Here is a 115343-nt window from a genome sequence, read left to right as displayed (position 1 = left end):
GCCGTGTCCTGTAAGGTACCGAACAGTTTTCTTAGCAAGGCCAACTGCTTGTCCGGATGGGTGACGACTAAGGCAATAATTAGCTTTACCTCAATCATTCCATCGCTATCAGCCTGATTAAAAGAGACCGGCGCATCAGGGCGAATTAAATAGATAGCCGGCTCGTTGGCGTGGGTTACTTCACAGTGAGGAATGGCGACCGCATGTTGTTCTAACTCGATGCCGGTCGGGTACATAGCCTCTCTTTCTAATAATGCTGACAGGTAGCTTTGCTTCACCACGCCAGCGCTAACTAAGGTTTCGCTAATGTGATGAAGGGCCGATTGATAGTCAGCAAACTTAATTCCAGTACGAACGAAAATTTTGCTCTGTTGCATGGTTTATTCTCCGCATCCATAGGCATAGGCCCGTAATACATCCTGAACTTTGTCGATAATCAGGCTCTCGGGTGTCAGCGGTAGTTTATTTTCCATAACTCTTTCAAACTGAAGGGAAAAATACTGACTTAGCAATCCTAACGGAATCTGGGTTTTTTGTAGGTTAGAAATCAGCATTTCAACGCTTTTATTTATGCGTTCATTAGGCCAGTAATAGCGGATGCGATCCGAAAGGCTGTAGTGGATATCGAGCAGAGAGTGGCTGAAAACCGGGCTGTAATACTTCTTCCAGTATTCTGGTTCGTCCAGCATCACTGAATCAATCACGTTAAGCACTTGGCTGCATTTTTCTGGCGCTACCAAGGCTTTTTCGATATGGGCCAATGAAAATATTGCTTCCCGCAGGGCGAAGGTTAACGCAGGGCCTACCTTTAAAATAGCAAAATGGTCTTTTACCAGATTGCGGTAAGACTCTTTGGTCTGGTAATCCGTTGAATGGGCTTCATAGACCAGAGGGGTTGATTCAATAAACTCAGACAGCTCTTTAGCCGCCTGTGGCTGATACAAGATTACCTGCGAGTGGTCAAATTCAACGCCGGGCTGAACGACTACCGCGACAATCCGATCAATAGCTTTTTCCAGACCGATCTCTCTAAAGGCCTTTTCATGAGACTCGATGGTATAGCGGGCATCGGCCTGAGTGGTGACATGAACTTCGCCAATGGCGGATGATTCGCCGCCGGGCACTGGCACTTCAGTGCCAATTACATAGGTTAACTGTCGTTTTTGTTCATCGGTGGCGGTATCTTCGGCCACTTTACACAGACGCGCGGCTCTGGCTGCTACAACGTCAGGAGAAAGCGGAACCGGATCGTCAGCGCAGGACATTGATGCATCTAAATGGATCTTACTGAATCCGGCTTTGATATATTCAGCGATCAGCACTTCTGACTTTTGCATTGCCTGTTCAGCACTTTCGTTTTGCCAGCAGTTAGGGCCTAAATGGTCACCACCCAGTAGAATTCTTTCGTGAGGAAAGCCTAATTTATCCGCGATGCGATAAACAAAATGGCGAAAGTCTTCCGGTTTCATCCCGGTATAACCGCCAAACTGATTAACCTGATTTGACGTTGCTTCAATTAAAACTTTACGAGACGTATTTAAATCAAAGGCCAGAGTGGCCTCAATTACCAGCGGATGGGCTGAACAGACTGAACATATTCCATGGCTGGGCTGTTTTTTGTGTTGTTGTATGGTTTGTTTCATCATTGATCTCCATCAGATATGGGGCAATGATCGTAATATTTCGAAAGATGTTCAATTGTTATTATTTCGAGTTGTGATCTGTATCGAAATAAATGAAAGGTGCGTTGGTTTATTTTAATGATAAATAAGGGATTTTTATTATCATAAAATGAAAGGTTGTTAATGGAAGTGAAAGTGGTAAGCCTGACATTACTGCTTTATGGACGTTGAGAATAAAACAGTACTGTTATAACTAAAAGATACATTAAGGAGTATGGAAGTTAAAACTGGCCTCTAATGTCCGTAAACTGGAGGCAGCGCTAAATTGGGCATAAAGCATAAAAACCATCTGATGCCAGCAGGTAAATCTTTTTGAATACTTATCAGATTGATATTGTTGAGCTAAGCACTCAAAATTTTGGCGAGGAAAAGATTTCAAAATAGCTTATATTTTTTATGTTGCAGAGGCAGAAAAATGGGCTGGTGTTTATGATATTTTCCATCAACTTACTGTTTCTGCAACTTTTTTTCCTAAAAATTTATTCCGAACAGTCGTGGTTTTTCAACGGGATGACGACTCTAGAACCTAGAGCCAAGGCTACGTTAGTACGAAAAGCTAAAGCTAAGGCTAAAAGCTCACACCAGCTTTCGTCATCGTTTTAGACAAACCTGCGGTAACCCCTGACTTTCCGGATGTTCGCATACGCACAAATCAGCCTGATACCAACGCGTCAGCAACTCGGTATTCAGCACCTCTTTTGGCGTGCCTGATGCCACCAGCGTTCCCTGATGAAGCAGCAATACTTTATCGGCATACAGCGCGGCCAGATTAAGATCGTGAAGTATGGTGCATACGGAAAACGGTGCGCCGCGGGTCATTTTTTTTAACAGGCGTAGAGTGTGCTGTTGGTGGTAAAGGTCCAGCGCTGAAGTGGGTTCATCAAGAAACAGATAGCGCTGCTCTGGCGATGAGTGCCACAGCTGGGCCATTAAGCGGCCAAGCTGAACCCGCTGCTTTTCTCCGCCTGAAAGCTGGTTATAGTTGCGATTGAGCAATGTGCCGCACTCGGTCATTTCAACCGCGCAATCAATCGCTTGCTGATTTAATTTATGCTTACCGTAAGGCGCTCGCCCCATAGCGATAACGTCACGCACGCTGAACGGAAAAGATAATCCGCTCTGTTGGTTCATCACGCCTCTGATTTTAGCCAGCTCCAGATGCGGCCATTGGGATAAACAGCGATCCTGTAGTAAGCATCGGCCGCTATCCGGCGCTAAATATCCGGTCAGTATGCGCAGCAGCGTCGATTTACCCGCGCCGTTGGGGCCTATAATCGTCACCAGTTGGCCGGGAACTAAATCCAGCGACACGTCGTTAATGATTTTTTTATTTAACCGGCTATAGGTCAGGTTTTCAGCTCTGAGCATGGCTCCCTCCGGTTTGCCGCAGTATTAACCATAAAAAGTAGGGGCCGCCTATCAGGCTGGTGAGTAGCCCGACGGGAATTTCTGCCGGTGCGGCGATGGTGCGAGCAAGGGTATCTGCAACCAGCAATAGACAGGCTCCGCCGAGAACGGAGCCGGGCAACAGCCAGCGGTGATCGGGGCCGAGCTGTAAACGAATTAAATGGGGAATAACCAGCCCGATAAAGCCGATAGCGCCGCTCATAGCAACGGACGTACCAACCAACAGGGCGCTTAACAACAGCAAGCGTCGTTTAACCGATTCCACATTAACGCCCAAATAGTGGGCTTCTTCATCGCCTAGCTGAAGCAGATTAAGTAACCGGGACAATCGCAGGCAGGCAATAACCGTAGGAACAATCAGCGACGCGGCAATGGCTAAAGTCGGCCATTGGGCTTGACCCAAACTCCCCATACTCCACAGCGAAAACTGGCGCAGCTGTTGGTCGTCGCTGATATAGCTGAGCACGCCGATAGCCGCACCGGCCAGCGCATTAATGGCGATACCGGCTAACAGCAGGCGAGTCAGGTTCCCGTGCCCGCGCTGGCTCAGGGCATACAGCAACAGGCACACCACAACGCTACCGATAAATGCGGCCAGCGTATGGCCATACATCATGAAAATAGCCGGTAAGGGCAACGGAATTAGAATGGCAAAGGCCACGCATAGCGCAGCCCCGGTGCTGATACCCAGTAGTCCCGGGTCAGCCAGCGGGTTACGAAACAGCCCTTGCATTACAGCGCCTGACACCGCCAGCGCTCCACCGATTAAGACTGCCAGCAACACTCTTGGCAGCCGGATATGCAGCCAGATATTCCAACTCCCTTGATCAAGCGAGTTGGTTATCAGCGTATAGAACGACAGCTTGACCGGGCCGAGGTTGGCTGCGCTTAGGGTAAGCACCACTAGCACGACTAGCATCGTCATTAACCAACTGCGCGGTGAAAGGCGGATGTTCATCAGTGGGTGTCTTCCATAGCTTTACGTAGGGTAGATATCACTTCTGGCGTTTTCAGACTGAATCCGAGTAGTGCCAGATCGTCAACGACGATGAAGCGCCTGTTTTTCCCGGCCGGAGTTTGGGCTATTCCCGGTAATTGCCAGATTTTCTCTTCTCCGCCCATCGCGGTAAAGCCTGCGGTGGTTAATAGCAGCAGTTCGGGCGCGGCGGCAATAATGCCTTCCTGAGACAGCGGACGGTATTTGTTGAATCCCTGCATGGCATTCGTGCCACCGGCAAAGCCAATAATCGCGTCTGCGGCCGTATTCTGGCCAGCGGCCATTGGCGCACCGCCGCCGTAGTTCATGACAAACAGCACCTTAGTCGATAGCCTGTTTTTCGGTATTGCAGCCAGTTGCCGTTCATAATGGGCAATTAACAGATTACCGGCCTGCTCTTTGCCTAATGCCTGTGCAACGGTGCTGATTTTTTTTGCGACCGTTTCCAGCGATGGCTGCCCCGGAATGCTGACTACCTTGATGCCGCTGTTTCTTACCTGTTCCAGCGCCAGCGCGGGTAATGATTGGTCACTGGCCAGAATCAGCGTTGGTTTGAGCGACAGAATACCTTCGGCATTTAGCTGGCGCATATAGCCGATATCCGGTAGCGCGTTAACCGCTTGCGGATAGGTACTGGTTGAGTCACGACCAATCAGCTGGGACTCGGCGTGTAAGGCGTAGACAATCTCGGTAACGTCGCCACCGATACTGATAATTCGCTCATTAGCCTGTGAAAACAGTGGCAGTAACGCGCAGAATGTAACGATCCATAGTCTGATAAATAAACTCATGCGAACACCATTTGTTGTTGCAGTAACGTATCTATCTGGTCACGCCATTTTTGCTGTTCCGGCTGACCTTCGGTGCGCTGTCCGTATAGTTGGGCGATTTGAGTCCCATCATGGGAGAACAGCTCCAAACTGGTTACATGACCGTCTTTAGTCGGTTTACGGGTAACCCAGCTTTCAACAATGTCGGTTTCAATTAAGTGAAGAACGAACTTCTTATTGAAAATATTCAGCCACTCTTCATGCGGCATAATTTTTTCAATTTTTCCGGTGAAGATTTGCACACAGCCGCGGTTACCAACAAAAATCATAATGTCATTGGCGTCATTTTTTACCATTTGAAGTAACTGCCTTAGCGCCTGATTATCAACGCGTTGGGCTAAATCGCCATCAACGGTATGGAAAGCCTGCTGGCGGGTAATGCCGTGCTTACGTAGCAGATTAAAAAATTGATGAACGTCGGTCATGGCACGCCATTCGCTGTCAATGGCTTTACTGTCAATATTCGGTTCGTCGTTGTTGGCTGTCGGCTCTGCGACGGAGAGTTCCAGCACCGGATTTTCCTGCAGGGTAAACGCTGCGATGACTTTGTTCCATGCGTCCATATTGGTGTTATCAGTGGCATACACTTTATGTACTGCGTCGCCATAGCTATCGAAAAACTGAATGCTGTGACGAGGCCCGCGCTTGCTCTCTTCGGTTAACGAGAATGCGCTATGCCAGTGGTTTAGGAACAGGCGTAAATCAAGATCGTAAGGATTTAGAATCAGTCCGGCGTGGCCGCTCAGGTGTTGGTTTTGATAACTTCCCAGATGTTCGTGGACTGCGTGCTCGTTTCTGGTAATGGCTTTAATTTCAACCACGTTTTCCAGTGCGGCTAACAGTGCTCTGATATCTCCTTTCAGGCGAACAGCATCTTGGCCAACGCGGGTGTGCAATAGCTCGGCCTCGCTGACGTTAAGTAGCTTGGCTAAATCCCGGGCATATTTTTCAGGGTGTTGCCGTTTAGCCTGTAAGTAGTTTTGGTATAGCGAAGTTGTCATTGTTTATTCCTGTCGGTGTGTTACTACCCCGGCAATAGGCCGGGGTCTTGATTAAAGTTAGGGATCAAAATTGGTAACTGGCAAATAATTTAAGGTTGCGTCCATCCTGTAAGGCTCCGTTTGGTGCGTAATATTCTTTGTCAAAAGCGTTGCCAATCACTACGCTGGTGGTTAAGCGATCTGAAAGAATTTCTGGCTTATAGCTGATATAGAAGTCGTGAGTGGCATAGCCACTCTGTGGCGTTGGCGTATCGTTAATCCGATTAGCAAACACGCCCATCCAGCCGACGGCCGCATTGGTGCTACCTACCGGTACGTTAAGGCGGGTAGAAACCGTATCGGGATTAACCGTGGATAACCACTCTCCGGTGTCGTCGTTCTTACCGCTGGTACGGTTATAGGCCACGCTTAGGTCGAAGAAGCGGCTTTGGTAGTCCATCATCATGTCCCATCCCCATATTTTAGCGTGCGGGATATTGACCGACGTGGTTTCACACGGTGAGCAGATCATTCCCACCCGAGGGCGATAGCCCATCTTCATGTTCACCTCGGTAGAGATGTAGTCATCCGCTTTAGTACCGAAGTAGCTGGCTTTGAATTTCAGGTCATCGTCGGCCAGAAGAACGTTGTCGAACCGCAGGCCAAAGCCGACTTCCTGAGTGGCGTTGGTTTCCGGTTTTAGGTTCGGATTGGGTTTCCAATAGTTATTCATGTTCGGACCCATGCTGAAGTGCAGGGAGTCGTTATACATTTCACCCATGGTCGGGGCGCGAAAGGCTTCAGCGTAAGAGGCAAACAGGCTTAGCCATTCGGTAGGGAAAATCGACATCGCCACCTTAGGCGACCACTTGTCGGCGGTAATGTTGTTGTAGCCGCTGCTTTCCGCTTTGTAGTCGTCATAGCGAATAGCGCCAATCAACGATACCGGCAGATCCCGCAGGGTTATTTCATCCTGTAGCCAGCCGGAGGCAAAGCGAATTTCAGCATCCGGGTAGCTGGTGGTTGCGCCGCTCGGCGTTTGCTTTTGCTTATAAGTTTCAGCGCCATAGGTCAGCTGACTTGGTATAAACGTTTCTTGCAGTAAACGTGAACGGTTATCTATTTTGATGCCGTTAGTCGTTTGCTTTCTGTCTTCACTTTTACCGCCGGTTGGGTCCGAATTTATCTGGGTTTCGGAGTAATATATGCGGGTGGAAGCGTTTAGCCAGTCCATATCTGCCGGGTTAATTTTGTACACCAGCTGAGCGTCTTTGTTTTCGGTAGTTCTGTCGGTCATTACGTCAGTAGCGGTACCGTTGGGTAGAAAGTTTTGTGGGTTTTTCGGCTCTCTGGCATCGTTATTGTAATAACGCAGGTTTGCGCCCAGAGACTGCGATTCATCAATATTCCAGGTTCCTTTGGCTAACATCGAGCCAATGTTCTCGTCATTTGGGGCAGTTTCGCCGTTGCTCAAACGTAGGTTGCCCTTATCGCGGAAGTTTGCCGAGAATAAACCATCGAAGCTTTCAGTACGGCCAAAGGTTGACAGACCCATACTTTGGCTATGATCCAAAGTTGCACCAGACGTAAATAAGCGTACGCCACCCTGTTCGCCCGGGCGCAGTAAGTCTTTAGCATCAACGGTTTCAAACGAAATAACGCCGCCTAACGCGCCGCTGCCGTGGAGCTGAGCTCCAGGGCCTCTGACCACCTCAACCCGCTTAATTAACGCAGGATCGAGAAATATTCCGTTCAGGTGACCGGTATCGGTTCCCTGACGAATGCCGTCCACCAGCGTTAACACCCCGCGTTTGTCGTAGCCGCGCATGTTAATGTCCTGACCATTGCTGCGTGAAGTTCCGGTAATAGTAATGCCGGGAATTGTGCGCAGTAAGTCAGCAGCGCTGTTAGCCGCCAGATTTTCCGGCGCATTGGCATCCACCACCGTGACCATCATCGGGGCTTCAAACGCATTACGATCGTTACCCGTTGCGGTAACGGTCATGGTTTCAGTGGGTTTTGAACTAGTAGTTTGGGCATTAGCCATAACCGGAAGTGAACAAAGTATGGCAATACTTAAAGATGACAGGCGAAGCATACTGCAACTCTCCATTTTGTTTTCCTATAGATGAAGTTGCTGGCTGCCTTGACGTAATACCCTTTGTCCTTGAACTAGCAGCGGCGTTAGCGGCATTCACTCGCCCGAATCACTTACTTGAGTAAGCTCATCGGGACTCGTTCATTTGCTGCCTTGCTGCTACTCCAATGACGTTGGGTATCCCCTTGTTTCACCCGAATCGCTTACCGGATAACAGAGGCATTAGCGGTAGCTTTAAACGGGAGGGGATGGATAGTTATCGTCTGGGTGGCTGGCTATTTATATGTTTTATTTAGTTAAACGCTATTTGGTTAAAATTAATTTCCCAGCTTTGGTAATACGTAGTTGATATTGTTGATCCTGATGCTGAATCAGTAATATTCCTGATGCTCCCAGCAGTTGTTGGCTGTTAATCAATGGATACTGGGTAGCGGAATCGTTTTTCTTCTCTGATCCTGAGCCGTCTTCCCGATCTGCATTTTTCATAGGTTTGTTTGAATGATAACTAGTTTCAAATTGATAATCATTATCATTTAAAAGAAAAGGTTCAACAAGTACTAATTTTGTGATGTGGATGGTGTAACCGAAATGTGATTATTGTGCGGTGGCAGTGAAAATGCTCAATGTTGTTATAACTAAAAAGAATATAAAAGCTGTTTATATTATTTAACTTCTCATAAGACTTAGTATTAACTCATCGTTAATAAGTGCCCAATAAATAGTAATTAACAACAAACATCAGGATATCGGCCATGAAATTATCATTAAAACAGAGCATCATTTCATTAACTTTACTGGCTGGCCTTTCCAGCATGGCCACCATGGCACATGCCGATAAGCTGGACGATATCAAAAAAGCAGGCGTTGTGCATATTGCCGTATTCGACAGCAACCCACCGTTTGGCTATGTGGATCCCCAAACTAAGAAAATTGTTGGTTACGATGTTGATATCGCGAATGCCATTGGTAAAGCGTTAGGTGTAAAGGTTGAGCTTACTCCAACCAACCCGGCTAACCGGATTCCACTCTTAGCCTCTAGGAAGGTTGACCTGATTGCTGCTAACTTCACGATCACCGAACAGCGCGCCAAAGAGGTTGATTTTAGCGTACCTTACTTCGCGACTGGCCAAAAATTTATCGCTCGTAAAGGCGTGTTAAAACAGCCTGACGATATTGCCAAGTTACGCATTGGCGCAGATAAAGGCACCGTTCAGGAAATCACTCTGCGTGATAACTACCCGACGGCCAAAGTGATCTCTTATGACGATACGCCAGTGGCGTTCACCGCGCTGCGCAACGGTAACGTACAGGCCATTACTCAAGATGACGCTAAACTAGTCGGCCTGCTGGCTAACCTGCCTGATGCGGTGAAAGCGGATTTCGAAATTTCTCCGTTTAGCATTACCAAAGAGTATCAGGGCGTGGGTATCACTAAAGGTGAAACCCGCTTAGTTGAAGCAGTCGACAGCGCCTTGTTGGCATTGGAAAAAGACGGCGAAGCTAACACTATTTACAACCGCTGGTTCGGGCCAGAAACTAAATCATCTATGCCGCGCGGTGACTTCAAATTTGGACCAGTCTCGGCAGCCGCTCCCGCTAAAGGCTAATTGTGGTGTGAGTTAGTCGAGTTTAGAAATAAACAAATAGGGGCCACGCTGATGGCCCCTTATCGGTCGCTAGTGACGTAGGTCATGAAGATGATTTACTTATAGCGAACGAACGCTTCGTTATTCTTGTGTAGAGTCTCCTTTTGCCCAAAATATAAAAACAGAACAATAAGCTGGCAGCATGATCAAACAAACACTGACGGAATTAGTACTAGAACCCCGATACCTTGGGTGGCTATGGGATGGCTTTCTGATAACCATTGGGCTATCCGTGGTGACTATTGTTGCTGCAACGCTGTTGGGCTTCATCATTGCCGCAGCCCGGGACAGTAAGTTGGCTATTCTTCAATGGCCGGTGATTGCTTACTGCACCGTATTTCGCAATACCCCGCTGCTGGTTCAGCTGTTTTTCTGGTACTTCGGCGTGGGTAAGCTGCTGCCGGAAGGCATTATTCCTTGGTTAAACACACCGCACGAAGTCGATTTATTCGGTACCACGCTGGCGTGGCCGTCGTTTGAGTTTATTGCCGGTGTTTTTGGACTAACGCTCTACTTTGCCGCGTTTATTGCCGAAGAGATCCGGGCCGGTATTCGCGGCGTTTCTGCTGGACAAAAGTACGCCGCCATGGCGCTGGGGCTGAGTGGATGGCAGGCGATGCGCTATGTGGTACTTCCTCAGGCGTTGAAAATCGCTTTCCCGCCTCTGCTTGGCCAATACATGAATATTGTTAAAAGCTCATCGCTGACGATGGCTATCGGGGTGGCTGAACTCTCTTACGCTTCCCGTCAGGTTGAAACTGAAACGCTGCGCGCCTTTCAGGCGTTTGGCGTGGCAACCGTTTTATATGTTGCCGCTATTGCGCTGATGGAAGCCTGGGGGCTTTGGTATGAACAGCGTTTATTAGCCAAGGGGCGTCGTTAACATGGATTTTACCGTTATTTATGACAATCTGGGCTATATGCTATGGGGCGCTTATCCGGACGGCCCTATTGGCGGCGCTGCTCTGACGTTAATCATTAGCCTTGCGGCTGGCATTATTTCGGCCATGTTGGGCGTGATACTCGGGGTGGCATTGGCCATGTTTCGCGGCTGGCCCGCCGCTGCGTTAGCGGTGTTTCTTGGCTTTTTCCGCGCTATTCCGGTGATCATGCTGATCTTTTGGGCTTACTTTATGCTGCCAATGCTGTTTGGCATTGATATTCCGGCCATTACGTCGGTGGTTTGCGCCTTAGCCCTGATTTCCGCCGCCTATTTAGCCCATGGGGTAAAAGCCGGGATCGTTGCTATTGGCGAAGGGCAGTGGCAGGCCGGGTTGTCGCTGGGGCTAGCCCGCTGGGAAGTTCTATGGTGGGTAATTTTGCCGCAGGCGTTGAGGATAATGGTGCCGTCGTTTATCAATCAATGGATATCCCTGATTAAAGACACCTCGCTGGCTTACATTGTTGGCGTGGGTGAACTGACGTTCTTAGCCACTCAGGTGAATAACCGCAGCATGGTCTACCCTACTGAAGTCTTCCTGTTTATTGCGTTGGTCTATTTTATTTTCTGCTTATTACTCGACGTAGCGGCAAATCAGGTGAGTAAGCGCTATTCATCGCTAGAACCTAAAGCGAAACGCTCGCTGTTTGTCTGGTTATCGAAGTCACCGCAGGGTGTTCATTAATCTGGCGGTGGCGGCTCATGGGCTTTACGGGCCAGAAACCAATAAGAGTAAACGGCGTTAAACAGTACCACCGTGGCGGTGATTAAAAACACCGCGCGAAAGCCAAATCCGGCCGCTACGCTTGAGCCCAATAGCGGCCCACTGACGTTGCCGATATCGCGAAACGACTGGTTGTAACTGAAAATTCTGCCTGCTACTTGATTGGTACAGTTATAGATAAGCAGGGTTTGAACCGCCGGTAGCATCGCGCCATCGGCGATGCCGAGTAAGAAACGCAGTGCGGCCAGCTGCCAAGGATTTTGTACAAACGACATCGGAATCAGCACCACAATTGAGAAGATCAGCATGGCAATCAGAATGCGTTCCGGGCCAATGCGATCGCCCAGCCTGCCTAGCCTCGGGGCGCTAAGCAGCGCGGCAACCCCCGGAACAGAAGCAATGAACCCGCTGACAAACGCTAGATTTTGGATATTGCCCGACAGTTCTCGTACGTATAGCGTCAGAATTGGGGCGATAGAGCCGGTGGCGACCTGAATAATCATGGTGGTAATAAACAGGCCCAGCACTAGCCTCGGCTTAGTTAAGGTGGCGAAAACCTGCTTGCCGCTGAGCATGTCTTTTTTATGTATCGGTGTGAATTGCTCTTTAACCGCGTACAGCGTGATTAAAAAGCAGAGAAACAGTACGCCAGCGGTGATAAAAAACACCGGGCGTAATCCGTAGTTATCCGCCAGTAAACCCCCGATAACTGGCCCGAGTAGCGCCCCGCTTACGCCACCGGTAGACAACGTACCCAACGCCCATCCGCTGCGATTACGCGGAACCTGAGTAGCAATTAACGCATTGGCATTAGGAATAAAACCGCCCAATACCCCCAGCAGTGCGCGCAGTGCCAGAAATTGCCAGATATTCTGGGCACATCCCATCAGCATCATCACAATCGCCATGCCGAAAGCCGAACGTAATAGCATTAGCTTACGGCCGTGCCTGTCCGCCAATCCGCCCCAAAAAGGAGACGCCAGCGCAGAGAATAGAAAGGTGATACTGAAAACCCCGCCGGACCACAGGTTCAGCTCTTGGTGATCGGTTATACCAAGCTGTTCGACATACAGAGGTAAAAATGGCATGACTAAGCTAAAGGCCGCGCCGGTGAGAAAGCAGCCAACCCAGACAACGTAGAGATTACGCTGCCAGTTAACGTTTGGAATAACAACGATCGTTTCAGGTACCGTTGGCATGTTAGACCTTTATCGAGGTTTAGCCGTGAACGTCATGTACGAAAAGTAGTTACGTCAATCATAGTCAATGATTGAACTGTGATTATGCGCCTGTTGAGACGGTAGTGTAAATGTGGGGTTTAGTCGCCATTTGGTTGAAAAATGACATGACGACTAACAGCCTACTTGATTCAGGCGCGATAAATGTCCCAGCCCCGAGCTTTCCATAGCTCAGGTAGTTCAGCCATATCATGGAACGTGGTCACTAGCGGGTGGTCGATCGGAGTATTGTGTTGGTCAGCGCAGTAGTAAAACACCGGTATACCGGCCGCAATTCCGGCATGGGCACCGGCGAGCGAGTCTTCGATCAAAATGCATTTTTCTAACGGAATTGACAGCTTATCGCTGGCAAACCGAAGTAGCGCCGGGTCTGGCTTCCAGCGTTGGATATCAAAAGCGCTATAAAGATGGTCGCCAAAGAAATTAATCAGCTTAGTTAGGCCTAAAGAGTGCTGCATTTTGGTGACCGGGCCGTTTGACACAACGGCCATGGGCACGGTAATGCCTTCAAGCAAGGTTCTAATGCCTTGAATCGGCTGTAGGCTGAGTTCAAACAGCCGAGCCATATCCTGACGATACTCTTTTTCCAGCTTTTCGTCCGGCTGGTCCAACCCGTATGTTTCTCTGACCTGAGCAAAGACTTTATACAGATTAGTGCCTTTAAACTGTTTGATGCACTCTTGTGTTGAAAGAGAAATACCATAGCTTTTAAAAACGTTAGAGAAAGACTCACAGCATAAAATTTCACTGTCTACTAAGGTACCATCGCTGTCGAACAGAACGCATTCAACCGGTTGCATAAGACATTCCTTTATTGGGGGTCGTTGAGTATTCATGTTTCTTGCAGCGTTCATATTAAAACTCAGTTTAAGAAAATGATAGCCCTTTGTTTATTTAGGATTTTCTTCCCGTTAACGATGGGTGATACTGAAGTCGCTGAAATTTAACGTTAAGCCTATTTACCCATGATACTTTAAATTGCCGGTGCGTTCGCCCACCTCACTCACTGACTTGCCGCTTTCCTGCATATCGAATTATTTATCGCGTAATAAATTTATAAATAAACCATGTAATCGTTTGCGTATTTTGGTATATCTAGCGCCTTAAATTTTTATTTTCACCATTCTTCCGGACATCAAAATGAGTAAACCACTTTCTGGTCAGGCCGACGGGCAGGGGCTATTTGAGCGCTTGTTTCAGTTAAAACAGCATGGAACCACCGTGCGCACTGAGTTTGTTGCCGGCTTCACCACGTTTTTAACCATGGTGTATATCGTTTTTGTGAACCCACAAATTCTAGGGGTTGCAGGAATGGATACCGAGGCGGTTTTTGTGACCACCTGTCTGGTTGCGGCCTTCGGCAGCATTTTTATGGGGCTGTTTGCAAATTTACCCGTGGCGTTAGCACCGGCGATGGGGCTGAATGCCTTTTTTGCCTTTGTGGTGGTTGGCGCTATGGGCCACTCTTGGCAGGTTGCCATGGGCGCGGTGTTCTGGGGCTCTTTTGGCTTCCTGCTGCTGACGCTATTTCGTATTCGGTACTGGATGATTTCTAGCATTCCAGTCAGCCTTCGGGTCGGCATTACCAGCGGTATCGGCCTGTTCATTGGCATGATGGGGCTGAAGAATGCCGGTATTATCGTGTCTAACCCGGACACGCTGGTGGCTATCGGTAATCTGACTTCGCTGAACGTATCGCTGGGTATTTTGGGCTTCTTTATTATTGCCATTCTGGCGGCCAAAAATATTCACGCGGCGGTGCTGGTGTCGATTATTGTTACCACGGCGATCGGTTTGGTCTTGGGCGATGTGAAATATTTTGGCGTGGTATCGGCTCCGCCAAGCATAATGAGCATTGTTGGTCAGGTAGACGTTAAAGGCGCTCTTGATATCGGCTTAGCCGGCATTATTTTCTCTTTTATGCTGATAAACCTGTTTGACTCTTCCGGCACCCTGATTGCCGTGACTGATAAAGCCGGATTAGCCGATGAAAACGGCAAGTTCCCTCGCATGAAGCAGGCTTTACTGGTCGACAGTATCACCTCTTCAGCCGGTGCTTACCTCGGTACGTCGTCTATTTCTACCTATATTGAAAGCTCTTCCGGCGTGTCGGTTGGCGGAAGAACCGGCCTGACTGCCGTGGTGGTTGGCCTGTGTTTCATCGGCGTTATCTTCCTGTCGCCGCTGGCCAAAATGGTCCAACCTTACGCAGTGGCCGGTGCGCTGATTTACGTCGGCGTACTGATGACCTCCAGCCTGTCGCGGGTTAAATGGAACGATTTAACCGAAGCGACTCCTGCGTTTATTACCGCCGTAATGATGCCGTTTACTTTCTCGATTACCGAAGGTATTGCGCTTGGTTTTATCTCTTACTGCGTGATGAAAGCCGGCGTCGGCCGTTGGAGAGAGATTAGCCCTTGCGTATTAGTGGTGGCCATCATGTTCTTGGTTAAAATTGTCTTTATCGACCATTAATTAACGCTAAGCGGTAAACGGAAGCGCAATGCCTGTGATGGGTGTTGCGCTTTTATTTTGATATTTTTACCGGAGGGTGATAAGGGTAGAATGTCAGACCGCGCTGATGCAGCAATTACTGACCGGTAAGCACCGGTTAAGGTGGAGACCGCTTGATGGATGAAAAGAGTTTATCACGAGCCCCCGAAGGCGAGTTTGTACTGTTTCAAAGTGCGGACGGACGTTTGCAGATCGAATGTCGTTTTGAATCCGATACGCTTTGGCTTTCGTAGGCGATGATTTGTGATTTATACGGTAAAGCGAAGGCGACCATCAGCGAACATATCAGCCATATTTTTGCTGAGAATGAGCTGGAAAAGCATTCAGTTATTCGGTTTTACCGAACAACTGCGTCAGACGGTAAAGTCTATAACGTTCAGTATGTTAGCCTGCCGTTGATTCTGACCGTCGGCTATCGAGTCCGCTCCGCCCGCGGTACGCAGTTCCGCCAGTGGGTGGAGCAAACCCTGCAGGAATATGTAATTAAAGGTTTTGTGATGGACGACCAGCGGCTGAAAATGCAAACCCAGTGGCAGAAGATCAAAACTCGCCTCGATGGCAAAAAGCGAATGGCTGAGGTTTTTGCATGACTTTTTACGAAAATGATAAAGATGTTATATCTCTCGCGCTGTGGAGTATCCTCTGAATTCTAATGTTGTCAGTATCCTCTGAAAACAAGATTAGATAACGTCCATAAGGGCAACATCTTACTCCTTTACCTAATTCGGGGCGTTGTCGATATAACGCGGGTGTTTCACTTATCTGTAAGCATTGTTGGTAAAGCTCAGCAATGAAACGTACCGCTCTAATTGGGCTATCATCCGCGATATAGTCTCCTATCTCTTCGAGGTCTAGCGCAGCAAGCGGTGATAAGGTCAATGCCATTCTTTTTATCCATTGTCTGTTTACCTCTGGTATTTCTGCCGAAGCTGTTCGAACACCATTTCAGCCGGGATACTCTCCCCGCTGTTTATACCCGCGGCTACTGCAGCCTGAAGTGTTTCTAATTTTCGTGCTCGTTCCTGTTCTTCTAACTCACGTAGCCCGGCTCGGATAACTTCACTGACATTGTTATAACGCCCGCTTTTTATTTGCTCTTGGATAAAGCTTTCGAAGTGAGGACTGAGTGAGATGCTGGTTGGCATGGTAATTCTCTCTGATATGTTATTTATTACTATCTATTAGTATTTGTCTTTTCTCCATTACCGTCAAGGTTGGTCAACAATTCTGTTATGTTGAGCTTTTTAAAGTGGAAAATTTGCCAACTAATAAACAGTATATTTACTCTGATAGCCGGTCAATTCACAGGCAGGCATTTTGGCGGGAAAATTTGAGGTTCTGGAAATGGTTCGCAAAAAGCGAATGGCTATTCTACTGACGGATTGAGCGTTTCTGATATTTACGCCCAAGCCGTTTGAACACCGCTTCAGCCAAAATACCCTCCCCGCTTTTTATTTGCTCTTGTATAAAGCTTTCGAAGTGAGAGCCTAGTGAAATATTGGTTGGCGTTATGATTCTCTCTAATCAGATATTATATGGATATCATACTCAGATAGAGCTTAGCTTTCTGGCTCAAAGCGGCGCCATCATCATTTATCATGTCGTTATTTGTAAAAGTAAAGCCCATGGCCAGATGGTTGTAGTCGTAGATATTTCCGTTAACTACTCGCTAAATCCAATGCAATAGCCAGATCCAATCTATCTGATTTTCTTTTTATCTGTTTTGTATAATTTAAAACCGACATTTCTGAAATATCACTTATCTTCCCGTCTATTCGCGATAGCTCAAAACCGACAATGAGCTTTCCATTAATGATTAATTTGTAGATGTCCTCACCCTGATCTGGGGTATTTGCCAATACGTATACGGATTTTATTTCTCCGTATCGCTCATTTAAAAAAGACACGATGGACGTTTTTTTATTGATAAATCTTTCGGAATATAACAGCTCATTGCGCCTGTTCAGCTCATTCCGAGAACCGATTAATTTCATTTAATTTTCCTTAGTTGTTGCGATAGATTTTTCATACTATCCGTCAATATATTGATTATCTTAAGGCGTTCTAAACCGATCAATACATGGCACATCGGCCAAAGTCAGATACGGTGCTTCGCCATGAGCTTGCCAGAGCTCAACGTTATCTACTGGGCTATCGCTGGTTATCGCCCAGGCGATATCATCACGGCGGCAGGTGAAACCAAACAGCGTTGGCTGAAAGTCTGCCGATAGCCATTTATTTTGCGGATCAATTCGAATCTGTTTCATCTGCCATACGCCTTTGGCCGCTAGCTTAAGGGTTGACTCCCGTAGCGTCCACAGCTGCCAAAACCGGTCTGTTTGCTGCGGCTCCGGCTGAGCCGCCAGCCACTGATACTCTTCATCGCTAAAGCTATATTGGGCCAGCGCCATTAATTTATTACGCGGGCGGATATGCTCAACGTCTAGCCCTAGTCGGCAATCACGGGCCAGCGCCGCCATAATATATTCGCCGCTGTGGCTGATATTAAAATCCGGCAGGTTTGAGTCGGTGAACACCGGGCGGCCATTATCCGTCGTATCGATATCGGGCAGCTCAGTACAGCCCACTTGATTAAACAGCAGCTCCGCCAGTAGCCATCGCCCGGTAAGAAATTGCTGACGACGCTTTGGGTTAAAGCCCTCGGCCTGTTGCTGCAAGGCTTGAGGAAGACGTGAAGCGCTCGGGGGGAGCCAGCCGTCGGAAGGCAAACGCAGCAGCGCGACGGCGATTTTGGGCAATGGCGAAGAGCTGAGCATAAGCGGTTAGTTCCAGCGTTTAATAATCAGTGAGGTATTAATACCACCGAATGCAAAGTTATTAGACTGAATATACTGTGCTTTTATATACCGGCCTTCACCCATAATATAGTCCAGCTTACCGCATGCCGGGTCTGGTTCCGTCAGATTGATGGTGGGGGCAAACCAGCCATCGCGCATCATCTCGATCGACATCCAGGCTTCTAGCGCCCCGCAGGCTCCAAGGGTATGGCCGAAATAGCTTTTTAGTGAGGAGATTGGCGTACTGTTGCCGAATATGGCTTCCGTAGCCTGACTTTCGGCTATGTCGCCGCGTTCGGTTGCGGTTCCGTGGGCACAGATATAGTCGATGTCCTGTGCTGCCAGATTGGCTGATTTTAGCGCCTGTTCGATACAAATTTTCATGGTTTCTTTGCACGGTTGGGTAATGTGCGAGGCGTCGCAGTTAGTGGCAAACCCAACAATTTCACCGTAAATAGTCGCGCCGCGGGCCTGAGCATGTTCCAGCTCTTCTAGAATCAGTGAACCGGCTCCTTCGCCAATCACTAGCCCATCGCGCCCGATATCAAACGGTCGCGGAGATAGTTCGGGCGAGTCATTCATCTGACTGGTAGCAAACAGCGTATCGAACACGACCGCTTCAGAAGGGCAAAGCTCTTCGGCACCGCCGGCCACCATAACGGTCTGGTAGCCGTGGCGAATGGCTTCATAGGCGTAGCCGATGGCCTGACTGCCCGAGGTGCAGGCGCTGGAGGTCGGAATAACCCGCCCGCGCAGGCCGAAGAATAGGCTCGTGTTAACGGCGGCAGTATGGGGCATCATCTGGACGTAAGTGGTTGCCGTGATGCTATAAACATTTTTCTCTTTCAGCATGGTGCCGAATTCACCCACCTGCTTGGTGCTGCCGGTAGATGAACCGTAGGCAATGCCGGTGCTACCATCGGTCAAAATATCGTTGCCTAGTAGCCCGGACTGTTCCAACGCCAGCTCTGTCGCTCTGGTGGCCAGCAGGGAAACCCGGCCCATGGAGCGGGTTTTTTTACGGGTATAGTGTTCCGGCAGGGTGAAATCGTTAATCGGTGCGCCTAAATTGGTATTGAGGCCTTCGAACTCTGCCCATGAGGGCATATATTGAATGGCATTCTTTTTGAGCTTGAGACTGTGACTAACGCTCGGCCAGTCGCTGCCCAGAGAGGTAATGCCGCCCATACCCGTAATTACTACCCGTCGAGTCATACCATACCTCCGTTGATAGAAATAACCTGACGCGTAACGTATGCAGCAATATCAGACATTAAATAGCTGGCCAGCCCGGCCACTTCCTGTGACGAACCCATACGCTTGAGTGGGATCGTTCGCATGGCTTCATCCAGCGCCGCAGGTTCCATATCCAGAATGCCGGTATCAATTAGCCCGGGAGCGATACAGTTTACGGTGATTTTACGCTTGGCCAGCTCTAGCGCTAGCGCCTTACTGGCACCGATAATGCCGGCTTTAGCGGCACTGTAGTTGACCTGACCGCGGTTGCCTACCAGACCAGAGACTGACGAAAGGGTAATAATACGCCCGCCGCTACGTAGCCCGATCATCGGCATAACGCAGGGGTGAATTACGTTATAAAAGCCGTCCAGATTAGTATGAATTACGCCGTCCCAATCGCTGTCGGTCAGCGCCGGGAAAGCGCCATCGCGAATAATTCCGGCGTTGTTAACCACGCCGTAATAGGCCCCGTGGCGCTCGATATCTTGTTCTATTTGTTCACGGCATTGGGCGCGGTTACTGATATCAAAGCAGATTAGGCGGCCATGGCCGCCAGCAGACTCAATTCGTTGCAGCGTTTGTTCTGCCCCGGCTTTATCACTCAGATAGTGGATAACAATAGAAAATCCATCCTGTGCCAGACGACAGGCTATTGCCTGTCCAATCCCTTTGCTGGCACCGGTTACTAAAACACAACGCATCATGCGATTAGATCCTTAGTTTTTGATTTTTGTATTAGCCGATCGAGCTCTTGCTGGCCAGTTTGGTAGACGTTGAGCTTGGCCTGTGCGACGGTTTGGCCGTCAATGTCTAACCGGCATTCAAAGCTGGCCAGTCTATCATCCCGTAGCAGCATGGTGGCAGTACTTCGTAACAGGCTACCGTTCGGGTAGTGGTCCAGCGTGGATTTAAAGCCGCGGCTACCAAGCAGCATACCTATCTCGGGCGCTTCGTTATGCTGTCGCCCGTGCCAGCCGCTCCATACGCCGATAGTCTGGGCCATAATTTCAATGGCAAACCAAGCGGGTAATGTGCCTTGTGGGGTCAGAAACGGAGCCAAAGCACCATCGGCGCTGACGCTGACTTCACACACGGCGTTGTCTTTTTCTATTGCATACACCCTATCTAACAGCACCATTGGTGCCTGATGAGGTAGGTAATGGGATGGGGGTTGAAAGTTCGACATTAGGCTTCTCCCACCAGTACGCAGGCGTTATTGCCGCCAAAGGCAAATGAGTTAGATATGATGGCTTTTTTCATCAGCTTTTCCGGCGCAGTTAGTAGGTTTATTTCGGCTATATTGGGGTCTTTCGGTGATAGTGAAAAGTCCTGAACCGGTAAGGTGAGATCGCGATCCAAGATTAGCCAGCTCAGCGCCGCTTCGGTAATGCCTGCTGCGCCTAATGTATGGCCAGTCAGGTGTTTGGTTGAACTACACGGAGTGGCTGAGCCAAAAACCCGGTTAACGGCCTGCGCTTCTGCCGTGTCATTGAGCGGCGTCGCCGTGCCATGCAGATTAATGTAGCCCACCTGCTCAGGTTCTAACCCTGCCTGACGCAGAGCCATTCTCATCGCTAGCTCAGCACCGGCCCCTTCGGGGTGGGGCGCTGACATATGCCAAGCGTCAGACGATTCGCCAATACCGAGCAGGGCGACTTTCGCCGCTTGGCGGGTGAGCAATATCAGCCCTGCACCTTCACCAATATTAATGCCGCTGCGCCGTTCGGCGAAAGGCATACAGCGCCGGTAAGCGATAGATTCTAGGCTATCAAAGCCGTTAAGGGTCATCTGGCACAGGCTGTCGGCTCCGCCCACCAGCGCGGCGTCAGCCAGCCCGGCCCTAATTAACCGATAGCCACTGATCATCGCCCGTACGCTGGAAGAGCAGGCGGTGGAAATAGTGTAGGCTGGCCCGTCGAGGTCTAAATATGCGCTCAGAAACTGGGATGGATCGCTAAGTTCTTGCTGCTGATAGGCGTACTGCTTGGGGAGTTCGCCGGTTTTAAGCCGGTGAGCGATTGCCAGTTCGCCCTCATGAATGCCAGCGGTGCTGGTCCCCATGATAACGGCGATCCGATCCCGCCCATATCGCTCAACGGTGGCATCAACCTGTGGCCGGATAGAATCCAGCGCGGCCAGTAACAGGCGATTATTCCGCGAATTATGGCAGGCCAGCGCCGGAGGAATTTCCGGTAGTAGAACGTTGACTTCACCCACCCACGTCGATTTGTCGTGTAATAGCCAGTTATCCCGTTCTATCAGGCCTGAATGCCCCTGCGTGAGATTATGCGCGATCTCTGCCGCCGAGCTGCCCAGTGCATTAATTAAACCGACGGCTGAAAAGTAGATCATGACGGGTTATCCACGTTTTGTACGCTAATTTGGTAGTTAAAATAATGCTGGATAATCATAACCGGTTCACGCTTATCGTTCAGGGTTTGATAGAGGATTTCGCTAATCGGTTCGCCTTTTGCATCAGTCAGCATGCGCTTCTCATCGCTGTCGAGCAGCAGCCAGCCTTCTGGTAGCTGAGTTTGCCAGTCGCTAATCGGCCAGTAGCTCAGCATGATATCAGCCAAAACCTGCTCCGCCGGGGGGAGTTCGGGTACGACTATTGACCGCTCTGTATGAACGCCTAAGGTATCATATGTGACCTTAAACAGCCTTACGCCTACCGGCGACAGCGCCGCCAGCGTGATTTTCTGGCCGTCAGCATCGAGCATAACCAACAGTGACTGTTGCTTACCCTTGACCGTTGCAGTTAATAACTGTTGGTGATGCAGTGGCGTACTCAGTGTTGGTGCGGGTAATGTGACTTTCACCCCCCGCTTTAGCCATGCCTGAGGATGGCTTTGGTCTTGGCTCAGGGAACATCCACCCAGGAGCAATATCAGGAGAACGGAAGAGAGCGTTTGGCTTATGGTTTTATTCATTGCGTTTCTTTTGTGCCATTTGGTGAGGAAGCGCCAGCGGTGATAAAACAAATGCTGCCAGAATACCGCCGCTTAATACCAGACCAAACCCTGAAATTGCCTGAGTATGGCTGGCTGCCAGTAACCCAAAGCTAAGTTCTGTGGTTAACGCCGCCATAAATATCGATAGCATTGATGTCGACGGCGTTCCGGCCGGGTTACTGAAAAACAGGGTGTAGTCAATTCCGATACCCAGTACCAGAACCAGTGCCAGCAGGGAGAACAAATTCAGCGATTGTCCGCTTAGGCTCAGGGTTGCCAGACCGACCCCCAGTGATAATACCGTTGGAATAATACAGCGTAGCCCCTGCGCCGCGCCAAAACGCCATACAAACAGCGCGCCGATCGCCAGTACGGCGGCGGCTAATATGGTGGTCAGATGCTGGCGATAAACCGAGAACAGGGCCGAGAATTCCGAGCGTTTATCAACCCAATGAACGCCCACCGAATGGGCAGCAATCTGGCGTAATTCTATCGGGTTGGTTACGCCGTTAACCGGTACCAATACGGCCGACTGCCCGTTGTCTAAGCTTAGCCACAGTAACCGCCAGCCCTCGCTGGCAGCGCTGTTGAGCCAGCTTTCTGGCTTAAGCGGAGGTGGATAAGATGCCGGTAGCGAAGCCTGAATGCCGGTTTGCTGTAGCTGTCGGATAATGCCCGGAGCCTGCTGTTTTAACAGCGCGATATTCTGTAGCTGCCGCTGTTTCGAAGGGAATGGTAGCAGTCGGTAACCCGCCAGCCAGCCGGCAGCTTTGGCTTTTTCTAACGCCAAGTGCAGTACTTCCAGCCGTTGTAGCGTTTGTTCCTGTGAGTCGCCGTAAACTAAAAACCATTTTTGCTCGCTGTGTTGCCCGGTCAGCGCGGCAATTTGCTGTTCCTGCTGCTGGAAATGAGGCGGTAGGGTTTGCAGCTTGCGAATATCGTCGTCTACGTTTAACTGGCTGAAACCCACTCCAGAGACGATCAGTGCCAGTAGTGGGATGCCAATGCGCACCGCTGGTTTATGCTGCCACAGGGCCAGCCATTTGGCGATCGGGCTTAAGGTTAGATTGCTGCGTACCGGTAGACCGCGTGATAGCCAAGGATACCAGCAAATAACCGTCAGAAAGGCTCCGATCAGGCCTGCGGCGGCAAAAATTGCCAACTGCTGTAGGCCGGGGAACGGGGCAACAAACAGCAGAAGGTAGGCAATCGAGCTGGAAACTACGGCCAGCAGCAGCGCCGGATATAGCTTTTTCATGCTGACCAGCGGAGATTCATCATTGCCGTGAACCATGCGTTCCGTCAGGTAGTGCAGCGCATAGTCGATAGAAATACCCACCACGCTGGTGCTCATGACCAGCGTCATAAGGTGCACTTCTTTGAAGACCGCAAGAGCGGCAACGCTGCCGCAGATCGTGCCGGTAAGCAGAGATAACAGGGTTAGCCAAAGCGGTTTCAGCGAGCGGAAGATGTACAAAATCAGCAACAGGATCCCTAAGCCGGAAACGGTACCGATGGTAGAAATATCGTGCTGAGCCTGTTGGCTGGCGTAATCGCTGTAAAACAGCGTTCCGCGTTGGAGCAGCTCTGCGCCGGGCCATTTTTGCCGCAGCTGTTGCTGAATTTGCTCCAGCGCTTCAACGGTCCGGCGTGCGCTTTGAATATCATAAGATGACGCGCTGAGTTCGCCGTGTAACAGGTACCAGGTTCTTCCCTGAGGATCTTTACCGGTGAGCCAACCGTGGTTCAACGTTAGGGTTCCACCGCTTTGTTGTTGAGCTATTTGAGCCGAACGGGTAACCAGCAGCGGATCGTTACTGAGTTCTTTAGCGCTGACGCCGGCAAAAGGCGAGTAAATCTGGCTGAGGATCCATTGAAACTGCTCGTTGTTCGCACCGCTTAGCCGACGGCGGGTTTCATCGTCCAGCAGAGCATAGCGATGTTCAAAAAAGAATGCTCCCCACGCTTTCTGGCGTTGTTCGGTCATTTGACCTGCAATCTGCGAAAATGCAGGAAGCACTTCAAGCCGCTGCTGTAGCCACTCGGCCGGAGCCCGATCGTCGCCCACCGGCGGGCTGACTAGCCAGACGAGCTGACGCTCCAGACGCTGATTAAACCCGTTTTCTAAAGCCGGAGGCAGGTCTTTAGACTGTTCTTGCGGCAGCAGCGCCATGACGCTGCTATTGAGCTTACTGTGCGGTAGCACCAGCGCCAGCGCGACCAGTAAACCGATAACGCAGGCCAGCCAGCCGAAGGCCAAACGGCGATGTATCTCAGGACGAAAAATAGCGTTCTTCATTGGCTGTCAGCGCATTGGGCTCAGTGTGTTGATTAAAAAACCGAATATGGGTGTTATCGCCCTGCATGTCATCGATTTGAATGGTATTGAGAAACTGAGCGCCTTCCAGCGTGATTTGGCGAAACAGCTTATCCAGCGGTGTGGTTTTGGGCTGAAGGACTAACTGCCAGCTATTTTTTCCTAAATCACGAAAGGTGAGCGTGAAGTTCTGCTCCAGCGCTTTGCGGTCTGCGTGAAATAGCGCGGTCAGCAGGGAGTTAAACTGGAACATCTGGGCGTTAGTTTGGGCAGTAATCACCTGCGGTGCCTGACCGGCCATGCTTTGTACCATGCGGGTTTCATTGAGCATTAACCTGAGTGAAAACGGCTTCGTTTGGTTCCATACTAATCCGTGAGTTTGCGCAATCAGCAGGTCTCCGCTGGAGTTTAACGGCTGAGATAGGCCGCTGATGGTGCGTTGTTGCTCAAACTGGGCTCTGAGGACCGACTGCTGACTAAATCGTTGCTGTAAATCATCAAGAGTAATGGCGTGAACCGCCCCGCAAATCAGCAATAGGCAAGCGGCAATCGGACGCAAAAAGCACCTCATGAGGGCGTTCCTAGCTTTTCAAGCAGTGTCGACGGACTGGCAAAGCACATTTCTCCGTTTTGCTCGTTCACGGCTACCTGAATGGTATAGCCTTTGGTGGTTTTTTGGCCGCTGGCTACGTCAAAAATGGTGTAGACAATCTTCAGGCGGTTTTCATATTCATCGAGCCGCGCATTGACGCGAATCTGCTGCTCAAAGCGCAGCGGCGAGACGTATTTAACTCTGGTATCAATAATCGGCCACGCATAGCCGGAATGGAGCATTTGGCGATAGCCATAGTCGAACTGCTTTAGCAGGGCTTCTCGGGCAATTTCCAAGTAACGGAAGTAGTTACCGTGCCAAACAACGCCCATGGAATCCACATCGTGAAACGGGATGGTTAGCTCAATATTGGTCGATAAACGAGGGTCGTTACTCAGATTCATGGGACTCACTCCGTTCTATTTGCGGCTCGGGCTGGCTGAGCTGCCAGAAGTTATAAAAATTAAACCAGTCTAACGGTGATATCAGGCAATAGTGTTCTAAACGCTGTGCATAGCGCTCAACCGCCTGTTGCATCGCCTGCTGGCGAGTCGCTCTGGGTAACAGTAGCGGATCGGCAAACTCTTCAAAGTGGATACAGAACTTCCCGGCCGGTTTTAGCCCGAACATGAGATATACCGGGCAGCGTAGTGCGGCAGCCAGAGCAAAAGGCCCGACGGCAAACGGCGCCGGTTTACCTAAGAATTCAGCCCAAATTACCCGCTGTTCGTTTTGCCGATGATGGCGGCTGATAGAGGTTCGATCGCCGACAATAGCTACCCACTCACCCGCGTCCAGCTTCTGTTTTAGTATAATGGCTACTTCAGGCCCCCAGTTGCTGACCTGAATCATATTGATATTGGAGCGGGGGTTGATCTCTTGCATCATCTTATTGAAGCGTTCGGCATGCTGGGTGAACACCAGCGCATTGATCTTCAGGTTGTGAGACAACTCCCCCAGCGCTCGGCAAACCTCTAAGTCTCCCAAATGAGAGCCTAAAATCAAGGTACCTTTGTCTGATGCCATTCGGGTTTTACACAGCTCGATATTCGGAAAGTCGATGTCCTGATGTTTGATATCACCTAGCCAGCCCGCCAATTTGTCCAGTATCGCTTCGCCAAAACGCATAAAGTGGCGATAGCTGGTGAGGCTCTCAGGCAGCGTTTTGTGCTGATGCCGGGCGCTGGTTTTTAACCGGCAAAGATACTGTTCAGAGGCTTTTCTTTGTTGAGTTCCGGTGAGCCAGTAGTAGCCGATCGTCGGATAGAGCAGAAGATTAAAGGCCCTGCGGCCAAATAGCCGGTAGATTTTCATCATCAGCCGGATTCCCCAAAGGCCTTTACGTTCTCCGGTTTGCGACCAGTGGCTTTGGGAGTCAACGCGTCGTGATAATAACGACGGAATTCTGGGCAACATCGAGAAGAACAGGCGGGTGTGCATCCATGATATACGCAGGTTATCGCGCCAGACGTCAAAGTGAGATAAGCCATCTTTAGGGTAGATCACGTTGGTGGGAATAAAACGCGATGGCGTTCCCTGCCAGTAAAGGCGAACCATGACCTCGGTATCAAAATCCATCCGTTGGCCGAGCGCAACCCGGCCAGCCAGTTCCCGCGTAATATCTACCGGATAAACCCGGAACCCGCACATGCTATCGCGAATAGACAACGACAGGGTTTCTATCCACACCCATACGTGGGTGATGTAGCGAGAATAAAGCCGGGACTTGGGTACCGACCGATCGTAAACCGGTTGGCCGGAGATTAACGCGTCCGGATGCTGGCGGGCTTCATTCAGCATGCGAGGGATATCGGTCAGACAGTGCTGACCGTCGGCATCGACCTGTAGTGCGTGGCTGAATCCCCGGCGTTGGGCTTCTTGCAGCGCACTGAGTACCGCTGCGCCTTTGCCCCGATTTTGAGAGTGGCGAATGAGTATCACCCACGAATAACGCTGTTCAAGGCGATGTAATTCGGCTGCCGTGTCAATTTGGCTACCGTCGTCGACGATGATGCAGGTGATTTGATAGAGTTCAATCTGTTGCAATACGGCGGCCAGCGTTGTGCCATGGTTGTAGCAAGGGATCGCCAAACAGGGATTAAACGCCTTATCGTTATGCGCAGCGGCCAAAGTCATAGGCTCATCCTACCGCTGCTGGCCGTCCGACCGTTACATTGGTATTGGAAACTCAGCTTAGACTTTTCACTATCCCAGTTGAGCATTAACGTAATGTGTTCTTTTGGCGGTAGAGGGAGCTGGAACTTAACCATGTCAATGCTGCTAAACGAGTGGTTAATAGAAAAAATTTCAGTCGCGTAATGTAACGCCCAGTGTATTTGGGTGACTCCCGGCAGAATCGACCGCTGCGGGAAGTGCCCTTTAAACCAAAACAGCTCAGGCTGTAGGTAAAAATGTAACGTTGCGCTATCGGGGCCGGTTATCCGGTTGGTTGTTTCCTGTGGCAGCATCATAGAAACAGTTCCTGTAATTCGCCGTAAGCCCGCTTGCTCTGAGGGTTTATTGGAATAGACGATAGAATGCGCCAGCGTTTGGGTAACGCCACGGGCTCAAGCCATTGCCTGAGCGACTGGCGTAAATATTGTGTCAGATAAGTATCGCTTTTCAGCCGGATACGTTCACCCGACTCGGTCAATACGATGGCAGCGGCCAGAATGGTTCGATCTCCCTGAGTGACGGGAATAACGGCAGCATCGCTGATTTCATCCAGCGCCATAAGGCGAAGCTCGACTTCGGTTAGCGACAGGCGCTTTTCTTCGATTTTTATTATTCGGTCTTTTCGTCCAAGCAGATGGAAACCCTTAGGATCCAGACTAATTTCATCGTGAATGCCGTGGCCTACATCGCCGTTAAACAGCGGGGAAGTCACGGCAATGGTGCCGTCAGCCTGCTGAGCGACGCAGACTCCGTGAAAAGGAGACCACGGTTGTTTTGGCGTTTCCTGCTGACGCCAGGCAATAACGCCGGTTTCGCTGGTGCCATAAATTTCGACGGGTAGCACTTTGAGCAGTTGCTTCACCCGGCACGCTTCATCAAGGTTTAATGGGCCACCGGCAGAGATAACCATGGCGCAGTTTAACGGTGCCAGATTGGGGTCTAAGCGCTTTAAATAGGCCGGGCTGGCAATCAGCGTTAGTGAGTTTTTGGTCAGCGGACCGAGCTGCTCATGATATTCGGTTATTTGCGCATGAAACGGCAGCCCAAGGGCCAGCGGCAGCAGAATGCGGAATGTCAGGCCGTATAAGTGTTGGTGAGAAACCGTGGCGGCAATTCGCGTTCCGCTTAGCCGTTCGCCCCAGTTTTGAGCCAGCAGTTCGCTTTCAGCTTCTAATAGACTGACGGGCTTATACACCGGCTTTGGCTGACCGGTTGAACCCGAGGTAAATAGAATAATTTCGGCATTGTCGGGCCAGTCGGGCAGTTTCTCTGCCGGGTCGCGAAGGTTCAGCCGTTCGACCGAGAGAGCCAGCGTTGGGCAATCTAGCCGTAGTTCACGATCGGTTAGCAGGCCGTCAAAAGCATTGTTAAGCCGCTGTTGTTGCAAAAGTGACTGGCGACAATGACCGGGTATAACCGGCGTTTTGCCCGAATAGAGCAACGCCAGCAGCGCGACGGAAAACAGATAACTGTCGTCAAAACAGAGCGCCCAGCGCGGTTGCGGTGATGACCGGAGTTTGGCTACCAGCGTACTGACCCGATGGCGAAAATCGGATAAAAGTAAGGGTTGCGTATCGCGCCAGGCTATAAGCGTATCGGATGGGCGACTCTCGCAGAGAACGTGGCTCAGGGGGAGAGTCAGGCGCGACGCTGCGTTTTTCTGATTATCCATTCCGTGCACATTAATATTCCCATTAAAAAGTAGCTGATAGCCCCGTTATATAAAGTCCACAGGGATATATCTCCATGCAGGCAGGTAAAAAGCGCAATGCTGCCGTTAATCATAAAAAACAGACACCATACCTGAGTGACTTTTCGTGTGTAGCGCACACCTTCTTCCGATAAATCAGGCTCGGTTAACCGGGCCAGCCGTTCGACAATGGGCGGTGGATTAAACAGTGAATGGCTAAACAGCACCAGAAGGAGTGCGCTGACCACTACCGGGTAGTAAAGCAACCAGTGGTTTTGCTTTAGTAGCCAACTGGCGAGCGCCAGCAGAATTCCGAGTATGGCGAAGGCCTTCATTAGCCACGATAGCTGGCGGAGTTTTCCCTGCGTTAATGTTAACCGGCTGGCAAACAAAACGATCAGCAGCGGGGCTAATATGCTAATACCCCAATAATTCAGGCCGAAATAGACGGCAAAAGGATAGCCGATAGCCGCCAGAGCGCTAATCCACTGAATTATCCGCCTCAGCGTTGAGGATCTCGGAGCTGTAGCGCTAGCGCTGCTCACCGGTAGCCCGTCACACTATTTATTTTTTAACAGTTGATCGATGGCATTCACTACATCTTCAACGGTACGAACGGTTTTAAATATCTCTGGATTGATTTTTTTACCGGTCATTTTTTGTAGATGAACCACCAGATCTACCGCGTCGATACTGTCTAGTTCTAAATCTTCGTACAGCTTTGAATCAAGTTTGATATCTTGCGCATCGAGTTCAAAAAGCTTCACCATGATGGATGAGATTTCTTGAAAAATTTGTTGTTTATCCATTAGTTATTACCTTGGCTATTTTCCGCGCTGTGAATTGACAAGCTCAGCGAGTGATGCGACTGAGTAGAAGTGTTTTTTGGTATCTTCACTTTCAGCAGAAAGAACAACGCCATAACGATTCTTAATGGCTAAACCTAACTCTAATGCGTCAATCGAATCTAAACCTAGACCTTCACCAAACAGCGGCGCTGCTGTGTCAATCTCGTCGGGAGTCATCCCCTCCAAATTGAGGGATTCAATGATAAGGGTTTTAATTTCGTTTTGTAAAACATCCATTATTTTTTCTCATTAGTTTGAGCTGGCTCTGGCTGGAGTTTTTTGTTTAAAAGCTGTGTCAAATGACGAGCAGCAATAGCCGGGGAGGCATCGCCATCAGCGATATAATCATTTACGCCGATCCTTTCTTTGACAACTATCTGAAATAGCGGTTTCTTCGGCAAAAGATTATACCATTTTCGCTGTTTCGTCAGCATTGGTTGGTCGCATTGAATATTGACGATACGGATATTTACCCGGCACCGTAAGGCAATATTTGCGGCCCCCCGCTGTAGATGCATTTCCTCTCCTAGAGTAGAGCGTGTTCCTTCGGGAAATATCAGAATGATACCCTGCTGATCCAGCTTATTTTTACATTCTGACAGTAATGCGTCGGGTTCTGAATTGGCAATGTATCCGGCTGCTAGGATCACGCCGCGTACAAACGGATTACTCAGTAGCTTTTGTTTAACAATGCAGTCGCAGCGTGGCATTACGGAGGCCAAAAAAACGTAGTCTAAGAGACTGGGGTGGTTGGCGACGACAATGCAGCCGCTGTCTTGCTGTAGCTTATCGATACCATAAAACTGATAATCCATACACCCGAGCAGGCGCATTAACCTCAGAAGACACTGAAAGCTGAAGCGAATGCTATTTTGGGTCAGGCGGGTGCAGCGTTGTCGATCTTTAACCACTAAGTGCAGGAGTGGAAACCAAAAGGTCGACATGAATAGGCCGCCGATGCCAAACAGCATAAAACACAGTCCGGTAGCAACCATGCGCCAGATTTGGTTTAACAACGATGAACGCTCGTGAGCATCGGTTATGATTGTTTCCATTGCCAGTCAGACCTCATTCCTTGTAGGGTAAACTGTGGATCGTTATTCAACCAGTGTCGAACAAAGCGTAAGCTTTGTGGTAGCGAGTTTTGCTCAATGACGGTTGTATCTGGTGAACTTTTATTTATTTGCTGGCAGCGTAATTCGACACCGGCGCTTATCAGTAACCCCACCGCATAAGGGGGGTTCTGATGTGCCGTTTGGCTGTGATAAGCCTGCGGAACTGCACCGTCAAAATCGACTAATAACACTTTCTTCGCCCCACCGGCTAACATTGCCTGTACTTCTAACATGCCTTGTTGGAATCCATCAATACCGGCGGATAACGATGCGAGCGGCAACGCAGCTTTTCCGCTAATAGTTAGCAATCCGGCCGCCGTATTATGAACAGACATCGCAAAATCCGTCGGTGAGATATCCTGCTGTAGACACAGGCTTTCGATAATTTTATAGGTTCTTTCCAGTTCGCCGTGTCGGCTGATAAATACGGCGGCGTCGGGCCGTTGTTCCAGCAGCGTGAGGCCCACTTCTACGGCTAACCGGCTAGGAATACTCATCCGGCGAGCGGTCATCATCGGAATGAGTTGGCTTTTGGCGAGATCGCCTGAAAGTTCCTGCGTTTCACCGGCAGACCAATTCACCCACTGTTCTGAGGTAGATAACCCGGGAGCCAGTGCGTGCCAGCCCAGAATGTTGAGTGAATACGTCATAAGTTTGCTGTGCCGCTAAAGATAGCTGCCATGATATTATATTTATGCATAAATATTTATAAAAATAGAGCCTATAGCGGTAAAAATGATATTTCAGTCTAAACTCAAGGCGTTTATTTATTCAGGGTTACCCACTGATGGTTTTTATTTCGCTAATAATGCTTACCCCAACCTTTATCTATCAAGTTGGTAATGAGGCTATATTTATCACTAGGCAAACGATTATTTTACACCTTGTGTTGCCGTTTTTTTCATCATCTATTAGCTAACTGACCAAATATTAGCGTATCATCTGGCTGTGATTTTATGGGATGTGGAAAAATAAACGATATTTTTCCCAGTTGGTTAAAATGGAGAGTATAAATCTATGAGAAGTTTAAAAGCACTGTTTATCAGTATCATTGCCATTATCCTTATTGCTGGCTGTAGCGGAAATGAGCCTGCTCGTAATAAGACTTCCGTTATCAACGGTAGTTTTACTGCGGCGCAAATTGAAAAAGCGATCATTGATGCGGGCACCGGCCATGGCTGGGAGATGAAGAAGGTTCGTGATGGTGTCATTACCGGTCGACTGGTAACGCGTCAAAGCTCAGTTGATATTCGTATTCCTTATACTTCATCACAGTACTCTATCCAGTACGTTGGCAGCCAAAATTTAACTCTGGGCATGGAAAAGGTCCCTGGTAGTTACAATAGCTGGTCGGCCAATATCGATAGCGATATCCAAAAGAATCTGGCACAGCAGCAAGCGCTGTATCAGTAATATCTCGATAGAACATCCATCGTATTAAACGTCAGGGGGCTTACACATAAGCCCCCTGACTATTTTTGATGAGCAGCTTTTAATGAGCAATAAAGTTTTCGAACCGAAGCTCGCAGGAATGAGATGAAGACGCGGGAAATCGATTGGCCGCCATTCTGCGCACAGTGTCGAAATTAATTGAAGTTAAGTGAAATTTCCGACAAAAACCGGCATATTCACCCAATATGTCGGTTTTTTTTGTTACTATCGGGGCTATGATTTCAACGGGTAAAATCAGGATGGTGTCGTGAAAAAAGCACTGGGCGTATTTTTTCCGCTGTATACCACAACGATGATCATGCTGTTAGGTTCAGGCCTTCTTACCACCTATATCTCTTTGCGCCTGGCTGCGGTCAACGTGAGCGGTGCATTAATCGGTGCGATTATTGCGGCCAACTACATTGGCTTAGTTATCGGCGGTAAGGTTGGCCATTTTTTGATCGCCAGAGTCGGCCATATTCGGGCCTATGTTGCCTGTGCCGGTATTATTACTGCCGCCGTGCTAACGCATGGGCTAACCGAGTTTATCCCCGTTTGGGTCGTTCTGCGGCTGATTATCGGTTTGTGTATGATGTGCCAATATATGGTGCTCGAAAGCTGGTTTAACGATCAGGCTGAGCCTAATCAGCGCGGCGTGGTTTTCGGTTTTTATATGGCTGCCTCTTACCTTGGCATGGCGTTAGGGCAAATAGTGCTGATGCTACAGCCGGATTTAGGCCTGAGCTCGTTGCTGATTATTGCGCTTTGCTTCTCACTTTGTCTGGTGCCAATCGCGCTGACTACTCGTAGCCACGCCCAGCAAATCTCCCCGGCTCCAATGGAGCTGAAGTTCTTTATCGGCTCGATTCCTAAAATTCTGCTCTCTACCTTAGTGGTTGGCATGGTGGTTGGCTCTTTCTATGGGCTAGCGCCGGTTTACTCCAGCCTACAGTCGCTTTCCACCCAGCAGACCGGCCTGTTTATGGCGGTGTCTATTTTTGCCGGGCTGGTGGCCCAGCTCCCGCTAAGCTGGCTGTCTGACCGATACAACCGTACGGTATTGATGCGCATTAATGCGCTGTTGCTGGCGCTCTCAGCCCTTCCGCTGGCCATATGGCCCCATATTTCCTTTCACTTTTTATTAGCCATTGGTTTTATCGTTGGCATGCTGCAGTTTACCCTTTATCCGTTAGTGGTCGCTTTGGCTAATGACCTGATTGAACCCGAAAGACGGGTGTCGCTGGCGGCCTGTTTACTGATGTCGTTTGGCGTTGGCGCGAGTATCGGGCCGCTGATTGTCGGTGCGTTAATGCAGCCGTTGGGCGGCAATGTCCTGTATGCGTTCTTTGCGCTGTGCGGGCTGATGATGACCTTCTTGGGCAGTACGGTGAAAAAAGACGAGGAACAGTTTGTCGAAGATGCCCCGCTGCCCCATATTGCGATGCCCGATAGCCTGATGAGTTCGCCGCTGTCGCCTGCGTTAAACCCCAGCTTTGATGAGCATATGATCCACGAAAGTATGCCTGCACCGGAAGTGATTCAGGAACCACATGCTATTGTAGTCAGCGAGCCGGGAGAGAATAAATCCGGTAATAAGGATGACGACGATGATAAAGGAAGTCAGGAAAAAGCCTACACCATGGTTTAGCGGGAGCTTAACGCTACATTTATGAGCCAACTTATTGAGTTTGAAACTCCTCGCCTTCGCCTGAGGCAGTGGCGTGCGGCCGATCTCAGACCGTGAAAGGGGAGCTGATATGGGTAGCAATATTACGCTTTACGATGGTACGGATTTTGTGCGCTGTACGCTGTACCATCACCCGTTTTATCCCTATCTCAACAGTTTTCTGGCGCAAAAGCCTGAAGAGATGATCGCCAATTTGCCGGAGTCAACGCGCTGCTATGCGCTTGAGGTTGACGGTGAACTCACTATGTTGGTGCAGGTTGCGACAGAGCGCCAGAAAACCTATACCGCCTCTCTACTCACCCATTATTTTGACTATACGCAAGATGAGTTGGACTTGGTGGATGCCGGGCGCTGGAAGAAGCCGCTTAAAATGTTGCTGCGCACGATGGGGAATTTTTTTTACCGCCTGCGTTTGGACGATGCGCTGTACGTTGGTAACTTCTTACTCTCGACGAACCTGCAGCCGAAGTGGAGCCCGGAGCAGCTACGCCTGATTCATCAGTTTGTGGTTGGCCGGTTTAAGGCGCAGCGTATTATTTATCGCTCGCTGAATGACTATTCCCACGGTGAACAGATGGCGACGTTGAGCTCAATGGGCTATCGCCGCATTTTTTCCCGCCAGATTTTTGTTGCTGATAAGCTTTACCAGACAAAAAAGAAGCATAAAAGCGTGGTCGGGGATTTTCACCTAATGGCCAACACGCCGCTGACTATCCGCCAGATAAGGCAGGATGTTGATGACTATAGCCTGCGGCTAAAGCAACAGTACGATCGGCTCTATCTGGATAAATATTCTGCTTATAATCCTCAGTTTACCCAACGTTATTTTAGCCAAATGGTTGGTAGCGGTGCGGTTGAGCTATTCGGTATTTTTGACGATCGGCTACTGGTCGGCTTTTCCGGCATTTTTAGCGGCCGGGGCGTGATGACTACGCCGCTCATTGGCTATGATTTTAGCTACCCGAAAGAGGCCGGGCTGTATCGGATTATCAGCGCCATTACGTTACTGAAAGTTGATGAGCGGAAAGTGCTAAACATGAGTTCCGGTGCCGGTGCTTATAAAATGCATCGCGGCGCGAAGGTTCATCTGGAATACAGTTACTATTTTGATCGTCGGGCATCGTGCCTTAGTCGCTATGCTTTTCGACTGTTCGCCGCTCTGGTTAACCTGCTGGGCGAAAAATTTGGTAAGGAGCGAATATTTTGAAGCACGTGATGCTAACCGGAGGACGTTCTCCGATCTGTTTAGCCTTGGCCCGAATGTGGAAGCGTAAAGGCTGGAAGGTGTCGATTATCGAGCATAAAACCCTGACGTTTAGCCGCTTCTCAAACTGTGTTTCTGACTATCATGCGATCCCCAGCCCCGTCAGCCATTTTGAGCAATTCAGCCATCAATTACTGTCATTACTCGAACGTGAGCGGCCGGACGTGTTGATTCCGGTTAATGAAGACATTCTGCACTACGGGCGAATTCAGTCAGAAATAAGAGCGCTGGCAGTGAGTTTTGACGTTGTGGAGCAAGGGCTACTTGAGCGGTTACACGGTAAGTTCAGCAATATAGAGCTGGCAGCTCAGGCCGGGATCCCTGCGCCCGTGACCGACTATTTTGATGGTGAAGTGGTCGACTGGCAGGCGTTTATTCTAAAGCCGGTTTATTCACGCTTCGGAAATCAGGTTATTACCGATCAATCCGGTTTGCGTTCTCGCCGTCAGGGTGATTACGTTAAGCAGCAAAAAATTAACGGAATTCAGATCTGTACCTATGGCTTTGCCAGAGCGGGAAAACTGTTGGCCTACGCCTGCTACCAGACCAATTTGGGCATTGAGAATAGCGTCAGTCTGACGTTTACGCCCTATCGTTCCCGTCGGGTATTTGAGTATATGCAGCGCTTTATTCAGACGCACCAACTGACGGGCTCGATCGGTCTGGATTTTCTCTATGACGGCGATGAATATTACTTTATCGAATGTAATCCAAGGCTGACTCATGGCGCAATATTGCTCGGTGAGGCGCTGCCTGACGTATTTATGCCGGGCTATGCCGGTGAATCGTTACTGATAATGAAGCGCCAGCGTTACGGGCTCAAAGCTGCATGGCTGTATAAAATAGTCATGCAGCGAAAATGGTGGAAAACGGCAAAAATATATGGGAAAAGTCGCGATTTGGTGGCTGACTGGAGTGATCCTCTACCTATTCTGTCCATTCCGCTTATCCTGACGTGGACCTTAGCCTGCGCTGTGATTAAGCGTAAACCTGTGCTGGATTTTCTAACGGAAGACATTATTTATGCGCCGGATAACGGGCATATTCAACCCGGGCCGCCGTGTTCGATCAAACAGGGGCCGAACTGCCGGTAGAAAAAAGTCCGTTAACCGGATAACCGACTAACGGACGAAGCACTACAGGGTGTAAAAATACTTTCTGATTTACTTGGGCTCTGCCGCGTGTGCGGTTAGATCGATGGTTTCCGCCTCTGGCCCGTTAGCGCTTACGGAATGTATTCCCGCATCTCTGGACTGTTCGGTGGTGTAGGTCTGGCTCGTGGCAACGATCTGACCGTTTGATGCTTTTAAATTGAAAGAGAACTTACCGTTAACGGTGACCTTTTTTTCAAAATAGCGAGGCTCGCTGGCGTGGCTTTTAACGGATTTAATACCGTTAATGCAGTTCGCTTTCGTGGTGTAGCCCTCGCTGCCGAGAATAACCTGCCCGTTTCCCGCTTTTAACCGAAAATAGAACCGATCGTCTTTGCCATAAAAAATTTCGAATTTAGCGCGCATCTTACTTACCTTAACGCTGGCGAATATTCACTAAGCATAGTTGATGGCTATCAGTCTGGTAGGTGGCCTGAGAAAAAATATTGTGGGTATTTTTGGCATCTATAGCCGCTATCAATGCGTGTTACTCTTTAAGTAATAAAGCAGACTCTGGTAAGGGATCCTCATCACATATCCCCTACGCGTACGATAGGAAAATATTAAATTAATGTTAATATCAATCGCGAACTTATACCCGATGTTGTTAACCGCACTAATCATCCGAGTCATAAGAATAATGTGATTGGTGAGCCGGTTATTTGACTCAATTACCGACGAAACGGTTATCAATATATCCGGGAGCGATACCCGATACGGACTATTGCTTCTATTTCTCCCTGAAAAGGACACCGAAATGGACGAACAGTTAAAACAAAGTGCGCTCGATTTTCATCAGTTTCCCATGCCGGGAAAAATTCAGGTTACGCCAACCAAACCGTTAGCCACGCAGCGCGATTTAGCGTTGGCCTACTCGCCGGGCGTTGCTGCCCCTTGTTTAGAGATAGCTGCCGATCCGCTGGCGTCTTACAAATATACTTCCCGCGGTAATCTGGTGGCGGTTATCTCTAACGGTACCGCCGTGTTAGGGTTAGGTAATATCGGGGCGCTGGCCGGTAAACCGGTGATGGAGGGCAAAGGCGTTCTATTTAAGAAGTTTGCCGGTATCGATGTGTTTGATATCGAAGTCGATGAAACCGATCCGGATAAACTGATTGATATTATTGCTTCTCTGGAACCCACTTTTGGTGGGATTAATCTGGAAGATATCAAAGCGCCGGAGTGCTTCTACATTGAAAAAGCGCTGCGTAAGCGGATGAAAATACCGGTTTTCCATGACGATCAGCACGGTACCGCTATTATCTGTGCCGCAGCGGTGCTGAACGGTCTGCGGGTTGTTGATAAGCAGATGGCTGAGGTGCGCCTGGTGGTTTCCGGCGCAGGCGCTGCGGCAATTGCCTGCCTTAACCTGCTGGTGGCGCTCGGCATGAAGCATGAGAATATTGCCGTATGCGATTCTCGCGGCGTTATTTATCAGGGCCGCGATGAAAATATGGAAGAGAATAAGGCGTTATACGCAATAGTCGATAACGGTAAGCGTACGCTGGGCGACGTGGTCTCTGATGCCGACGTATTCCTTGGCTGTTCTGGCCCGGGGGTATTGACTCAGGATATGGTTAAGACCATGGCTGCAAGCCCGCTGATTCTAGCGCTGGCTAACCCGATGCCAGAAATTTTACCGCCGTTGGCGAAAGCGGTTCGCCCGGATGCGATTGTCTGTACCGGCCGCTCTGATTACCCAAATCAGGTGAATAACGTTTTATGCTTCCCATTCTTGTTCCGCGGTGCGCTGGACGTTGGTGCGACGGTAATCAACGAAGAGATGAAACTGGCCGCCGTGCGGGCAATTGCCGAGCTGGCACTAGCCGAGCAAAGCGATGTGGTCTCTTCTGCTTATGGTGACGAAGAGCTCTCTTTTGGCCCGGATTACATCATTCCTAAACCTTTCGATCCTCGGCTGATCGTTAAAATTGCACCGGCGGTGGCCAAAGCCGCTATGGATTCCGGCGTGGCTAACCGCCCGATCGAAGACTTTGATGCCTACGTCGAGCACCTGACCCAGTTTATCTATAAAACTAATTTGTTTATGAAGCCGATCTTCGCTCAGGCGAAGGCTCAGCCTAAGCGTATTGTGTTTGCTGAAGGTGAAGAAGAGCGGGTACTGCACGCCACGCAGGATATCGTTTCTCAAGGACTGGCATTCCCGATTTTGATTGGTCGCCCGAGCGTGATTGAAATGCGCCTGAAGAAGCTGGGCCTACAGCTGACGGTTGGCAACGACTTTGAAATCGTGAATAACGAATGTGACCCGCGTTTTAATGAGTACTGGAATGAGTATTACCAGATCGTGAAACGTAAAGGCGTTTCTCGTGAAGCGGCCCAAAGGGCAGTGATTGGCAACCCAACGCTGATCGGTGCCATCATGGTTCAACGCGGTGAAGCAGACGGCCTGATTTGTGGCACCGTTGGTAACTATCATGACCATTACGGTGTGATAGAGACGGTATTCGGCTATCGGGATGGCCTCAACGTTGCGGCTGCAATGAATGCCCTGCTGCTGCCAAGCGGAAACACGTTTATTACGGATACCTACGTGAATGACGATCCGACGCCGCAACAGCTGGCTGAAATTACCCTGATGGCGGCCGAAACCGTACGCCGTTTCGGGATTGAGCCTAAGGTCGCGTTGCTGTCACACTCTAGCTTTGGTACGTCCGATAGCCCGGGAGCCCGTAAGATGCGCGAAGTGCTGAAACTGGTTAAGCAGGCAGCACCAGAGCTGGAAATCGACGGTGAAATGCACGGCGATGCGGCATTAGTCGAGAGTATCCGTAGTGAAATCATGCCGGACAGCACCCTGAAAGGCGCGGCCAATATCTTGATTATGCCGAATATGGAATCTGCACGTATTAGCTATAACCTGTTGCGAGTTTCTTCATCGGAAGGGGTAACCGTGGGGCCGGTGCTGATGGGAATCTCCAAGCCGGTACATATTCTGACCCCGGTTGCTTCGGTTCGCCGTATCGTCAATATGGTGGCGCTTGCGGCGGCAGAGGCTCAGACTCAGGCGCTGTAATTTGCATTAACGTTTTGGTAGTAACAAGCGGCCTTTGCGGGTAATGCCGATCGGTTAAGGATCAGTTGACCGATCCAGTGGTTGTGTAAGAATCCGGAAATGTTCTTCATTTCCGGATTTGTTGTATATAGAAAACCCCCAGCTAGGCTGGGGGTTCCGTAAAGCTTTCAGCTTTGAGTCGACTATAAAAACCCCTTTTTATTTGTTAAAACACCTTGCGGTCTGGCAACTGCAAAAGTTAAACAAGAAATCAAAAGGGGGTCCCAATGGGGGACGAAAAGAGCTTAGCGTATACCCGATGGAATTGTAAATATCACCTAGTTTTGCCCCAAAATACCGAAGGCAGGTTTTCTACGGAGAAAAACGAAGGGTTGTGGGCAGCATATTAAGAAAGCTGTGTGAATGGAAAAACGTGAACATTCTGGAGGCGGAATGCTGTGTGGATCACATACATATGCTTGTGGAGATCCCGCCAAAGATGAGTGTGTCGAGCTTAATGGGGTATCTGAAGGGAAAAAGTAGCCTGATGCTTTATGAGCAATTTGGCGATCTAAAATTCAAATACAGGAACAGGGAGTTTTGGTACAGGGGATATTACGTTGATACGGTGGGTAAAAATACAAGGCGAATACAGGAATACATAAAGCACCAGTTAGAACAGGATAAATTAGGGGTGCAACTGTCGATCCCGTATCCAGGCAGCCCGTTTACGGGCCGTAAGTAATCCATAGATGCAAATGTCAGATCGCGATGCGCCTGTTAGGGCGCGGCTGGTAACAGAGCCTTACAGGCGCATATAAAAAACCTCCGGCTATGCCGGAGGATATTTATTTGGATCTCATCTGATTTTCGACTAGATCCGACAAGCCTATAATACTACACGTCCAGATTAGCAACCCGTAGGGCGTTCTCTTCAATAAACGCGCGGCGCGGTTCAACTTCATCACCCATTAACGTGGTGAACAGTTGATCGGCGGCGATAGCATCTTTGATAGTAACCTGTAGCATGCGGCGGCCTTGAGGGTCCATCGTGGTTTCCCACAGCTGCTCTGGGTTCATCTCACCCAGACCTTTATAGCGCTGAATAGTCAGACCACGGCGAGATTCTTTAACCAGCCAATCAATGGCTTGCTCAAACTTGTCGATAACCTGACGACGTTCGCCGCGCTCGATAAATGCGCCTTCTTCGATCAGGCCACGAAGCTGTTCTCCAAGATGACAAATCTTACGGTATTCACCGCCCAGCACAAAATCGATATTCAGGCTGTAATCGGTATCAACGCCGTGAGTACGAATGCGGATTGCCGGTTCGAAAATTGAACGCTCAGCATTTTCCTGAACCAGAGCAATATAGTTGCTACCGTGTTGCTCTTGCTCATTCAGAGTATTTACCAGCGTTTCAATCCATACCTGAACTTTGGCTTTATCTTCCAGCGTTTCGGTGGTTAGGGTTGGCTGATAGACCAACTCATTGAGTAAGGCCAGCGGAGTACGGCGTTCCATACGCTTAATCATCTTCTGAACGCTGTAATGTTCAGCTACCAGGCGCTCAAGCGGTTCACCGGCCAACGCTGGTGCATCTGGATTAACGTGCAGAGAAGCACCGTCCAGCGCGGTAACGATCTGGTACTGGTCCATCGCTTCATCGTCTTTAATATATTGCTCTTGCTTGCCTTTTTTCACTTTATACAGCGGTGGTTGAGCAATATAAATGTAGCCACGCTCAATGACTTCTGGCATTTGGCGATAGAAGAAGGTCAACAGCAGCGTACGGATGTGTGAACCATCCACGTCGGCGTCGGTCATGATGATGATGCTGTGATAGCGCAGCTTGTCTGGATTATACTCATCGCGGCCAATGCCACAGCCTAACGCGGTAATCAGGGTTGCTACTTCTTGTGAGGAAAGCATTTTATCGAAACGCGCTTTCTCCACGTTCAGGATCTTACCTTTCAGCGGTAAAATTGCCTGATTCTTGCGGTTACGACCCTGCTTAGCAGAACCGCCCGCAGAGTCACCTTCCACTAAGTAGAGTTCAGACAGTGCTGGATCGCGTTCCTGACAGTCAGCCAGTTTGCCCGGTAGCCCGCCTAAGTCTAACGCGCCTTTACGACGGGTCATTTCACGGGCTTTACGCGCCGCTTCACGGGCACGGGCAGCATCGATAATTTTGCCAACCACGATTTTCGCATCGGTTGGATTTTCTAGCAGGTATTCTGACAGCTTTTCCGCCATGATGGATTCAACGGCAGATTTCACTTCAGAGGACACCAGTTTATCTTTGGTCTGAGAAGAAAACTTAGGATCCGGTACTTTAACCGAAACTACAGCAATCAGGCCTTCACGGGCATCGTCGCCGGTGGCGCTGACTTTCGCTTTTTTGCTGTAACCTTCTTTTTCCATGTAGTTATTGAGCGTACGGGTCATTGCTGCCCGGAAACCGGCCAAGTGAGTACCGCCGTCACGCTGTGGAATATTGTTGGTAAAGCAGTAGATATTTTCCTGAAAACCGTCGTTCCACTGTAGAGATATCTCTACGTTGATACCGTCTTTCTCGCTTTGATGAGTGAAATAGAATACTGACGGATGAATCGGCGTTTTGTTACGGTTCAGGTACTCAACGAATGCTTTAATGCCACCGTCATAATGGAAGTGGTCAGATTTACTATCGCGCTCGTCAAACAGCTTAATTGATACGCCTGAGTTCAGAAACGATAACTCGCGTAGGCGCTTGGCTAAAATTTCGTACTGGAACTCGAGGTTAGTGGTAAAGGTATCCGGGCTTGGCCAGAAACGGATTAGCGTACCGGTCTTATCGGTATCACCCATCACTTTCATTGGGGCTTCAGGAACGCCGCCGCGATAAATTTGCTTATGGTTTTTACCTTCGCGATCGATGATCAGCTCAAGCTTGTCTGACAGGGCGTTAACTACCGAAACGCCTACGCCGTGCAGGCCGCCAGACACTTTATATGAGTTATCGTCGAACTTACCGCCGGCGTGTAGCACGGTCATGATAACTTCTGCGGCCGATATGCCTTCTTCTTCATGAATGCCGGTTGGGATACCGCGGCCGTCATCCTGTACTGAAACCGAGTTGTCTTTATGAATAATAACGACGATATCTTTACAGTGGCCAGCCAGCGCTTCGTCAATGGCGTTATCTACAACCTCGAATACCATGTGGTGCAGACCGGTGCCATCGTCCGTGTCACCGATATACATGCCCGGGCGTTTACGTACCGCATCCAGACCTTTTAATACCTTGATACTTGAGGAATCATATGTATTCGACATTAGCGTTTCTCGCTCACTATTAATCTAGTCCTGTGGTTGATGCTTTATTTTGCCATGTTCTACAGAGAACATCTTGCCCTTTTCATCCACCATGTCAGTAATCTGTTCAGCGCTGACTGCGCTGACAAAAACCTGAGCGCCGGTGGCTTTTAAACGTTCTGCCAATAACCTGCGGCGATGAACGTCGAGCTCGGAAGCAAAATCATCGATAAGATAGAGGCAACGACGCCCGCTCTGACGGGTTAAAAACTCACCCTGAGCAAGGCGTAGTGCACACATCAATAATTTGAGCTGGCCGCGTGATAGCAGATCTTCAACCGGCGTACCTTCCGCACGAATGCGAAAATCAGCTTTGTGTGGCCCTTGAGATGTATAAGTTAGGGCCCGATCGCGTTCAAACTGTCGCTCAAGAAGTTCGCCATAGTCACTCTCTTTATCCCAACCGCGCTGGAAGGAGAATGACAGGTTGAACTCCGGTAAAAATTCAGCGCAGGTTGCGGTAATGTCCTGCGCTATTGCTTGGGCATAAGCTGCCCGCCATTCGCTGATTTGCGCTGCCAACGGGATTAATTCTTGATCCCATGGGCGAATCTGTGAATAACGGCTGGTTTGCCGCAAAGCCGCATTACGCTGCTTGAGCAATCTTCTCAAATTGCTCCAGCCATGAAAGAAATGGGGTTCACTATGGAAACAGCCCCAGTCTAAAAATGCCCGCCGGTATTTTGGCCCGCCGTTAAGCAGCGTAAAGCCTTCGGGCGTAATGAGCTGAATGGGAAGTAATTGGGCTAATTCAGATACTTTATGGTCATCGCTGCCGTCAATACGCACTTTTGTATCGCCAAGGCGGCTTTTCTGCAGCCCCACCGACAATTCCCTTTCACCGCTGGCTATTCTACCATGTAACACGAACTCTTGCTGCTCATGACGAACAACGCGGTTAGTTTGCAGGCTGCGAAAAGCACGACCATGACCTAGCGTATAAACTGCTTCCAGTACGCTGGTCTTACCGCTACCGTTAGGGCCGACAAAAAAATTAAAGCCAGCGGACGGTGCGAGATCCGCCGTTTCTATATTGCGGAAATCATTTATAAGTAAACGGGTGAGAGCCATTCAGTAGTGCTGCCAGCCCCGCTTATAAACGCATTGGCATTACAACATAGGCTGCGCTTGGGTTTGCGCTGTCTTCGATCTGTACGCTAGATACAGAGTCGATCAGCAGCAGACGAACTTCCTCGCATTTCAGTGCGTTGAGAACGTCAAGCACATAGCTTACGTTGAAACCTATTTCCAGATCGGTACCGCCGTAGGTGACGTCCAGAATTTCTTCTGCTTCTTCCTGTTCCGGGTTGTTAGCCGTAATCTTTAACTGATTGTGGTTCAGATAGAGGCGTACTCCGCGGAACTTCTCGTTCGACAAAATTGCCGCACGGGAAAATGCCTGCTTAAGTTCGTCGCAACCGGCTTCCAGCGTTTTATCAGGATTTTTCGGCAATACGCGACGGTAGTCAGGAAAACGGCCATCAACCAGCTTGGAAGTAAAAATAAAGTCGCCGACGTGGGCGCGAATATTATTACTGCCAATCTGTAATTGCAGATCGCCGTTGTTGGCATCGAGCAGGCGAACCAGCTCAAGTACCCCTTTACGTGGAACAATCACGTCGTGTGGCGGTAGCTTTTGGCCAACCGACATCGAACAAACGGCCAAACGGTGTCCGTCGGTTGCTACGGTGCGCAGTTCCTCACCTTCGGTTTCAAACATCATACCGTTGAGGTAGTAGCGTACGTCCTGATGGGCCATGGAAAATTGGGTTGCTTCAATCAGTCGCTTCAGCGTTGCCTGCGGCAGAGTGAATTCAACTTCGCTTTTCCAGTCGTCAAGGTTCGGATAGTCAGCAGCTGGCAGCGTTGACAGCGAAAAACGACTGCGCCCGGAGCGGACTAAAATCCGATCGTTTTCCAGCGTAACGCCGATCTCTGCGCCATCGGGTAACCCGCGGCAAATATCCAGAAACTTACGTGCTGGTACGGTAATGGCACCCGGCTCATGGGGCTGGTTTAGCGTGACACGCGCAACCATCTCCATTTCCAGATCGGTTCCGGTGAGCAACAAGTATCCTTCTGTGACTTGAATCAGAAGGTTGCCGAGAATGGGCAGCGTAGGACGGCCACCCAGTGGACTAGTAACTTGCTGCAACGGCTTTAATAAATGTTCACGGTCAATGATAAATTTCATAAGCTTTATGAGGATAATGTTCTGATTAAGTTAGAGAAATCTTCTTTGATATCGTGGCTTTCCTCTCGTAATTGTTCAATTTTACGACAGGCATGCAACACGGTTGTATGGTCCCTACCACCAAACGCATCACCAATTTCCGGTAGACTGTGATTGGTTAACTCTTTTGCCAGTGCCATAGCCATCTGGCGCGGACGCGCAACGGAACGAGAGCGGCGCTTAGACAATAGGTCCGCAATTTTAATTTTATAGTATTCTGCCACAGTTTTTTGGATGTTATCGATAGTAACTAGCTTTTCTTGCAGCGCCAGTAAGTCGCGCAGTGCTTCACGGACGAAATCAATGGTAATGGCGCGCCCGGTAAAGTTGGCGTTAGCGATCACCCGATTTAGTGCACCTTCGAGTTCACGAACGTTAGAACGCAGACGTTTAGCGATAAAGAAAGCTACTTCGGCCGGCAAGTGGATGTCGTTCTCGTCTGCTTTTTTCATCAAAATAGCCACGCGAGTTTCGAGCTCCGGTGGTTCAATCGCCACCGTTAACCCCCATCCGAAGCGGGATTTTAGACGATCTTCTACGCCATTGATCTCTTTTGGATAACGGTCAGAGGTAAGAATAATTTGTTGGTTACCTTCTAATAGGGCATTGAAGGTATGAAAAAACTCTTCCTGTGATCGCTCTTTGTTGGCAAAAAACTGAATATCATCGATTAACAAGGCGTCGACGGAGCGGTAATAACGCTTAAATTCTTCGATAGCGTTATTTTGCAGGGCCTTGACCATATCTTGAACAAAGCGCTCCGAGTGCATATACACCACTTTAGCGTTCGGCTTGCGTTCAATGATGCCGTTGCCAACGGCGTGCAATAAGTGAGTTTTACCTAAACCGGTGCCGCCGTATAAGAATAGCGGGTTATAGGCGCCGCCTGGGTTATCGGCAACCTGACGGGCAGCCGCACGGGCTAATTGGTTTGATTTACCCTCAACGAAGTTATCAAACTGATGCTTAGGGTTAACGCCTGAGCGGTAAGAAAGTTCTGGCTGCGCGGCTTGATTTTCCCAGCTTGGGCGAACGGCGGCCGGGCGCACTGATGCTGGACGGGCGTTATTATTGTTATCGGCAACTTTTGCCTGTGCAGGAACTCGAACTAGTGGTTTTGTTCCAACTTCAAAACGAAGCTGAGGAACGTTAGAACCACAAAAGTCATTTAATAATGCATTGATGTTATTGATGTATTTGTCGCGAACCCAGTCAAGAACGAAGCGATTAGGTGCGTAAAGGGCGAGTGTATCGTCACTCAGTTCCGCCTGCAACGGGCGAATCCACATACTAAATTCTGTGGCAGGTAATTCATCTTGCAGGCGGGCAAGGCACTGCTGCCAAAGAGAAAGTGACACGGCGAACTCCACTCGAACAAGAACAATGAAAAGGTAGGGGAGATAGATATATTTTTTTTCGTATCCCGTACCGCGTACTACGTCATTTTAGGTTTGGTGTCAGAAATGTATGATCCGATAAATCATTTGTCCTGCATCGGCTCCCTGCCGTCTCGATCCGCAGTGTGGGATCGTCATCAGCGCCAGTAGATGATAGCGCAAAGTACCAAATAGATCTCCTTTTCCATGAGGAAGATCGTAATTTATCCACAGGCAAATCGAAGTTTACCTGAATAGGTATAAATAAAGTGTGCGATTAGATCAATAAAATGCAGAGAAAAATAGTTAATTTTTCTATTCATCGTAGCTAGCAGACAGTTGGGAACCGGATGAGTTGTTATTGTCGACGATTTTTATCGTTGGGGATAATTTGTTAACAATCACCCAGATCTAAAAAAAGATCGGGAGAATTGAAAGGATCGTTGCGGGATCCTTGCGATTTTTTAGGGAGTCCGTATAATTCACGGCCCTACTTGTGGCGCTTCTCGCTCCTTAGTATTTTTAATTCTTCCTCTATAATAGCAACGTTAAGAAAGGTTTTAACGATTATTTATAGCAGAAAGCATGGGAAAACTAAGGTTCATAGCGGTAACTACGAGTTTTTGAGCAGAGATAAGCGTTCGGAATTGACTCGGGGCTGTACAATTATTACAATCCCGCCTCTTTGTATATTGCGATTGAGGCGTCGGTCGTTTTCACGTCGAGTAGCCAAACGCGCTTACTAATTAGTAATAATCAAGATTTAGGTAGAGATCGCCATGAAACGCACTTTTCAACCGTCCGTATTAAAACGTAACCGTAGCCACGGTTTCCGTGCTCGTATGGCCACTAAAAATGGTCGTCAGGTTTTGGCTCGTCGCCGTGCTAAAGGCCGCTCTCGTTTAACTACTTCTAGTTAATCGAGTTAACCATCTGTGTGGTTAAGCTTAAGCTAGCATTCCCCAGGGAGTTACGTTTGTTAACTCCCAGTACTTTCACATTTGTTTTCCAACAGCCGCAACGGGCCGGTGTTCCTCAAATTACCATTCTTGGTCGATCAAACACGTTGGGTCATCCTCGTGTTGGTCTTACTGTCGCAAAGAAATTCGTTAAGCGAGCTCATGAACGTAACCGAATTAAACGCCTAACCCGCGAAAGTTTCCGTTTACGCCAGCATGATTTGCCATCGATGGATTTTATTGTGATAGCCAAAAAGGGGATAGCCGATCTGGATAATCATGCACTGACGGAAGCATTGGATAAGTTATGGCGTCGTCATTGTCGGCTGGCTCCCGTATCTTGATTATGTTGATACGTGGTTATCAACTGGTAATCAGTCCGTTACTCGGGCCGCATTGCCGGTTCCGTCCAACCTGTTCTCAATACGGAATTGAGGCATTGCGCAGGTTTGGCATGGTAAAAGGTAGTTGGTTGACAATCAAACGCGTATTAAAATGCCATCCTTTACACGAGGGTGGTGATGATCCTGTTCCGCCCAACAATAATACTGACCATATATAGAGAACATTAACAATGGATTCTCAACGTAATCTCCTTTTTATCGCGCTGCTGTTTGTTTCGTTTATGATTTGGCAGCAGTGGGAAACGGATAACGCTCCACAACCAGCGCCACAGACCCAGACCACGCAACAGAATACTGGTGCCGGTTCTACAGCGACCGGCTCTACCGGCTCAACCCAAGCGGAACTCGCTGCGGGTGAAGGCGGTTTGATTACCGTTAAAACTGACGTTCTTTCTATGGTTATCAACACTCGTGGTGGTGATATTCAAGAAGCCGATCTGTTGGCTTACCCCGATACATTAGGGTCAACTCAGCCGTTTAAGCTGTTAGAAAATACCTCAGAATTCTCTTATCAGGCGTTAAGTGGCTTGGTAGGTAAAAATGGTCCAGACAACCCGGCTAATGGTCCTCGCCCGCTTTATGAATCTAAACAGGATACATTTGAGCTGGCTGATGGTCAGAATGAATTAACCATTCCGTTAGTTTACATAGACAAAAGCGGCATTAAGTACACTAAGACTTTTGTACTTAAGCGCAGCGAATATGTGATTGATGTAGATTACAAGGTTGAAAATGCCAGCGCACAGCCCGTTGATTTAGTGCTGTTTGGTCAGTTAAAGCAAAGCACTAAACTGCCAAAATCTCGCGATACCGGCAGCAGCAATTTTGCTCTGCATACCTATCGCGGTGCGGCTTACTCCTCTGATGACAACAAATATAAGAAATATAGCTTTGATGACATCGCAGGTGAGGGCCTGAAGCTTGATACTAAGAACGGCTGGGTTGCGATGCTGCAACAGTACTTCGCAACGGCGTGGGTACCGGCTAAAGATAGCCAGAGCTCTTTCTTCACCATGCAAAACGATGGCCAGTCAGCGATTGGTTTCAGAAATTCACCGGTTATTATTCAGCCGGGCGAAACTAAAGAGTTAGGGGCGCGGCTTTGGGTTGGCCCTGAAATTCAGAACCAAATGGCGGCGGTAGCCGAGCATTTAGACTTAACCGTAGACTACGGTTGGTTATGGTTTATATCTCAGCCACTGTTTAAGCTGCTGAAATTTATCCAAAGCTTTGTCGGTAACTGGGGCTTCTCGATTATTATCATTACCTTTATTGTGCGCGGAATCATGTATCCGCTGACTAAAGCGCAATATACCTCAATGGCCAAGATGAAGCTGCTACAGCCTAAGCTACAGGCGATGCGTGAGCGTATTGGTGATGATAAGCAGCGCATGAGCCAAGAAATGATGGCGCTGTATAAAGAAGAGAAAGTTAACCCACTGGGCGGCTGCTTCCCGTTAATCATTCAGATGCCAATCTTCCTGGCGCTGTACTATATGTTAATGGGATCGGTAGAACTGCGTCATGCACCGTTCGCCCTGTGGATCCATGACTTATCTGCACAGGATCCGTACTACATTCTTCCGTTGTTAATGGGCGGAACGATGTTTATGATCCAGAAGATGTCACCAACGCCGGTGACCGATCCGATGCAGCAGAAGATCATGACCTTTATGCCGGTTATCTTTACCGTGTTCTTCCTGTGGTTCCCGTCAGGTCTGGTTCTGTATTATATCGTGAGTAACTTAGTTACCATTATTCAGCAGAAACTGATTTACCGTGGATTAGAGAAGAAAGGCTTACACAGCCGCGATAAGAAAGAGAAAAAAGTTTCTTAATTCGCAACGCAAGTTACTGCAATAAGCTCGATAAAGGGCGGTCATTACGACCGCCTTTTTTATATAATGATTCTTATACCAATTCATTACTTTGATCAGAGAACACAGCCATGATAACAACTGATACCATCGTAGCCCAAGCAACGCCACCGGGACGCGGCGGCGTCGGTATTCTTCGTGTTTCTGGTAAGCAGGTTGTTGAAGTCGCGCAGCAAGTTTTGGGTAAGCTGCCCAAGCCGCGCTGTGCTGATTACTTATCGTTTCTTGACGGTGACGGCACCGTTCTCGATCGGGGGATCGCGCTCTACTTTCCCGGCCCTCATTCATTTACCGGAGAAGACGTGCTTGAACTTCAGGGCCACGGTGGACCGGTTATTCTCGATTTATTGCTAAAACGCATTCTGTCTTTACCGGACGTGCGTATTGCCCGGCCGGGTGAGTTTTCTGAACGGGCCTTTCTGAATGATAAGCTGGATCTGGCTCAGGCTGAGGCGATAGCGGATTTAATCGATGCCAGCTCTGAGCAGGCAGCCCGTTCTGCGCTGAATTCTTTGCAGGGCGTTTTTTCCAGCCGTGTTCATCAACTAGTGGAAGCACTCACTCACCTGCGGATCTATGTAGAAGCGGCGATTGATTTTCCGGATGAAGAAATTGATTTTCTTTCGGACGGAAAAATTGAAGGTCAGTTAAATAAAGTGATGGCCGATCTGGATGGCGTCAGAGTTGAAGCGCGCCAGGGTAGCCTACTGCGTGAAGGTATGAAAGTGGTGATTGCCGGTCGGCCTAATGCGGGTAAATCCAGCCTGCTTAATGCACTGTCCGGGCGGGAAACCGCAATCGTGACTGATATTGCCGGAACAACCCGTGACGTACTGCGTGAGCACATACATATTGATGGCATGCCGCTGCACATTATTGATACTGCCGGCCTGCGTGAAGCCGGTGATGAAGTTGAACGTATTGGCATTGAGCGGGCGTGGAACGAAATTGAGCAGGCCGATTTGGTACTGTTTATGGTTGATGGTACAACCACGAATGCCACCGAGCCGCAGCAAATTTGGCCTGAGTTTATGGCCCGGCTTCCGGCATCGCTGCCAATTACGGTGGTGCGTAATAAAGCCGATCTGACCGGAGAGACGCTAGGTATCAACGAAGTAAACGGTCACTCACTGATTCGCCTTTCTGCCCGTACCGGTGAAGGCGTTCAGGCCCTGCGCGATCATCTTAAACACAGCATAGGCTTTACCAGCAATACTGAAGGTGGGTTTTTAGCGCGCCGTAGACACCTTGAAGCGCTGGAGGCGGCTGCCGGGCATTTAGTTCAGGGAATGGATCAGTTAGTAAGCGCGCGCGCTGGGGAATTACTGGCAGAAGAGCTAAGGCAGGCCCAGCTAGCCCTGAGTGAAATTACCGGTGAGTTTACTTCAGATGATTTACTGGGGCGGATTTTCTCGAGTTTCTGCATCGGAAAGTGATTTCTGGCCCAAGTCCGTTCTACTATATCTATGAGCCTGTAGTTATATTTTGCTATACAGGCTCTATAGTTCCGCTCTTCTTTATTTTCTCATAATCATTTTTGTAAATTGTCTGCCTATCCATTTTGTTATCAGGTAGTCCCTCCCGAAAAAGCGGTATGTTCATAAATAGGACTTTTTCGTAATCTTAGCATCGTGAAGAAAACTAGAAGAGCTGTGAATAAATTAGGAGAAAACATGATTAAGAAGACCATCGTCATCGTACAATGAGCCACCGCTGTGGGGTACATTTTTCTAATCAGACACACGCTTGTAATTTTTTATGCCAAATGTAGAATTGTCCGACCTACGTGGATAAGAATGCTGATTTTCATATGTAGCCAACGAATGCTTTATTAATGAGGAATAGCGAATCATGGATAGAAGTAAGTACTCACAAAAATGGCAAGATCGTTTTGATTTTTTTGATCGGTATGGCGCACCAAGTACTCCTGAGCATAAGGCTGCTATCAAGGCCGCCAAGCCCGGCCGTCGTATCTTTATTGGTATGAATATCATTGCGTTCTTTTTCGGCTTTATCTATTTCTTTGTTCTGGGTTTATGGAAAAAGAATTTGGTTTTATTAGCGATGACTATAGGTCTTGGCTTTATTCTTGGTTTAATTGAGCTTATTGCCGGGTTTGAGCTTCCTCGCGGCGCAGATATGGGAATAAACATTGCGCTTGCGATGATGTGGTCCATGACGGCTAACTATGCGTACTATCTGAAAGAAGTTAAAGGTAGCGACAGCTGGAACCCGTTTGAAGGCATGCGAATGGTTTAATGTAATCAAATCGATTGCTTTATAAATAGAAAGGCCCGCATTATTTTGTGGGCCTTTTTATTTATAATTATCTTACCGGCATCATCATTTTATTATAGGAACCCTATTCGGCATCCGTTCTCGGTGCCCGGGTTGGTACTCGCTAGGCTTTTTTCGTGGTTAAGCGATATCAATAAGCAAATACCTATTACCATTTTCTCTGATGACTAATTCTGATTATTCGATGTTTGTTTAGGCTAGGTTTAATTTCACTGCGCTATTGTACTGCTTAATAATATAGGTAGGAGTACTATTTTTATGGCATAAATAGTATTGATGATGATGTTACATATTCTTATACATGCAGGGTGATTAATTAAGGGTAACAATGGCGCGGATTCTGATTCTCGAAGACAACATGTTGCTTCGCCATCATTTGTCGGTACAAATGCGTGAGATGGGGCATCAGGTCGATGTGGCGGAAAATACCATAGAGGCTGACTTTCTATTGCAGGAGTTTTCTCCTGATATTGCTATCGTTGATTTGGGGCTGCCGGGCGAAGATGGTATCAGCCTGATTCAACGCTGGCGAAAGAGGCAGGTTAGCTTACCTATTTTAGTGCTTACTGCCAGAGATAACTGGCAAGATAAAGTTAGCGTCTTGCAGGCTGGTGCTGATGACTATGTCACCAAGCCGTTCCATTTAGAGGAAGTGGTCGCACGAATGCAGGCCCTGATGAGGCGAAACTGTGGATTTGCTTCCCAGATTATGACTATTGGTCCTTTTGCTATAGACCTATCGGGTAGAGAGGTGACTTGCGGTGGCTCCCCAATAAAACTGACCGGTTTTGAATTTACTATCATGGAAACGTTAATGCGCAACGCAGGTCAGGTTGTCAAAAAAGATAACTTAATTTTACAGCTCTATCCGACCGTTGAACCGAAAGAAAACCATACCATTGACGTGTTAGTGGGGCGTTTGCGTAAAAAACTGCTAGCGGTCTATGCTCATGAAGTGATAACAACGGTGCGTGGGCAGGGTTATCGCTTTGACGTTGAGCCATTACCATGATGGTAGTCGCTAAGAAGAAAAGGAAACCACTCTCGCTCAGATTACGTTTTCTCCTCTCTACAACGCTGGTTATTTTGATTATTTCGCTAAGTTATGGCTCCGTTGCTATTTTTGGGTATATGAATAGCTTTGATCGGACAAACTACCGCCTGCTACGTAGTGAAAGTAACCTATTTTTTAGCCTAGCGCAGTGGAAGAACAACCGACTGACTATCGCCATACCTCCTGATTTTGATCTCAATTATCCCACTCTGGTGCTTATCTATAACCAACAGGGTGAGCTGCTTTGGCGACAGCGTGATATTCCAACCTTAGAGTCGCATGTTGATAAGAGCTGGCTTCAAACTCCGGGGATATACGACATGTATATCGATAAATTATTATCTTACCAAATACTTGATAATGACCAGCCAGCACGGCAGAGGCTTAAGAATTATGAGGCGGATGGGGACCAAGAGACCACGCATTCACTGTCAGTTAATCATTATCAGGCGACGTCTCGTTTACCCGCGTTGACCATTGTTGTGATAGACATCATGCCGCAAGAGCTTCAGCCGTCAGATACGGTATGGGACTGGCTTGCCTGGGTTATCTTGGCTAATTTAGTACTGGTTATTCCTTTTGTATGGATAGCCGCGCACTGGAGCCTCAGGCCCATTAACCAACTGGCTAGACAGGTTGCACAGCTCGAAAATAATCAACGAGAATTATTGGATGAAAATACGCCCAAAGAGACTCATGCTCTGGTACGTAGCCTGAATATTCTGCTGTACCATGAGCGTAAGCGTTACGCTAAATACCATACGACGCTATCCGATCTCACCCATAGCTTGAAGACCCCGCTGGCCGTGATGCAAACCACGTTACAATCGCTACGCATAGATAAAAGCATAACCATTGCCGATGTAGAGTCGATTATCCTTGAGCAAATTAGCCGTATATCTCAGCAGGTTGGCTATTACCTTCACCGGGCGAGTATTCATTCAGACCATAGCGTTGTAACGCGCGAAATTCATTCACTAACAAAGCTCCTTGATGGGCTCTGCTACGCGCTTCATAAAGTCTATTCGCATAAAGGTGTGGCTATTCGGCTCAATATTTCTCCAGAGATGGTTTTCATGGGTAACAACAATGATTTTATCGAGATAATGGGAAACCTATTGGATAACGCCTGCAAATACTGTCTTGAACTAGTTGAAATTAGTGCGGAGCAGTCAGAGGGATATCTAAATATATATATTGACGATGATGGTCCGGGAATTCCTTTTGATAAGCGGAGCGTTATTTTTCTACGAGGACAACGTGCCGATACGCTTAAACCCGGGCAGGGATTAGGCCTTACCGTTGCCAGTGAAATTATTGAACAGTATCAGGGTGACATTATCATTAGTGACAGTAACCTTGGCGGTGCTCGCATACAGGCGAGTTTTGGCTATCAGTAACATAACTGCATTTATATATTATTGTTATAGATAATTAATATTATAAGAGGTCGAATTAAATATAGAACGCAGAGAAATACATTTAATGGTGTATCACTTATTACGCTTAATTCGCATTGTTAAATGAAATCTAAACGAACTGTCGATAATTTAACGTTTTTCTTTTTCATTTGTTTTTTCTGAATTACCGTGTAGTTACCAGAGCTTGTAATTGTATTAGGCATAAAACATATATGTTTCGATACCTAATGGATTCCGGCTTAAAGATAACATCGGAGGATATCAAATGAGATTGAAAACGCTCTCAATATTTATAACGCTAAGTATTATAAGTTTATTTTCTTTACCATCATTAGCGTTAGATATGCATATAAGACAAGACACTATTTATATTTCAGGTGGGGTGGTTGAAGGGGATAAGGATAAATTCGTCGCATTAATGAATAAAGCCATCGGTGAAGGTAAGAAAATAACCACGTTGGTTGTGCGTAATTCATCGGGAGGGAGTGCGCTTGAAGGGTATGGAATTAATCAGTCAATAAAAACCTACGGGCTAAACACCGTGCTTTCTGGACATTGCTATTCGGCGTGCGCAGATATCTATTTAGCGGGTAAGGAGCGCGCGTTTGCCAACGATCTTCCTTATGATGACCAAAAGATAGGCATACATGCCGCGTTTGATCCTGAGACAAATATTATTGATACCGATTTAGCGGATGCTTTTTATCAACTGAATTTAGACGATCTTGGTGGGCCGACAAAAACCGATCCTGCACTTCTTCGATTAGGCTATTATGAAATAAAGGATCCGGATGGGATGGTTTATTATCCTGACCCTTTAGGTAATACTCAGTGGGTTTATTTTAATGAGTCGGGAAATACCTTACCTCAAGATACTAAACATTATCCTGGCAAAGATATATACAACAATAATATTGTTACTCAACGCGAACGTTTGTTGCTGAATGACCTGTTAGTCGTTGATAAAAGTATGGCCGGAAATATTAATCCAAATTATCAGCGTAATAATGCTACTAATACAGAAGATGCTTATGGCGTTATTCATCTGGTTAATAATGCAACGTGGACGCTAAATACTCAGGCGTCTGCCGATGTATTATGGGCTAAACAGGGACGATTGTATTTACAAGGTGGTGAGTTGAACACCGCCGAAAATATTATTAGTTCAGCTGCGACCATTCAAGGATACGGTGCCTTGGGTAATGCCAATTTTGCCACTGATACTGTTCTTCGCGGATCAATGATTGTTGAGAATTCAGGATTAGATATTTATGGTTCATTTATCGCCCAACCGAATTCTGAGCTCCATTTTACGGTTTCAAATGAAATAGAACAGGCTCCTCTGCGGTTTCATGAGGTAAATAATGATGATGACGATCAGGTGGTTGCTAACTTAGGGGCTCGGGTTATGGTTGATGTCCAGCCCGGGTACTATAAACCAGATAGCGAGATACCCCTGATATCCTCAGAAAGCACCCTACATTCTGTTGCGCTTAAGTACTATCGTCTTAGCGATCTGGAACAACAAAATATTGAAAATTTTCAGCCGGTTGAAGGCTCTCTATTATCATTTCGCTCACGGCTGAACGATAAAAATTTATCGCTAGTGGCCAATAATCCTTTTGTACGGGAAGAGCTCTGCGTTAATGGCAACTGTGATTTTCAGCAGACGTTGAGTGCCATCGCCGATAATACTGATACCGACCAGCCAATGGCTGATGTTTTGGCGAAAGTTCAATTTACGCCGGTATCATCATTATCTAAAACCCTGTCCTCACTGCAGGGAACGGTATTTGCCGATCAGCGCCTTGTTACCGCCCATATTAATCGCGTCACGATGCAGGCAATTAACGCTCAGATTGATAATCAGTCTATGGATTATCAGGAAAAAGAGCATAGCTCGTGGGTAACGCTGGTGGGTAACTATGGGCGTATAAACAGTAATGGTTATAACACCGGTCTGGATTATACCTATGAGGGCATTGTTCTTGGTAAAGACTGGTCAGTGTCAGACAATTGGGATATCGGTGGGGCGTTGGCCTACATGAATACTGATACCGATGGAAAAGATTTTAGCGGTGAAGATGATGCCTACGGTATCTCTGTTTACAGCCGTTATGATTACGGTATTGGCTACTTTAATACTAACGTTGGTTATCAGTACAGCCGTACAGAAACTACCCGAAACGTACAATTATTAAATTATAAAGCTAAAAACGAAGGAAAGATTAATGGCAACCTGTTCTCTCTGTATGCAGAGAACGGCCTGAAATATAACCCGGGAATGGGCATTGAATGGCAGACAATTATTCCGGTATTGGATATTGCCTATATGCCGGGAGAGCAGTTCAGTGAAGGTGGCAATAAGTCTACAGCATTAAAAATTTCCTATGACGACTATTTTAGTGCGCGTCTGGGGGCCGGATTCCAGCTATCAAAGACGTTTGAAATTGGGGAAGAGAGCGCGTTAACGCCACGGGTTCGGGTTTTATACCAAAGGGAACTGGCTAATGATAATGCGGGTTATAACGGAGCATTTCGCGGAGCGGGCTACGCCTCGTTTAATCATTCAGGCACTTCCGTCGGTAGAGACATCCTGCAGGTATCAACCGGGTTAACGGCAAATTTAACCAAATCAATAAACCTTTCTCTGGAATATCGGGGAGGTTGGTCTGAGAATCAAAGAGATAACGCGATTATGATGACTATTGGTGGCAGCTTCCAGTAATGTTAACAATGCCCCTACTGGCTAGGGGCATTGCTCAACAGCGTTCATCAATCTGCGTCACGTTAATAAATCGCTACAACGTAAGTGCTTTATCGATATTCCCAATATGGAATGAATGCATTTCAGTAGTTGGTTATTTAAATTCCTTCCTTCCTTCCTTCCTTCCTTCCTTCCTTCCTTCCTTCGTCCTGATATAAGTGATAAGACTATATTCATTGCCACAGGATTAAACTCTCGATTTAGCAAGTTTGCGGCAACGGAATAACTATGCTGGCTATTTGCTATCACCCTATAGAGCTATTGATTGGCCACTTTCAATTCATCCCGCTTTATTAACCGGCTGATACCACTCACCATAAATCCCACGACAGTCATGATGTAACAGAACGAGCCATTGGCGGAGAATTTCATCCTGCAATAAGCGTTGGTGGGATGAAAGTCCAAATAACCACACATTGTTTATATCAAGCATCAGGCCAATTCGGTTGATTGAATGGAAAACCGAAGGCGTTGTGACCGCGCAAAGGACTTCGCCACCCCTTTTAATATCATATTATTTCCTTATAATTCAGCAGCTTTGGCCTTAAATCGTCAAATGTCTAGTTGTTGTTGAAAGTGTTGTAGAGTATTAGTAAACGCGGAATCTGCGTTGTTCTGGATAATCTGGGTTAAATTACATTAGATCCAATAAGTTATATTCTTTTAAGCTAAAAATGTGTTTCATTATTAAGAAATGAATGAAAAATGCTGGATCTTAATTTTCTCTTATGCATAATAATTTCAAATGCGTTGCATGTTTGAGAAGTTTTTCCTAAATATAGGTTTAATGAATAGGGTAGTTAACTCACTACCTATCAAGGGAAGGATAGAACGTAAGAGAAAGGCAATTGTAATAAAAAAGTTGTAATTTTAGAATTTTCTAACTTTTATTATGCAATTACTCTAACCATTAGCTTAGTCTTGCACATCCTGCCTTGTTGGTAACTGAATGATATTTCTTATTTTTATATAAATATAATGTCACTCATTCTCATTAAGTAGTATAGAAAATCGCGCAATAGACAAAAATATTGAAATAGGTATTTTTCCATTAAAAGTGTTGATAGACGCTATTCAATTTTATTGATTATTATTTGATCAAATGTGAATAAAATTAAGTCATAAAACAAACAATATAAAAGTTTGCACCATTTCAATGGATGTTATTCATTGGTGGGCGCTTATTATTAATGCATTAAGTTGCATTGATAAAATGATATAACCTGTCTAGGAGGATACCTGAAATAGGTTATATATAAACATCGCGATTTGCTTCTGAAAATAAACAGGACGAATCGTTGATAACAACCTGTAATAAATAATATGGAATTTATTTGTATGAAACTTAAAAATATTGCATTAACAACACTATTAGCTCTGGGTTCTGTTTCTGCAGCAAACGCTGCAACCAATGCTCAAATCGTTATCACTGGCGATGTTGTAGCTGCAACTTGTGACGTTTCTCTGTCTACCAACAACTTAGATTTAGGTAACTACACGCCAGCCCAGTTTACTGCTGTAGCTACCCCCGTTGCGGCTAGCGTGAAGCCATTCACCGTAGGTCTGAGCAACTGTATGGCTCCACTGGCTGCCGGTGATACTGCTGGTCTGGTTGTTTCTGGCCAAACGCTGGGTGGTAACCCAAATATGTTTAACACTACCGGTACCTCTACTGGCGTAATGCTGACTGCAACTGGCGTAACCGGTTATATCGTTAATAACCAGAAATTACCAGTAGCCACTGCAGGCGCAACGCCAGCTGCCGGCGACTTTAACGGTAAGGTTATCAACATGCAAGCCGGTTTAGCAACAGCGGTAACTTTGGCTCAAATTGGTCATATCAATGCACCAATTACGTTTAGCTTTGCCTATAACTGATCCCGTCCTAAGTCCTAAGTCCTAAATGGTGGGCTGCTGATGCAGCCCATTCATTCAACAAAACAGGAATAAACCGATGAATGGCCTTTTACGCGCACTATTAATTGTTACCAGTTGTTCAATATGGACCTCTGTGGCAATGGCTGACGGTTTTGGCATCAATGCTACCCGCTTGATTTACCCTGAGGGTGCAAATAGCATTACCGTGACAGTTCGCAATACTATGCCCGAGCTGCCTTATCTGGTTCAGTCGATGGTCACTCTGAATCTGGATGGTCAGCCTGCTTCGCAGTTTACCGTTACTCCTCCTCTGTTTCGCCTTGAGCCTAATACGACTAACCAGATGCGAATTGCCGGCAAAATAGGTAATTTGCCGAAAGACCGTGAATCAGTATTTTATTTTAACGCTCGTGCTATACCGGCCAGCAAATCAGTGCTTGCAGATAATCAGCCCAGAGCCGTGACGGGTGCCACCCAGTTTGGTGTTGGCAATATCATTAAATTATTCTATCGCCCATCAGGACTAGCTGGAACGTCAGACGATGCTCAGAAAGGTTTAACGTTTGAACGTGCTGGTAACGGCTTAAAAGTGACGAATACTTCCCCCTATTTTGTCAATCTGGTCAGCTTAGCTTTTGCCGGACAAAAGCTATCGTTAGAGGCTCCGGGCGGCGTGGCGATGCTTGCCCCGTTTGAGAGTCACATCTACCCGACTTCACACAGGTCCGGTCAGATAGCATGGAAGACTATTACCGATCAGGGAGCAATGAATGGATTTGAACATTCGATGCCGTAAATGGGCAACCGGTACTATTATGGTGGCGTTATTAAGCTGCGGGATCGTGCCCGCGCAGGCGATCACCCTAAATTACTCAGCTCAAATTAATCAGGGAACCTGCCAGATAAGTCTGGACCAAACAACACTGTCGTTGGGTACCGTCATGCTTTCCTCACTACGGGGGAATACCCTCGTAGCCGCGAGGCCCTTTACTCTGCAGGTTCGCGCCTGTGGAGATTTTCTGTCTGGGCAAACGCCAGCGATTAAAATCACAGGTCAAGGCATGACCCTTAGCGGGAAGTGGGTATTTCGTAGTAGCGTCGATTCTGTGGCACAGGGCGTTGGCATTATGGTAGCGCAGAGTAATACTCCCGCGTTGTACAGCCAGACGGCTATCGCTGATGGCGATTATATCAATTTGGCCAGTGTGGACTTGATCCCGACAGATGCCGACTTCCAATTCTTTGCCGGTATAACCTGTGGCAGTAGCTCCGATTGTACGTCCGCCAACGTGCAGCCGGGCAGAATCACTGCGCGCATTGTTTTCGATTTTGTATATCGCTGAGCCGATGAACATGCTGACGACGAAGCTAAACCTAACCGGCACATTATTTTTCTGCTTGAATATACTCTGCTGTCTGACGGCAAGGGCGGATGGCGGCGTTAATATCAATCAGACTCGGGTGATTTTTCAGGCTAGTAATAACACCCAGAGCGTGACGGTAAATAATCAGGGCAACCAGCTGTATCTGCTGCAGGCTGGCGTTCAGCTTACGCCCGATGATTCGAGCGTCGCTCCATTTGTCGTGACGCCACCGCTGGCTAGGTTATCTCCCGACAGTAGCAATACTCTGCGAATTTTGAGGCAGGGGGATACATCGTTGCCTGAGGACAGAGAATCCTTGTTCTACCTGTCGCTAATGGCCATTCCTGCCCAGTCAGGTGAAAATCCGACTTCAGACCAGTCCCAGTTATCTATGGGATTTCGTTTTCTGCTCAAGCTATTTTACCGCCCGCAGGGGCTACAACCTGCACCGACTCAAACCTATTGCCAATTGCAGATAACACAGAACGGACATCGGGTACGAATAACTAACCCTGGTCCTTATTATTTGACTTTTAGCCGTCTGACCTTAGGTAACCAAGAGATCAATCTGAATAAGCAGCCGTCGATGCTCGCGCCGATGAGTCATCAGGATTATCCGATCGCTCAGCCCATATCTCGGGCTCACTGGCAGTTGCTAACCGACTACGGCGCTGCTTCGGAACCTTGTCAGCAGACCGTATCAGCCACCAAGGAAGCGCTATGAAACAACAAATAACCCGATGGATCATTACCCTGATTTTTTTGGGTGGATGGGGTGCCACCAGTGTGAAGGTTTACGCAGAGCAAAAAGATCCTACCGGTATTTCTTTTTATGTTCTGCGAGTGATCTACCCGGAAAGTGAAAAGGGGGGAGTCACCCTACGTGCTTATAACAAAACGCCTAACGCATATCTGATGCAGTCATGGATACGTCCGGTGGACTTCACTACTGGCGATGTTGACTTGAAGGATGACGGCCATACTGCCATGCCTTTTATTATCACTCCGCCGCTGCAGCGTTTTGAACCCGGTGAAGAGCTGGCTTTGCGTATTCGTCGCGCTGGTGCGGAATTACCGAAAGATCGTGAGTCGGTCTACTTTATTTCGATGAAAGCCATTCCAAGTCAATCAAAGCCCAAAGACGAGCAAATATCGCCTCAGGTGAACTTAGCGATAGTCAGCAATATGAAACTGTTCTATCGCCCTGATGGACTGCCGGAGAGCGGTGTTGCGGGTGCGGCCCCTGATCTCAAGTTCAGTCTACAGGGCGATATGCTGGTGGCTAACAACCCAACCCCTTTTTGGCTGACCTTTTCACACCTGAGCGTAGGCGGCTATGCATTGGATAAGAGCCAGTTACGTCTGATGGTCCCGCCAAAGGGGCAGCAACAATATCACTTACCGCCGGGAACACGCGGTGATGTCGAATGGCAATTAATAGACGAAGACGGCTGGAACACTGCTGGTCAGCGTCAATCGCCATCCTCACATTAGCCTCTGGTCATAATGAGTCAAATGGAAATGAAAAATAATCAATCTGATCATGGTATTAATCCGCGTGTGCCAATGAGGCTACGTTTTAGCGTCATCACCCTGTTGTTGGCTTGTGCTCTGCCTGCGCTGGGAAAAGACTACTTTGACTCTGGCCTGCTGCAGCTCTCCGGCGGCCAGAGTGCTACTACGGTAGACTTAACCACTTTTGAAAGTGCGGGCCAAATCCCAGAAGGTGAGTATCTGGTAACGCTGTATATCAACCAGAACGAGCAGGGCCAGCATACCATTGAGTTTAAAAAAGACGCCAGTGGCAAAGCGCAGCCAGTATTAACCCCGATGAAGTTGCATGAACTGGGGGTGAATACCGATGTATTGCCCGAGTTTGCCGGGCTGCCAGCCGATAAGCCAGTAGACAATCTGGCGACGCTTATTCCAGAGTCTCGCGTTAAATTCGATTTATCCCTGCTGCGCCTTGACTTAAGCATTCCTCAGGTGGCGATGCAGCCCAATGCTCAAGGGACTGTCGATCCTGCGCTGTGGGATCAGGGCGTTCCCGCTTTGCTGCTGAACTACAACCTGAACGGCAGCCGCAGCTGGCAAGATGGACAATGGGGCAACGAGGATACTGAGCAGACCAGTCTGTTTGCTAACCTGTACGGAGGCGCTAATCTAGCTGCCTGGCGCTTGCGCAGCGATATGACCTACAGCAATACTCAAAGCGCTGGTGGTAACGGACCCAGCACTACTTACAGTAGCACCCAATTTAGCAATACCTACCTTCAGCGGGATATTCAATCTCTGAAATCGGAGATCCTGTTTGGTGAAAACAGCACCGGCAATGATGTGTTTGACAGCATCCCGTTTCAGGGGGTGAAACTTAACTCCACCGATGAGATGTTGCCCTACAGTCTGCGCGGTTTTGCCCCGCTGATATCCGGGGTTGCCGAGTCGAATGCCCGGGTGACCGTCACCCAGAACGGCAACGTAATTTATCAGACCTATGTGCCACCTGGTCCGTTCAGCCTGAAGGACCTGTACCAAACCGGTCAGGCTGGTGACCTAACGGTGACCATTACGGAAGCGAACGGTTCGGTGCGAACCCAAACGGTGGCTTATTCATCGTTACCGATGATGCAGCGTACGGGTGGGATGAAGTATGAAATAACCACGGGTCGCTACAACGGTGGCATTACCGAGGGATCGAAACAGCTGAGCTTCGGCTTGGGTACAGTAATGTACGGCTTACCGCACAACATTACTCTATATGCTGGTGGGCTAGTCGCTGAGAGTTACTATTCTGTCGTGTTAGGCACCGGCGTTTCGCTCGGTGAAGTTGGGGCATTATCCGCGGATATCACTACCGCCAGCGCGCAGATAGAAGGCATCCGCGATCGCCAGAAGGGTGCCTCTTACCGGATTCGTTATGCTAAAAGCCTACTGACTACCGGTACCTCTATCGATCTGGCGGCCTATCGCTACTCAACCGAAGATTACTATAGCTTCTCTGATGCCAACAATATTGGTTACCAGCTTAACGACGATCAAGTGCCTTGGGCGCTGGACCGTCGTCGTAGCAGTATGCAGTTGAGGCTCAGCCAAGATATGCGTGAGTGGGGGTCGCTTTACGTTAGTGCTGGCCGGGATAACTATTGGGGCAATAGCCGTGTCAACAACAGCATATCGGCTGGCTATAACGCCAGCTACAAAGGCGTCAGTTACGGGCTATCTTATCGGATTGATCGCATAAAGGATAACGCTAGCAGTTGGCCGGAAAACCGCCAGATATCAATGAACATGCAGGTGCCGCTAAGCCTGTTTAGCAACGCCGAAGCGGCGCGTAAAATCTACGCCAACTATCAGATGACCCATAGCAGTGATGGTAGCCAGCAGCAGCAGGTTGGTCTCTCCGGCACCGCGCTGGATGACCACTTATCCTACAGCGCCACGCAGGGCTATGCCAATCAGGATCAGGGAAATAGTGGTTCATTAAGTTCCAGCTATCAGGGTAGCCAAGGTATGATCAATGGTGGCTACAGCTACGGTAATAATTACCGTTCAGTCAATATGGGGGCTACTGGTGGTGTAGTGGCTTATTCGCAGGGTGTCACGTTCAGCCAGACACTGGGTAGTGCAGTGGCTATCGTCAATACTCCGGGTGCTCGCGATGTTGCTGTGGGCAACGGTACTAGCCGGACCGATCGATGGGGGAAGGCAGTTGTACCTTATCTGTCTAACTACCAGCAAAACAGCATCAACCTTGATCCGTCAACCCTGCCGGATGACGTAGATATTACTCAATCGAGTATGAATGTCTACCCAACCAAGGGCGCAGTGGTATTAGCCAATTTTGCTACTCGAGTGGGCTTTCAGGCGATAATTACTCTGATTCAAAGCAATCAGCAACCGGTCCCTTTTGGTGCCATGGCTTCCGTTGACAGCAGCGAGGTTAAAGCTGAACCGAATACCGGTATTGTCGGTAATGCCGGGCAGGCTTACCTTAGCGGATTACCGGAGAACGGCAGCCTGACAGCGAAGTGGGGGCCAGCAATTGACCAGCAGTGTCGAGCCAGCTTTAACCTAGCCGACAGCGCAACCTCTGAAAATAACCCACTACGCCAGATCTCTGCCACATGTAAAGGAGTGACTCCATGAACCAAATAAAGACCGCCGTTATCGCTCATCTAGCAATGGTCAAAACCCGATTATTCCAAGCCGCAGGCCTGTGTTTGCTGGTTTTCGGACTGGTGGCTCCGTTACAGGCTTATAATGTTACCATCGGCAAAGGAACCGGAATTGTCTGGGAAGGATATCCCTTTGGCGTCAACGTGGCGCATCCAATGGGCAGCAATGGATTGTTTACCCCTTACGGTATAGCCAATATATCAACCATATCGAACCGGTGCATGACTATGAGCGAGCTCACCAACATCGGTGGCTATATGGCTTATCAAATTGCACCGGGAGTGGGTCTTATTCCTCGCGCTAAAGTTACCGCAACCTATAAGTTGTCCGATGGCACCGTGGAAACTCTGAGTGGTACCATTGGTCTACCCAGAACCTGGGCCACCGCCGGTGGGAATACTATCACTGATCCACTTCCCGGAGCCTTGGCGTGGTGTCTGCCGCCGCGAACGGTGGATATTACTAACTTTTATGACAGTGGATACATGCGGACTGCCCGGGCCGAGGGTACTTGGGTGATTGTTGCCGATGGTACTCAGGTTTCCTCGCCGGGTATCGTAATTAGCCCTCTTTATTACTCAAGCTATGCAGATGGGGCTCCTGGTAGTATATATACTCAAATCTTCCCAAGTAATATCTCTATGCGTATTTCCACATTGGAATGTACCATCAATACCACCGCTAATATTGATTTTGGTGCGGTGATGCATAGACGCACAGTGGGCGCTGAGTTAGCCACAAAAACCTACCCGCTAGTAACTAACTGTGGCCAATCCAGCGATTATATTAGCGCAAGTATTAATGTGCAGTTTCGTGCGATATCTGGTCTGTATCAGGGGCAACTCACTCGGCTGTCCTTAGATCAGGGCGGTGGATATATTACCGGAGAAATTGATACAGGTACTTCTGGCAGTGGGGCCTGTAATGCGGCGACTGGCATGCGGTTTGATAGCTCACCGATTCAAATTGGTAGCATCAGCGCCTCTGAATCCAATAAATCGATTGTAAACCAGCTGACCTGGCGACTGTGCTCTGGCGGCAGTAGTTTACCTGCCGGCCCAGTTACGGCCTCGGCTGAGATGCTGGTGACGTTTAATTAGCTAGCGGTTATCAGAGATGAAATGAATACAGTTTAAAAATTATCCTTATCTAGTCCTGCTATAGGTGACATATTAAAACGTCCAATGTATCTCATTGGACGTTTTGCATTTTAGCGATAGATATGGACATTCACTATTATAAATATCCACTGATGCTTTCACCCTTTTCTTGAATTTTACCAATAGCCCAGCCATTTCCACCACATTCCACCGATGGTGATCCAGATAATGAGGTTCACTACGCTGAGAATAAACCCGGTCTTCCACCATTCGCTCAGCGTGGCGTAGCCTGAACCAAAGATGATAGGCGCGGTGCCCGTTCCGTAATGGGTCAGGGACATCATAAGGGAAGATGAAAAGGCTAAAATTAAAGCTAGAAGCGCCGGAGGTGCGCCCAACGCCAGACCGGCAGTAAAGAAGGCGGCGAACATCGCGGTAATATGCGCGGTGGTACTGGCAAAAAAGTAATGTGAATAGACATAGACTATGACCAGCAAAATCGTGCCGCCGATCCAGCCAATGCCTAAGTTATCAATTGCCCCGCCAACGGCCTGAGACAGCCAGCCGATCAAGCCGAGTTTACCGAGGAAGGTTGCCATCATCACCAGTGCGGCAAACCATACCACCGTATCCCACGCGCCTTTATTTTTTAGTAAATCATCCCAGCTTAATACGCCGGTTATCAGCAGAATGGACAAACCAATAAAGGCTGCCGTTGTCGGGTTTACCTCCCAGCCTTCACCGAAGAAGAACGTAGGAATACCCGCCCACAGTAACAGCAATAAGCCAAACACCGAGAGGGTGATCTTTTCAGACAGCGATATTGGCCCTAGTTCGTTCAGTTTATCTTTAGCGAAAACCTGTGCGTTTGGCGTGCGCTTAATTTCCGGCGGATAGAGCCAATAAATGACCAGCGGAACCACGATCAAAGAGGCAATCGCCGGAAGCAGCGCTGCGATGGCCCACATTCCCCAGCTTAGCTCAAAACTGGGGTCTGTTCCTTTCATAATTAAGCTGACGATCAGGGGGTTAGGCGCCGTTGCGGTAATAAACATGGCTGACGTGATTGGGTTGATATTGTAGTTAACCAGTGACAAATAACGCCCAATTTTTTCTGTTGAACCCGGCTCTGGCTTTGAATTAAAGCTATCGGCAATAGAACGCATAATTGGGTGAATTATGCCGCCGCCGCGGGCAGTATTGCTTGGGGTGACCGGTGCCAGAGTCGTTTCGGCAATGGCCAGCGCATAGGCAATACCCAAGGTGCTTTTGCCAAACAGTGAAATAAAATAGTAACCGATGCGGGCACCTAAGCCTGTTTTGTTCAGGCTTTGAGATACCATAATTGAAATACCGATAAGCCAAATAAGCTGGTTAGAAAAACCGCTCAAGGCATCATTCAACGCCGCGCCCGGCTTACCCGGATTGGTCACGCCGGTTAACGCCACCAGAGCAATGGCAATGATTGAAATAGCCCCGATAGGCATTGCTTTGCCGATAATGGCGGCAATGGTTCCAACGAACAGCGCCAGAAGATGCCATGCATTAGGCGTGACGTTTTGTGGGGTGGGAATAACAAACCAGATAATCAACGTAATGGCGACGGCAATCAGGGAAGGAATAGGTTTTAGCTGAGTTATTTTATCCATTATGTTTTCCACTCTGTCGGGCAGAATTGGTATCTCAGTAGCCAGTGAGATAATGAAGGTAACGTAATGTCTTTATCCTATAACCAATCAGATAAGGATTGAGCCGAGGCAGAAAGCCACCTGTCGGTTAATAAAAATAGGTTGAATATCGTACAACACCCAATTATTGCTAATCATATAATTGAAGGAAACATCATAATATTTTTCTGGCGACAAAACAGTCCAGATGAATGAAAACGTGCTGTTGGTAACTAAAATGGCGGAGAAAAAAAACAGGCGACACACCGGATAAACGGTGGTCGCCTGTTTCGTTACCGATTGATCGTCGGGCAGTAAAGTTCCGGTTATTTGGCCTTAGCTGCGCGAAGAACGCGACGAACAAATAGGGCACAAATGGCCACGAACACTAGCAGACCCAGCAACTGCTGAGTTAGCCCGGAGTCGCCAAAGATAGGCTTCAGCCATGATTCAATCGACAGTGGTGCATCGCTACCGCCGTTGGTGATACTGATAACAATCAATACTGCCAGCGTTACGCCAACCAGGCTTTCACCTACGATCAGGCCTGAAGCAATTAGAGCACCTTTACGTTCTACCGGCTTAAACATGGTGGCAAAATCTGCGTTCTGGGCTTTGGCTTTCTTTTTAACCTGACTGGATATAATCCATGAAAGCACTGAACCAATAATCAGCGGTGCAGTAATTGACGGCGGTAAATAGATACCCATACCAACTGCCAGCGCAGGAATACGCATGTTACTGCCTTTCTTTGCCAGCAACAGATCGATAACGATCACGACGGCACCAATCACCAAACCAATAACGATCATTGTCCACTCAAGCTGATGAGAGAAAATGCCTTTGGCAATGGTGGTCATTAAGGTTGCCTGCGGTGCTGACAGAACCTGATTAGGATCCATTCCCGGACGAGGAACCGCGCCGCTAAAACCGTAGGCTTCATAGAGCAGATCCAAAACCGGTGCGATAACGGCGGCTCCGACAATACAACCAATTAACAGCGCAACCTGCTGACGCCACGGCGTGGCTTTGACCAGATAACCGGTTTTTAAATCCTGTAGGTTGTCATTGGAGATGGTCGCAATTGCCAGCACGGCACTGGTGGTAAAGATAGCCAGCGCGGTAGCAAAGTTAGTCCCTTTTGGCGTATCGAGCATGCCGTTTAATCCGCCCATAAACAGCAGTAACAGCGAAATTACCGTAACGGCAATGATACCAATACCTGATATTGGGCTGGCTGACGAACCAACCAGACCGGCCATATAGCCGCAGGCTGCGGCAACCAGAAAGCCAATCAAAAAGGCAAAAATAACTGAGCCGATGACTAAGCCCCAGGCGGTGACTTCAGATAACCCACTATCAGATACAAACGAGTAGAACGTGGCGATAAGTACCAGAAACATGGCAACGCTTATCAGCAGAACAAGCTTCGGAGATAAGTCTAGCTCGGTTCTTGGAATGACTTCGCCTGTATTCTTCGCATTCAGCGAGCGCAGGGAGGTTTTCATCCCTTCAACAATAGGTTTGATCAGGGTTAACAGCGTCCAGATAGCGGCAATCGCCAGCGTACCGGCACCGATAAAGCGCACATTGCTAGACCACAGCTTCATGGCAAAGCCACCGATAGACATCCCTTCCGGAACGTCTAACGATGCGCTGATAACCGGAATAGCCACGCCCCAGGCGATGAAAGTACCAATTAAAATGGCGATACCGGAAGCAATACCAATCAGGTAACCGGCACTCAATAACGCTAATGAGAAACCAACGGGAATTTGGAAAATAGCCCGGCCCTGAGTGAACCAATAGCTAGCTCCGTCAGATAATAACCGTAAGCCGTTAGTGGCAAAGCTGACGGCTGCTGCAATAAAGCCACCGAACAGAATGTCACGAAAGCCGCTGTCTTTAGCTTCGCCCGTGGCATTGTCAATTTTGTTGTCTTGCAGCTGGTCATTTTCATCGACATAGTCATTACAACCCGCCTTGAGAATTTCAGCGGCGGCCACGCCTTCCGGATAAGGCAGGTGGCTTTTGACCACCATCGCATGGCGCAGAGGAATGGAGAATACCACTCCGAGCATACCGCCAGAGGCGCAGATCAGCAGCGTTTGCCAGAACGGGAAGCTCTGCCAGTAGCCGATCATCAATAATCCCGGCAGGATAAAAATAACGGATGACAGCGTACCGGCGGCAGAAGCCTGCGTCTGTACCATGTTATTTTCTAAAATGTTGGAACCTGAGAAAAGCCGTAAGACGGCCATAGAAATTACAGCGGCCGGTATGGCTGACGAGAACGTTAATCCGACTTTTAGTCCCAAATAGACGTTTGATGCAGTAAATATGACAGTAATCAATGCACCGATAATAATACCACGCAGCGTGAGCTCGCGGATTGGAGTTGTATTATTCATGATGTATGTATGCTCATTCAAATTTTATCGGCCCGAGTTCCGGGCTGATTTATTTTTATACGGTCTGGTTCAAAATTTTACATTTTGATCGAGCTATTATAACGAATTAGTTGGAAAGCCAGTTATGAATATTTTCATCAGGGCAGCATTATATGCTGTCTATTGGCCCAAATTAGCCGAGTCGAGTAATCATAACGCCCGCCACAATCACCAGACCGGATAGCGCCCGCATTTTGCCCAATGGCTCTTTCAGCAAATAGACGGATATCACCATGGCAAATAGTACGCTGGTTTCCCGCAGGGCGGCGACCAACGCAATCGGGGCCTTGCTCATTGCCCAAATAGCAATGCCGTATGAAATTAATGACATCGTGCCGCCAATCACGCCCGGCTGCCAATGGGCCTTGATCAGCCGCCAACTGGATGATTTATATTTCCAGTACAGAATCATCCCCATAATCCAGCCGTTAATAGAAAATAGCCACAGGGTATAGCTTATTGGATGCAGGCTAGCTCGCGATCCGGCTCCGTCCGATAAGGTATAGCAGGCGGTAAACATGGCGGTGATGAGAGCATACACCAGCGTAGTGCGGCTCATTGCGGATGCTGTTTTACGACCCGATACCGCCATCAATAATACGCCACTGACCAGTATCATTGCGCCCAGCATTCCCAGTAGCGGCGGCACTTCTTTTAGGATCAGCCAGCTTAACAATGCAGCTAATAGCGGCGCGCTGCCTCTGGCAATAGGGTAGACCTGTCCTAAGTCTCCGCTGGCGTAGGCCCGGCTGAGGAACAGGCAATATCCGGTGTGAAACAGCATTGAAAGCGCAAGCCACGGTAGGGCGCCTAACGCAGGAAGCTCGACAAAAAATAGCCCGACGGTCGAGATAATCCCAGAGAGAAACGCCATTAGCGCTACGCCCAAAAACCGATCCGGTCCGAATTTGACCAAGGCATTCCATCCTGCATGTAGTAACGCTGCCGCCAGTACGGAAAGGAAAAGAAATGTGGTCATAATAGGGTTATCCATAGTGATGTTGTCATGCCTATCCGGCAATGGCGTGAAAGCTTACTCGCAGGCTCGCCTAGATATTATTTCTGTCTGGGGCAAACGGCAATGTCATTTTTGTTTTCTGAAGAGATGAGATTTATATCGTTGGTTAAAGGGGCTATTTATAGTTTCAAATTTAGTCCCTAGCTCTCATTAAAATGAGTTAATTAGGATAGATACATCACATTACTATTCTTTTGTTGTTGAAGTTTCACACGCTATTGGGTTGAGAGAAATAGACATATAAACACGCTTATTTCAATCGATTTGTCCATATAATCATAGCTGCCATGTTAAAGTTAATAAGCAAATTAATTTCAATTGTTAATGGTTGTATTGAGGTGAAAGTAACTCTTATGACATTTCATATTTTTTTATTGATTTATTTATATGAAATTAATAATGGTGGGGGTGCGAGTTTTTATCACCTATTTACCCGTATTTTTGAAATGTCAAAAATTATTTAATAATTATATGCGGGTTATCCTCAGTTATTATCAAGTGAATAATAGTTTGTAACGATCTTTTATCGGTTGAATCACTTATTTTATATTTTATTACATATTATTTATGGTGAATTTTATGGTTAATTTAGTATTAAATACTTAATTGATATGTTATGACGATCATATATTCCAAATGCAACGCTTGTTGATATAATACGCCAAGAAAAGGAAATCTACCTCAGGGTAATTTATCAAACAGGGCTAAGCGCTCTGAGAGAACATTATTGAATATTAAATTATAGCCGAATTCGATATTTTAACACTTTTTTAACGCCGCTGGGCGCAGAGGGAATTGGTCATAGAACAAATTAATCCCCAGTAACTTATATTCTAAATGAACTCATTTGGAAGCCTAATTCTTATATATAAATATGAGGATATTTACATGGGTCGAGTTTGGCTACCTTCTTGTTAGGGTGCTTATCGATGACTCATTTTATGAAAGTATAGCCAAAAATATAACAGGATTGGTTATTTAACTTAGTTAATTTAATACTAACATGGAGTTTGTTATGAAATTTAATAAATATCTTTTAGCTTCTGTCGTCGCCACTGCTTTAAGCAGCGCTGGCGTACAGGCTGCTGATGGAACGATTACTTTCAATGGTCTGGTCACTAGTTCAGCCTGTACCTCGGTCGCGTCTGTCACGGCCGACAGTGTGGTAACAGGGGCTCCGATTTCTGCAACCCTCAGGCTGCCTAATGTCACCACCACTACCCTGAATGCGGCTGTTGGTACCTATGCCGAGCCAACGCCTTTCTCCATCCGACTAACCGGATGTGAAGCAACCACCGCATTGAACAACGTTCGCACACGCTTTATCTCGGCCAATTTCCCGGATGACGATACGAACGTTATGGCTAACACTGCTACTCTCACGCCTGCGACAAACGTGGCTATTGCTATACTGCGGCAAAATGGTACCTCTCAAATCGATTTAAACAACGGTACGAACGAAGACCCAGGCTTACCATTGCCGCAAATTGGCTCATCAGGTGATGTAACGCTGAACTACAAAGCTGCCTATAAGTCGCTGACCACGGGTGTAACCGCCGGTAATGTGACCGGTGTGGCTGACTTTACTATCTCCTATTTCTAATCACGCAATGACACTAGCCTGAGATCGTTAATACCACCACGACAGTGATTGTCGTGGTGGATATGCCCCACACTTAAAGGACTAAAAAGAAAAATGACCCAGCCAGCTCAACGTGCCGCTATCACTAATAAACATACGCTATCGGTCCTTGCCGCCTCGATTTTACTGTCGTTTTCTTCCGGCGTCTGGGCAGAAGAAAACGACAGTGAATTTGAGAGCATCTTTTTGCGTCAGGATAAAAACGGCGCGACGCCGGATATTTTCCTCTACAAAAACGCCATCGCGCCGGGAATGAAGCGCGTTGAGGTGGTGGTTAACGATCGAGTAGCGGAAGTTTATGACGTTAATTTCATTGCACAGCCGGGAGGAAAAGAGGTTGTCCCCTGCCTTAACCGCCAGCTATTGAACGAGGTGGGGGTAAAAACCGAGCTGTATGACGACTGGCAAACTCCGCTGAAAGCCTCTACATCAGAACAACAGCCGCCTGCCGAAGTGTGCGACGATCTGGCGCAGCGTATTCCTGCCGCTAAAGTGTTTTATGACGATTCACATCAACAGCTCCGCTTGACCGTGCCGCAGGAAGCGGTGAACAGCCTGCGCTTTCAAATGATTTCACCCACCGAGTGGGACGACGGCACGCCGGCCATACGCACCGGCTACAGCGGCTACTTTTATAACTCAAGCCAAAAAGGCAGCGGTGAAGGGAGCAAAGACACAACCAGTAATAACTCGTATATCAGCCTCAACAGCGTGGCGAACGCCGGGGCGTGGCGGGTGTATAGCTTTGATACTTTCAATAAAAATGCCCATAAAGGTTGGCAAACCAATCACGATAGGCTGTATGCCGAACGCAATGTGACGGCGCTGCGCTCCAAAGTTTCCGCCGGTGATATTTATACCTATACCCCCAGCAGCATCATGGGCGTTATCCCTCTGCGGGGCGTCACGCTGGGCACCAACGAAAGGATGATTTTGGAATCCCAGTTCACCTATGCTCCGGTCATTAGAGGCACCGCACGGACCAACGCCCGGCTGATTGTGCGCCAGCGCGGGAATATTATTTACAGCAAAACCCTGACGCCGGGCGCGTTTGCCATTGATGACCTGTATACCGGGCAGGTCGGTGCCGATTTGGATGTGACCGTTGAGGAGACCGACGGCACGGAGCAGAAGTTCTCGGTGCCCTATACCGCACTGCCCAATATGATACGGCCCGGAGCGTTTCGCTACAGCGTGTCCATGGGGGAATACCGCGACAGCCAGTCGGATAAACCGATGATGGGTGCATTGAGCATTGAGCGCGGGTTTGAACTATTTACCCTCAATACCTCAGGGCTGGCTTCTGATAACTATCAATCCGTCGCCATGGGGGCCGCATGGAATATTGGCAGTATCGGCGCGTTTGCTTTAGACCTCGCTCAGGCTCGCTATGCCTATGACCACGCCACCAAGACCCACGATAAGGACACACAAAACGGTACCGCGATACGCCTGCTATACGCTAAACAGTTTGACGATACCAATACCGGCCTGCGCATTTTGGGCTATCAATACCGGTCTGAGCACTTTCTCTCCTTTTCTGAGTTTAACGGCCGCAATAATTACCGCGACGGTGGCTATGACGGCGATTACGAAGAGGGCGACAGCCTGTGGAACAAACGCCGCCGTAGCCGGGTGGAAGCCAATATCAATCAGGGTATGCAGGATTACGGCAACCTGTATATCTCTCTTAGTCAGGACCGTTATTACCGTACCTCGGAAAAAACCACCTCAGCGTCGGCCGGGTACGGTTTTATGGCCGGGCCTGCCAGCATCAGCCTGTCGTACAGCTACAACAAAAATGGCAAAGGGGATAACGACAATACGGTTAATCTGGGCGTGAGCCTGCCACTACGGTGGGGGGAGCGGGATAAAAACTATAACTCGATTAACTACAACCTGACGCGCAATAAAGATAAGCGCTATAGCCAGTCGGTCGGGTTCTCCGGCGGGCAGCAGGACAACCCGATGTCGTACAGCCTTAACGTGCAGCGAGACTATAAAGATAACTTCAGCGAGTCGGCCTCACTATCCCATAACGCCAGCTTAGCCATGCTCAATACCTCGGTCAGCCACAGTGACTATGGTGACCAGTTTTCAGCCGGCATGTCGGGCGGCATAGTCTTATATAAAGGCGGCGTGCTGTTATCCCAACGTATGGGTGACACCATTGGCATCGTGGAAACGGCGGATGCCCCGGGCATCGGCGTCTCCAGCAATAACAACGTTAAAACCGACCGCTGGGGGCGCGCCGTGGTCACCTACCTTAGCCCTTACCGCTACAACACCGTCAGTTTAGACACTCAGGATGCGCCAACGGTGGAGCTAAAAGAATCTACCAAAAAAGTGGTGCCGACAGAGGGCGCGGTAGTGCTGTTACGCTTTGCCACGCGGGTTGGCCGCCGGGCGATGGTGATTATTCAACATTCTCCGGCTATTCCGGTAGGCGCGATGGTGACCGCCGAAGGTCAGGATGAAGAAGCCGGTATCGTTGGCAATAACGGGCTGGCGTACCTGACCGGGTTAGATGCGCGCAAGGATGAGGTACTCATCGTCTCTTGGGGGCGCGATAAACAGTGTCAGTTCCGGTTACCGAAACTGCCGGAAGATAGCCCAGAGTCGCAATGGCACCAGAAAATCACGGTCAACTGTCAGTAATAAACCGGGGGTGAATATCACGCCCGACGAACAGGTATGTTAAGGAAGTTAAATCATGCGTTTAAACAGAACCAAACACCCACTATTCACGGCCGTCACGTTATGTGCCTTCTTTATCACCTCGCAGGCCTACAGCGCGGTTCGCCCGCAGCTCACTCGCATTGTGGCCTATGCGTCCGATAAAGAAACGCCGATTGAAGTGATTAACGACAGTCAGGAGCCGTACTTAATTCAGTCGTGGCTGGAAGACTTATCCGGCAATGACGCTAACCTGCCGTTGGTACTCACGCCGCCGGTAATGAAGCTGGGCGGTAAGCAGGAAGGAAAATTACGCCTAGTGGTATTACCGGCAGAAATCCCGCAGGACCGGGAGTCGGTGTACTGGCTGTCGATACAAGAAATTCCGCCTAAGGCCAAAGAGAGCGAAAACAACAAGCTGGTGCTGGCCATCCGCAGTCGGCTTAAGGTGTTTGTGCGCCCTAAGGGGCTAGACAGCGGCAAAGCCTCTGACGCAGTGAAGTCGTTAACCTGGAACATCGAGCGTGAAGGCGGCAACGTTTGGCTGAAGGCCACTAACCCCACCCCGTATTACGTCAACTTTGGCCAACTGTCGCTGAAAGTCGGCGGTGCGAAAGAGACTAAGCTGGAAGACAAAATCCAAATGCCCGCCCCGATGAGCAGTCAGCGCTATGCGGTACCGAAGGGATTGGTTGGTAAATCGGCCACCTTAACCTACAGCGCGGTGAATGATTACGGCGGTGAAACCGACGTGCTGACCACGGGGGTGAAGCTATGAGAAGCTGGTTTAAGAACGCGGTTGCTGCTGTAGTCTTTAGTGTCGGGGTAGGGAATGCGGTGGCGGGTACGATAAGTATGCAACACACTTGGCCTGACGGAACACTTGCTGCTAACTGTAGCTTTAGCTACCCGACGCAGTTACCCTTGTCTCAACCACGCACTCTGATAGTGGATAACAATCTCCCCAACGGGAGCGTACTTTATCGCTGGGGATATAACGAATTTGCTCCCGATTTTATGGCCCGTTGCGAGCAGGCGACCACATATAATGCTGTATCTAACATTTCAAACTATTTGAATGATGTATTTGTTTATTTTGAACTATCTGTTCTTGATAGTTCACTACTTGCGAATGAATGGCTTTGGTCAACGAGTAATCCAGGGATAGGGTTAAAGCTGTATGTTACAGTAATTGCAGCAAGTGCCATGGATACAGGGCAAGTCGCTTCCGGTGGCAATCCTCCGAGTAAATCAACAGAATTAGGTCGTCTATTTATAGGAAGCGAAACTGCATTCAGGAGTGACTGGCATGCTTACTCATCAATTGCAGGTCAATTTAGTCCAATGATAAATCCTGCACTACCAAACTATACCTATTACTACAGTGGAGCAGCACATCATTTAATATATTCAATACGCGGTGAGCTAATTAAAATAGGCAACGTACAACCATCAATAGGTTTATCTGTAGATAGTACTACATCATTTTTCTTTCAATTATCCGAAATCCGTACTGGTAATGGTTTTTATGAAACAAGAAGTTCAAGTGAAATTCTAGGAGGGGGTGGGATTACTATTGTCGCCCCTACCTGCCAATTAAGAACAACAGACTACCTGATTAGTTTAGGCCGATGGGTGGATGCACCTTCATTTGTTAGTTTACCCGTTTACGGAGATGCTAAATCCGTTGGCCTTAATCTCGAATGTTCCGGTAAGCTTAATAACGTTTACTTCAGCTTTCAGGATACCGGTGCATCTCCTCTAACCAATCGAAATATTAGCGTGTATGACAGCATCGGTGGTCAGTATATTGATGGGTTAGAGATTGAAATGTCCTATAACGGCACCCGCCTGAATGTTCACAAAATGGGTGAAGCCATTACCACATATAAAACGAATTCCGGTACCCGTGGGACAGTTAAAACAGACCCTGCAGACTTAAGCTATAACAGCCAAAGCTCGGCACAGTTTGGCGCGCGCTTCGTACAGCGCAGCGCAATTAAGCGCGGCGGCGTTAGCTATACCGGCCCGGTCACCGGTCAGGTGAATATGTTTGTAACTTATAATTAACCGGACTCCGATTAAAATATAAGTCCAAAACCACTCAGGCTTATCTAATTTCAATTTTCATCAAAATTAAATAAGCCTGTTAATTAAACAAGAGTAAAAAGAAATTCTCAATGATTAATAATTAAAGCTCTACGGTCAGGTAAAAAACCTGTTATGTAGAATAGACATAATAAGGATAAAAATATGGTATTTAATAAATTATTTAGCTCGCCGCCTCTCTGTCCCTATTGCAATATTACTAGCCGTGTAAAAAAGCATGGAAAAGGTAGAACCGGCTATCAGCGCTATTTTTGTACCTCATGCAGCCGAACTTTTCAGACTAAGTATATTTATAATATTTGTGTTAAGCAGAATGCAATGAATTTAGGCTAATAGAGAACAGCTTAAATTTTCATGATTCAGCCATATTGATAAGCGCAGTTCCTAAATAACTGCGCTTATCACCAAAGATTACCCAAAATCTATTACTTGAAATGACGTTTTATTTCGTTCAGCATAGCTGCACTGCGGAGCCCCGTTGGTTCCCTGATATTTTGCTGATACAAGGGTTTTCGGTGCAAGATAAGCAAGTTTTCTTTACTAACAAAAAAGTGGTTTACCTGACGGCTGCCTTCTGTTGCCTGTTATGGGGAAGCGCCTATCCCAGCATTAAAACCGGCTATTTATTGTTTAATATTACCGCCGATGATATTCCCTCCCAACTGGTGTTTGCTGGCTATAGGTTCACGCTGGCTGGGCTACTGCTGTTGATGATTGGCTGGTTAAGCGGTAAACCTATCGGTCGTTTAAGCCGCCGCCAGTTTGGCCAGATAACCTTATTGGGGCTGGTGCAGACTTCGATTCAGTACGTTTTTTTCTATATCGGGCTGGCTTACGTTTCCGGTGCCAATGGTTCAATTATTAATGCGACCGGCACATTTTTTAGCGTAATTATGGCCCACTTCATTTATAAAAATGACCGTATTACCATGAATAAAACGCTGGGGTGCCTGCTGGGCTTTGCCGGTGTGATGGCGGTTAATTTTAGCGACGGGCTAATGAATTTCAGCTTTACCCTGAAGGGCGAAGGCATGGTGATGCTGTCGGCCTTCGTGCTGTCAGTCACCACTATTTATGGTAAACGACTTTCCCAGACCGTTGAACCGGGGATTATGACCGGCTACCAGCTGGCTATCGGTGGCATTATTCTGACCTCCGCTGGCTTCGTATTTGGCGGCAGGCTGACCAATTTCACCTTATTATCGACATTACTACTGGTTTATCTGGTGCTGCTGTCTTCGATGGCTTTCTCTCTGTGGAGTACGCTGCTCAAATATAATCGCGTAGGCATGGTCGTGCCGTTTAACTTTATGATTCCGGTATCGGGAACCGCGCTATCGGCAATGATACTGCATGAGAATATTTTTGAGTGGAAATACGCGGTTGCGTTGATATTCGTCAGCCTTGGAATTTGTCTGGTTAACCGGGTGAAAAAGCCAGCCTAAGCTAGTCGATCGATTTCTTCTGCCAGCCTGAATCCAATTAACGTACAATGTTGGTGCTCATGCAGAGCAAACACCCTGCATAACCGAATTAGATCCGTCATACTTGAAGCTACATCGGCGTTGGCTGCGCTCGTTTACCCGACGAGTAAGCTCTCTTAGCGCCTTGATATTGCTCCAATTATTTTGGCTATATTCCTCATATTTATTTGATTATTGGCATAAAAATGGCGCAACCAAAGAAACTGTTTCCGAATGAAAAGTCGGAGTTACACGCACGAAACCTGCACCGCAGTCGTTATGACTTCCCTGCGCTTATCGAGAGCTGCCCGGAACTTGCTCCTTTTGTTGCGCCGAATAAATATGATGACCTTTCGGTTAATTTCTCCGACCCCAATGCGGTGAAAATGTTGAATAAGGCGCTGCTGAAGCACTTTTATCACGTTCAAAATTGGGATATTCCCACTGATTATCTTTGCCCGCCCATTCCCGGCCGGGCTGACTATATTCACTATTTAGCCGATTTACTGAGCGGCTGTAACGGCGACCAGATCCCGCAGGGGAACTCGGTTCACGTGCTTGATATCGGCGTTGGTGCTAACTGTATCTATCCGATTATTGGCCATATCAGCTATGGCTGGAAGTTTGTTGGCACCGACATCGACCCGGCGTCGGTGAGCAGTGCGAAGCTGATTGCTGAAGCTAACCGGAATCTGGCTAAGTCTATTGATATCCGCTTACAGAAAGCGCCCGAAAATATTTTTAAAGGCATCATCAAACCGACCGACCGCTTTGACCTGACTCTGTGTAACCCGCCGTTTCATGCTTCTCAGGAAGAGGCCGATGCGGTGGGTATTAAGAAGCTGAAAAATCTTGGCAAACTGGAAGAGGGCGTGAAGCCGGTTTTGAACTTCGGCGGTAAAACCACCGAACTATGGTGTGAAGGCGGCGAAGAGCGCTTTGTGCGCCAGATGGCGGAAGAGAGCGTGGCTTTTGGCAAACAGTGCTTGTGGTTTTCCACGCTGGTTTCTAAGAAAACTACGCTACCGATACTGCAGCACGCTCTGCGCTATACCGGGGCAAAAGAGATTAAAATCATTAATATGGCTCAGGGGCAAAAAGCTACCCGGGTTGTGGCCTGGACCTTTCTTGATGAGCAACAGCAAAAAGAATGGATGTTGGCTAACTGGCAGAAATAATCGATATTCAAGCGGCAAAGGGATAAACGTTGCGGTTATCCCTTTGTCAGCCATTTATCGGTGATTAGTTTTTGATATTACGCTTGAGCCATGATGTTAACCAGTCTGCCACCTGCAGGCTGTTTTTATCCATCATGAGCATATGGCTGTTTCCCTTCATGCCGATATCCGGCAGGCTAACAAGCTCCACCTTTCCTCCCGCCTTATTCGCTGCCTGAGCAAATTCCTGACAGGCCTTTAGCTGCGGCGCCCAGCGGCTAGATTTTTCGACCAAATCACCGAATACCACCAAAATAGCCATGTTAGTATAAGGTGTCATATTTTCATCCGCTGAGGCGTTGAACCAGCTCCGACAGGGCGGGTACCGTTGGATTTGGTTTCGGTAGGCTGGCAGACCAGTCGGGAACCATCTGCTTCCATAACTCTTTTTGAGCGTCGAGCGGAAACCAGCATTTATTCTGGTAGCGATAGGCATAATTATTATTCCATGAAGTTGAGGTAGGATCCGTCCTATTCCGACAGACAGAGAGATTGAACGTTGAATAAACTTATTGCGTCGATCGACTAGACAGTAGGTCCCGCAGACACCTGTTATCTATGTAAATAATAGGATTTTGTGAACGGTAATTTATATTGTTGGTGAATCAGGTGCAGTACCTCATTCCAGTGCGTCTTAATTTCTTTTAGGCCGGGCTGGCGGTGGATATTACAGACTGAAGCCTCGGATATTGTTCAGCTTTTCCATAAATAAACAACCGCTTGTCGAGAAGATTCTGGATCCTTGGCGTAAAAGCGAACCCCTGTTTTATTATGCATAATTTATTGTGATAGCAAGCAAAAAATCTCACGCTGCTACATTAGCATTCACTTATTATTTAACCATAATGCTCCGATATTTTTGGGGTCAAAAGGTTTCATCAAAAGTGAGATGTTAATAGGCCTTTGTCCTATTTTCGGTCAATCAAATAGTGAATACGACAAGGGAATACAACATGAACAACCTATCTATTGGCTATACAGGCCAGCGCCGTTCTACGTTGACGGGCAGTTATTTGTTGGGTAATGGTTATCGGGGATTTAATCCTGTATTACGGCGTTTTCAAGCGTGGGATACATTTAGTCCGTTTGGCCAGGGGGGAGCAAATGGCTATGGTTATTGTGCCGGTGACCCAGTGAATCAGTGTGACATCAGTGGCCATGCAATCAATAGCGACATTTTCACGGGTGCCATAGGGATTCTGGTCGGTTTATTGTCACTACTTTTTTTACCGTTTACCGGAGGGACTTCGATTGCCATTGCCAGCTCAGCCATTGCTTCAACGCTAGGGGTGATTTCGTCGTCAGCGAGACTTGCCTCTGGGCTGGTAGCGAACGAAGGTGCCGCCTATATGCTGAAAAAAATAGGCTTGGGTTTTGGTGTTGCTTCCGCCGTAGCTGGGTTTGGCGGTATAGTCGCAGGGCTCGCTGAGGGGCAATTAACCAAAATAACACGCGGTTTTCGGGAAACCTACAAAGTGACGATAGGGAGATCGGCAAAAAAAGCGTCGAACCTTATGATACCCAATGGCAGAAGATTGCCGGGTATTGCATACGATGATCCCGTTCAAAGATTTAGGGGGCCAGTAAACATTACCGTCGACGGGAGAAACGTGCAAATAAGCTATGCGGCTCCAAACGTTACTCTAATACCTAACTACAAATATACTCAACTTCTGGGACCCTTTTTGTTAAAGACCGAACGGACTTTAACGAATGTAAAAGGTTTCACCTCATTTTTCGCACGTAAGCCTCTGCTGACAAATATTTATACTCTTGTTGGCTCAGGATTTAATGTTGCGAGTTCATCAGTAATATATAGCAACGCCACTCCACCACCTTCTTCGACCCCGGCTGAGGAATCCATGGCAGTTCGCCAGAGCGTGTTTTAACGTCAAGCCCGAGAGTCTGTGAACGGAGAATCCATCAACGCTGGAGTAACGTTCTTAACTGATTCACTTCTCTCCCGCACCAATAGATCGATTTCCATAAGTATGCAAGAGGTCACTCTTTAATTTAACATTCAGAGGACATTTCTATGGCCCAATATTCCACTGCTCTTAACAATACGGATTACCTTTCCGGTAAACCAGATGCTCGCACTGGCCTGTTTGCCAAAATTCTTACTCTGGGCGATATGAAAGGAAATTATCAGGCCGGTCCTTCCTTTAAACTGCAGCTTAGCTTTTCTCCTCAACAGGGATTTATCAACGACCTTACACCATTTGGTTCTGGTTGGGGGCTGATTATTCCAGCTTTCCAGCGCCGTTCAGACTTTGGTGATGGACACCTGAGCCTGCCGTCTGGGAGACGTTATTATATCCCGGAGCTGACGGAAGGTGAGGTGACTACGGAAGGTTATATGTTGAAAGATATTCAGATAACCTGGCGCAGCTCTGATCAAGAACTGGTCGTGGTGCAAAAATCTGGAGATATTCATTACTACCGGACCCTTTCGGGCGATCAGAGTAGCGGTAATCTTTATCTTTTCCAGATCACATCGGATGACGGTCGCTCTTTGTATTTCAGCTATGACAACAGCCAGTTCATTACCCCGAGCGGTTCTATGCAGGTCTGCTTGACCAGCGTGATGGATGATACGGGCATGTATCTGATTACTTTGGATTATTCTGCTGCAGTTGGCAACGGTACGGTGATTACGCTAACGCCTAATGGTCGCCAGCTACGCCAGTTTACCTTCACTCAAGAAGGTAATTCACTCATGACCGTCTTCGGTCCTGAAGGGTATGAGGCTCATTTTACCTATTATGATAATCAAGCGGATGGCGGAATGCCAATGTATCTGCTGTCGACAGTGGCTGATACTAACGGACTGAGTGAAACGCTAATCTACAGTACTGCCAGTGACCCGACGAGTGGTGGTATTACCTTGCCGGGTGGCACAAATATTCAAACAACGGTACAGGAATATTGTCGAGTAGGGGACGCGACCGTCACTGATGGCAGTACGGATTATGTGGCTACCTATACCTTTCCCCCCTCCGATGCCAACCAGTATAATTATCTCGGTAATCCGGTAATACCCAACTGGCAGGTAGATGAACGTAAAGACAGCCTGCTACATTACGATGGTGCTTTCGATTACAGTAGTACAGTGACTGAGTCGGTCATCTGGCCGTCACCAGATCGTCCCGCAAAAAAGATCAAGGTAAACAAAACTACCACCACTACTTACAACAAATTCCATTTGGTGGCGGAGAGCGTTGTTTATTTTTCTTCTGACGAAGCCGCCAGTATTTATGATGGCACGCATAGGGTCACGGAAACCTTTACCTATCTTGCCACTGACGGAGATATCACGCAGCAGGTGCCGACTTATTCTTTGGTGCAGACTCACACAAAGACCTGGTCGAACGGCATAACACCACCGACGAGTGAAAACCTGTCCTTTAGCTGGGATGATTTTGCTAACCAGACTAGCCACACAGATAAGACAGGCATGACCACTGACTACCAGTATTATGCTGCTGCGGGTGAGAGCGGCTGTCCGAAAGACCCGTACGGATTTGTACGCCATGTAAAAACGAAAATCGTTAAGCCTGGCGAAGCTTCTTCTGATGCTCCGACATTACCGATTGCACCCGTTCGCCAGTATGACTACACCTACGTGATAATTTTAGGGTTCAACGGTACCCGCCCGATCCGCCATAAGGATATGACTCAGTCTGAAGACGAGGGCATAACACCGCTGCTGAAAAATAGCTGGGTTTGGAAAAATGATACTGGGCTGTTGGAGTCTGGCAGACTCGATACCGTCGCCATGACCGTTCCTTCCTCCTCTGGCGATAAAACGACGACCAGACAGATGGAATACAGTCTACAGGGCGATGGAGCCACACTGCGTACGATTACGACACAGACCGGATACGATGGCTTGCAATACAAAGAACGCGTTGATACCAACACGTTCACCGGCAAGGAGGAGGCAACGGCTGACGTTACTGTTTCTGACAGTTCTCCGGCGGTCACTGTAAATTATACTTGGGATGCGATGGATCGGTTGATAGGTAAAGTTGTCTGCCAGGGGAGTCCATTTGAGGCAACCCAGACCTACAGTTACACACCATCTACACTGGTACCGTCCGTTACCATTACGCGACAACGCAACATCATGCCTCGGTTAATGTACTCACTATCTAGCAACCCGGTAACCACAACGACCAATAATTACGGTGTACAAAACCAGGCAGTCATGGACTGTGCCGGTAATACTCTCCGTCAATTCCGGCAGGATGTAGATGCCGTCGTCTCTTCCGACACAGGTAAATTCTGGTTGTTCAGTGAAACTTATTATGATGGGTTAGGTAACACGGTGCGTGAAGTTAGCCACGATTGGTATCCGGGCGAAGCATACGGCACCCCATCGGTGAGTGCCACAACCATGTGCCTGTATGACATGTGGGGATCGCAGTTCGCCAGCCTGATGCCGGATGGTCACACCGAAATCTCACCGCATGACCCCTTAACCCGGGTTACTTACTCCGCCTTGGTCAGCATCGATGGAACAGAAACACAAAAACAGCGAGTAACGGAGGACGTGTCCGGTAACCCGCTGAAGACCGAACGTTTGAAAACCGACGGGAGTGTGTACAGCACTGAGACGGCGGATTATGACGGGCTTGGGCGTCAGATACGCAGTATCGATGCCTTGAATAATACGACACTGACCGTACTGGATGCTTTTGATCGCCCACTGGCGATTACTCGGCCTGATGGTTCAGTAGAGCAACATAGATGGGCACCGCACAGTACCGAGCCAATGATGAGTAGCATTGCGATCGTAAAGAGTGATGCCGAAGACGCAGATCGGTACACTTATGGTACTCGTGAGTTTGATGGTTTGAACCGCGTGAAGAAAATGGTGGTTGGCGGGCGTCAGTCAAGCTATGCCTACAGCAATGGTAGTGCTAAAAAACCAGTCACGATACTGACGCCGATGGGCGATACTTTAACATACACCTACCAGCTAGAGCTGAATGAGGCGGTACTCTCCATCACCTCGGATGCCTCCGGTCGTGAAGCGGTCCTGACTTTTTCCTATGAACCGTCAACGGGGGGAGTGACAGCATCAGACAGTGACATAGCCACGAACGATTATGCACATCGACGCTTCAGGTATACAAAATCTGGTCAGGTTAGCCAGAACACGCTGAGTTATCAGTTGCAAGAGGATGAACCGACCAGATGCAGTCAATATATGAGCTGGTCTCTGGGGGGCGTGCCGCTTACAACCACTGATGTTGGTGGGGTGGTTCATATTATTACCTACGACAATTTGGGGCGCCAGAGTGAATATACACTGACGAGCGACCCGGCGGACACTGCTGCCACGTTAGTATCCGTGACATACCGCTATGACAGCATTGGTCGTCAGGACCAGACTATCACCACAAACAGCCTGTCCGGTAACGAGCAGATCACTACCCTAATATGGGATGATCAAGGGCGGGAATATCAACGTACACTTCAGATCATAGGTACGATCGAGAGCTCTCAGGAACAGACTCTAACGTATAGCCTCAATGACCAGATAGACACACGAGCATCTATCCGCGACGGTCAAGTACTGCGAACGGAAAGTTATGATTACACCTCACTTGGACAGATGAAAACATATACCTGCACGGGAGACTATCCAGACGCTCAGGACGGCTACCGACTGACAGGCCAGCAGTTTATATTTGATTTTATTGGCAACATCAGCTCGGTTACCTCAGATCTGCTGGACTCAAATGCCAACCCCGTGACCAACACCGCTGTCTATACGACCAACTCCACTGACCGGACGCAACTGGCATCGCTGAGTAATAACGTCGTCAAGGGCTGGGACATCACCGTGCAGCACGATGCCAACGGCAATGTGATCGTGGACGAACAGCAACGTGTCTTAACCTACAGCAGTCGCAACCAACTGATGAGCCTTAGTGATGCACAAGGCCAGCCTTTGGGTTATTTCCGCTATGACGCGGACGGTATTCAGATAGGAGAGAAAAGTGAAGAAGATACAGAAGCGGTTACGTTGCACTACCAGCCTGACGGGGTACTGATGAACGAAATGCAGGGTGATATGAGTTCTACCTATGTGGATCAGCTTGCCTGTACTTCTCGGGGCGGCAGTGCGCCAGATTCCGTACGGCTGCTCGGCAGTGACCAGCAGGGCTCGGTGGTACAGATTAGTGACGAGAGCAGTGTCGCCTGGCGGGTATATGACCCGTATGGCTACAGCAAGTAAACCGGACCGAAATCACCCGGTCTAAACATGCTCCGTACTAGGTGCGGAGTGCTACCGACGTGGTTTGTATCATGTCGGGCTAAACAAAAATGAGGAAATTATTATGTCAGTCGATCCGTTAAAAATTAGTTTAAAAGGTTTTTATCTGGCTCCAGACTCGTCTGTAGTAGGGGGAACCCGTAATATTTTTAGTAATGGGGTGATGTGTGCAAAAGTGTATCTGGGATTCAGCTATGCTGCTGCACCTGGTGATACTTCTACCGTGGCAGATGTCGCATCTTGGTTACTTAATAACGGTTCACTCCGCGCAGAAGCTGGTAATCAAACCGATTCTGGTGTTCCCAGTGACTATGGTTGGACGAGTTACGACAACACTGATCCTAACCATGGCGCTTATGTTTATGATACTCAAATACTGGTTCCGGAAAATGCAGAAGATCGCTTGCAACAACCCGGCAATTCCATCTGGCACATCGAGTATTTTCTACGTGCACCCGAAAGTGGAACATCCCCTTTGAATGTGTATTACCGGGCAGATATCACTACCTACCCTAGGCTGACTACGTTAAATACTGTCTTGATGACTCTGTCGCCACATCAGTGGAGTTTTAATTCAGGGCACTTTATGCTACGTCAAATCTGGAGCGATAGCGAGGTGGTTCAGGGGGCTCCAACTACTGCTACCATTTACGCTCTGGAATATAATGCAAACACAATCCCTACCTCCGCGCCGGAGAATTTTACTGCCATATATAATATCAAAAAAGACTGGATTACTCAGAGTACCGTGGCAGACGATCTCGATTACTATTGGCCAGTATGGATGCCAGCTAAAGGTACAAAGAATGGTCCCATTGATGCTGGCCGAATGAATTTACAGGACCCGGGGCCAGTAATTACTAGCTGGAGCTCGATTCTGACGTTCGTGGCCGGAAGCGCTTTTATAACGGATTCAGATGCATATGATAATGTTTATGTTGCTCTGCTATCTAGCGATGGACCTCAAAATTTTGCCGATCTCGGTAATCCTTCAGGTTCAGGGTTCGCTGACTTCAAGGGATATAAACTTATAAATGACAATATTAAAGAGGAATATCCTGCAAATTATAATGTTACCATAGACTCTGACCTTATCGCTTTTGGTGGTTTTATTAATACTGACTACGATTCGAGCAAATCTTATGGTCCGATAGTTATGCTTCAGGAAGGAAGATTCACAAAAGCCACAGGCTGGGGGGAAACAGGCCCGCTTCCAGAACAATGGTGTTCATTAGAGATATTTTACGACCTTACGACTACGCCATCAACTAAACAGAAATGCACAGACAGTTTCGGGCAGACGTTCTTTGTAACAATTGCGTGGTCTAATGACGGCGATCGGTATCAATGGCATAATTATCCTGTCAGATCATTTCAACCGCAGTACTGGTCATTAACAGCGATTGAGAAAGTATAGTTCAGGCGTTGGGTAATTTAGGTCGATGAATACATCGTCATTTCATCGACAGTAGATTTTCGTCATCCGAGTAAACTGTCGTAGTGGTGTCAGCGTAACTCTAGCTCGAACGCTGCGGCAGCCCGCGCCTACATATTGCAAAACACCTCTGTGACTTTGAGTATATACTGCGTAGTCCAATTTAATTAATGCGTAATATTATGGTCTATGACGTTGCTATTATCGGCGCCGGCGTAAGCGGCGTGTTTACCGCCTACTCGCTGGCCAAAGCCGGCAAGCGGGTGATATTGATTGATAAAGGGCATGATTTAGCCGAACGGCAGGCCCTGTTGCCGGATAACCCACAAATTCAATATGAAGGCTTTGGCGGGCTCGGCATGTCGGAGGGTAAGTATAACTATACCAACGACTTCGGCGGCGGGCTGAGCCATAAGATCGGTTCGAAGCCTGCAACGTTACTAATGCAGGAAGTCGACCAAATCCTGTGCCAGTTTGGCGCACAGGGTGCGACTTTCTATACCACTGACGACCCAGCCCTGATGGCTAAGTGTCAGCAGGCCGGGTTAACCATGCTCACCGCTCAAGTACGCCATTTGGGCACGGTAAAGTCTCAGCAGGTTCTACGGCAAATCCGTCATTTTCTTGACGATAAAATCAGCTTTGCCTTCAATACCACGGTGCAGTCACTGGCTAAGCAGGGCGAAAGTTTCCAGCTCAGCCTGTCAGACGGTCGGCGCGTTAACGCCAAAAACGTGGTGATCGCCACCGGTAACGCGCCGTCTGAGTGGCTAGAGCAACAAATGCGGCGGTTCGATATTAAAGAAGGTCAAGCCCGGGTCGATTTGGGTCTGCGGGTTGAAATGCCTTATAGCCAATGGCAGCCGCTATTACAGCGCGCTTTCGAGACTAAGCTAAAGCTAGAAACTGCAGATTTTACCGCCACCACCTACTGCATGAATCCGACCGGGCGAATCATCCGTAAGTATGAAAAAGGTCTGGTAATGGCCGACGGTCAGAACTGCAATGAATCGGACGTTCAGTCTGAAAACCTGAATTTCACGCTGTTTGTTCCCCAATACTTCCCGACTCAGGCTGACGCTAAAGCTTATGCAGAGCACATAATTAAAGCGATTAACCGCGGCGGCGAGCGGATTGTGGTTCAGCGACTCGGCTGCCTGAATCAGGGCAAGCCCACCACACAACAATGCCTTATCGCTAACGGCGTAAAGCCATCGCTGGCTGCCGACGGCGGTTATCTACCTGATGAAGTGCCGGAAATCTATTTAGCCGCCGCCGGTGAGTTTTTTCAACGCTTAAGCCAACTACTGGAACAGCCAATATCCGCAGATACCTTGCTGTACGGCCTAGACGCTAAGTTCTTTGCGCCACAAAAAGTGACTTCTGAATTTTTCGAAACCACTACCGGCGGTCTGTATTTGGCCGGTGACTGTTCAGGCGTCACCCATAGCCTTTCTCAGGCGGCAGCCAGCGGCCTGCATATTGCAAAACGTTTCTGCGGCTAAGCGACATAGCCTGAAAGCCGTATCAATAATACCGTTACGGCTTTCATATTAATGAACTCTCGGTTTGGTTTTTTTCTGTAAAACGTGATGTGAAACGGCTCTTTTGTACCGGCTCGTGATTATTTTTGCTGGTCAAAGTACAAATAATCTCTTAATGTAAAATAGTTGTTACATTTGTAATGAAATTAATCACGGGCGGAGAAAGGTTATGGCTGAGATTATTAAGAAGGGCTGGATGCGTTATCTGTTAGTTGTTTTACTATTATTCTGGCAAGGTTCTGTGGCAGCTAAGGTTGTCTCTTACGGGGTTGAGGAAGATATTTTCCACCCGGCGTATGCCAAAAATGGAATGGTTTCTTCGGACAACCGCATTGCTACTCAGGTTGGCGTTGACGTTTTAGAACGGGGCGGAAATGCGGTTGATGCCGCCGTTGCCGTGGGCTACGTTCTGGCCGTAGTTCATCCACAGGCCGGAAATATCGGCGGCGGTGGCTTTATGCTGCTGCGCACCAAAGACGGTAAAACGACGGCGATCGATTTCCGCGAAATAGCTCCGTCTAAGGCTTCGCGGGATATGTTTTTAGATGAAAAGGGCAATGCGGATAGTAAAAAATCGCTGACCAGTCACTTGGCTTCCGGCGTGCCGGGAACCGTTGCCGGTTTTGCGATGGCGACAGAGAAGTACGGTACTATGCCAATGTCTGACCTGATCCAACCCGCGTTTAAGCTGGCTAAAGACGGCTTTCCGGTCAATCAGGCGCTGGCCGATGATTTGGTTCAGTATGGCCGTGAAGTTTTGCTGAGTCATGACAATAGCCGGGCGATTTTCTTTAAGTCCGGCGATGTTCCATGGGCTAAAGGTGAGGTCTTGATTCAGTCAGATCTGGCTGCCAGCCTAGACCTGATTGCCAAGCAGGGAGCCGACGCGTTCTATAAAGGCAAAATTGCCGATGAAATCGCCGGTGAAATGGAGAAGAACGGCGGTTTGATTACCAAAGCCGATCTGGCGGCGTATAAAGTCATTGAGCGCGAGCCGGTCTCCGGCAGCTACAAAGGCTATGAAGTTTACTCTATGCCTGCACCGTCCTCCGGCGGCATTCATATCATTCAGATTCTGAACATTCTTGAAAACTTTGACCTGAAATCCATGGGCCAGAACAGCGCTAACGCGATTCATACGATGGCAGAAGCGATGAAGTTTGCCTACGCCGACCGTTCAGAATACCTTGGCGATCCGGGTTTTGTGAAAGTGCCGGTTAAGGCGCTGACCAGCAAAGAGTACGCCAAGAGCTTAGCGGTCAAGATTAGTATGAATAAGGCCAGACCGTCGGCAGAAATCAAGCCGGGCAAACTGGCTCCGTACGAGAGCGATCAAACCACCCATTTTTCAGTCGTCGACTCGCAGGGTAATGCCGTTGCGGTGACCTATACGCTGAACACCAATTTTGGTAGTGGGATCGTGGCCGGGAAAAGCGGTATTTTACTCAACAACCAAATGGACGATTTTTCTGCTAAGCCAGGCGTGCCTAACGTTTATGGCTTAATTGGCGGTGAAGCTAATGCGGTTCAGGCCGGAAAACGCCCGCTGTCATCGATGTCTCCGACCATTGTGACTAAAGACGGTAAGTTGGTGCTGGTGACCGGCAGCCCGGGCGGTAGCCGGATAATCACTACGGTGCTGCAAATCGTATTAAATACCGTTGAGTTTAATATGAATATTGCCGAAGCCACCAATGCACCGCGTATTCATCACCAGTGGTTACCGGAAGAAATCCGCATTGAAAAGGGCATCAGCTCTGACACCATCAAACTGCTGGAGAAGAAAGGCCATAAGGTTAGCGTTCAGCCAACCATGGGCAGCACTCAGAGTATTGTTGTCACGCCTGAAGGCCTGTTTGGCGCAGCGGATCCGCGTTCGAAGGATGATTTAGCGGCTGGGTATTAAGAAAAAGGTCCTCTGGTAGTCATCCCGTTGAAATGACCTGAAGCGGTTGGCCCTTATGTTCTAGGGTTGAGGTCAAATTCAAGGACTGGATCCCGACTTTCGTCGGGATGACGACAGGACAGGGTGAACTGCCTGCCCAGCACGCTAATCTACTGAATATCCGGCGTATACTCAAACCCGCTCTGCGCGACAGAATCAGTAAAGGTTTGAAGCTTTCTCTTCTTATTAAACCAGCCGTTAATCAGTGAATTAGGAAATACTTCGATACCGTTGTTAAAGGCTTCAACATTCTGGTTAAAAATCCGAACGGAGGCACCGATATTTTCCTGCTGCTCGGCAATCTCAGACATTAAGTTATTAAATAATTCAGAGGCTTTCAGATCCGGGTAGTTTTCGGCTACGGCGTACAGACCGTTTAATAGCGTAACGGTTTTTGCCTGCGTATCGGCCAATGTCTTAAGATCGACGTTATCAGAATTCAGTTGCTTGAGAGATGACCTTAATTCAGTGATTTTCTCAAACAGTGAGGCTTCATGCTGGCGATATTGCTCAACCGCTTTCTCAAGGTTGGGAATAATATTGTTTTTCTGGCGTTCCTGAACCACTACGTCGGCCCAAGCCCGGGCTACGGCGTTCATTCTGCTAATAATGCCGTTATGAATGGCAATACCAATAATAATCGCCAATACGATGACGGCTAGGGGGATCAACAGTACGATCATGGGTTACTTTTCCTGAAATTATTGTCTGAATAGGCCATCAGAGTATGAATATGCTCTAACGCAGTTTGGAGTTTAGGCAGCGTATGGACCTTTCTGATTTCCTGAATGAATTCATCCGGGTTTTTAAAGCTGCACGTTCTGGTTAATGTCAGTAGATCATCATCGGAAAAAGACATACACAGCTCGGTATCTTCATTAAACTCAAAGTTTACTTCGCTGAATACGTTAGCAATCTCTTCGCTGGCGATAACCACGGCTGGCTTGAGGAATTTAGCCGCTGCGATTTCTGACTCGGCAATGACCTTATAGATTTTATTAAACTGAATCGAAGCCGGTTTGTAGTTATACCCGCTCACTCCGCTGATTGATTTGCTGATCAGCGCCAGATTGCTGATAAAGTTGAAAGGCAGGTAGATACCATAGCGATCGTAATGGTCGTAAACGGTTCTAGTCCGCGGCCGGCCTTTACTATCGGTGGTCATGGTGGTCCGTTTATCAACGTAGTGAAAATGGTAAAAGTGATAGTTGAATGCGTGTTCTTTACCTTGGTATATCCCCTGATAAAGCGCATAGATCTCTCTGGAGTAGTTTCCGCGATTAAAATCATTAAAGCGAATACCCAGCTGATGAGCATACTCTTCAGCATCTACCTGAATTTTAGTCAGGCGGTTATCTAACTGTAAATCCTTGTTGAAAAGGGTGCTTTCCAGATCGGTAATTAACTGATTTTTATACCATACGTAGATCAGTGTGGCCACAACGGCAATGGCTAAAATAGCCATGAAAATCATTATGTTAACGTCAAATTTCCCGAAGGCCAGATATTGATATGCGCCCAGTAATATAGCGATTAAGCCGCATATACCACCAATAATATGAATAATCAGATGATTGAATTTTAGCGGTGAGCCAAAGGCCTTTATTTGTTCGACAGCGCCAATGAGATCAAGCTCCGTTTGGGCTGAATCTACCTGCTTTCGCACCGTGGCCAGCAGCTCGCTTATTTTTTTGTTGTTGCTTTTAGTTTTTGCCATTATTGATCACAGCATCCTTGCCGGGTCGTGATTTCTCTGACCCATCACATAAATAGTTATTTTTTCTTTGGTCATTAAAATCGAGAAAGCGTTTTGGAGTTAAATAACACTCGGGCCCGATCTCTTTATAACCGCGACAATAAAGGCATGACCGCACAAATTGGCGCCACGCAATGGTACCCTGTTTACTCTTTGCGGGCTAGCGCGGTATATATTCCGTTGCGAATATCAATGGTGAATTCGCCGTATAGCCCTTCTGGCGCAGTATTGGTCAGAATGACCACGCTGAGATCGCGTTCAAAGTCGACAAACCAGTGATGGCCATAAACGCCGCCCCATGAGATGGTGCCCGGTGACTGCGGCGTGCTGGCAACCAGCGGATTACGCAGAACCAGCCAACTGGCGGCGAACCCCCAGCCCGGCATCGTCTCCTGCTTAACGGTATCGGTCAGCAGTAGCTCCATGGTTTGCTTGCTAAACAGCGGCGTGCCGCCGGTGCGTAGAACTTGCAGCAGGCGTTCGACGTCATGAGCGGTGCCAACCATACCGGCACCGCCAGACAGAAAAGCCTCAGGAGCAAAAATCCTATCGGGTGAGAAATGGATCCCGCCGGTAATACCGGCTTCTTGATCGAACAGAATTTCTTCTTTCTGCATGGGTCTTGGGGCCTTGTCCGTATTGATATAAGGCACGGCAAGACGAGCGGGATCGGTCACGGTAAATCCGCTGTCGACAATCCCCAACGGCTCAGTAACCAGCGTTCGTATCGCTTTATCAAGCGGCGCATTGCACACGTTGGCTATAATTGCACCGAGCACGTCGGTGGCTACCGAATATTGCACCGCAGTACCGGGTTGATGTAACAGTGGCAACGCGGCAATGCGGCGCAGATTCTCTTCCAGCGTTAGCGAGGTAGTATCTAAGCCATCGGATACTTGGGCCTGATGATAAGGGCCGTCAGGCGGTTCGGAAAACCCATAGTTCAGGCCTGCGGTATGGGTTAGTAAATGACCAATGGTGATGGCCGATAGCGTGCCGTCCGGCTGTAAAGGGGTGAACCACGGCAGCCATTTGGTTATCCGATCGTCAAGATGCAGCTTCCCCTGTTCCAGCAACACGCCGACGGCGGCGGTGACAAAAGGCTTGGTGACCGATGACAAACGAAACAGCGTATCGGGCTGCATTGCTACGCTATTTTCTCGATCGGCGTAGCCAGCGGCCCGTTGATACAGCGGTTTTCCACACTGGGAAACAAGCACCACCGTGCCGACAATGGTCGGTGATAAACCCTCTTTAGGATGAATAGCATTATCAATAACGGTATCAAGAAGGTGCTGCATAGTCTGATCCTTTAGTCTGATGGTCGTGGGCAGTTACCGCTGCACTATCTTTATCTTAGATTATGAACGAGTTATGCGCCGCTCAGGTTGCTTACCTTTCCCTTAACAACCGTTCAATCATGCGCTGAGCATAAATCGCCTGCTCACCGGAGGTTTCTGCGGTGGTCTGGTGACTGACGGTATCAATAAAGTGACGAATAGCGCCGTCGAAGCCGCGCTGAGTTAGGATTGATTGCCAGCTCGGCATCGGTACTTCGAGAAGCCCACCGGCGTCTTCCCGCTGCCATCGGCTCATATTATGGATCTGATAGACTGACCCGTCTGTGACTGCCTGCACGCTTTCCCGCTCGCTGCCAGCCTGGCGGTGCATGGCCGTGGTGACTGAAATCTTGCCGCACTGGAAATGATGCTCGCCGTACAGCATCTGATTTTCGGCATTGGTTTGCAAAGTACCGCTGACGAGCTTAGCTGGCTGCCCGGCCAGCCACAGAGCGGTATCAACCACGTGCAAATAGTCGTCCAGTAGGGTAAAACCGACATCTTTTGGCCCGACGCTGTTGATGCGGTGCTTGTCCATACGCAGAGAGCAGGCCGGACCCATTTGCTGCTTAAGCTGGCGATAAAGAGGGGCAAAACGTCGGTTAAAGCCAACCATCAGCACTCTGTTTTTGCGCTGTGCCAGCTCAATTAATTGTTCTGCTTGTTGCACGGTTTCGGCCAGCGGTTTATCGACATAGACGTGAACGCCGAGCGTTAGCAGCTCTGTAATCACCTGAAAGTGGCTAGCCGTGCTGCTGTGAACCAATACGGCATCACACTGCCCGGCCAGAATATCCAGTCGAGAAAAACAGGGGATCCGGTAGCTATCGCATACCTTTTGGGCCTTTTGCCGGTTGGGAGAAAATCCTCCGCTGAGTACCCAGCTATCGGCCAGACTGAGGATCGGAAGGTAGGCTTTTTGAGCAATATTGCCCAAACCAACCATACCGATGCGTAATTGACTCATATTCTCTCCGTCGAGCGTACGTAAGGTGCGCCTGAATTTAACCTTGTCGCCGTTTATGTAAAGCGACAACGAAAGGGCAGCTAAAAGAATAGTGCAATCTGGCGCATACAGGATGCAGTTTCATGCGGAATAAAGGAAAATGCTCGCCGGAAAACTGACAATGGCCGTATGGCTTAGCGGAAGACAGAACGATGACAACAGAGCCCATCATAACCTCGCGTATTTTAACGGATGACGATGCTGAATCTGATAATTTAGACAGCCTACTGGCTGAGCTCAGGGAACCGGTATTGATTAATATGGCCGAACAGAGTGGCGATCCGGTTTATATGCTGGCCCTGACCGATATGTATCTGATCGAAACAGACCGGCCAGAGCTGGCTAAGCCGTGGCTTGATAAAATGCTGGAGCAGGATTACCTGCCCGCCTATGCGACACAGGCTCAGATGTACATGTTCGGTAAGTATTTTGAACAAGATTTAGATAAAGCCATCGAACTGTTTGACCAACTGGCTGAACGCTATATTGCCGCTGATGATTATCCGCAATACGGCACGCCCTTAGCTTTCTGCTACCTTTCCCTTGCGCAGATCTATCAGGCACGGCAAAACGCCGCCATGATGATGATGCACTATTTCAATGCGCTACAGCTTAGCGACGCCGCAACCGCTGACCGTCTGGCCAATATGTTCAATCCGCAGACTGATCCCGATCCGGCGGGCAACGCCGCACTAACGGTACTTCACTGCGTATTCCTGACGCTGGCCGTGGACTTTATTCATCAACAATGTGATAGCGTTGAGGACCACCCGCAGCGCCATATTATGCTGCGCAATTCCGCCGTTGGATTAACCGAGCAACAGAGCCAGCAGGTTGAGGCGTTGGTTAACGCATGGCACGATGGAGAGCATCAGCAATTGATCGAAGCGGCGCTGGAATATGTCAACGGGTAGTACAGACGCGCGTATTAGATAGGGATCTCCCGCTAATGGTTTGATCCAATCCCTCTGGCCCGATATGATATGGCGCAATGGAATCGAGTGAGGTCAGGTCATGAGTGGAGAGCAAGTATCCATACCGGCAATTGGTATTGATTTAGGAACAACCAATAGCCTTATCAGCATTTGGAAAGATGGCAAACCTCAGCTAATTCCCAATTCATTGGGTGAATTTCTCACCCCATCGGTGGTAAGCCTCGACGAAGACGGATCGGTATTAATCGGCCGACCGGCCTTGTCGCGCATGACAACTCACCCGGATAAAACCGCTGCGTTATTCAAACGCTATATGGGAACCTGCCGACAGTTTAAGCTGGGGACTAAATCCTTTAGCGCCCCTGAGCTGTCTGCGCTGGTGCTTAAATCATTAAAGGCTGATGCAGAAGCATTGGTCGGTCATCCGGTAAGCGACGTGGTTATTTCCGTTCCTGCCTACTTCAGCGATGAACAGCGCAAGCAAACCCGCTTTGCCGCCGAACTGGCTGGCCTGAACGCGGTGCGGTTGATCAATGAACCGACGGCGGCAGCGATGGCCTATGGCCTCCATACTCAAGAATTTGGTCGTACCTTAGTGTTTGATCTAGGCGGGGGAACTTTTGACGTGACGGTGCTTGAGTATGCACTGCCGCTGATTGAAGTTCACTCTTCCGCCGGTGATAACTATCTGGGCGGTGAAGATTTTACCCGCGCGCTGGTGAAAGCCTGCCTGAGCGAGTGGAAGCTGGTTGAAGGCGAGATTCCGCCCGAAGCCATGGCCCGGCTCAACGACACCGCCGAGCAAATGAAATGTCAGTTAACCAATCAGGAATTAACCCTGAACTGGAACTGGCAGGACAAAGAATACGCCTTCAGCTTTGACGACAAGAGCGCGGAAAAATTCTGGCTGCCGCTGCTCAACCGCCTGCGTGCGCCGATTGAGCAGGCGCTGAGCGATGCGCGGCTACAGCCGCAGCAGCTGGATAACTTAGTGCTGGTTGGCGGTGCTTCCCGCTTAGGCGTGATTCAGCGGATGGTGGTACGGCTGTTTGGTAAGCTGCCTCATCAGCATCTTGATGCCAGTACTATCGTCGCGTTGGGCGCATCAGTGCAGGCCGCCTGTCGCCTGCGCAATGAAGACATCGACGAAGTGATCCTGACCGACGTTTGCCCGTATAGCTTGGGGATTGCCACCAGCAATAGTAACGGCTCAGGCTTTTTCTCTCCAATTATTGAACGCAACACCGTGGTACCGACTTCACGGGTTGAGACCTTCAGCACCGGCCATGTGGAGCAAACCTGTATTCGGGTCGCGGTCTATCAGGGCGAAAGTCCTCGGGTTGAAAACAACATTCTGGTGGAAGAGTTTGAAGTTCCGGTTAAGCCAAACGGCAAGATTCAGGCAATAGATATTCGATTCAGTTACGACATTAACGGCCTGCTGGAAGTGGACGTCAACCTGTTGGATTCCGGCGATAGCCACTCTAAGATTATTGACCACAGTCCGGTTGGCCTAAGCGAAGCCCAGCGCCAAGAGAGCCATCAGCGTTTAAAAGAGCTGAAAATCCACCCGCGAGACACCATGGTCAACCGCGCGCTACTGGCCCGTTTGGAAAGAGCATGGTCGCAGTCGTTAGGCGATATGCGTACTCAGATTGGCATTTGGCTACAGGAATTTGACGCTACGCTGGCTGAACAAAAAGAAGATCAGATTACGCTGGTACGCGAGCGCTTGGCGGACTATCTGGAATCGATGAAGATGTAATTGATAAATTAGCTTCATTTGATTTCAGAGTCAGTTGGGTCCCCATAGTAAACGTTGGAATATGACGATGTTATGGCGAGTGAGGGGCGATATTTGTTAGGCCGGTAAGGCTCTGGGCTTAGTTTCTCTCTATGTGGTTAGGTGATTCTCTACCCCAACTTCCCCTGACACAAATACTTCAGCTCTAAATAATCATCGATGCCGTACTCAGAGCTTTCGCAGCCAAGGCCTAACCGTTTAACGCCGTCGACTGATTGGATTTGCGGGACTCTATTTGCATTTTATTGCTTCGGCAATGCGACAATCCTGTAGATCTTGTTTATCAGGAACCTCGCTCAGGGCCTGCTGCCAGACCCTTTGGGATTAGCTCAACCAACGGGCGTTTTGCGCTATGAACGGTTAAACCACCTGCTAGTCGGTGGCCCGGCTTTGGTGGCATGGGGTACGCCTTTCTTAAACAATAGCCATAGTATGGCCGGTGGAAATACGATGTTGACTAGCGCCAAGCCAGACATACCAACCAAAACCGTTACTCCATAATTTAAATCATTCAGCCGTCGCATTTGTGCGCTTAGAGCGTTTATCGTTAAGCAGGCCAATAACAAGATCTGCCCGCTGACGGCGCTGTTTGAACGGCTCATGACATATGCCAGTATAAACGATACCAATGAACCCAGTATCAGCTGAGCGGCGAACCCGCTGCGGTTAAGCCGTGAGTTTAGCCGCCAGAATTCCCACACCTTACTTGGCCCGCCGCTGCTATTCATCGGGTTTTTAGAACGCGAAGCCGAAGTGAGTAGCATCATCTTGGCGGCCAAGCGCAGAACGATATCCTGATGTTGATCCCCCATGCAGGCTTCCAGTTCCGCTTTTTGTGACGCAGAGAGCGTGCGGTGTTCATTGGCGTGCAGGCTGACGATCGCCCGGGCTAAAACCTGCTGCGTAGGCGAACCCGGCGGTTTAGCCAGCGCAAAAGGTTTGGTATTCAGCAACCATTTCTTCAATTCACTCTCTTGAACGGTATCCGGCTCTATCTCACTAATGAGCTGAGTAAACCGCTCGGTCCGGCTATTGATACCGTGATAGGCGCTGGCCGCATAGAACAGCATCTGGCTGGACTTCGAGGCAGCCCATACTGTTTCCCGCCAGCTTTGGCTGGTAAGAAAAAAATGGTCAATGGAGTAAGAGATCGTTACCTGCTCGCTATCGAGGAAGTTTTCCGGCGTGATGGGCAGGCGAGTCCATGAATGGTACTGCAGGATATTGCTCAACTGCAGTTTTTCCATGTACTGCGATGCCAGATCTCCATGGGTCGGATTCAGGGATTTTACCAGCTGATAGAACACATAGGCCGGGTGCTCCTGAGGCATGGTCAGATCTTCAGTCTGATGGATCATCTCGATGGATTCCGCCGGTTTTTCCAGCAGTAATACCAGTAAATAACAGCGGCGGCACCATTGCCAATAGTCTTCCTGCTCGTTCGGCGTTGGCAGAAGAGTGTTATTGTTGAGTGCAATAAAACAGAGCCAGTCGTAGCAGATATCCAAGCTGTTGGAGAACAGTTCACTGTTGTAAAGGCGTTCTAGCTCTTTAGGGCTCATCCAACGACGCTGCGCCAGCCAGAGCAGGCACTGGCGGTAAGCGTCAGAATCACGATCGCCATAGATATCCGGCAGCGTTCCCCAATGGCGCTCATACAGCCATGTGGTAAATGTAGATATGACCGACGAGGTTTGTAGCCAGTCTAACCGTTGTTGTGCCTGATGCTTCAGCCCCTTTAAGATTAAGGCATTCAGCGGATCGGACGGCCTCTTTTCATCCAAAATCTGTTGTAATAGCGTTTCATTACCCAGCGTTAGCATGCTGGCGTGGCGGTAATAGCGCAGTAGCCGATCGGATCCGTTATCTTTGATTAAGTGGCGCAGGATCCGGTACTGCATGGCGTTGCTTAGCTTCCATGAGACGTAATCCTGGGCCAGCTGCGGTAATCCGGCCTGAGATGCAAAGCCCCAGCGGGTTAACGTTTTAGTGGTCTGGGTCGGGGTAATGTAGTTTTGTTCAGGCGCATCAAGGTTTACCCCTTGGGCCGGGGTGTACTGTGGGCGATCGAATGCCTGAATCAGTAGCGGTAGCCGTTCCGGTGAATTTTTATGGCACCATGAAATTAGCCATTCTTCGGCCGCCGCGTGCTGTTCTTTGGTATACAGGCGGATCCAGTACGGTAGGGCGTATTCGTCATTCCCGGCCAGCGAGCACTGAGACGCATACAGATACAGCCAGTCATTGCTGTCTGGCTCGTCTGCCAGCCTTTTGAGGCAATAGTCAGCCAGTTCGCTATAGCCAAGCCCGGCATAGGAATACCAGCGGGGCAAAAGCTCTTTCAGCTCCGGCACGTCAGGCCAGTAAACGGCGGTGTCGATTTGCAGATAGGCTTTCAACATCCATGCCGGTTTTTCCCAGTACAGATATTGAATAAAATTAATGTGCTTTACGCACTCGGTCTGGGCGACCAGATCGAAGTCTGACAGGAGTTCGAAGTTGAAAACGTCGCCTTTTTCCAGAAAGTCTAAGTAGCTGCCCATACGGTGCGATTGTTGGTCTGACAGCTCGCTTAGCCTCTGCTTCCAGCGCATTCGATCGGCCAGAATTAGGCTACATTGTCTAGAGATACAGTCGGTGTTGTAACACTTCTCCAGCAGCCGCCAGCGCAGCCGATCGATGACTTCAAACGAATTGAGATCTAATGATTGAATATATTCATGCCAGCCGTGTGGAGAGTAGCGTTTGTCGGCAGTCTGTTGCAGGGTGTCAAACTCGGCCAGCATGCGATCGATGGCTTCCTGTTCCGGATGAGGCCCATCGTCTTTTCCGTCTTCTTCTTCGCTGGCCCGATCGGACTGGCCGCGAAGCTTTTGCTCAAACTCTTCTTTTGGCGTCAGGGCGGAAACCGGGATGAACGCCGGCTGAATTCCTTTTTTCGCCTCTTCATAGGCCTGACGTAAATTCTGAAAGCCTTGGGGATCGCTTTCCGGGTGGTATTCCGGCAGCTTGCTGCGGTAGGCATTGCGGATAATGTCCTGATCGTCGGTAGGCTCGATGCCCAGCATTTCCCAACAGTTTGCGTTCATGACCAGTCAACCTCCCCGAGCGACTCCGGTTTATCCATTTCAGCGAGTTCCCGATCCCACTGAACGGTCAGATAAGGGCTATCCGGGCTGGCAAAAAGACGGTGAACCAGGCTAACGTTAGCATCGAGGTTGCCTTTATTGGTGAATGCGTAACGTTTGAACTCAGTGCGCTCTTCGCTCAGGGAAAGCCAGAAGGTGCGGCCGGTTAAAAAGCCATTGGTGTATTGCTGCCAGCTGTCATAATAGTGGCGGGCCCGGTTGGCGATACGGCTCTGAAACCACAGGCTCTCACGCTCAGTAAGCCAGCCATTCAATAGGCCAATGCGGCACAGATAGCCCATACGGCTAAGGTCCCAGGCTTGAATACCGCCGAAACCACAGATCCCCGCCGTTTCTGCAACAAATCCCAGCAAAACTTGCTTTGGCTCTTCCTGAGCGCTGACAAAAGATTTCCAGCCGTCGGGGGGAATTTGGTGCCATAAATAGTAAGGGTAGGACAGTTCGTCGGCGTGCCCCTGCTCAATCATGCGAATAACGGTGTTAATCAGATCTTGCCTTGATTCAATATCCCAGCTGTCTTTTAAGTCCATCGGCGAGCTTTCAGGAAACAGGTTTGGAGCAAAATAAGCGGCACCATAGTCAAGATTCAGAGCGGTGGTGGGGGCAGAAAGTGTAAAAAGCCAATGTTGATATTCTTGATCCATCAATACGTTCAACCATTCAGTGGCACATGGTTGGAAATACTACTACAGAACCCATAACGGGCAAAGATGGTAATAATCGTCATGCTTCAGGCCGCATATGCGTTGGCTGGGATGGCCGATTTCTTTGTCCTGCAACTCTAATTATTTAGAATATAAACGCCATTGGCGATTGTAATAAATTCATAAGAAAAAAAAGCTAGTTTTGTCTGATTAAACGGCGAATGTGTGGTAAATATCCTATGCTATACCCAATTTGTTAGTCTCTTCACGTGAAAATCAATCGTTTTGGTACTTCATTTTACCCATGGGGATGAATATTTTGTCGCATGCAACTACTTCGCAGAAGGCGTTAGCGCTAAAGCCGATTTCTAAACATAAGCTGCTGACCATTGCTGGCTTAGGCTGGATGTTTGATGCGCTGGACGTCGGGTTACTGTCGTTTCTGCTGGCAGCGTTAAAACAGGATTGGGGACTGACGGCTCAGCAAATGGGCTGGATTGGTAGCGTTAACTCTATCGGCATGGCCGTGGGGGCATTTTTGTTTGGCGTGATGGCCGATCGCACCGGGCGCAAGTCCGCCTTTGTTGTTACCCTGCTGTTGTTCAGCGTTGGCAGCGGTTTGACCGCGTTAGTCTCTACGCTGGCGGCATTATTGGTTTTGCGGTTTTTTATTGGAATGGGATTAGGCGGGGAGCTGCCGGTTGCCTCCACGCTGGTGGCGGAGAGCGTTGAGCCTCACGAGCGCGGGCGGATCGTTGTCCTGCTAGAGAGCTTCTGGGCCTTTGGCTGGCTGGCGGCTGCGCTGATTGCTTACTTTATTATCCCCGACTATGGCTGGCGGGTGGCGATGGCTATCAGCGCTCTCCCGGCGTTTTATGCGATTTATTTGCGCTGGAGCCTGCCGGATTCACCTAAGTTTACTCAGCTACAAAGCAAACGGGAAAAGCCTTCAATACTCAAAAACATCTGCGCCGTGTGGTCGGCCGACTATCGGCGGGCTACCGTTATGCTGTGGGTTTTGTGGTTCTGCGTGGTGTTCTCTTATTACGGTATGTTCCTGTGGCTGCCGAGCGTAGTGATGCTTAAAGGCTTTAGCCTGGTGAAAAGCTTCCAGTATGTACTGATCATGACGCTGGCCCAGCTTCCGGGCTATTTTACCGCAGCGTGGCTGATTGAGCGCTATGGCCGTAAGTTTGTACTGGCGACCTATCTGACCGGAACGGCGTTGGCCGCTTACTTCTTTGGCGCATCCGACACCGTTAGCCAACTGCTGATTTTCGGTATGCTGCTGTCGTTCTTTAACCTCGGCGCTTGGGGTGCGTTGTACGCCTATACGCCGGAGCAATACCCAACGGCGATTCGAGGGACCGGTGCCGGAATGGCCGCATCGATTGGGCGTATTGGTGGAATACTGGGCCCGTTGATGGTCGGCTATTTGGTTGCAAGCGGTAGTTCTATTACGCTGATATTCGGCCTGTTCTGCGCGTCGATTATGGTAGCCGTCGTGACTGTCATTACGTTAGGGCGAGAAACAATGCAAACCGATTTAATGGAATAATCACTGGCAGGACGCTTGTAATAGTATAGGCGTCCTGCAATATCAAATATCTATAGTATTTATAATATTAATGGCAGAAGCCGCGTTATTACGTGCTGGCTAGCTATAAACCACCCTCGATCAAATTTTCTTTTAACCTTCCCGTGACAGTTCCGCTTTTATCTTGCAACATAACGATTCTTATTAGCAAACGGTATACCCGCTTTCCTGAAGCTTGAATTATTTGGGGTATAGGAGCTTATCTATGTGCGAAACAGAAAAACAAATTACCTATACGCCCCGCAATCACCAGTTAACCAATGTTAACGTTTGGTCTCCGGACGGCCAGTGGCTGATTTATGATGTTCGTCCAAGCGGCGCATCGTTTACCGGTAAGACCATCGAGAGGGCAAATATTGATACCTGTGAAATCGATATTATTTATACGGCCGGGCCTGATAGCTATGTCGGCGTTGCCACGGTAAGCCCGGTTGAGCCAGTTCGTTACGCCTTTATTCATAGCCCCGATAGTCCTGACGACCAGTGGCATTACGATTTTCACCACCGGCGCGGCGTGATTATTACCGAGCCACACCGTCAGCATGCAGCAACGCTGGATGCGATGGACATCACCTCGCCTTTTACTCCCGGCGCGTTGCGCGGCGGATCTCACGTTCACGTTTTTAGCCCTGACGGTAGCCGCCTGAGCTTTACCTACAACGATCACCTTATGCATCAACGTGGTGCCGAATTTGATCGGCGCAACGTCGGGGTTGCGGTGCCGCTGCGTAGCGTCATGGTCGATCCTCAGCACCCGAGGGAATACGGCGGTAGCCATTTTTGCGCGCTGGTGAGTACCACGGTAGCCCATCCTCAACCCGGCAGTGATGAAATCAACCGGGCCTATGAAGAAGGATGGATTGGAACTCACGGATACGCGAGAGTCGATGGCTCAACACAGCGCTGGGCGCTGGCGTTTATTGGCGATACCCGAGCTGAGGATGGCAGTAAACTGCCGGAAGTATTTATTGTTGATTTGCCACCAGCGCTGGCCGACTATGCCATTGAGGGGGAGCTACCGTTAGCGGGAACCGAAACCACGCTACCGTCGCCTCCTTTGGGGGTCACTCAGCGTCGCCTGACTTACACCGGTGAGCGCCGCTATCCGGGAGTGGCAACGGCTCCGCGTCACTGGATACGCAGCTCGCCCGACGGCAGCAAGATTGCTTTTCTGATGAAAGATGATTTCGATGTCGTTCAGGTCTGGCTGGTCTCTCCGCTGGGTGGCGATCTGATTCAGGTGACTAGCGGGCAATATGGCGTTCAGTCTGCCTTTAGCTGGAGCCCGGATGGCCGTAGTCTGGCTTTTGTAATGGATAGCAGCATCGTTTTGTGTGACGTGGCCAGCGGCGTGGTCACTCGCTTAACGGAGAAAAGTCACGACACTCCTTTACCCGATGCCGTGGTGTTTTCACCCAATGGTCACTATGTTGCCTATATGCGTAAAGTTGATGAATTTACTCAAATATTTGTTACTGAGACTAACGAGGAATCACGTTAAATTAGGGGTCTCTCCATTAGTTAGCTATGATAATAGCTGTAGCTTGCGTTGTTGATGAGCAATGGTATCCGCAACAGGGCAGGCATATTAATTACCGGGTCGCTATTGGAGAGAATAACATCATGGGACTATTTAGCTTTGCTAAAGAAGCAGGCGAAAAACTTTGGGATAGCGTATCGGCAAGTAAGCCAGAAGACCAAAGTTCCAAGCTTAAAGAACATTTAGAGAAAGCCGGTTTATCGGGCGCGGATAACGTTGACGTTAAGGTTGAAGACGGCACGGTTACCGTTGGTGGCGAAGCTGCCGATCAGGAACTGAAAGAGAAGATTCTTGTGATACTGGGCAACGTGGCCGGTATTGGTAAAGTACAGGATAACATTTCAGTTTCGCAACCTTCTGAAGAAAGCGGTTTTTATACGGTTAAAAAAGGGGATACCCTGAGCGCGATTGCTAAATCTCAATACGGCAATGCCAGCAAATATATGAAAATTTTTGAAGCCAATAAGCCAATGTTAAGCAACCCGGACAAAATTTATCCGGGTCAGGTTCTACGCATTCCTAAATAATATTTAGGCCTGATAGAACAGGTTTGGTTGTATAGCCCGCTGAGACTGTTATCAGCGGGTTTTCTATTTTTACCTGATGGTCATAACGGCATCCCTATCGATCTTATGTCGTTGAACCGTTTAATCATTCCGCTATTTTTTCTAGATAAAAAGTGTGCAAAGGCTTTAGAGCCTGTTCTAGCGTGAGCACTGCGCCTTGCTGTGCCGGTATTTGGCGGCTAAAAATATGGGTAACCTGGCCCTGATACTTTTTAATATGCGGGCTAATTTTTTGTAGCCGAAACGCGATATCTTCTGCCGCTGGTGTGCCTTCCTGAACGTTGGTTTTTACCACTGCGCCGCAGATTATCTGTTCCCCGTTTGCCGTTTTACAGCAATAGAGCAGCGCTAAATGGTGGGCAAACAGATTTTGTTTCCAGGGTTCCTGAGGATACTGGTTGTAGTCCATGCTATCGGTATTGCTGAGGTCTACGTCATACAACGGTAGAAAATCCAGCCGTTCGGTCAGGTAAGCGATTAGCTCCCGCTCTTTAATATTGTTCAGTGCCTGTATGATGGCGCGTATAACAAATTCGGCCTGAATATCCATAATAGCAAGGCTGATTACCCGTTCATTTTGTAATATTAAATGGAGGGTGTTTTGATCGGCATTTGGCTTCATGGCCAGAGACGCTACGCGTTTTCCCGGGGCGGGTGCCGTAATTTCACTCACGTCGATCGGTGGTACCTGTGCGATGAGATTTTGATGCGCTTCAGATACTGCCGCCGTCAGCGCTTTCCCGTTTTGTACTGCCGCGATGGATAAGCGCTGTAGCTGGCTTTGCAATACCAGCAGCAAATCGTGTAGCTGTGGAAGCTGGAAGAAAAACAGTGACTCTTCATCGGCCGCATTTTTGATTTTCATCGCCAGAGCGAGAAAGTGATTTTCGTGCAGCACGATGGCGGTATTTAAGCCTTTAATGATATTGGACATTCATGTTCTCCTCAGGCTGGCCTGCGCCAGCTAAATGCTAATTTTTTGACCATTATTACGGTATTGAGATAAATCAATCACCCGATCCGCCGAGGCAATAGTTGACGGGCGATGAGCCACAATAATGCGGGTTATATTTAGCGACGAAATTGACTGATTAATGTAGGACTCATTGACCAGATCCAAATGGCTGGTCGCCTCGTCCATAAAGAGAATGTTAGGTCGGCGATAAAGCGCTCTGGCAATCAGTAATCGCTGTTTCTGGCCGCCAGAAATGCCAAGCCCCAGTTCACCGATAATGGTTTCGTAACCCATTGACATTTTGATGATTTCATCGTGAACATTACAGTGTTTCGCACACGCAATAATTTGGTCCCGATCGGGGTTATCTTCAAAACAGCTGATGTTATCGGAGATTGAACCGGAAAACAGGCGGTCTTCCTGAAGTACGCAGGCGGTACTTAGCCGGTAGTTGTTCAGACCGACTTTTTTCACGTTGAGGCTGTCGGCCAGAACGTCACCGCCGGTTGGGCTGAGTAATCCACACATTATTTTTAATAAGGTGGTTTTCCCTATGCCGGATGGCCCCACTAGCGCCACCGACTCGCCGGGGTTAATCAGCAAATCGAGATTAGAGAAGATCGGATGCGAAAAGGGATCGTATTGGTAGGTTAAGCCTTTGACTTCCAGAGAAACGCCCTGATTTTCCTGAAATATACGGCGTGAGGGCATTTCAGTTTCAGGCTCACTAAAGACAATTTCCGACAGCCTTTCATTGTGAAGCGATAGCATGCGCAGTTGCATAATCAGGTCAATCAGGCTGGATGCCCGCTGAGAAAACTGGCCGCGATAGGCGTTGAACGCCATAAACATGCCCAGCGTCATATTGTTGTCAATCACCATCACGGCGCCCAGCCACAAAATAGTCACCTGATCGATAGAGGAAATAAGCGCGTTTACGCCACCGTACATCATATCGAAGCGGGTTTGTTTAATACCGGCATTGCAGGCGTCAATATTGATATTTAGCAGATGCTGAGAACGACGCTCTTTGAGGTTCAGCGCTTTGATGGTCGAAATGCCGTACAGCGATTCCATAAAATGGGAGCCGGATCGGGCGTTTTTAATGACCTGTTCTTCCGCCACGCGGCGATAAAAATTGTAGGTAGCAAAACGCATTGCGGCATAGCTGAGCGTGAAACCCACTACCACCCAAACCAGCCAGCCGCCGTATAGCGTCAGCATAATCAGTAGGCCAACGGTCATAATAGAGTTAATCACGCCGCTAACAATGCTGTTGGTAAAGGTGGAGCGAATGGTATCTAGCGAGGAGAACCGCGACTGAATGTCGCCCAAATGACGTTTTTCAAAGAAGTCCAACGGCAGGCTCATCAGGTGATCGAACAGGGTGGTTTTCCATTGAATATTGGTCAAGGTGTTAAGCGTGAGCGAGGTCCAGCCGCGTAGCATGCTGACGAACGTGTGAAATAGGGTAAACGTGACCAAGCCAATACAGATAACCGCCAGCAGGCTGTGGTCATGGGCAATAATAACGTGGTCAGTCACGAGCTGAGTGCCGATAGGTAACAGCAGGCCAATGGCTTCGATAACCACCGAGAGCGCGAAAATTTTCAGTAATGCTGCCTTCAGGCCAACTATATTTTTCATTAAATCCAGCAGGCGTAAGCGGCTTTTGACCGTTTCCTGCTGAAAATTGTTATCCGGCCAAAGCTCTAGCGCTACGCCGGTAAAGTTGTTGGACATCTCCTGAATGCCAATAACGCGTTTGCCCATGCCCGGGTCGTGAACCACAAAGCTGGATCTACGTACCGCAACCAGAACCACATAGTGATTCATGCCCCAATGCAACACGCAGGGAAGTTTTAGCTGCTTCAGTTCATCTAAATCTAGCGACAGCGCGCGGCTTTTTAGCTTTGCCTGTTCTGCTATTTTGGCTAAGGATGAAAACGTTACGCCCTGTGAGCCACAGCCAAATCGGTTGCGGAAATTAAAGAGATCGATATTCATCCCATAATAGCCGCACACCATTGAAAGGCAGGCAATACCGCACTCGCTGGCTTCTGCCTGTAGTATTACCGGCACCTTTTTTCGGAAGGAAAAGTTGAGCTTATCAACAATAGAATTAAATAGCTTAGTCTGCATTAATCGGCCCGCTTACGCTTTGTGAAATTTTATAGAAAGGAGTAAACATCCACATATACAAAGGCCGTTCCTCAAGGAAGACCATCGCCTGTGCCTTGAGGCCATTGGATAACGACAGCGTTTTGTTGTTATAGGTAAACGTTTTGTGCTTGAGTTCCACAATGGTTTTATATAGGGAGGATTCTTGCTGGTTCATATTCCCGTTGACGTTGTTGTATTCCGCCATCTCCTGCCGGGTGGCCGGTACCGATGATATTGACATTATCGTCCCGGGGAACTGGCCGAACTTATCGGACGGGAAGGCGTCGTAGCGGATATTAATCGCGTCACCGGGTTTTAGATAAGGCAGGCTGTTGTTGGGTAGCCAGAGCACCAGATAGTACTCGATGTTACCGGTCGGTTTGATTTGCGCTAGGCTGCTACCCTTATCGACCATTTGTCCGGCGGTGACGGAAAGTGATTCAACCCGGCCATTCGTTGTTGCCTTGATAACTAAGCCGCCGCTGGCGTTTGATTCCACTAACTGATTGCGAAAATCATTGATCTGGTTTTTATAGCTGGATATTTGGTTATCGTAGTCGGCAGACTTGGTCACAATATCGCTCTTAAGCTGGGTAAGCTGGGATTCCAACTGCATTTTCTGGCTAGCGAGTGACTGATAGGTATTTTGCTGCTGGAAAAAAAGCGCATGCTGATTGTTATACTGATCTTTATTAATCAGCCCCTGTCGCAAATATTTATCGTAATTTGCCAGAGAACTGCGCATTTTATTTAATCCGGTGAGTGAGGCTTCCTGCATGAGCGTGGTTTCTTTTAGCGATGCCGTATAGTTGAGTAGCTGGGCGTTTAAGGCTTCAAGGGTTTCCTGCTTATTGAGCGCGATTTTTTCAATAATCTCATTGGCCGTGGCAATTTTTTCATTAATGGCCGCCGTAGTTGTATCGCTGACGTTACCCGTGCTGGTGGTGCGTGAAACGTCTAGTTCATACAGCGGATCGCCTTTTTTAACCGATTGACCCTGCGAAACCATTTGGCGTACAACAAAGCCCTGCTGTGGCGCAAATACGTTAATTGAATGAGGCAAAGTAATCACTTCTCCGCGTACGTCAATACGCTGCGTATAGCGGCAAAAAGTCAGCGTTAGAATCAGGATAGCGACGAATGAAAAGGAGAGTAGTGCGATAAGCCAGACGGGTAGCCCGGCCAGCAGTAGCGCCTTTCCCTTCCAGTGGAATTTTTTATAGTCAATCGCTTCCTGACGATAAATGTTATTGGTCATGGCCTTCACGGTGTTGTTTTATGATAGGGAAAAGGCCCGAAATTTCGGGCCTTTTTTGTTACTTGCCTGCTGATAGGATTACCACGGTCTGAAAGAACCGTTAGTTATGCCTTCAGCCGCTTTAATCGTTTGATCAAGGGTGATATCCCAACCAACGACTGTCGCCGCTACTCCTACTCCGACTACGCCAATAAGCCCGCCGCCAATCATGCCGACCAGTTGGCCGATTTGACCGAAGCCGAGCAGGCCGCCACCGTCACCACCATTAGCTCCGCCAATAATTGCACCAGCCACACCCCCGGCAGCAGCGCCAAGAACTGCGGACGCCGCCGCTTCAGCGACATTACTCAAAGTAGACTGAATAAACCCACCAAAAGAGGAGAAGCTCCAAGAATAGCCACCGGCAATTTCGTTCATTTCAAAAACTGATAATTCTCTCATTTGACACTCCAATTAAAAAATCTAGATATATAGTTAGGTCTTCCCTGATAAACAAAAACAAGGAATGTTAGATAGCCATATTGTTTTGGCGGGCTAACTATATGAATGAAATAGCCATGTCTAATAGTGAAGTGAATATGATCAATGATGAATTTTGTATTGAACTGGGATTCATATAAAAAAGATCTACATTAGTTTTAGATCTTAACTATTTTTACTCGATGATTTTATTGTGATGGTCATTGATTGGCATTTCTATTATTGAAAAAGAAATGCTAATAAATAATGGAAAGCGGCACGGGATAACTCCGTTGCTTTTTTTACTTATATATAGATATGTTTAATCGAGTAATAGTCGCGGAGCAGTATATTCAAAATATGGCAATGGCAACTGCTGCTAATAATATGGCCTTATATGAGCTAATGCCCATATAAGGCTATATAAGGGAGATAAAGCATTAATTCTGATTGATGGTAAACGTCATGGCGGCATTGGCTTTGCCTGGCTTAATCGTGGAGCCTGTTTGCCTATAGCGTGCAATAAAAGGCAATATAACCGTACTTTCAGCGGCCATATGGTATTTGACCTCGTTTCTAAACTTAAGCCGAGAGCGATCGCTCTGATTTACTACTTCGACTGCTACACCGGTAGCCGCTCCCGTAACGCTACTATCGATATTGAGTAATCCGTCCCCTGTGCTGCCGGTTGTTGGTTCAAATGAAACGTAAACGGGCGCGCTGTCCTTTTGGCAATTAAGCGTTAATGAGAAGGGGCTATCGGTTGATACGCTGCCTATACCGTTAAACTGGCTCACCCGATGTGTACCCAAAGGGACAACTTTATTTCGATCTGCTCCATCGATAGTACAGCTTTTGGTAACCCAAGAGATATTTGAAAGCAGAGAAATTGTCGCTACCGGAGTGTCATCCACTTCGTAAATAGCGACCTTTCCGGAGGTCAATTTGCCCGAGGAGATAGGCCCGGTTTTAATAAAGTCAATGCGTATTCTGTTGTCTGGGCCCCAGAAGGGAATAAGTTCATTAGGAGATAGACCATCTCGCTGAGGGATTACTCGAGACGGAATTTCCAGATCAGAGACCTGCAAGCCAATGCCCGGGATACCCGAAGCATAAATATTCCCGCGAGAGTTATTGCCGACAATGGTGCTAAATGCGCTACTCATCCTCGAAGCATAGTCGGCACGTCCGGACGCACAGGTATACTTTGGTCCAGCGATGTCATCTACAAATCGTGTAAAGATTATTGCGCCATCGGGAGCCTCCGGATCTATGGGTAATGAAGACATAGGAACCCGATAGTCCTTACCATCAAGATTTACACAGTAGTTGCCAGCAAAAGCGTTAACGCTACACAAACCTAAAGCCAAGCCGGCAGCCACCGCGTAAAGCCTATTTCGATTAATCTTTCTCATATTGGAATTCCTTGATAAATACGCTCAGGCATTATTGACAGGTCGCTTGCGACTGCTGAACGCCGGTATTGCCGTCAGTTTGGGGGAGCTGATAATTTGCTTGACACTGCCGAGCGGTGTTTTTACCCCACTGAACCCGTAAGACGCCAGACTCCTGTAGCCCCGAGAGATAAACCAGACCGTCGTCGCCGACAATGGCGGAATTTTCTTTTTGGGTCTGAGCGTTGGCATAAACTACTATCGCGCCGAAAGGAATCGCCTTACCCGATGCATCCGTCAGGTGGATTAAGGCCCGAGAACCGATATTGCCGATAAAATTGGCGCGTACTATTGCCCCACGGGTTGGAACTACGGATTGAGAAGTAATTTCAAGATCGGCGTTATCCGGCAGCGTCTGGCTATCCAGCGTAATACTACTGCGGCGATAGGCCGCCACGTAAGGTACTAGTGCATAGCCGCGGAAATCGGTGTTCACGCCGGAATTATTCATCACGCGCGTATTGGCCACGCCAGACGCCTGTACCAGCGCACCCGTTTCGCTCAGCTGTTGCCCAAAGGTAATGCCGTTCGCATGGGCTACTACGCTACCCGTCGCACCGTAGTTAACGCGTTGCCAATAGCTGTCATAGCTATAGCCTGCGGAAATGCCGCCGTAGGTTCCATCGTAGTTTGCCCCTAAGCTTCCGCTATCCCGATCGCTGTTATCGTAAGTTTCTTGTACGTTCCAGCTCAGATTCCGATCTTCCAGCGCTAATCCGCTGAGACCCACGCTATTACTGGTTGAGCCAGGGTTGCCGGTATTAAGCGAATAGTTAACCCACGTATTGGACAGCAGTTTGTCTAGCGGTACGCTGATATTTAACGAAAACAGGTTTTCGCTTTGGTAATCACGACCTGAATCACCGTTTATCTGAGAGGAGCGATTGTGGCTGTAGTTAAGGTTGAAGGTTACATTTTGTATACTGTTACCATAGCCTACGCCCACTGATGTGTTTCTTTGCTGTTCGTTCCAGTAATCTTCCATCACGCCGCTCAGGTTCAAATAGCCAAGCTGATTACCCAAGCTTTGACTGGCGTTGACTTCGGTACGGTTGCGTACCCGGTCATTGGGTATGTATTGATGGCTACCGCGATAGCTATCGAATACGTCACCTAACGTGTTAAATCCGCTCGTCGAGTAACGATAGCCAGCAACCGAGAAGTTAGTGCCGGTATCAACAAAGTTTTTGCTGTAGCGTATTCTCCACGATTGACCTGAGGCTCTTAGAGTGTCGTGCATTTTGGACCAAGCCTGTGTCACATCGACAGAAATAGCACCCAGCGTACCCATATTGTTGCCCAATCCGAATGCCAGCGATTGGTATTTGGATGCGCCCTGAAAGCCACCATATATCGTGGTGTTTTTTGGCAGGCCGTAGCTGATTGTCGCCTGACTGAATGGGGTCTTATCAACCTCACTGTCGTAAGAACGATACTCAGCGGAAGTGAGGGAATATTTCAGGCTTCCTTCGCGTCGTAATACCGGCAGGGAGGCGAATGGTACGACAAAGGTCTGTTGGCTACCGTCAGACTCCTCTACCGTGACGTTCAGATCGCCGCTACCGCCTGTGGCATACATATCGTTAATTTCAAAAGCGCCTGCGGGAACGAAAGTCTGGTAAATCAGGTAGCCGTTCTGCTTGATCAACACTTTTGCGTTACTTTTGGCTATGCCGCGCACCACGGGAGCGTAGCCTTGTAAACTTTCTGGCTCCATTTGGTCATCTGTTGCAAGCTGTACGCCACGAAATGGCACGCTATCAAATATGTCAGAAGGTGATGAGCTTTCTCCGAACGTCAGGGTACTTTTTATGGTGGAGATATTACGTTCGGCATAGGTATAGACAGAATCCCAGCCTTCTGAAGAATTTTCGTCTTTATTCCAGATTGAATAGTTACGAAGGCGCCATGCGCCAATATTTATCCCAGGGCGTAAGTTAAGGCCATAGCTCGCGGTGTCTTTTTGTCCCCCACGGGAGTAGTTATTACCGCCGGTGAACTGGTAATTCAACAACGCTGCATTAATGCCATCATCGTATTCATCAGGGGAAACATAGCCACGAATTGATGGATTAATCGCCGCCTGCGGAATGCTTAACATCAGACGTTGGGAATAAAAATTGAATTCAGTGGTTGCACTGGGGATTCCACTAATATCAGCACAGCCTTGAGCGTTTTCTTTCAACTTGGGTAGAACCGCGGTGCGTATGCCATATGCGTTGAGCGTTTTCAAACTAAAACAGGGTATAAGGTTTGCTCCATCGCTTTTTTCCATGCTTTGTTGAGCAAAATTGACGTCCGCTGTTTCCACGAAATCATCATTAATAAAGACATCAACGCGGTAGACGCCCGGAGCCTGTGAGTTTTCGCGCTCAAAAACGGATAAGTCAGGACGCTCATCGGAATTATCTGAATGAGATAAAAAAATTGGATCAAAAGAGTCACGAGCGGATATGGTTGGCACTATACCAAAAAGGTTTAAACACATGAGTGCCAGAAAAGTTGAGGCATATTTAATTTTTTTTAACATTTCCCTTGTTCCTAATAAAGGAGCAATCCCGGTTTACTATTTTTGTTTTATCCCAGCGTTTAAGATCTGAAGATATGAAACCGGATATTTATAATTTAGCTTTATGTACAGGGCCAATGCCGCCCATATCATTAATTATTTTCCACTCAATTTCGCCGACGGATACGCCATCAGGTAACGTTAATTCTGTCGTGGATAGTGGGGCCGCAAGGTTAGCATCCTGTATTTTTTTCCCGGCGACGGAAATATAAGAGAAATTCATGTAATAAGGCGTTGGGTTCGATATGCTTAATTTGCCGTTAACATTTTGCCAGCTAAGCTTATCGGTGACGTCCTCCGGATATTGCTCATTAAGCATTTTTGGCCGATAGAAGAATTTCAGTCGGCTACGTATAGCGATTTGTAGCGTATTTTCTTTACTAGTGTCCGCAGAGGGAATAGACATTGCGTTAAAATAGAATAATGACTCGCGGTCCGTCGGCAATGAATTATTGGTTTTAAAAATGCGCACCGTACTTTTTTGTTTACTATCTAGGCGAAATAGCGGCGGCGTTATTAAGAAATGTGAGTCCTTAAAGTCGGTATTTTCTATCCATGTTTTAATCAGAAAAGGGGACTTATCTTGGTTATCCAGTACGATATTAACCTCTTTATTTCCTTCTGGATAAACAATGCGAGTTCCTTCAATAATAACGCCCGCGGTGGCGATATTATTGCTAAATAATATAACCAGTAATAGTGATGTAATTAATGTACGCATAACTTACCTGAATCATTAAATTAAGTGGCTCCCCAAGGGAAAGCCACTTGAATAAAACTAACTGTCTAATTTATAAATTAGTAGTTAATAGTGAAGGTTGCTGAAGAGTTTGCACTACCTGCAGTGATAGTTGATTTACGCTGAATATAGCCAGCTTTGTAGTTCAGCGTATTGGTTGTACCGGTACCCACAGTCAGGGTTACTGGTTTAGATCTAACGCCCAGCGGTAAGTGAGATGAATCAGTATCAGACAGAATAATTGCTACACCGGTTGCAGTAGATGCACTGTTCAGCGCTAAATAGTTATTATCGCCTTCGTAATATTGACCATCAAACTTCAGTGAAGCAGTAGTCGGTGTGCCCGTTGGGCAATCG

Annotated in this window: 96 protein-coding genes and 4 pseudogenes (2 of these 100 running past the window's edge); 44 read left to right on the top strand and 56 right to left on the bottom strand. The window is 48.4% G+C overall.

Translation table 11 applies throughout. The features are described from left to right. The 9 genes from gatA to hemP form a co-directional block, all read right to left on the bottom strand. Positions 1-377: the 5' portion of a PTS galactitol transporter subunit IIA gene (gene gatA, locus GVI43_RS07365; protein ID WP_159566214.1), read on the bottom strand. The gene continues 73 nt to the left of window position 1, outside the view; 377 of the gene's 450 nt are visible here — the first part of the coding sequence; the start codon lies at positions 375-377; its stop codon lies off the left edge, out of view. 3 nt (positions 378-380) lie between these two features. Next, complete coding sequence (gatZ, locus tag GVI43_RS07360) at positions 381-1643, bottom strand: tagatose-bisphosphate aldolase subunit GatZ (protein ID WP_159566266.1); 1263 nt, start codon at positions 1641-1643, stop codon at positions 381-383. Between the two features lie 244 nt (positions 1644-1887). Further along, entirely contained in the window at positions 1888-2061 is a 174-nt protein-coding gene (locus GVI43_RS16055; RefSeq protein ID WP_159566213.1) for a DUF4372 domain-containing protein, read from the bottom strand. A 212-nt stretch (positions 2062-2273) separates the two neighbouring features. After that, entirely contained in the window at positions 2274-3050 is a 777-nt protein-coding gene (locus tag GVI43_RS07350) for a heme ABC transporter ATP-binding protein (protein ID WP_159566212.1), read from the bottom strand. Beyond that, the gene (locus tag GVI43_RS07345; protein WP_159566211.1) at positions 3037-4047 is read right to left on the bottom strand and encodes a FecCD family ABC transporter permease; all 1011 of its coding nucleotides are present in this window, start codon (positions 4045-4047) and stop codon (positions 3037-3039) included. Before GVI43_RS07345 ends, GVI43_RS07350 begins: the two co-directional genes overlap by 14 nt. After that, positions 4047-4877 carry a heme/hemin ABC transporter substrate-binding protein gene (locus GVI43_RS07340; protein ID WP_159566210.1) on the bottom strand — a complete coding sequence of 277 codons (831 nt, stop codon included), beginning with the start codon at positions 4875-4877 and terminating at the stop codon, positions 4047-4049. The genes GVI43_RS07345 and GVI43_RS07340 overlap by 1 nt, the downstream gene beginning before the upstream one ends. Then, the gene (locus tag GVI43_RS07335; protein ID WP_159566209.1) at positions 4874-5917 is read right to left on the bottom strand and encodes a hemin-degrading factor; all 1044 of its coding nucleotides are present in this window, start codon (positions 5915-5917) and stop codon (positions 4874-4876) included. Before GVI43_RS07335 ends, GVI43_RS07340 begins: the two co-directional genes overlap by 4 nt. A 64-nt stretch (positions 5918-5981) precedes the next feature. Further along, positions 5982-8009, bottom strand: coding sequence for a TonB-dependent hemoglobin/transferrin/lactoferrin family receptor (locus tag GVI43_RS07330; RefSeq protein WP_159566208.1), 2028 nt, complete (start codon positions 8007-8009; stop codon positions 5982-5984). Positions 8010-8297: 288 nt separating this feature from the next. Continuing rightward, positions 8298-8480 (bottom strand): hemin uptake protein HemP, encoded by a 183-nt coding sequence (gene hemP, locus GVI43_RS07325; protein ID WP_159566207.1) that lies wholly within the window; start codon positions 8478-8480, stop codon positions 8298-8300. 266 nt (positions 8481-8746) lie between these two features. On the opposite strand from hemP, the gene GVI43_RS07320 reads away from it, so the two are divergent. From GVI43_RS07320 to GVI43_RS07310, 3 genes are all read left to right on the top strand, one after another. Then, positions 8747-9601: an ABC transporter substrate-binding protein gene (locus GVI43_RS07320; protein ID WP_159566206.1), complete on the top strand. Its 855-nt coding sequence runs from the start codon at positions 8747-8749 to the stop codon at positions 9599-9601. A 181-nt stretch (positions 9602-9782) separates the two neighbouring features. Beyond that, entirely contained in the window at positions 9783-10523 is a 741-nt protein-coding gene (locus GVI43_RS07315) for an amino acid ABC transporter permease (protein ID WP_159566205.1), read from the top strand. A 1-nt stretch (position 10524) separates the two neighbouring features. Next, positions 10525-11265 carry an amino acid ABC transporter permease gene (locus GVI43_RS07310; protein ID WP_159566204.1) on the top strand — a complete coding sequence of 247 codons (741 nt, stop codon included), beginning with the start codon at positions 10525-10527 and terminating at the stop codon, positions 11263-11265. Here the strand turns inward: GVI43_RS07310 and mdtG are convergent. Continuing rightward, positions 11262-12503, bottom strand: a complete 1242-nt coding sequence (gene mdtG / locus GVI43_RS07305; protein WP_159566203.1) for a multidrug efflux MFS transporter MdtG — start codon at positions 12501-12503, stop codon at positions 11262-11264. The two genes, GVI43_RS07310 and mdtG, sit on opposite strands and share 4 nt — an antisense overlap. A gap of 170 nt (positions 12504-12673) precedes the next feature. Further along, positions 12674-13342 (bottom strand): 6-phosphogluconate phosphatase, encoded by a 669-nt coding sequence (yieH, locus tag GVI43_RS07300; RefSeq protein WP_159566202.1) that lies wholly within the window; start codon positions 13340-13342, stop codon positions 12674-12676. Between the two features lie 340 nt (positions 13343-13682). Here yieH and GVI43_RS07295 point away from each other — a divergent pair, with 340 nt between their 5' ends. Together GVI43_RS07295 and GVI43_RS07290 are read left to right on the top strand one after the other, a co-directional pair. Beyond that, positions 13683-15017 (top strand): NCS2 family permease, encoded by a 1335-nt coding sequence (locus GVI43_RS07295; protein WP_159566201.1) that lies wholly within the window; start codon positions 13683-13685, stop codon positions 15015-15017. 155 nt (positions 15018-15172) lie between these two features. Beyond that, positions 15173-15574: pseudogene (locus tag GVI43_RS07290) on the top strand (virulence RhuM family protein); the annotation flags it as partial. A gap of 76 nt (positions 15575-15650) precedes the next feature. On the opposite strand, the gene GVI43_RS07285 reads toward GVI43_RS07290, so the two are convergent. The 20 genes from GVI43_RS07285 to GVI43_RS07190 form a co-directional block, all read right to left on the bottom strand. Continuing rightward, positions 15651-15941 carry a type II toxin-antitoxin system RelE/ParE family toxin gene (locus GVI43_RS07285; protein WP_159566200.1) on the bottom strand — a complete coding sequence of 97 codons (291 nt, stop codon included), beginning with the start codon at positions 15939-15941 and terminating at the stop codon, positions 15651-15653. Positions 15942-15961: 20 nt separating this feature from the next. Beyond that, positions 15962-16201, bottom strand: coding sequence for a type II toxin-antitoxin system ParD family antitoxin (locus GVI43_RS07280; RefSeq protein ID WP_159566199.1), 240 nt, complete (start codon positions 16199-16201; stop codon positions 15962-15964). Positions 16202-16714: 513 nt separating this feature from the next. After that, positions 16715-17050, bottom strand: coding sequence for a hypothetical protein (locus GVI43_RS07275; protein ID WP_159566198.1), 336 nt, complete (start codon positions 17048-17050; stop codon positions 16715-16717). Positions 17051-17110: 60 nt separating this feature from the next. Next, the gene (locus GVI43_RS07270; protein WP_159566197.1) at positions 17111-17833 is read right to left on the bottom strand and encodes a 4'-phosphopantetheinyl transferase family protein; all 723 of its coding nucleotides are present in this window, start codon (positions 17831-17833) and stop codon (positions 17111-17113) included. Positions 17834-17839: 6 nt separating this feature from the next. Continuing rightward, a complete protein-coding gene (locus tag GVI43_RS07265; RefSeq protein WP_159566196.1) occupies positions 17840-19069 on the bottom strand; it encodes a beta-ketoacyl-ACP synthase in 1230 nt (409 codons plus the stop codon). Next, a complete protein-coding gene (locus tag GVI43_RS07260) occupies positions 19066-19797 on the bottom strand; it encodes a 3-ketoacyl-ACP reductase FabG2 (RefSeq protein ID WP_159566195.1) in 732 nt (243 codons plus the stop codon). The genes GVI43_RS07265 and GVI43_RS07260 overlap by 4 nt, the downstream gene beginning before the upstream one ends. Then, positions 19794-20279 (bottom strand): hotdog family protein, encoded by a 486-nt coding sequence (locus tag GVI43_RS07255; protein WP_159566194.1) that lies wholly within the window; start codon positions 20277-20279, stop codon positions 19794-19796. Before GVI43_RS07255 ends, GVI43_RS07260 begins: the two co-directional genes overlap by 4 nt. Continuing rightward, complete coding sequence (locus tag GVI43_RS07250) at positions 20279-21445, bottom strand: beta-ketoacyl-[acyl-carrier-protein] synthase family protein (protein WP_159566193.1); 1167 nt, start codon at positions 21443-21445, stop codon at positions 20279-20281. Before GVI43_RS07250 ends, GVI43_RS07255 begins: the two co-directional genes overlap by 1 nt. Further along, on the bottom strand, positions 21442-22026 hold the full coding sequence (locus tag GVI43_RS07245) for a DUF3261 domain-containing protein (RefSeq protein ID WP_159566192.1): 585 nt from the start codon (positions 22024-22026) through the stop codon (positions 21442-21444). The genes GVI43_RS07250 and GVI43_RS07245 overlap by 4 nt, the downstream gene beginning before the upstream one ends. Continuing rightward, positions 22019-24346: an MMPL family transporter gene (locus GVI43_RS07240; protein ID WP_159566191.1), complete on the bottom strand. Its 2328-nt coding sequence runs from the start codon at positions 24344-24346 to the stop codon at positions 22019-22021. The genes GVI43_RS07245 and GVI43_RS07240 overlap by 8 nt, the downstream gene beginning before the upstream one ends. Next, complete coding sequence (locus tag GVI43_RS07235) at positions 24321-24935, bottom strand: LolA family protein (RefSeq protein ID WP_159566190.1); 615 nt, start codon at positions 24933-24935, stop codon at positions 24321-24323. The genes GVI43_RS07240 and GVI43_RS07235 overlap by 26 nt, the downstream gene beginning before the upstream one ends. Continuing rightward, positions 24932-25360: an acyl-CoA thioesterase gene (locus GVI43_RS07230; RefSeq protein ID WP_170324316.1), complete on the bottom strand. Its 429-nt coding sequence runs from the start codon at positions 25358-25360 to the stop codon at positions 24932-24934. The genes GVI43_RS07235 and GVI43_RS07230 overlap by 4 nt, the downstream gene beginning before the upstream one ends. Continuing rightward, a complete protein-coding gene (locus GVI43_RS07225) occupies positions 25347-27092 on the bottom strand; it encodes a glycosyltransferase family 2 protein (RefSeq protein WP_159566189.1) in 1746 nt (581 codons plus the stop codon). The genes GVI43_RS07230 and GVI43_RS07225 overlap by 14 nt, the downstream gene beginning before the upstream one ends. Beyond that, the gene (locus tag GVI43_RS07220; protein WP_159566188.1) at positions 27089-27427 is read right to left on the bottom strand and encodes an ApeI family dehydratase; all 339 of its coding nucleotides are present in this window, start codon (positions 27425-27427) and stop codon (positions 27089-27091) included. The genes GVI43_RS07225 and GVI43_RS07220 overlap by 4 nt, the downstream gene beginning before the upstream one ends. Further along, positions 27424-28803, bottom strand: coding sequence for an AMP-binding protein (locus GVI43_RS07215; RefSeq protein ID WP_159566187.1), 1380 nt, complete (start codon positions 28801-28803; stop codon positions 27424-27426). The genes GVI43_RS07220 and GVI43_RS07215 overlap by 4 nt, the downstream gene beginning before the upstream one ends. Beyond that, positions 28770-29327 (bottom strand): COG4648 family protein, encoded by a 558-nt coding sequence (locus GVI43_RS07210; RefSeq protein ID WP_159566264.1) that lies wholly within the window; start codon positions 29325-29327, stop codon positions 28770-28772. The genes GVI43_RS07215 and GVI43_RS07210 overlap by 34 nt, the downstream gene beginning before the upstream one ends. A 54-nt stretch (positions 29328-29381) precedes the next feature. Continuing rightward, complete coding sequence (locus GVI43_RS07205; RefSeq protein ID WP_159566186.1) at positions 29382-29630, bottom strand: acyl carrier protein; 249 nt, start codon at positions 29628-29630, stop codon at positions 29382-29384. 15 nt (positions 29631-29645) lie between these two features. After that, complete coding sequence (locus GVI43_RS07200; RefSeq protein ID WP_159566185.1) at positions 29646-29906, bottom strand: phosphopantetheine-binding protein; 261 nt, start codon at positions 29904-29906, stop codon at positions 29646-29648. Continuing rightward, positions 29906-30724 carry a lysophospholipid acyltransferase family protein gene (locus GVI43_RS07195; protein ID WP_159566184.1) on the bottom strand — a complete coding sequence of 273 codons (819 nt, stop codon included), beginning with the start codon at positions 30722-30724 and terminating at the stop codon, positions 29906-29908. The genes GVI43_RS07200 and GVI43_RS07195 overlap by 1 nt, the downstream gene beginning before the upstream one ends. Next, positions 30709-31434 carry a beta-ketoacyl synthase chain length factor gene (locus GVI43_RS07190; RefSeq protein WP_159566183.1) on the bottom strand — a complete coding sequence of 242 codons (726 nt, stop codon included), beginning with the start codon at positions 31432-31434 and terminating at the stop codon, positions 30709-30711. The genes GVI43_RS07195 and GVI43_RS07190 overlap by 16 nt, the downstream gene beginning before the upstream one ends. 367 nt (positions 31435-31801) lie before the next feature. On the opposite strand from GVI43_RS07190, the gene GVI43_RS07185 reads away from it, so the two are divergent. The 4 genes from GVI43_RS07185 to GVI43_RS07170 all read left to right on the top strand — a co-directional run bounded on the left by GVI43_RS07185 (position 31802) and on the right by GVI43_RS07170 (position 36260). Further along, positions 31802-32197, top strand: a complete 396-nt coding sequence (locus GVI43_RS07185) for a hypothetical protein (protein ID WP_159566182.1) — start codon at positions 31802-31804, stop codon at positions 32195-32197. 286 nt (positions 32198-32483) lie between these two features. Beyond that, the gene (locus GVI43_RS07180) at positions 32484-33863 is read left to right on the top strand and encodes an MFS transporter (protein WP_159566181.1); all 1380 of its coding nucleotides are present in this window, start codon (positions 32484-32486) and stop codon (positions 33861-33863) included. Positions 33864-33972: 109 nt separating this feature from the next. Further along, complete coding sequence (locus GVI43_RS07175) at positions 33973-35109, top strand: hypothetical protein (protein WP_159566180.1); 1137 nt, start codon at positions 33973-33975, stop codon at positions 35107-35109. Between the two features lie 5 nt (positions 35110-35114). Further along, positions 35115-36260 carry an ATP-grasp domain-containing protein gene (locus tag GVI43_RS07170; RefSeq protein ID WP_246201623.1) on the top strand — a complete coding sequence of 382 codons (1146 nt, stop codon included), beginning with the start codon at positions 35115-35117 and terminating at the stop codon, positions 36258-36260. A gap of 69 nt (positions 36261-36329) precedes the next feature. Here the strand turns inward: GVI43_RS07170 and GVI43_RS07165 are convergent, their stop codons facing one another. Next, positions 36330-36683, bottom strand: a complete 354-nt coding sequence (locus GVI43_RS07165) for a YegP family protein (RefSeq protein ID WP_159566178.1) — start codon at positions 36681-36683, stop codon at positions 36330-36332. A 391-nt stretch (positions 36684-37074) separates the two neighbouring features. Here GVI43_RS07165 and maeB point away from each other — a divergent pair, with 391 nt between their 5' ends. Together maeB and tnpA are read left to right on the top strand one after the other, a co-directional pair. Further along, positions 37075-39354, top strand: a complete 2280-nt coding sequence (gene maeB / locus GVI43_RS07160) for an NADP-dependent oxaloacetate-decarboxylating malate dehydrogenase (RefSeq protein WP_159566177.1) — start codon at positions 37075-37077, stop codon at positions 39352-39354. A 266-nt stretch (positions 39355-39620) separates the two neighbouring features. Continuing rightward, a pseudogene (gene tnpA, locus GVI43_RS07155) lies at positions 39621-40078 on the top strand (IS200/IS605 family transposase). 152 nt (positions 40079-40230) lie between these two features. Here the strand turns inward: tnpA and gyrB are convergent. The 4 genes from gyrB to dnaA are packed head-to-tail and all read right to left on the bottom strand — an operon-like array spanning position 40231 to position 46281. Then, positions 40231-42651: a DNA topoisomerase (ATP-hydrolyzing) subunit B gene (gyrB, locus tag GVI43_RS07150; protein ID WP_159566176.1), complete on the bottom strand. Its 2421-nt coding sequence runs from the start codon at positions 42649-42651 to the stop codon at positions 40231-40233. 24 nt (positions 42652-42675) lie between these two features. Next, the gene (gene recF / locus GVI43_RS07145; RefSeq protein ID WP_159566175.1) at positions 42676-43761 is read right to left on the bottom strand and encodes a DNA replication/repair protein RecF; all 1086 of its coding nucleotides are present in this window, start codon (positions 43759-43761) and stop codon (positions 42676-42678) included. 22 nt (positions 43762-43783) lie between these two features. Next, the gene (gene dnaN, locus GVI43_RS07140) at positions 43784-44884 is read right to left on the bottom strand and encodes a DNA polymerase III subunit beta (protein ID WP_159566174.1); all 1101 of its coding nucleotides are present in this window, start codon (positions 44882-44884) and stop codon (positions 43784-43786) included. A gap of 5 nt (positions 44885-44889) precedes the next feature. Continuing rightward, positions 44890-46281 (bottom strand): chromosomal replication initiator protein DnaA, encoded by a 1392-nt coding sequence (gene dnaA, locus GVI43_RS07135; RefSeq protein WP_159566173.1) that lies wholly within the window; start codon positions 46279-46281, stop codon positions 44890-44892. Positions 46282-47078: 797 nt separating this feature from the next. On the opposite strand from dnaA, the gene rpmH reads away from it, so the two are divergent. The 16 genes from rpmH to GVI43_RS07055 all read left to right on the top strand — a co-directional run bounded on the left by rpmH (position 47079) and on the right by GVI43_RS07055 (position 65597). Then, positions 47079-47219 carry a 50S ribosomal protein L34 gene (gene rpmH, locus GVI43_RS07130; RefSeq protein WP_159566172.1) on the top strand — a complete coding sequence of 47 codons (141 nt, stop codon included), beginning with the start codon at positions 47079-47081 and terminating at the stop codon, positions 47217-47219. 17 nt (positions 47220-47236) lie between these two features. Then, complete coding sequence (gene rnpA, locus GVI43_RS07125) at positions 47237-47602, top strand: ribonuclease P protein component (RefSeq protein ID WP_159566171.1); 366 nt, start codon at positions 47237-47239, stop codon at positions 47600-47602. Then, complete coding sequence (gene yidD / locus GVI43_RS07120) at positions 47566-47820, top strand: membrane protein insertion efficiency factor YidD (protein ID WP_159566170.1); 255 nt, start codon at positions 47566-47568, stop codon at positions 47818-47820. The genes rnpA and yidD overlap by 37 nt, the downstream gene beginning before the upstream one ends. A 12-nt stretch (positions 47821-47832) precedes the next feature. After that, the gene (gene yidC, locus GVI43_RS07115) at positions 47833-49500 is read left to right on the top strand and encodes a membrane protein insertase YidC (protein WP_159566169.1); all 1668 of its coding nucleotides are present in this window, start codon (positions 47833-47835) and stop codon (positions 49498-49500) included. Positions 49501-49610: 110 nt separating this feature from the next. Continuing rightward, positions 49611-50975 (top strand): tRNA uridine-5-carboxymethylaminomethyl(34) synthesis GTPase MnmE, encoded by a 1365-nt coding sequence (gene mnmE / locus GVI43_RS07110; protein WP_159566168.1) that lies wholly within the window; start codon positions 49611-49613, stop codon positions 50973-50975. A gap of 415 nt (positions 50976-51390) precedes the next feature. Beyond that, entirely contained in the window at positions 51391-51798 is a 408-nt protein-coding gene (locus GVI43_RS07105) for a DUF2628 domain-containing protein (protein WP_159566167.1), read from the top strand. Positions 51799-52165: 367 nt separating this feature from the next. Continuing rightward, the gene (gene phoP, locus GVI43_RS07100) at positions 52166-52849 is read left to right on the top strand and encodes a two-component system response regulator PhoP (protein ID WP_159566166.1); all 684 of its coding nucleotides are present in this window, start codon (positions 52166-52168) and stop codon (positions 52847-52849) included. After that, complete coding sequence (gene phoQ, locus GVI43_RS07095) at positions 52849-54291, top strand: two-component system sensor histidine kinase PhoQ (protein WP_159566262.1); 1443 nt, start codon at positions 52849-52851, stop codon at positions 54289-54291. The genes phoP and phoQ overlap by 1 nt, the downstream gene beginning before the upstream one ends. A gap of 364 nt (positions 54292-54655) precedes the next feature. Continuing rightward, complete coding sequence (locus tag GVI43_RS07090; protein ID WP_159566165.1) at positions 54656-57040, top strand: autotransporter domain-containing protein; 2385 nt, start codon at positions 54656-54658, stop codon at positions 57038-57040. 1377 nt (positions 57041-58417) lie between these two features. Further along, complete coding sequence (locus GVI43_RS07085; RefSeq protein ID WP_246201600.1) at positions 58418-58957, top strand: fimbrial protein; 540 nt, start codon at positions 58418-58420, stop codon at positions 58955-58957. Between the two features lie 76 nt (positions 58958-59033). Then, entirely contained in the window at positions 59034-59753 is a 720-nt protein-coding gene (locus GVI43_RS07080) for a fimbrial biogenesis chaperone (RefSeq protein WP_159566164.1), read from the top strand. Then, a complete protein-coding gene (locus GVI43_RS07075; RefSeq protein WP_159566163.1) occupies positions 59728-60300 on the top strand; it encodes a fimbrial protein in 573 nt (190 codons plus the stop codon). The genes GVI43_RS07080 and GVI43_RS07075 overlap by 26 nt, the downstream gene beginning before the upstream one ends. A 10-nt stretch (positions 60301-60310) precedes the next feature. Further along, positions 60311-61045, top strand: a complete 735-nt coding sequence (locus tag GVI43_RS07070; RefSeq protein ID WP_159566162.1) for a fimbrial biogenesis chaperone — start codon at positions 60311-60313, stop codon at positions 61043-61045. Further along, the gene (locus GVI43_RS07065) at positions 61042-61815 is read left to right on the top strand and encodes a fimbrial biogenesis chaperone (protein ID WP_159566161.1); all 774 of its coding nucleotides are present in this window, start codon (positions 61042-61044) and stop codon (positions 61813-61815) included. The genes GVI43_RS07070 and GVI43_RS07065 overlap by 4 nt, the downstream gene beginning before the upstream one ends. Before the next feature lie 27 nt (positions 61816-61842). Then, the gene (locus GVI43_RS07060; RefSeq protein WP_246201598.1) at positions 61843-64467 is read left to right on the top strand and encodes a fimbria/pilus outer membrane usher protein; all 2625 of its coding nucleotides are present in this window, start codon (positions 61843-61845) and stop codon (positions 64465-64467) included. After that, positions 64464-65597, top strand: a complete 1134-nt coding sequence (locus GVI43_RS07055; protein WP_246201596.1) for a hypothetical protein — start codon at positions 64464-64466, stop codon at positions 65595-65597. Before GVI43_RS07060 ends, GVI43_RS07055 begins: the two co-directional genes overlap by 4 nt. Before the next feature lie 176 nt (positions 65598-65773). On the opposite strand, the gene GVI43_RS07050 is transcribed toward GVI43_RS07055, so the two are convergent. The 3 genes from GVI43_RS07050 to GVI43_RS07040 form a co-directional block, all read right to left on the bottom strand. Next, positions 65774-67246 carry a DASS family sodium-coupled anion symporter gene (locus tag GVI43_RS07050; RefSeq protein ID WP_159566160.1) on the bottom strand — a complete coding sequence of 491 codons (1473 nt, stop codon included), beginning with the start codon at positions 67244-67246 and terminating at the stop codon, positions 65774-65776. A gap of 344 nt (positions 67247-67590) precedes the next feature. After that, a complete protein-coding gene (locus tag GVI43_RS07045) occupies positions 67591-69675 on the bottom strand; it encodes an OPT family oligopeptide transporter (RefSeq protein WP_159566159.1) in 2085 nt (694 codons plus the stop codon). Between the two features lie 172 nt (positions 69676-69847). Further along, positions 69848-70693: an EamA family transporter gene (locus GVI43_RS07040; protein WP_159566158.1), complete on the bottom strand. Its 846-nt coding sequence runs from the start codon at positions 70691-70693 to the stop codon at positions 69848-69850. Positions 70694-71747: 1054 nt separating this feature from the next. Between GVI43_RS07040 and GVI43_RS07035 the strand changes: the two genes are divergently transcribed. The 7 genes from GVI43_RS07035 to rlmF all read left to right on the top strand — a co-directional run bounded on the left by GVI43_RS07035 (position 71748) and on the right by rlmF (position 79800). Next, positions 71748-72335, top strand: coding sequence for a fimbrial protein (locus GVI43_RS07035; RefSeq protein ID WP_159566157.1), 588 nt, complete (start codon positions 71748-71750; stop codon positions 72333-72335). A gap of 93 nt (positions 72336-72428) precedes the next feature. Then, on the top strand, positions 72429-75032 hold the full coding sequence (locus GVI43_RS07030) for a fimbria/pilus outer membrane usher protein (protein ID WP_159566156.1): 2604 nt from the start codon (positions 72429-72431) through the stop codon (positions 75030-75032). Between the two features lie 55 nt (positions 75033-75087). Next, positions 75088-75828 carry a fimbrial biogenesis chaperone gene (locus tag GVI43_RS07025; RefSeq protein WP_159566155.1) on the top strand — a complete coding sequence of 247 codons (741 nt, stop codon included), beginning with the start codon at positions 75088-75090 and terminating at the stop codon, positions 75826-75828. Continuing rightward, positions 75825-77120 carry a hypothetical protein gene (locus GVI43_RS07020; protein ID WP_159566154.1) on the top strand — a complete coding sequence of 432 codons (1296 nt, stop codon included), beginning with the start codon at positions 75825-75827 and terminating at the stop codon, positions 77118-77120. The genes GVI43_RS07025 and GVI43_RS07020 overlap by 4 nt, the downstream gene beginning before the upstream one ends. Positions 77121-77303: 183 nt before the next feature. Then, entirely contained in the window at positions 77304-77492 is a 189-nt protein-coding gene (locus GVI43_RS16050; RefSeq protein ID WP_425482130.1) for an IS1/IS1595 family N-terminal zinc-binding domain-containing protein, read from the top strand. A 182-nt stretch (positions 77493-77674) separates the two neighbouring features. Further along, positions 77675-78604 carry a DMT family transporter gene (locus GVI43_RS07015; RefSeq protein WP_246201594.1) on the top strand — a complete coding sequence of 310 codons (930 nt, stop codon included), beginning with the start codon at positions 77675-77677 and terminating at the stop codon, positions 78602-78604. 224 nt (positions 78605-78828) lie between these two features. Beyond that, a complete protein-coding gene (gene rlmF, locus GVI43_RS07010; RefSeq protein WP_159566152.1) occupies positions 78829-79800 on the top strand; it encodes a 23S rRNA (adenine(1618)-N(6))-methyltransferase RlmF in 972 nt (323 codons plus the stop codon). A gap of 64 nt (positions 79801-79864) precedes the next feature. On the opposite strand, the gene GVI43_RS07005 is transcribed toward rlmF, so the two are convergent. Both GVI43_RS07005 and GVI43_RS15885 read right to left on the bottom strand, forming a co-directional pair. Then, positions 79865-80119 carry an alpha/beta hydrolase family protein gene (locus GVI43_RS07005; RefSeq protein ID WP_159566151.1) on the bottom strand — a complete coding sequence of 85 codons (255 nt, stop codon included), beginning with the start codon at positions 80117-80119 and terminating at the stop codon, positions 79865-79867. 326 nt (positions 80120-80445) lie between these two features. Beyond that, positions 80446-80600: pseudogene (locus GVI43_RS15885) on the bottom strand (Tn3 family transposase); the annotation flags it as partial. A gap of 192 nt (positions 80601-80792) precedes the next feature. On the opposite strand from GVI43_RS15885, the gene GVI43_RS07000 reads away from it, so the two are divergent. The 5 genes from GVI43_RS07000 to ggt all read left to right on the top strand — a co-directional run bounded on the left by GVI43_RS07000 (position 80793) and on the right by ggt (position 91013). After that, entirely contained in the window at positions 80793-81728 is a 936-nt protein-coding gene (locus GVI43_RS07000) for an RHS repeat-associated core domain-containing protein (protein WP_159566150.1), read from the top strand. Positions 81729-81874: 146 nt separating this feature from the next. Then, positions 81875-86089, top strand: a complete 4215-nt coding sequence (locus GVI43_RS06995; protein WP_159566149.1) for an RHS repeat domain-containing protein — start codon at positions 81875-81877, stop codon at positions 86087-86089. A gap of 103 nt (positions 86090-86192) precedes the next feature. Next, positions 86193-87545 carry a hypothetical protein gene (locus GVI43_RS06990; RefSeq protein WP_159566148.1) on the top strand — a complete coding sequence of 451 codons (1353 nt, stop codon included), beginning with the start codon at positions 86193-86195 and terminating at the stop codon, positions 87543-87545. Between the two features lie 200 nt (positions 87546-87745). Further along, positions 87746-89068 (top strand): FAD-dependent oxidoreductase, encoded by a 1323-nt coding sequence (locus GVI43_RS06985; RefSeq protein ID WP_159566147.1) that lies wholly within the window; start codon positions 87746-87748, stop codon positions 89066-89068. Between the two features lie 235 nt (positions 89069-89303). Next, a complete protein-coding gene (ggt, locus tag GVI43_RS06980) occupies positions 89304-91013 on the top strand; it encodes a gamma-glutamyltransferase (RefSeq protein ID WP_246201621.1) in 1710 nt (569 codons plus the stop codon). Positions 91014-91162: 149 nt separating this feature from the next. Here the strand turns inward: ggt and GVI43_RS06975 are convergent, their stop codons facing one another. The 4 genes from GVI43_RS06975 to GVI43_RS06960 all read right to left on the bottom strand — a co-directional run bounded on the left by GVI43_RS06975 (position 91163) and on the right by GVI43_RS06960 (position 95115). Then, positions 91163-91735: a LemA family protein gene (locus GVI43_RS06975; RefSeq protein ID WP_159566145.1), complete on the bottom strand. Its 573-nt coding sequence runs from the start codon at positions 91733-91735 to the stop codon at positions 91163-91165. Beyond that, a complete protein-coding gene (locus tag GVI43_RS06970; RefSeq protein WP_159566144.1) occupies positions 91732-92769 on the bottom strand; it encodes a hypothetical protein in 1038 nt (345 codons plus the stop codon). The genes GVI43_RS06975 and GVI43_RS06970 overlap by 4 nt, the downstream gene beginning before the upstream one ends. Before the next feature lie 185 nt (positions 92770-92954). Then, a complete protein-coding gene (locus GVI43_RS06965) occupies positions 92955-94109 on the bottom strand; it encodes a serine hydrolase domain-containing protein (protein WP_159566143.1) in 1155 nt (384 codons plus the stop codon). Positions 94110-94200: 91 nt separating this feature from the next. Beyond that, entirely contained in the window at positions 94201-95115 is a 915-nt protein-coding gene (locus tag GVI43_RS06960; RefSeq protein ID WP_159566142.1) for a Gfo/Idh/MocA family protein, read from the bottom strand. A 191-nt stretch (positions 95116-95306) separates the two neighbouring features. Between GVI43_RS06960 and GVI43_RS06955 the strand changes: the two genes are divergently transcribed. Together GVI43_RS06955 and GVI43_RS06950 are read left to right on the top strand one after the other, a co-directional pair. Beyond that, positions 95307-96068, top strand: coding sequence for an SEL1-like repeat protein (locus GVI43_RS06955; RefSeq protein ID WP_159566141.1), 762 nt, complete (start codon positions 95307-95309; stop codon positions 96066-96068). 100 nt (positions 96069-96168) lie between these two features. Further along, positions 96169-97854, top strand: coding sequence for an Hsp70 family protein (locus GVI43_RS06950; protein ID WP_159566140.1), 1686 nt, complete (start codon positions 96169-96171; stop codon positions 97852-97854). A gap of 149 nt (positions 97855-98003) precedes the next feature. On the opposite strand, the pseudogene GVI43_RS15880 reads toward GVI43_RS06950, so the two are convergent. The 3 genes and pseudogenes from GVI43_RS15880 to GVI43_RS06940 all read right to left on the bottom strand — a co-directional run. Further along, positions 98004-98102, bottom strand: a pseudogene (locus GVI43_RS15880) (hypothetical protein); the annotation flags it as partial. Between the two features lie 141 nt (positions 98103-98243). Continuing rightward, complete coding sequence (locus tag GVI43_RS06945) at positions 98244-100982, bottom strand: J domain-containing protein (protein WP_159566139.1); 2739 nt, start codon at positions 100980-100982, stop codon at positions 98244-98246. Then, entirely contained in the window at positions 100979-101686 is a 708-nt protein-coding gene (locus GVI43_RS06940; protein ID WP_159566138.1) for a DUF1266 domain-containing protein, read from the bottom strand. Before GVI43_RS06940 ends, GVI43_RS06945 begins: the two co-directional genes overlap by 4 nt. A 319-nt stretch (positions 101687-102005) precedes the next feature. Here GVI43_RS06940 and GVI43_RS06935 point away from each other — a divergent pair, with 319 nt between their 5' ends. The 3 genes from GVI43_RS06935 to lysM all read left to right on the top strand — a co-directional run bounded on the left by GVI43_RS06935 (position 102006) and on the right by lysM (position 105350). Next, a complete protein-coding gene (locus tag GVI43_RS06935) occupies positions 102006-103244 on the top strand; it encodes an MFS transporter (RefSeq protein ID WP_281350991.1) in 1239 nt (412 codons plus the stop codon). A gap of 244 nt (positions 103245-103488) precedes the next feature. Beyond that, entirely contained in the window at positions 103489-104784 is a 1296-nt protein-coding gene (locus GVI43_RS06930; protein ID WP_159566137.1) for a YidR family protein, read from the top strand. 122 nt (positions 104785-104906) lie between these two features. Next, positions 104907-105350, top strand: a complete 444-nt coding sequence (gene lysM / locus GVI43_RS06925; RefSeq protein WP_159566258.1) for a peptidoglycan-binding protein LysM — start codon at positions 104907-104909, stop codon at positions 105348-105350. 124 nt (positions 105351-105474) lie between these two features. Here lysM and yjeJ read toward each other — a convergent pair whose 3' ends face one another. The 8 genes from yjeJ to GVI43_RS06885 form a co-directional block, all read right to left on the bottom strand. Next, positions 105475-106323, bottom strand: a complete 849-nt coding sequence (gene yjeJ / locus GVI43_RS06920; RefSeq protein WP_159566136.1) for a YjeJ family protein — start codon at positions 106321-106323, stop codon at positions 105475-105477. A gap of 30 nt (positions 106324-106353) precedes the next feature. Continuing rightward, on the bottom strand, positions 106354-108486 hold the full coding sequence (locus tag GVI43_RS06915) for a peptidase domain-containing ABC transporter (protein ID WP_159566135.1): 2133 nt from the start codon (positions 108484-108486) through the stop codon (positions 106354-106356). Beyond that, a complete protein-coding gene (locus tag GVI43_RS06910; protein WP_159566134.1) occupies positions 108476-109765 on the bottom strand; it encodes an HlyD family secretion protein in 1290 nt (429 codons plus the stop codon). The genes GVI43_RS06915 and GVI43_RS06910 overlap by 11 nt, the downstream gene beginning before the upstream one ends. Positions 109766-109843: 78 nt before the next feature. Beyond that, positions 109844-110206: a hypothetical protein gene (locus tag GVI43_RS06905; protein WP_159566133.1), complete on the bottom strand. Its 363-nt coding sequence runs from the start codon at positions 110204-110206 to the stop codon at positions 109844-109846. Between the two features lie 458 nt (positions 110207-110664). Continuing rightward, positions 110665-111639: a fimbrial protein gene (locus GVI43_RS06900; protein WP_159566132.1), complete on the bottom strand. Its 975-nt coding sequence runs from the start codon at positions 111637-111639 to the stop codon at positions 110665-110667. A 31-nt stretch (positions 111640-111670) separates the two neighbouring features. Then, complete coding sequence (locus tag GVI43_RS06895) at positions 111671-114208, bottom strand: fimbria/pilus outer membrane usher protein (protein WP_159566131.1); 2538 nt, start codon at positions 114206-114208, stop codon at positions 111671-111673. 88 nt (positions 114209-114296) lie between these two features. Next, positions 114297-114968 (bottom strand): fimbrial biogenesis chaperone, encoded by a 672-nt coding sequence (locus GVI43_RS06890; protein ID WP_159566130.1) that lies wholly within the window; start codon positions 114966-114968, stop codon positions 114297-114299. 77 nt (positions 114969-115045) lie between these two features. Beyond that, positions 115046-115343, bottom strand: the 3' portion of a protein-coding gene (locus GVI43_RS06885; protein ID WP_159566129.1) for a fimbrial protein. Its footprint extends 257 nt past the window's final position; the window shows 298 of its 555 coding nt (coding positions 258-555); the start codon falls outside the window, past its right edge; it ends in the stop codon at positions 115046-115048.

It is taken from the genome of Budvicia diplopodorum, from assembly GCF_009800925.1.
GTDB lineage: Bacteria > Pseudomonadota > Gammaproteobacteria > Enterobacterales > Enterobacteriaceae > Budvicia > Budvicia diplopodorum.
Note: the sequence above shows the minus strand (reverse complement) of the source record. Positions and strands in the feature narration are given on the sequence as shown.

What these genes read in the sequence shown, in the direction of transcription:
- GVI43_RS07065 (WP_159566161.1), top strand. Translation starts at nt 61,042, where the DNA reads ATGAAACAACAAATAACCCGATGGATCATTACCCTGATTTTTTTGGGT.
- phoP (WP_159566166.1), top strand. Translation starts at nt 52,166, where the DNA reads ATGGCGCGGATTCTGATTCTCGAAGACAACATGTTGCTTCGCCATCAT.
- gatZ (WP_159566266.1), bottom strand. Translation starts at nt 1,643, where the DNA reads ATGAAACAAACCATACAACAACACAAAAAACAGCCCAGCCATGGAATA.
- GVI43_RS07090 (WP_159566165.1), top strand. Translation starts at nt 54,656, where the DNA reads ATGCATATAAGACAAGACACTATTTATATTTCAGGTGGGGTGGTTGAA.
- GVI43_RS06990 (WP_159566148.1), top strand. Translation starts at nt 86,193, where the DNA reads ATGTCAGTCGATCCGTTAAAAATTAGTTTAAAAGGTTTTTATCTGGCT.
- GVI43_RS07275 (WP_159566198.1), bottom strand. Translation starts at nt 17,050, where the DNA reads ATGAAATTAATCGGTTCTCGGAATGAGCTGAACAGGCGCAATGAGCTG.
- GVI43_RS07105 (WP_159566167.1), top strand. Translation starts at nt 51,391, where the DNA reads ATGGATAGAAGTAAGTACTCACAAAAATGGCAAGATCGTTTTGATTTT.
- GVI43_RS06965 (WP_159566143.1), bottom strand. Translation starts at nt 94,109, where the DNA reads ATGCAGCACCTTCTTGATACCGTTATTGATAATGCTATTCATCCTAAA.
- GVI43_RS07055 (WP_246201596.1), top strand. Translation starts at nt 64,464, where the DNA reads ATGAACCAAATAAAGACCGCCGTTATCGCTCATCTAGCAATGGTCAAA.
- yjeJ (WP_159566136.1), bottom strand. Translation starts at nt 106,323, where the DNA reads ATGTCCAATATCATTAAAGGCTTAAATACCGCCATCGTGCTGCACGAA.
- gyrB (WP_159566176.1), bottom strand. Translation starts at nt 42,651, where the DNA reads ATGTCGAATACATATGATTCCTCAAGTATCAAGGTATTAAAAGGTCTG.
- GVI43_RS07190 (WP_159566183.1), bottom strand. Translation starts at nt 31,434, where the DNA reads ATGACGTATTCACTCAACATTCTGGGCTGGCACGCACTGGCTCCCGGG.
- GVI43_RS07270 (WP_159566197.1), bottom strand. Translation starts at nt 17,833, where the DNA reads ATGCTCAGCTCTTCGCCATTGCCCAAAATCGCCGTCGCGCTGCTGCGT.
- GVI43_RS07295 (WP_159566201.1), top strand. Translation starts at nt 13,683, where the DNA reads ATGAGTAAACCACTTTCTGGTCAGGCCGACGGGCAGGGGCTATTTGAG.
- GVI43_RS07025 (WP_159566155.1), top strand. Translation starts at nt 75,088, where the DNA reads ATGCGTTTAAACAGAACCAAACACCCACTATTCACGGCCGTCACGTTA.
- GVI43_RS07200 (WP_159566185.1), bottom strand. Translation starts at nt 29,906, where the DNA reads ATGGATGTTTTACAAAACGAAATTAAAACCCTTATCATTGAATCCCTC.
- lysM (WP_159566258.1), top strand. Translation starts at nt 104,907, where the DNA reads ATGGGACTATTTAGCTTTGCTAAAGAAGCAGGCGAAAAACTTTGGGAT.
- ggt (WP_246201621.1), top strand. Translation starts at nt 89,304, where the DNA reads ATGCGTTATCTGTTAGTTGTTTTACTATTATTCTGGCAAGGTTCTGTG.
- GVI43_RS07340 (WP_159566210.1), bottom strand. Translation starts at nt 4,877, where the DNA reads ATGAGTTTATTTATCAGACTATGGATCGTTACATTCTGCGCGTTACTG.
- GVI43_RS07005 (WP_159566151.1), bottom strand. Translation starts at nt 80,119, where the DNA reads ATGACACCTTATACTAACATGGCTATTTTGGTGGTATTCGGTGATTTG.
- GVI43_RS07260 (WP_159566195.1), bottom strand. Translation starts at nt 19,797, where the DNA reads ATGATGCGTTGTGTTTTAGTAACCGGTGCCAGCAAAGGGATTGGACAG.
- GVI43_RS06960 (WP_159566142.1), bottom strand. Translation starts at nt 95,115, where the DNA reads ATGAGTCAATTACGCATCGGTATGGTTGGTTTGGGCAATATTGCTCAA.
- GVI43_RS07350 (WP_159566212.1), bottom strand. Translation starts at nt 3,050, where the DNA reads ATGCTCAGAGCTGAAAACCTGACCTATAGCCGGTTAAATAAAAAAATC.
- GVI43_RS07345 (WP_159566211.1), bottom strand. Translation starts at nt 4,047, where the DNA reads ATGAACATCCGCCTTTCACCGCGCAGTTGGTTAATGACGATGCTAGTC.
- GVI43_RS07030 (WP_159566156.1), top strand. Translation starts at nt 72,429, where the DNA reads ATGACCCAGCCAGCTCAACGTGCCGCTATCACTAATAAACATACGCTA.
- GVI43_RS06915 (WP_159566135.1), bottom strand. Translation starts at nt 108,486, where the DNA reads ATGCAGACTAAGCTATTTAATTCTATTGTTGATAAGCTCAACTTTTCC.
- GVI43_RS07075 (WP_159566163.1), top strand. Translation starts at nt 59,728, where the DNA reads ATGGATTTGAACATTCGATGCCGTAAATGGGCAACCGGTACTATTATG.
- GVI43_RS06895 (WP_159566131.1), bottom strand. Translation starts at nt 114,208, where the DNA reads ATGTTAAAAAAAATTAAATATGCCTCAACTTTTCTGGCACTCATGTGT.
- yieH (WP_159566202.1), bottom strand. Translation starts at nt 13,342, where the DNA reads ATGCAACCGGTTGAATGCGTTCTGTTCGACAGCGATGGTACCTTAGTA.
- mnmE (WP_159566168.1), top strand. Translation starts at nt 49,611, where the DNA reads ATGATAACAACTGATACCATCGTAGCCCAAGCAACGCCACCGGGACGC.
- GVI43_RS07215 (WP_159566187.1), bottom strand. Translation starts at nt 28,803, where the DNA reads ATGGATAATCAGAAAAACGCAGCGTCGCGCCTGACTCTCCCCCTGAGC.
- GVI43_RS07205 (WP_159566186.1), bottom strand. Translation starts at nt 29,630, where the DNA reads ATGGATAAACAACAAATTTTTCAAGAAATCTCATCCATCATGGTGAAG.
- rpmH (WP_159566172.1), top strand. Translation starts at nt 47,079, where the DNA reads ATGAAACGCACTTTTCAACCGTCCGTATTAAAACGTAACCGTAGCCAC.
- GVI43_RS07310 (WP_159566204.1), top strand. Translation starts at nt 10,525, where the DNA reads ATGGATTTTACCGTTATTTATGACAATCTGGGCTATATGCTATGGGGC.
- GVI43_RS06900 (WP_159566132.1), bottom strand. Translation starts at nt 111,639, where the DNA reads ATGAGAAAGATTAATCGAAATAGGCTTTACGCGGTGGCTGCCGGCTTG.
- GVI43_RS07175 (WP_159566180.1), top strand. Translation starts at nt 33,973, where the DNA reads ATGGGTAGCAATATTACGCTTTACGATGGTACGGATTTTGTGCGCTGT.
- yidD (WP_159566170.1), top strand. Translation starts at nt 47,566, where the DNA reads ATGGCGTCGTCATTGTCGGCTGGCTCCCGTATCTTGATTATGTTGATA.
- GVI43_RS06905 (WP_159566133.1), bottom strand. Translation starts at nt 110,206, where the DNA reads ATGAGAGAATTATCAGTTTTTGAAATGAACGAAATTGCCGGTGGCTAT.
- mdtG (WP_159566203.1), bottom strand. Translation starts at nt 12,503, where the DNA reads ATGCCAACGGTACCTGAAACGATCGTTGTTATTCCAAACGTTAACTGG.
- GVI43_RS06945 (WP_159566139.1), bottom strand. Translation starts at nt 100,982, where the DNA reads ATGAACGCAAACTGTTGGGAAATGCTGGGCATCGAGCCTACCGACGAT.
- GVI43_RS07225 (WP_159566189.1), bottom strand. Translation starts at nt 27,092, where the DNA reads ATGACTTTGGCCGCTGCGCATAACGATAAGGCGTTTAATCCCTGTTTG.
- GVI43_RS07285 (WP_159566200.1), bottom strand. Translation starts at nt 15,941, where the DNA reads ATGGCATTGACCTTATCACCGCTTGCTGCGCTAGACCTCGAAGAGATA.
- GVI43_RS07050 (WP_159566160.1), bottom strand. Translation starts at nt 67,246, where the DNA reads ATGGATAAAATAACTCAGCTAAAACCTATTCCTTCCCTGATTGCCGTC.
- GVI43_RS07315 (WP_159566205.1), top strand. Translation starts at nt 9,783, where the DNA reads ATGATCAAACAAACACTGACGGAATTAGTACTAGAACCCCGATACCTT.
- GVI43_RS07280 (WP_159566199.1), bottom strand. Translation starts at nt 16,201, where the DNA reads ATGCCAACCAGCATCTCACTCAGTCCTCACTTCGAAAGCTTTATCCAA.
- GVI43_RS07080 (WP_159566164.1), top strand. Translation starts at nt 59,034, where the DNA reads ATGAATGGCCTTTTACGCGCACTATTAATTGTTACCAGTTGTTCAATA.
- yidC (WP_159566169.1), top strand. Translation starts at nt 47,833, where the DNA reads ATGGATTCTCAACGTAATCTCCTTTTTATCGCGCTGCTGTTTGTTTCG.
- GVI43_RS07195 (WP_159566184.1), bottom strand. Translation starts at nt 30,724, where the DNA reads ATGGAAACAATCATAACCGATGCTCACGAGCGTTCATCGTTGTTAAAC.
- GVI43_RS06950 (WP_159566140.1), top strand. Translation starts at nt 96,169, where the DNA reads ATGAGTGGAGAGCAAGTATCCATACCGGCAATTGGTATTGATTTAGGA.
- GVI43_RS07220 (WP_159566188.1), bottom strand. Translation starts at nt 27,427, where the DNA reads ATGATGCTGCCACAGGAAACAACCAACCGGATAACCGGCCCCGATAGC.
- GVI43_RS06890 (WP_159566130.1), bottom strand. Translation starts at nt 114,968, where the DNA reads ATGCGTACATTAATTACATCACTATTACTGGTTATATTATTTAGCAAT.
- GVI43_RS07235 (WP_159566190.1), bottom strand. Translation starts at nt 24,935, where the DNA reads ATGAGGTGCTTTTTGCGTCCGATTGCCGCTTGCCTATTGCTGATTTGC.
- GVI43_RS07245 (WP_159566192.1), bottom strand. Translation starts at nt 22,026, where the DNA reads ATGAATAAAACCATAAGCCAAACGCTCTCTTCCGTTCTCCTGATATTG.
- GVI43_RS07240 (WP_159566191.1), bottom strand. Translation starts at nt 24,346, where the DNA reads ATGAAGAACGCTATTTTTCGTCCTGAGATACATCGCCGTTTGGCCTTC.
- GVI43_RS07265 (WP_159566196.1), bottom strand. Translation starts at nt 19,069, where the DNA reads ATGACTCGACGGGTAGTAATTACGGGTATGGGCGGCATTACCTCTCTG.
- GVI43_RS07060 (WP_246201598.1), top strand. Translation starts at nt 61,843, where the DNA reads ATGAAAAATAATCAATCTGATCATGGTATTAATCCGCGTGTGCCAATG.
- rlmF (WP_159566152.1), top strand. Translation starts at nt 78,829, where the DNA reads ATGGCGCAACCAAAGAAACTGTTTCCGAATGAAAAGTCGGAGTTACAC.
- GVI43_RS07035 (WP_159566157.1), top strand. Translation starts at nt 71,748, where the DNA reads ATGAAATTTAATAAATATCTTTTAGCTTCTGTCGTCGCCACTGCTTTA.
- GVI43_RS06940 (WP_159566138.1), bottom strand. Translation starts at nt 101,686, where the DNA reads ATGGATCAAGAATATCAACATTGGCTTTTTACACTTTCTGCCCCCACC.
- GVI43_RS06970 (WP_159566144.1), bottom strand. Translation starts at nt 92,769, where the DNA reads ATGGCAAAAACTAAAAGCAACAACAAAAAAATAAGCGAGCTGCTGGCC.
- GVI43_RS07085 (WP_246201600.1), top strand. Translation starts at nt 58,418, where the DNA reads ATGAAACTTAAAAATATTGCATTAACAACACTATTAGCTCTGGGTTCT.
- hemP (WP_159566207.1), bottom strand. Translation starts at nt 8,480, where the DNA reads ATGAAAAATGCAGATCGGGAAGACGGCTCAGGATCAGAGAAGAAAAAC.
- GVI43_RS07330 (WP_159566208.1), bottom strand. Translation starts at nt 8,009, where the DNA reads ATGGAGAGTTGCAGTATGCTTCGCCTGTCATCTTTAAGTATTGCCATA.
- GVI43_RS07000 (WP_159566150.1), top strand. Translation starts at nt 80,793, where the DNA reads ATGAACAACCTATCTATTGGCTATACAGGCCAGCGCCGTTCTACGTTG.
- GVI43_RS07165 (WP_159566178.1), bottom strand. Translation starts at nt 36,683, where the DNA reads ATGCGCGCTAAATTCGAAATTTTTTATGGCAAAGACGATCGGTTCTAT.
- GVI43_RS07320 (WP_159566206.1), top strand. Translation starts at nt 8,747, where the DNA reads ATGAAATTATCATTAAAACAGAGCATCATTTCATTAACTTTACTGGCT.
- recF (WP_159566175.1), bottom strand. Translation starts at nt 43,761, where the DNA reads ATGGCTCTCACCCGTTTACTTATAAATGATTTCCGCAATATAGAAACG.
- GVI43_RS07070 (WP_159566162.1), top strand. Translation starts at nt 60,311, where the DNA reads ATGCTGACGACGAAGCTAAACCTAACCGGCACATTATTTTTCTGCTTG.
- GVI43_RS16050 (WP_425482130.1), top strand. Translation starts at nt 77,304, where the DNA reads ATGGTATTTAATAAATTATTTAGCTCGCCGCCTCTCTGTCCCTATTGC.
- GVI43_RS07185 (WP_159566182.1), top strand. Translation starts at nt 31,802, where the DNA reads ATGAGAAGTTTAAAAGCACTGTTTATCAGTATCATTGCCATTATCCTT.
- GVI43_RS07255 (WP_159566194.1), bottom strand. Translation starts at nt 20,279, where the DNA reads ATGTCGAACTTTCAACCCCCATCCCATTACCTACCTCATCAGGCACCA.
- GVI43_RS06955 (WP_159566141.1), top strand. Translation starts at nt 95,307, where the DNA reads ATGACAACAGAGCCCATCATAACCTCGCGTATTTTAACGGATGACGAT.
- GVI43_RS07335 (WP_159566209.1), bottom strand. Translation starts at nt 5,917, where the DNA reads ATGACAACTTCGCTATACCAAAACTACTTACAGGCTAAACGGCAACAC.
- GVI43_RS06975 (WP_159566145.1), bottom strand. Translation starts at nt 91,735, where the DNA reads ATGATCGTACTGTTGATCCCCCTAGCCGTCATCGTATTGGCGATTATT.
- phoQ (WP_159566262.1), top strand. Translation starts at nt 52,849, where the DNA reads ATGGTAGTCGCTAAGAAGAAAAGGAAACCACTCTCGCTCAGATTACGT.
- GVI43_RS06985 (WP_159566147.1), top strand. Translation starts at nt 87,746, where the DNA reads ATGGTCTATGACGTTGCTATTATCGGCGCCGGCGTAAGCGGCGTGTTT.
- GVI43_RS06910 (WP_159566134.1), bottom strand. Translation starts at nt 109,765, where the DNA reads ATGACCAATAACATTTATCGTCAGGAAGCGATTGACTATAAAAAATTC.
- GVI43_RS07040 (WP_159566158.1), bottom strand. Translation starts at nt 70,693, where the DNA reads ATGACCACATTTCTTTTCCTTTCCGTACTGGCGGCAGCGTTACTACAT.
- GVI43_RS07250 (WP_159566193.1), bottom strand. Translation starts at nt 21,445, where the DNA reads ATGATCTACTTTTCAGCCGTCGGTTTAATTAATGCACTGGGCAGCTCG.
- GVI43_RS07020 (WP_159566154.1), top strand. Translation starts at nt 75,825, where the DNA reads ATGAGAAGCTGGTTTAAGAACGCGGTTGCTGCTGTAGTCTTTAGTGTC.
- dnaN (WP_159566174.1), bottom strand. Translation starts at nt 44,884, where the DNA reads ATGAAATTTATCATTGACCGTGAACATTTATTAAAGCCGTTGCAGCAA.
- maeB (WP_159566177.1), top strand. Translation starts at nt 37,075, where the DNA reads ATGGACGAACAGTTAAAACAAAGTGCGCTCGATTTTCATCAGTTTCCC.
- GVI43_RS06930 (WP_159566137.1), top strand. Translation starts at nt 103,489, where the DNA reads ATGTGCGAAACAGAAAAACAAATTACCTATACGCCCCGCAATCACCAG.
- GVI43_RS07230 (WP_170324316.1), bottom strand. Translation starts at nt 25,360, where the DNA reads ATGAATCTGAGTAACGACCCTCGTTTATCGACCAATATTGAGCTAACC.
- GVI43_RS07045 (WP_159566159.1), bottom strand. Translation starts at nt 69,675, where the DNA reads ATGAATAATACAACTCCAATCCGCGAGCTCACGCTGCGTGGTATTATT.
- GVI43_RS06995 (WP_159566149.1), top strand. Translation starts at nt 81,875, where the DNA reads ATGGCCCAATATTCCACTGCTCTTAACAATACGGATTACCTTTCCGGT.